This is a genomic window from Terrabacter sp. AAH1 (assembly GCF_054456855.1).
This window is the reverse complement of the sequence record NZ_JBTJJV010000014.1, coordinates 1-115,343: the sequence shown is the minus strand read 5'-3', so window position 1 is coordinate 115,343 and position 115,343 is coordinate 1. Positions and strand designations below refer to the sequence as shown.

The window sequence follows — 115,343 nt, the reverse complement described above, 5'->3', positions numbered from 1 at the left end:
CAAGCTGCGTGGTGGGCTCGACGAGAAGCGCCGGGCCGACATGCTCGAGCGCTTCGACCTCGACCCGACGAAGAAGGGCCGCTCCTACTCCAAGGGCAACCGCCAGAAGGTCGCCCTCGTCGCGGCGCTGTCGTCGGACGTCGAGCTGCTCATCCTCGACGAGCCCACCTCGGGCCTCGACCCGCTCATGGAGGCCGCGTTCAAGGAGGCCGCCCGCGAGCGCCGCCGGCAGGGCACGACCATCCTGCTGTCGAGCCACATCCTCAGCGAGGTCGAGTCCCTGTGCGACCGGGTGAGCATCATCCGCGAAGGGCGCAACGTCGAGTCGGGCACGCTCGAGCAGCTGCGGCACCTGTCGCGCACCACCGTCGAGGCGACGCTCGAGCGGCCCATCGCCGCCGACCAGCTGCACGCGGTGCCCGGGCTCGCCGACGTCGCGGTCACCGACCACCACGTCGTGTGCGCCGTCGAGACCCAGCACCTCGGTGGGCTGCTCGCCCTGCTGGGCCAGCACGGCATCAAGACCCTCACGAGCGCTCCCCCGACGCTCGAAGAGCTCTTCATGGACCAGTACCGCGCCAGACCCGTTGCAGCACAAGGCAGTTCGGCTGGACCCAGATCGACGGCCGAGGCGGCGACGACACGATGAGCACCTTCGCCGGCACCGGGTCGCTTTTGCGCCTCGCCTCGCGCCGCGACCGCCTGCTCATCCCCGTCAGCGTGCTCGCGATCGTGGCCTTCGCCGCGGGGTCGGCCCGGGCCACGATCGACCTCTACCCCAGCCTGTCGAGCGCGCTGGAGATCATCCGCCCGCTCGTGGCCAACCCGGCCAGCGTCGCGCTCTACGGCCCGATGACCAGCCTGACGCTCGACTCCTTCGCCGTCTTCAAGTCGGTGCTGCTCGGTGGCGTCTTCGTGTGCCTGCTCGCGTACATCGTCGTGCGGCGGCACACCCGCACCGAGGAGGAGGCCGGCCGGCTCGAGCTGCTCGGCGCCGGCGCCATCGAACGCCGGTCACCGCTGACCGCCGCGCTCCTCCTCGGCACCGCGACGGTGGTGGCGACGTCCGCGCTCACCGCCGCGGCCCTCGCCGCCGTCGGACTCGATGCCCGCGGCTCCTTCGCCTTCGGGGTCTGCTGGCTGGTCATGGGGTTGTCGTGGGTCGGGATCACCGCGGTCGCGGCCCAGCTCGCCGAGACCACCCGCGGCACGGCCGCCCTCTCCCTCGGCGCCCTCGGGGCCGCCTTCCTGCTGCGCGCCCTGGGCGACACCGCCGGCGACGACAACCCGGTGCGTTTCCTCACGTGGCTCTCGCCCCTCGGCTGGGGCCAGAAGGTCTCGCCCTACGGCGACAACCGGCTGTGGCCCTTCTGGCTCGGCCTCGCCGCCTTCGTGCTGCTCGTCGCGCTCGCCTACCGCCTGCAGGAGCGCCGAGACCTCGGCGCCGGCCTGCTGCCGAGCCGCCCGGGCCGACCCCGCGGCTCGATGCGCAGCGTCGGCGCGCTGACGACGCGGCTCGCGCGCGGCACCCTGATCGGCTGGGGCGTCAGCGCCGTCGTCATCGGGTCGGTCGTCGGCTCGATCGCCGCGAACCTCGAGTCGCTCAACGGATCCGACACCACCCTCGACCTGCTGCGCAAGCTGTCGGGGGCAGCGGGCGCACAGGTGGAGCTCATCGACGTCTTCTTCACGACCGAGCTGCACATCATCGCGCTCGCCGTCGCCGCCATGGGCATCTCGATCGTGACGCGGCTGCGGACCGAGGAGACCTCGTTGCGCGCGGAGATGCTGCTCACGACGACATCCCGCCTCGCCTGGGCCGTCTCGCACCTGCTCGTCGCCCTCACCTCGACGGCCGTCGTCATGGCCCTCGTCGGCCTGGTCGCAGGAGCCGCCGACTCCCAGCGGACCGGCGACGTCGCGGCGTCCGTCGGCCGGCTCGTGCCGGCAGCTCTCGTCACGGTGCCCGCCATCTGGGTCTGCGTGGCCGTGGCGCTGCTGCTCGTCGGCTGGGTGCCGCGCCTCACCGGGCTGTCCTGGGCTGCCCTCATCACCTTCCTGCTGCTCAGCGAGCTCGTCCCGGTGCTCGGTCTGCCCGACTGGATGATGAACCTCTCCCCCTTCGGCCACGTGCCGTCGATGCCGGCCCAGAAGGGGCGCGTGCTGCCGCTCGTCCTGCTCGTCGCGGTCGCGGCCGCCGTGGCGGCGGCAGGGCTGGCAGGCCTGCGCCGTCGCGACATCCACGCCTGACGGCATACGCCCGAGGACGTATGCCGTCCCCCGCCCACCCACGTCACCCGCCGGTCGCGCGCGTTCCACCGGAGCGCGCGCCACCCATCGGTACGGTGTGCGCATGACCGACATCCCCGGGCTCTGGGCCGTCATCCCCGCTGGGGGGTCCGGCACCCGGCTGTGGCCGATCTCGCGCCGCCACTCCCCCAAGTTCCTCCACGACCTCACCGGGTCGGGCCAGTCGCTCCTGCGCGAGACGTGGGACCGCCTCTCCCCGCTCGTCGGCGACCGCATCCTCGTCGTGACGGGCGCCGCCCACGAGGACGCAGTTCGCCGCCAGCTGCCGATGCTCGGCTACGACGCGGTCGTCGCCGAGCCCTCGCCGCGCGACTCGATGCCGGCGATCGGGCTCGCCGCCGCGATCCTCGAGCGACGCGACCCCGAGGCGGTGATCGGCTCGTTCGCCGCCGACCACGTCATCCGCGACACCGAGGCATTCCACCGCGCCGTCACCGAGGCCGCGGCGCTGGCGCGACGTGGCGAGCTCGTGACCATCGGCGTCGAGCCGACCGATCCCTCGACGGCCTTCGGCTACATCAAGGTCGGGGACTCGCTCGGGGTGGACGAGGCGCCCAGCGCCCGCCGCGTGGAGGAGTTCGTCGAGAAGCCCGACCGTGACACCGCGACCCGCTACCTCGCGACCGGCGAATACCGTTGGAACGCCGGCATGTTCGTCGTCGGCGCCACAACACTGCTCGAGCTGCTGGCGGTCAACCACGCCGACATGGTCGACAGCCTGCGCATCATCGCCGCCGACCCGCGGCGGATGCGCGACCTGTGGCCGTCGCTGCACAAGATCGCGATCGACCATGCCGTCGCGGAGCCCGCTGCGGCTGCCGGCCGGGTCGCGGTCGTGCCGGCATCGTTCGGCTGGGACGACGTCGGCGACTTCGCGTCGCTGACGCGACTCGTCAGCGAGTCGACGCTCCCGGGCATCACGGCGATCGGGCCCGTCGACGACATCATCGCCATCGACTCGACCGCGACCGTCGCCACGGGCGGACGTCTCGTGGCCCTCATCGGTGTCGACGACCTCGTCGTCGTCGACACCCAGGACGCACTGCTCATCACGCGCCCCGACCGGGCCCAGGACGTCAAGAAGGTCGTCGAGATGCTGACTGCGCAGAACCGCACCGAGCTGACATGACGTCCGCTCAGCGGGCCCCCGAGGAGACGCACGACCGCGAGGCGTCGCGCCCGCGAGCCGTGACGGTGACGTCGATCGCGCTCGCCGCGGTGCTCGCGACCGCGATGAGCGCGGTGCGCCTCGTTCCCAGCCCGCAGACTGATGACCACGGAACCTATGCCAGTGTGGCCGAGCGCCTCCTGAGCGGCGACCGCCTCTACGTCGACGTCTGGGACAACAAGGACCCGGTCTTCTACTACGTCCTCGCGCTCGGGCGGTTCGTCTCGCCGCTCGCCGACTACGCCGTCGAGATCCTCTGGGCGCTGCTCGCGTGCTCCGCCGCATGGTCGCTGGCACGCACGTCCGGCCTCGGCCGGAGCTGGGCCGCGCTGATGGCCGCTCTCGCCTCCGTGGTCCTGACCGGCCCGGCGTACGTCCCGGGCATGACCCACCTGCCCGGCGTCGCCCTCACTCTCTGGGCCGTCGCCGCTGCCACTCGCCGGCAGTGGGTCCTCGCCGGTGCCGTCGTCGGGCTCGTCGTCCTGACGAAGGTCACTCTCGTCCCGGTCGCGGCGGTCGGCGTGCTCACGTGCGTATGGCACCACCGGTCGTGGACCGGCGCCGTGCGCGCCGCCCTGGCCGGGCTGACCGCTCTCGCTGCCGGGATCGGACTTCTCGCCGTGCGTGACGAACTCGGTGGTTGGGTCGCGAACCTCAGAGCCAACCTGCTCTACGCCGACGGGGAGGTCTTCTCGTCCCGCCACGGCGGCCCGGTGGGACACCTGCTGCGGGCGTTTCCCGAGGGTTCCCCGAAAACCGCCCTCTTCACGGTGGTCGCCGTCGTCGCCGTGATCGTGTGGGCCGGGGTCCCGGCCTGGAAGGAACGCGCGCCCCGGCCGCTCGACGTGACCGGTGCCGACCTCCGAGTCCCGGCACTGCTCGCGTCGCTCACCCTCAACACGTTCGTCGCGAGCCTGCTCGTCCTCGGCGCGACTGCCACGTGGCCGCACCACGGCCAGACGATGAGTGTGCCCGCGGTCGTCGCACTCGTGCTCGCCACCACCCTGCTCGGATCGCGCGGCGGGCTGGGTGCGGCGAGCAGTCGCGGCCTCGGGCCTCCCACCCGGGTCGCCGCGGCGCTCGTCACGGCGTATGCCGTCGGCGGGGCCCTGCACCCCACCTTCTACGTCCAGGCGACCCGCGAAGCCCCTCTGGCGCTCGCTGCCCTCCAACAGGAGTCGCCCGCGAGCGCCCTCGTCGCGTCGCTGCCCGAGGTGCGCACCTACGCCCGGGTCGGCTCCAACGACACCGAGGCGCACGCGCTCGGCCTCCGAGGGCTCGTCCTCGAGTGCCCGCGGTTCCACCAGTACGCCTTCATCGAGTCCGCGGCGATCCTGGGCTCGACCGCCACCTGCCTGCACGGGGCCGACGCGCTGATCATCGACGACTCGGCCGTGCCGACGGAGGGTGCCTCCCCCTGGAACGACTACATCGAGCGCGTCCGGGTGCTCGTGTCGACCGGCTACGACTGCGTTCCCTCGACGGGCGCGCAGGTCTGCGTGAGGCGCCCGACCTGAGGCGTGCGCGTCGATCTCGTCGTTCGCTCCACGGACGACGGCGGCCGGGTCGACAGTGGACCCATGACCTCGATGCTGCCCGACGAGGGCGAGTACCTGACGAACGGCTGGGAGGACGACCTCCCGGCCGCCGACTCCCTGGTGCGGCAAGGGGTGCTGGCACACGTGTCGTGGGCGCGCGCCCTGACGAAGGCGGCGCGGGGCCACTTCGCCCAGGGACACGGATGGTGCGCCGGTCGGGGTGGCGGCGCGAGCGCCCTGCTCAACTGGGCCATCGTGACCTGCCCGCCCCGCAGCTGGACGGCGACCATGTCCGCCCTTTCGGCGGCATACCCCGACGGCGTCTCCGCGATCGTCATCAGCCCGTTCCCCGCGCCCGACCTCACGGCGCACGGTTTCGAGCTCGTGGGACACCCCCCGCTGATGTTCCGGCCGACCTCGGCGGGCACTCGGGCTCCGACCACCCAGGTGGAGGTGCGGCAGGCGACCACCCCCACCGAGCTCCGGGACGCGGAACGCGTTCTCGTCGAGGGCTACCCCATGCCGGACATGGACGACCTCCCTCCGGGCGACTTCTACCGACCGGACGTCGTGGGTGCCGCGACCCGGGTCTTCGTCGGCTATCTGGACGGACGTCCCGTCGCCACGTCGGCGGCGCACTCGGCGGCCGGGGTGACCGTCGTCGAGAACGTCGCGGTGCTCGGGAGCGCCCGCGGCCGGGGTGCCGGCGCGGCGCTCACGTGGGCCGCGACGACCACGTGGCCCGAGCAGGGAGCCGTACTCATCGCCAGCGACGACGGCCAGCCCGTCTACGAGCGGCTCGGTTTTCTCCGCATCGAGCGGTGGACCTGCTGGCTGAGGACGGAGTCGCCTGCGTGACGGGGCTCAGCCCCTGGGCTGACCCGGCGACGGGTCGAAGTAGGCCGCAAGCCCGGGGGTCAGACGGACGACGGGAAGCTGCAGCTCGTCGACGGCCCTCACGACACCGGGCCACCCGGGTTCGTAGTCGTCCCAGAGAATGACCCCGCCCGGTCGCAGCAGCCGGAGTGCCGCCTGCGAGTCAGCCCGGGCGTTCTCGTACTCGTGGCCCGCGTCGACGAGGACGAGGTCGACCGCGCCCTCCCACGGGGTGTAGTCGAAGGTCGTGCTGTCTCCGAGCAGCTGGGTGATGCGACTGGCCTCCGGGGTGTCGCGGAACCGGGAGCCGACCTCTCCCGCCCCGGCGTGCGTGGCCTCCTGAGCGACCGATGCGAGGACGGCAGACTCCGGTGGCAGGTCCAGCGTCAACACCTCAGCCTCCGGGGCGGAGCGAGCCAGCACGTGCGTGGTGGCGCCGTCGAACGTGCCGATCTCGAAGATCCGGTCGGGCCGGGTCATCTCGACCACGGCGCTGATGCAGTACTGCTCGAGAGGGTCCATGTTCGACCGTCGATAGGTGACCCGGCCGACGTCGATCGCGCGGTGCTCGAGCTCGGGGAAGCGTTCGAACAGCGACCTGAACGGCGCGCGAGGGCGCACCTCGAGACCTGCGCTCAGCCAGTCTCGCCGGAACTCACGGTCCTGCAGCCGGCCGGCGAGAGCCGCAAGGGCGCGCCGCCAGTACTCGAGATCCATGCGCCGGAGCATAGGTGAGGCCGCCGCGCGCCGAGCTCCTTTCGCCGGATCAGGACGTGGACAGCGCCTGGCGGGTCGCGTCGTGCACGAACGTCCTGAACTGCTCGACCTGTTCGTGCGTCTCGACCCCTACGGGCGCGTAGTGCGTGGGTCGTCGTCGGCGGTCGTGCCAGAACCCGCCGGTGCCGGTGGCGTCTGTTGTGGCCACGAGCCACACCGCCGTGTCGGCCCCCTGGTCGGCGTCGCGCAGCAGCGGTCCGGTGAGCGCCGCGAAGCGCGGCAGCGACTCCGTGACGCCGGGCGTGGCCGCCCAGCCAGGGTGCATCGAGTTGACCCGGATCCCTTCCGCAGCAAGGTCGCCTGCCCAGAGCTCGGTGAGCACCAGCTGCATCCGCTTGGTGCGGGCGTAGGCCGTCACTCCGGAGTAGTCACCGCTGGTGTACTCGGGGTCGGCGGCGTCGAGCCGCTGCCCGTAGGCGCCACCCGAGGTGACGACGACGACGCGGCCGTCGGCGAGCGCCGGTCGCAGGGTCTGGGTCAGCACGTGCGGCCCGAGCACGTGCGTCGCGAGGGTGAGCTCGTGCCCCTCCGGGGTGGTGCTGCGCTGCGGCGGCATGACCCCGGCGTTGTGGACGACGGCGTGGAGGCGCGGCACGTCGGCCATGAAGTCACGTGCGAACCGGGCCGTGGCGGCGAGGTCGCTGACGTCGGCGACGTGGACGACCACCTCCGCGAGCGGCTCCCGGTCGAGCAGCGACGCTCGAGCCGTGTCGAGCCGCCCGGCGTCACGGCCGGTGAGGTGGACCGTCGCGCCCAGTCGCGCGAGACCGCGCGCGGTGGCGAGTCCCAGCCCCCCGCTCGCGCCGGTGACGAGGACGTGGCGTCCGACGAGCGCACCGGGGGCGGGGTCAGCCGGCCACCAGGCTCGCCGCACTGCGGGACCGATCTTCGTGTAGCCGAGCACGAGGGACTTGTCCATCAGCCAGTCGACGGCCGCCGCTGCCTCACCGAGAACCATGCGCCCACCCTAGGCGTGCCCAGCGGAGAACGCGGCAGTGCACGAGGCTGTCACCGGCACGTCACCGGACACACCCCGTGCCGTCGCCCGGTCACCGCCCTGGATCGACAGCGTGGAGACGTGCGAGTCGCCATCGTGACCGAGTCGTTCCTGCCGAGCGTCAACGGCGTCACCACGAGCGTGTGCCGGGTCGTCGAGCAGCTGCGGGCACGAGGTGACGACGTCGTCGTCGTCGCGCCCCGGTCCCGGGCGGCGCGCCTGGGCGGCTACGGAGGGGCAGACGTGCACCGGGTCGCCTCCCTGCCCGTGCGCCAGTTCGACGTCGGCCTGCCGACACCCGAGATCGAGAGGGTGCTGGAGGACTTCCGTCCCGACGTCGTCCACGTCGCGAGCCCCTTCGTGCTGGGGGCGCGCGGCCTCGCGGCGGCGCGCGCTCTCGACCTGCCGACGGTGGCGGTGTTCCAGACGGACATGGCGGCCTACGTGCGCCAGCACACGCCCGGCGCGGCAGGCACCGCGGCCGCCGCGACGACGTGGCGCTGGATCCGTCGGATCCACTCGTGGGCCGACCTCACGCTCGCGCCGTCGTCGGCCGCGCTCGCCGACCTCCGGGCGCACGCGGTGCCGCGGACCGCGCTCTGGGGCCGGGGAGTCGACGCCGCCCTCTTCAACCCCGCCTGGCGGCAGGACGCGCTCTCCCGCGCGCTGCGCCGCGAGCTGGCCCCGGAGGGTGAGCGCCTCCTCGGCTACGTCGGCAGGCTCGCCCCCGAGAAGGAGGTCGAGCGTCTCGCCGCGCTCGCCGACCTCCCCGGGACCCGGCTCGTCGTCGTCGGCGACGGCCCGTCGCGCGACGCCGTCGGCGCCGCGCTGTCCGAGGCGGTCGCCGCCTCCCCCTGCCGCCCGAACCGCCCACCCGCCTTCCTCGGGTCGCGCCACGGCGACGACCTCGCGAGGGCGTACGCGTGCCTCGACGTCTTCGTGCACACCGGCACGGCCGAGACGTTCGGCCAGACGATCCAGGAGGCCGGCGCGAGCGGCCTACCCGTCGTCGCGCCCCGGGCCGGCGGCCCCGTCGACCTCGTCACAGACGGCCTCAACGGCTACCTCTTCGAGCCCGACGACCCGGACGACCTCAGGCGGCAGGTGAGCCGGGTGCTCGAGTCCCCCTCTCACGCAGGGGAGCTCGGCCGCCGCGGGCACGAGCGCGTACGCCACCGGTCGTGGTCACACGTCGTCGAGGGCCTCGTCGGGCACTACGAGGACGCGATCGCGTCTCGGGCCCATCGGCGGAGCAGGGTCCAGACGCCAGCGGCCTGACCGCCCGCCGCCGCCGCAGGACGGCCTTGGGGCGAGTCCACCCATCTGTGACGCACGTGACACTAGAGTGGCCGAACGCGCCCAACCAACGACGGTGGAGGTTCGCACGATGAGTGGTACGACGCTCGACCCCGGGTCCCGATCGGGTGGATCCATGGCCGGAGGCGTCGGATCACCGGGTCGGGCGCAGATCCCGTGGCGCACCCTGAGGGGCGACCGCTGGTGGTTCCCGCCGGTGGTGACGTTCACGCTCATCGTCCTGTGGCTGCTGTACGCGCTCGTGCGCACGTCGATGCAGCGTGACTACTTCGTCGCGACGTACCACTACCTCACGCCGTTCTACTCACCCTGCGTGACGGCCTCGTGCCACCCCGACGCGCGCCACGTCGGCACGTGGCTCGGTGAGATGCCACCGCTCGTGCCGTACGCGTTCTTCCTCCTGCCGATCCTGCTCGGCTTCCGCCTCACCTGCTACTACTACCGCAAGGCCTACTACCGAGCCTTCTGGCTGTCGCCGCCCGCCTGCGCCGTGGCCGAGCCGCACGCGAAGTACACCGGCGAGACGCGCTTCCCGCTGATCCTCCAGAACGCGCACCGCTACTTCTTCTACGCCGCGGTCGTCGTGTCGGGGATGAACACGCTCGACGCCTTCGACGGCTTCCACGGCAAGGACGGCGGGGTCGGGGTCGGCCTCGGCACGATCGTCATGCTCACCAACGCCGCGTTCCTCTGGCTCTACACGCTGTCGTGCCACTCGTGCCGACACCTCATCGGCGGGCGCCTCAAGCACTTCTCCAAGCACCCGCTGCGCTACCGGGCCTGGACCATCGTGTCCCGGCTCAACACCCGGCACATGCAGCTGGCCTGGACCACCCTCGGCACCCTGCTGGTCACCGATCTCTACATCGCCCTGGTCGCGTCCGGGGCCCTGACCGATCTGAGGTTCTACAACTGATGGCAGCGGAGCTCGAGACCCACGACTACGACGTGCTCATCGTCGGCGCCGGCGGGGCCGGCCTCCGGGCCGCCATCGCCGCCCGCGAGGCCGGACTGCGCACCGCCATCATCTGCAAGTCACTCTTCGGCAAGGCGCACACCGTCATGGCCGAGGGCGGCATCGCCGCGAGCATGGGCAACGTCAACAGCCACGACAGCTGGCAGGTGCACTTCCGCGACACGATGCGCGGCGGCAAGTTCCTCAACTCGTGGCGCATGGCCGAGCTGCACGCCAAGGAGGCGCCTGACCGCGTCTGGGAGCTCGAGACCTACGGCGCCCTCTTCGACCGCACGCCCGACGGCCGCATCAGCCAGCGCAACTTCGGTGGGCACGAGTACCCCCGCCTCGCCCACGTCGGCGACCGCACCGGCCTCGAGCTCATCCGCACGATGCAGCAGAAGATCGTCTCGCTGCAGCAGGACGACCAGCGCGTGTCGGGCGACCCGGAGGCGCGGCTCAAGGTCTTCGCCGAGGTGACGATCACCGACCTGCTGCAGGACGAGACCGGCACGATCGCCGGGGCCTTCGGCTACTTCCGCGAGTCGGGCCGCTTCGTCCGGTTCAACGCTCCCGCAGTGGTGCTCGCGACCGGCGGCATCGGCAAGTCGTTCAAGGTGACCTCCAACTCGTGGGAGTACACCGGCGACGGCCACGCCCTGGCCCTGCGGGCCGGATCCACCCTCGTCAACATGGAGTTCATCCAGTTCCACCCGACCGGCATGGTCTGGCCGCCGTCGGTCAAGGGCATCCTCGTCACCGAGTCGGTGCGCGGCGACGGGGGCGTGCTCAAGAACTCCGAGGGCAAGCGCTTCATGTTCGACTACGTGCCCGACGTCTTCCGGGGGCAGTACGCCCAGACCGAGGAGGAGGGTGACCGCTGGTACACCGACCCCGACAACAACAAGCGCCCGCCCGAACTGCTCCCCCGGGACGAGGTGGCGCGCGCCATCAACTCCGAGGTCAAGGCCGGTCGCGGGTCACCCCACGGCGGGGTCTTCCTCGACATCGCGTCGCGGCGCAGCCCCGAGGAGATCCTCAAGAAGCTGCCGTCGATGCACCACCAGTTCAAGGAGCTCGCCGACGTCGACATCACCCAGGAGGCGATGGAGGTCGGGCCCACGTGCCACTACGTCATGGGTGGCGTCGAGGTCGACCCCGACACCGCCGCAGCCGCAAGGGTGCCCGGCCTCTTCGCCGCAGGTGAGGTGTCGGGAGGCATGCACGGGTCCAACCGGCTCGGCGGCAACTCGCTGTCCGACCTTCTGGTCTTCGGCGCCCGCGCGGGAGCCGGCGCGGCGGCATACGTCCGGGGGCTCGGCGACGCCCGCCCGATCGTGCCGCAGTCGGCCCTCGACGAGGCGGCCACGACGGCGCTCGCGCCGTTCGAGGAGGAGGGTGGCGAGAACCCGTACACCCTCCACCAGGAGATGCAGCAGACGATGAACGACCTCGTCGGCATCATCCGCAAGGCGGAGGAGATCGAGGCCGCCCTCACCAAGCTCGAGGAGCTCAAGGAGCGGGCGAAGCACCTGACCGTCGAGGGCCACCGGCAGTTCAACCCCGGGTGGCACCTCGCGCTCGACCTGCGCAACATGCTCGCCGTCAGCGAGTGCGTGGCGCGAGCAGCCTTGCTGCGACAGGAGTCCCGCGGCGGGCACACACGCGACGACTACCCGAAGATGGATGCCAGCTGGCGCGGACGCAACCTCATCTGCTCGACCGAGGGCGACGGCATACGCGTGGAGGAGCAGCCCATGCCGCCGATGCGCGGGGACCTGCTCGACCTCTTCCAGCGCGACGAGCTGGCGAAGTACCTCACGCCCGAGGAGCTCGCCGCGGTCGGGGCCACCGGAGGCGCGACAGAGGCGACGGACGGGAGCGGGTCATGAGCTACGACGCGAAGTTCCGGGTGTGGCGCGGCGACGCGAGCGGCGGTGAGCTCGTCGACTACACGGTCGAGGTCAACGACGGCGAGGTCGTGCTCGACATCATCCACCGGCTCCAGGCCACCCAGTCCGGCGACCTCGCCGTGCGGTGGAACTGCAAGGCCGGCAAGTGCGGCTCGTGCAGCGCGGAGGTCAACGGCATCCCGCGGCTCATGTGCATGACCCGGATGTCGACGTTCACCGAGACCGAGACGGTGACCGTCACACCGATGCGCGCCTTCCCCGTCATCCGCGACCTCGTCACCGACGTGTCGTTCAACTACGAGAAGGCGCGGCAGATCCCGGCGTTCGCGCCGCCCGAAGGCGTGCTACCGGGCGAGTACCGGATGCAGCAGGTCGACGTCGAGCGCTCGCAGGAGTTCCGCAAGTGCATCGAGTGCTTCCTCTGCCAGAACACCTGCCACGTCGTGCGCGACCACGAGGAGAACAAGGAGGCGTTCGCCGGGCCTCGCTTCCTCATCCGTGCCGCCGAGCTCGACATGCACCCGCTCGACGCCCGCGACGACCGGGCCGACTTCGCCCGGGACGAGCAGGGCATCGGGATGTGCAACATCACCAAGTGCTGCACCGAGGTCTGCCCCGAGCACATCCGGATCACCGACAACGGCATCATCCCGATGAAGGAGCGCGTCGTCGGCAAGCGCTACGACCCGCTCGTGTGGCTCGGCAACAAGATCGGCCGCCGCAAGCCCTGAGGGCGGTGACGGAGCGTTCTCTCGATTGGGGGGTGAGCCGCAGGTCACAGTGGAAATGGTCACACTCACCCCGTACCGGAGGGTAGGCGGGCGATCCGGCTCGAGCGCGGGGATAAGGTTCCTGCGTGGCGACAAACACTCTCCCGGTCAAGGGATCGAACAGACCTGCTTCGGTTCGCCGGACCACCGTCTTCATGAAGCTCCTCATGGCGGTCTCGGGCGCGCTCTTCGTGTTCTACGTGCTGGCGCACATGTACGGGAACCTCAAGATCTTCGCCGGGGTCGAGGCGTTCGACGAGTACGCGCACCACCTGCGCACGATGTTCACGCCGATCCTGCCGTTCGGCGGCTTCCTGTGGCTCTTCCGCATCGTCCTCGTGGTCGCGCTCGTCGCCCACGCGTACTCCGCGTTCTACCTGTGGAGCCGAGCCCGCGGGGCCCGCACGACGCGCTACGTGGCCAAGGAGGCGGCCAGGGCGACGGTCAAGAGCACCGCGATGCGCTGGGGTGGCGTCGCGATCCTGCTCTTCCTCGTCTGGCACCTGCTGCAGTTCACCATCGTGAAGTTCAACGTCGGCGACGACGTCGTGGGCACCAGCCCCGGCAAGCTCGTCATCAGCTCGTTCCAGGTGTGGTGGGTCGTCCTCATCTACATCCTCGCCCTCGTCGCCCTGGGCATGCACCTGTGGCACGGCGTCTGGAGCGCCACGCAGACCCTCGGCTGGGCCGGCAGCGCCCGGGCCCGCAAGCGCGCCAAGCTGGCCGCCCTGGTCATCGCGTTCGTCACCTCCGTCGGCTTCGCCCTGCCGCCGCTCGCCATCCTGTTCGGAATCGTCAAGGGGAACTGACCGATGACTGACACCAACGCCACCACCTCCGGCGGCGCGGCCACGCAGGCTGCCCCCAACGCCGGCATCGTCCACGGCCTCTACACCGAGGGCGAGCCCCTCCACGACACCAAGGCCCCGGCCGGCCCGATCCAGGACAAGTGGAGCACCCGCAAGTTCGAGTCGGGCCTCGTCAACCCGGCCAACCGCCGCAAGCTCTCGGTCATCATCGTCGGCACCGGCCTGGCCGGGGGCGCCGCCGCGGCCACGCTCGGTGAGGCCGGCTACCAGGTGAAGTCCTTCTGCTACCAGGACTCCCCGCGTCGTGCGCACTCCATCGCAGCGCAGGGTGGCATCAACGCCGCCAAGAACTACAAGGAGGACGGCGACTCGACGTTCCGTCTCTTCTACGACACCGTCAAGGGCGGCGACTACCGCTCGCGCGAGACGAACGTCTACCGCCTCGCCGAGGTCAGCACGAACATCATCGACCAGTGCGTCGCCCAGGGTGTCCCGTTCGCCCGCGAGTACGGCGGCCTGCTCGACAACCGCAGCTTCGGCGGCGTCCAGGTCTCGCGCACCTTCTACGCCCGCGGCCAGACGGGCCAGCAGCTGCTCATCGGCGCCTACCAGGCCCTCGAGCGCCAGGTCGCCGCCGGCACGGTCGAGATGTTCAGCCGTCACGAGATGCTCGAGGTGATCGTCGCCGACGGCAAGGCGCGCGGAATCATCGCCCGCGACCTCGTCACAGGTGAGGTCGAGACGCACCTCGCCGACGCCGTCGTGCTCGCGAGCGGTGGCTACGGCAACGTCTTCTACCTCTCCACCAACGCGATGGGTTCCAACGTCACGGCGACCTGGCGCGCCCACCGCAAGGGCGCGTACTTCGCGAACCCCTGCTACACGCAGATCCACCCGACCTGCATCCCGGTCTCCGGTGACCACCAGAGCAAGCTGACCCTGATGTCGGAGTCGCTGCGCAACGACGGTCGCATCTGGGTGCCGAAGAAGGCCGAGGACTGCGAGAAGGACCCGCGCGAGATCCCCGAGGAGGACCGCGACTACTACCTGGAGCGGATCTACCCGAGCTTCGGCAACCTCGTCCCCCGCGACATCGCCAGCCGCCAGGCCAAGAACGTCTGCGACGAGGGTCGCGGCGTCGGCCCGAAGGTCGGCGACTTCCGCAGGGGCGTCTACCTCGACTTCACCGACGCCCTCAAGCGCATGAGCGCCGAGGCCGTCGCCGAGAAGTACGGCAACCTCCTCGACATGTACCAGCGGATCACGGGCGAGAACCCGTACGAGGTGCCGATGCGCATCTACCCCGCGGTGCACTACACGATGGGTGGCCTGTGGGTCGACTACGACCTGCAGAGCACGATCCCCGGCCTCTTCGTGGCGGGCGAGGCGAACTTCAGTGACCACGGCGCCAACCGCCTCGGGGCCTCGGCCCTCATGCAGGGGCTCGCCGACGGCTACTTCGTGCTGCCGCACACGATCCGCGACTACCTCGCGAAGGGCCCGTTCGAGAAGCTGCCCGACTCGCACCCCGACGTCGTCGAGGCGAAGGCCTCCGTCGATGCCCGCGTGCAGAAGCTGCTGTCGATCAACGGTGACCGTTCGGTCGACTCCTTCCACAAGGAGCTCGGCAACATCATGTGGGAATACTGCGGCATGGAGCGCTCCGAGGAGGGGTTGCTCAAGGCGATCGACCTCATCCGCGGCCTGCGGGACGAGTTCTGGCGCAACGTCAAGGTGCTCGGCGCCGCCGACACCCTCAACCAGAGCCTCGAGAAGGCCGGCCGCGTCGCCGACTTCCTCGAGCTGGGCGAGCTCATGTGCATCGACGCGCTGCACCGCCGCGAGTCCTGTGGTGGTCACTTCCGCGCCGAGAGCCAGACCGAGGACGGCGAGGCGCTGCGCCACGACGACGAGTTCGCCTACGTCGCCGCGTGGGAGTTCGGCGGCGACGGCAGCCCCGCCGTGCTGCACAAGGAAGACCTGGTCTACGAAGCCATCGAGATGAAGCAGCGGAGCTACAAGTGAGCGACACCAGCATGAACCTCACCCTCAAGATCTGGCGCCAGGCCAGCGCGAATGCCCGCGGCGAGATGGTGACGTACAAGGTCAGCGACATCTCCCCGGACATGTCGTTCCTCGAGATGCTCGACGTGCTCAACGAGCAGCTCAACGCCCGCGGCGAGGAGCCGATCGCGTTCGACTCCGACTGCCGCGAGGGCATCTGCGGCATGTGCGGCCTGATGATCTCGGGCAAGGCGCACGGCCCCGAGGTGACGACGACCTGCCAGCTGCACATGCGCAGCTTCTCCGACGGCGACGAGATCACCGTCGAGCCGTGGCGCGCCGACGCGTTCCCGGTGATCAAGGACCTCGTCGTCGACCGCGGCGCGTTCGACCGCATCATCGCCGCCGGTGGCTTCATCAGCGCCAACACGGGCGCCGCCCCCGAGGCGCACTCGGTGCCGGTGCCGAAGCCGAAGGCCGACCGCGCGTTCATGGCGGCCGCCTGCATCGGCTGTGGTGCCTGCGTCGCGGCCTGCCCGAACGCGTCCGGCATGCTCTTCATGGGTGCGAAGATCACGCACCTCGGTGAGCTGCCGCAGGGCCAGCCCGAGCGTGACGCCCGCGTGGTGAGCATGGTCGAGCAGCACGACGCCGAGGGCTTCGGCGGCTGCACCAACATCGGTGAGTGCTCCGCGGCGTGCCCGAAGGAGATCCCGATGGACGTCATCAACCAGCTCAACCGCGACCTGCGCCACGCGCTGACGCGCCACGGCGACTGACGTCGATCTCGACGGCTCGTCGACGCACCCGTCGACACCCCGCATCGCCTGACCAGCCCGCCCCGGACCACCGGGGCGGGTTAGTCTTTCTCGGCGATGACGCCCCAAGACCGTGCCCGACGTCGCCCGTGGACGACCCCCGTCGCGGGCGCAGCGCTGGCTGCCGTCGGCCTGACGCTCGCCGTGACCACGCCGTATGCCGTCTCGTCCGCATCGGCGTCACCGCTCCCCCGCGCTGCTGCCGGGTCCCAGCCGATGGTGCTGCCGCAGGCCGCCCCCACGTGCGCGCCCTGGCAGACGACGACGACCGTGCCGCCGGGAGTCGTGCTCAAACCCCGTGTCTTCCCCGGTGACGAGCTCGGCACGCCGGCACCGGCACCCAAGCCCGCGGCGACCTCAGGCTCCGGCGCCAAGGCGGCCACGAAGACGGCCAAGCCCCCCCAGCCACGCGTGGTCTGCCGCAACGCTGCGCCCACGCCGTTCCCCCATGCGGCGTGGGAGCCGGACACGGTGGTCGGCGGCTCACGGCTCGGCGACACCGGCGTAGTCGTCGACCGACCCGCCTCCGTCGTCGCGCCCCCCGAGGTCTACGACGTCTCGTACGTGCTGGCCGACCTCGACTCGGGCGAGATCCTCGCCGCCAAGTCGCCGCACGCCTGGCTGCGGCCCGCGAGCACCCTCAAGACGCTCACAGCCCTCACCCTCCTGCCGGTGCTGAACCCGCGCGGCGTCGTCGTCGCGAGCGAGGACGCCCAGTCGGCTGCCGGCACCCGCGTGGGCATCCTCGCCGGAAACCGCTACCCCGTCACGAGCCTCGTCGACGCGATGCTCATGTTCTCGGCCAACGACGCCGTCTATGCGCTCGCCGACGCCGCCGGCGGCTATGAGCGCACGGTCGAGCTGATGAACGCCAAGGCGGCCGAGATCGGCGCCCACGACACGCTCACCGTCGACCCGAGCGGGCTCGACGACGGTGGGCAGCGCTCGAGCGCCTACGACCTCGCGCTCATCGGACGTGACGCGATGCGCCTGCCTGCCTTCCGGACCGCCATCACCAAGCGCGACACCGTCTTCCCCGGCGGCAAGGACAAGCACGGCAAGGTGTGGCCGGCCTTCCACGTCTACAACATCAACGACCTGCTGACGCACTACCCGGGCGCCATCGGCATCAAACCGGGTCGCACCGACCGCGCCCAGCACACGTTCATCGGCGCCTCGACCCGTGGTGGCCGCACCCTGGTCGTCTCGCAGATGGGCAGCGTCACCGGCTCGTGGAAGCCGACCGCGGCACTGCTCGACTGGGGCTTCGCGAACGCCGACCGCGTGACACCGGTCGGGCGGTTGGTCGAGCCCGGCGAGGCATCAGCACCGACGCCCGCCGCGACGGTGCCGCCCCTGCCCACCGACGGGGCCGACGGCTCTGCCGGCGCCACGGACGGGGCCTCCACGACGGGAGGCGCCGCGACCTCGGGCACCCCGGCGCCGGTCGCGGCCGCGCCGACGCAGGAGACGGCATACGACCGCACGCTGTCGCTCGTCGTCGTCAGCGCCGCGGGGCTTGCCGTCACCGCGGCGGCGGTGCTGCTCGGCGTCGTGCTGCGCCGACGGCGACGCGCCTGACAGCAGCGGTCGCGCTGGTGCGGTCAGACGGGGCGAGCCACGGTGCGCAGATAGCCGCCGAGCCCGGAAGAACCCAGCAGGTGACGGCCGGCGTGCGCGGCCGCCTCGCGAACCCTGCCCTTCCTGGCCGCATCGAGGGCGAGCTCTGCCGAGTGCGGGTAGGGCGTCGAACTCCGGGCGACGTCCCAACCAGTGTGGCGCAGTGCCTTGGCCAGACTGCGCCTGCTGAAGAAGTTGATGTGCTCCGGCGGCCGGAACTGGGCCCAGTCCGAGCCGCGCACGATCCTGCCCGCGCTGTTCCACTGCGGGATCTCGATGACCAGCACTCCCCCGGTGTCGATGGCCCGTCTTGCGTCGGCGAGCGCCTGGAGAGGGTCGATGAGGTGCTCGAGCACGTGGTACATGCTGATCACCCCGAAGGGACCAGCAGCCTCGGAGATGGTCGTCACCGTCCTCAGGCCCTTCTCAGCGGCTGACTCGCGTGCCGTGTCACCGACCTCGCACGCCACCGCCTCCCAGCCGTCCCGCTCGGCGCGGAGTGCGAACTCTCCCGTGGCGGCCCCCACGTCGAGGATGCGCCGAACCGGCACGTCAGCCACCTCCGGCGCCCAGACCTGCAGCTCGTCCCAGGCCCGCACGGCCTGGGCCCCAGCCCAGCTCTCGCCGTCGTAGTCGCCGTATCCGAAGCCGGTGTCGGCCGAGAAGTAGGAGGCGCCGTAGAAGTCGGCGAGGTCCTGCTCGCTGGGACGGGGCAGGACGGTCGCCGTGCCGCACCGCGTGCAGCGCACGACCCGGTACGGTCGGTCGGAGGTCTTGGCGAGCCGCGTCCTACGCGCCTCGCCCTGGCACAAGGGGCAGGCATCCACGAGCGCATCGTATGTACTGCCACGCCCGATGTGGCCGGAATCCGACTCAGCGTCTGAGCGCGGCCCGGACCCCCTTGACGCCGAGAGCGGACGCGACTCCCACGACGACACCCGCCACCACGCTCACTCGATCGGTCGCCCGGGTCGGCCGGCCGGTCGTCCGACCGGCAGCGTCGGCGCGGGCCACCGGGGCAGCCGCAACCGTGGCGCTCGCATCTGGCGGGGCAGCCTCCGGCTGGACGGTCTCGTCGCCGAGCCGAGACAGGTCGACGTCGTCGGCCGACCACGAGGCCGACAGCAGCACGACCTTCGACATGAGGTTGAGCCAGAAGAGCAGTCCGACGGCCACCGCGACGGCGCCCAGCAGGGGGTTGGCGCTCGCGCGACCGATGAGGAACCCGCCGAAGAGCTTGAGCACGGTGAGGATCACCGCTCCGAGCAGCGCGCCCTGGCGGACGTTGTGCATCGGCAGCGGCACGCCCGAGAGCATCCGCAGCAGGACCACGAGGATGACGAAGTCGAAGGCGACCCCCAGCAGCAGGCCCACCGCGCCGATGAGCAGGCCGTTGCCGTCGAGGCCGACCCAACCTGCGACGCGCTCAGCGAGGCCGCCGATGACGCTCGTGAGGATCGCGGAGACGGCGATCGCCAGCCCGAGGGTCACGAGCACGAAGAGGTCGTGCGCCTTCGTGCGCACCGCGTTGCCGGTGGAGGCCTCGAGGCCGAAGACGCCGCGTATGCCGGTGCGCAGCGCCCCGACCCAGCCGAGCCCCGCGAGCAGCAACGTCACGAACGAGACGAGGCCGGTGACCGTCAGCGTGAGGCTCGCCGGCGCTGCGACGCTGATGACGCCGTCGGGGTGGCTGGGCGTCTTCACCATGCCGGGCAGCAGACCGTTGAGCGACTCGGCGATCGTGTCGACGAGGTCGGGACGTCCCTGCAGCACGAAGCCGAAGATCGCGAATGCGAGAGCCAGGGCGGGGAAGACCGAGAAGAAGGCGAAGTAGCCGACACCCGCCGCGAGCAGGTCACCGTTGGCGTCGCCGTAGCGCTGCCAGGCGGAGTACGCGCGGGTGGACTTGAGCCGGTCGATGATGCGCGTCAGCCTGGCCGGCACGGGTCAGCCTCCTGTGAGCTCGAAGGTGTGGACGGGACGCCACACCTCGTCCGTACCCTGCTCGTAGAGATGAAAGGCGTCGACCGTGAAAGCGATCGCGTAGTCGGCCAGCTCTTCGAAGGCGCGGTCCATGGCCTGAGGCGTCACGTTGTGGGCCACCGTGACGTGGGGGTGGTAGTAGAAGTCGAGGTCGCGGCTCACGGGTCCGGACCGGAGCGACACCTCGAGCGACTCGCAGTTGGACACGCCGCGCGCGACCTGGATGAACACGACGTCCGACAGCGGGCGGAACGTCCCAGTGCCACGCAGCACGACGTCGAAGGGCTCGTGCGAGGCGGCCACCTCGTCGCAATGACGGCGGAAGGCGGCATACGCCTCCTCGTCGACCTCGGTCGGCGGCAGCAGGGTGATGTGGGCCGGGATCTTGCGCGCCTGCGGGTCGCCGAAGTCGGCCCGGCGTTCCTGCAGGTAGTCACCGTGCGGAGCCGGGATCGGGATGGAGACACCGATCGTCGTGGGGCGCGCAACACTCACGACCCCGACCGTACCGAACTCTCCCGTGGTCGAGTGGCGTGGGTCCTGTGGCTTCACCTTGGAGCGGTGGTTGCGTAGGCCCACGGGCAATTCCGTCGTCCGACGGAAGACCGCACGAGCCGCGGATACTCTGGCGCCGATGCCCTCGCTCCCTCACCTCGCCCACATCCCGATGCCGCTGGCCGGCGACGGGAGCTCGGTCGCGCACGTCGTGCGCGCCCTGACGCGTGAGCACGCGCTGGCCGGTGGGCGCTCGACCGTGATCACCTCACACAACCGGGAGGCCACCTACCCCGACGCGGAAATGGTGCCCGTCGACTACACCCGCAACTGCCCGAGGACCCACTTCACCGAGGCGGAGTACCGCCGGGACTGGGTCATGGGCGCCCTGCTGCGCGAACGGCCGCACGCCGCGAGGCTGTTCGAGCCGGCCGGTGAGGCCGTCGCACAGGTCAAGCCGGACTGGGTGCTGCTCCACGAAGGCCACTACGCCGTCACGGCGCTGCCCCTCCTCCGGCGCATGCTGCCCGCCTCGACACGGATCGCGCTGCACGTTCACAACGCGATCTCCTCGTCGGTGCTACGACCCGAGCTGAGCCGGCTGCTCCACCACGCGGACCTGGTGGTCGGCGTCAGCAAGTTCATGGCCGACGGTGTCCGACGCCGTGCCTGGGTCGATGCCCGCAAGATGGCCTGGGTGCACAACGGGGCCGACACCACTCGCTTCCACCCTGATGTCGAGTCGCTCACGGACGACCCGGGTCGACAGCGCCCGGGGGTGCCCCTGCGGCTGCTGTACGTCGGCCAGGTCGCACCACACAAGGGCGTGGACCTGCTGCTTCAGGCACTCGGCGCGATGGGCCGACACGCCTCGCGCTTCGAGACGCGCATCGTCGGCAGCTCGGAGCTGCGCGAGACCCAGGAGAGGTCCGCCTTCGAGGAGCACCTGCGGGGGCTCGCTGGGCGAGTGGCCGGCCCGGTCACGTTCGAGCCCTACCAGCCGCAGGAGGCAGTTGCGGGCCTCTACCGGTGGGCCGACGTCGTCGCGGTGCCGTCCGTGGCGGAGCCCTTCGGCATGGTGCCCCTCGAGGCGATGGCCTCCGGCGCGTACGTGCTCGCCAACGACGCAGGCGCCCTTCCCGAGGTGCTCGGCGCTGCGGGCCGACTCGTGCCACCCACCGTCGCTGGCTGGGTCGGCGCACTGACGACGCTCGAGCGCGGCGACGTCGTCGCCGGTCGCCAGCCTGCCGTTGACCGTGCTCGCCGGTTCACCTGGAGCAACAGCCACCGCTCACTGCTGGCATCCCTCGGTCAGCACACCGTCGGTGCCGCGTGACGGCAGTACCGCCGGGCCGCCTCCGGGTGCTGCTGATGAGCGCCGTGCCCACCCGGGACCCGCACTCGGGGGACGTCACGTACACCGAACAGCTGCTGGCCAACCCGCCTCCCGGCGTCGAGTACACCACCTACGACAGCGCGGCACGCGACGGCACCCTGCGCGAGATCGGTTCCCGTTCCGAGCTTGCCGCAGCGGCAGGACGACACCGGGCGGGCCCCCTGCTCCGCGGACTCGGCGCCGCGGCCCTGCGAAAGGTCGAGTCGGGAGTCCGGTCGACGGGTAGGGCCTTCCGCGAGCCGATCCGCCTCATGGAGGCCGATCCCGACGCGTTCGACCTCGTGCACGTCCACGTCTTCAACACGAGGTTCGTCGGCGCCTCGCCGCCGGTCGTGATGAGCGCTGCCGGACCGCTCGAGTGGGTCTATGCCGACGCCTGGGGATGGTCACCCGACCGAGTGAGGCACGCGAACCAGCTCGACACCGGACTGGCCACGATCCTCGATGCGACCCTGCACGCCCGTCGCCTCGGCCGCGCCCGCAGGTTCATCGCCTTCTCCGAGCACCTGCGTTCCTGGATGCGCGACCGTGGCGTCGACAGCACCCGCATCGACGTCGTGCCCAACTACGTCGAGCCGCCGACCACCGCTCCCGCTCGATCGGCCGGTCAGGTGCCGCGACGGCTCGGGTTCATCGCCAAGGACTTCAACGCCAAGGGCGGACCCGACGTGCTCGCCGCGTTCGAGATCCTGCGTCTGGAGCGTCCGGACCTCGAGCTCGTCATCGTCGGCAGCGAGACTCCGCCCCGCCTCACCCTCCCGGACGGGGTCGACTGGCGTCCCTTCGTACCCCGCTCCGAGCTCCTGACGTCCCTGCTGCCCACCATCGACGTCCTGCTCCACCCGTCGCACTTCGACGGGCTGCCGTATGCGCCGATGGAGGCGCTGGCCCTTGGGATCCCGCTCGTGGTGTCTGAGTACCGAGCGCTTCCGGAGCTTGCTCGGGACGGCGGGGGCCGCGTCTGCCGTCTCGGCGACGTAGCCGGCATCGCTGCCGCCACGCGCGATCTGCTCGAACCCGAGGTCCACGCCCGTGCCCGAGCCTCGGCAACGCGGCGCTTCACGGCGGCATACTCGTCCGAGACTCAGGCGCCCGCCCTCAGACGCTCCTACGACCGAGCCCTGGGAACGCCCTCGGGTGGGCGTCCAGTGCGCGTTCGCTGACGATCAGCGCGCCGACGACGGCAGCAGCCCCACCTTGTCGTACACACGACGCACCGTCGCCTCGGCGACCTCGCGGGCCTTCTCGGCGCCGTCGGCGAGGATGCGGTCGAGCTCAGCCCGGTCCGACATCAGCGCGAGCGTGCGCTCGCGGAACGGCGTCACCGCCTCCACGACGACCTCAGCGACGTCCTTCTTGAGGTCGCCGTAGCCCTTGCCGTCGTACTGCTCTTCGAGGATCGCCACCGGGGTGCCCGAGAGCGCGGAGTGGATGGAGAGCAGGTTGGAGATGCCGGGCTTGTTCTCCTCGTCGAAGCGGATCTCGCGCTCGGCGTCGGTGACGGCGGAGCGGATCTTCTTCGCGATGCGCGACGGCTCGTCGAGCAGGCTGACGAGGCCTGCGTCGGACGCCGCGGACTTGCTCATCTTCGCCGTCGGCTCCTGCAGGTCCTGGATCTTGGCCGTGGCCTTCATGATGTGCGGCTCGGGCACGACGAGCGTCTCGCCGAAACGCTGGTTGAAGCGGCCTGCCAGGTCGCGCGACAGCTCGAGGTGCTGGCGCTGGTCCTCGCCGACGGGCACGACGTTGGCGTCGTAGATGAGGATGTCGGCGGCCTGCAGCACGGGGTAGGCGAAGAGCCCGACGTTGGTGTTGGTGCCCTTGGCGGACTTGTCCTTGAACTGCGTCATGCGGCTCGCCTCGCCGAAGCCGGTGAGCGTGCCGAGCACCCAGTAGAGCTCGGTGTGCTGGGCGATGTGGCTCTGGACGAAGAGCGTCGAGCGGGCCGGGTCGACACCGCCGGCGATGAACTGCGCGGCCGTGATGCGGGTGCGCTCGCGCAGCACCTGGGGGTCGGGCGCGACGGTCAGGGCGTGCAGGTCGGCGACGAAGTAGAACGCGTCGTGGGTCTCCTGCAGCTTGACCCACTCGACCAGCGCGCCGATGTAGTTGCCGAGGTGAAGCGAGTCGCTCGTCGGCTGCATGCCCGAGAGGCTGCGAGGCGTGGCGGTCGGGAGGGAGGGCGTCGAGGACATGGCTGCATTCTGGCCCATCCGGCGACCGGGCCCCCAACCGACCTCGTCCCCGTCGGGCGATCAGGCGGTCGCGTGGCTCTCGAGCGCGGTGAGGTCGTAGTCGGCGACGACCGGCGCATGGTCGCTCCACCGCTCGGCATACGTGGGGGCGCGGTCGACGTACGCGTGCCGCGCCGTCGCGGCGAGCCGCCGGCTCGCGATCTGGTAGTCGATGCGCCAGCCGGCGTCGTTGTCGAACGCCTTGCCCCGCCACGACCACCACGAGTACGGGCCGGCGACGTCGCCCGCGTGGCGCCGCTGCACGTCGACCCACGCGTCGGCCTCGAACCAGCGGTCGAGGTAGGCACGCTCGTCGGGCAGGAAGCCGCTCTTCCTGAGGTTGCCCTTCCAGTTCTTGAGGTCGGCCTCGCGGTGCGCGATGTTGAGGTCGCCGGTGACGACCATGGCCGCACCGTCCGCGGCGGCCCGGTGGAGGCGGCGCGTCATGGCGTCGAGGAAGGCGTACTTCACGACCTGACGGTCGGTGTCGGCCTCGCCGGTGTGGACGTACGCCGACACGACCGTGAGCGGCCCGGCATCGGTCGCGAGGTCGGCCTCCACCCACCGGCCGTCGTCCGCGAACTCGCCGTCGATGCCGACCCGGACGGCTGCGTGCGGGTCGCGGGAGACCACGGCGACCCCGGCCCAGCCCTTGGCGGCGCCCTCGGTGTGCGCCACCGACCAGTGGGCGAGCCCTGCGTCAGCCAGCACCTTGCCGAGCTCGACGTCGTCGGCTCGCACCTCCTGCAGCGTCAGCACGTCGGGCCGGGCCTGCGCGAGCCACTGCGCCATGCCCCGCCTGGCGGCGGCCCGGATGCCGTTGACGTTGACCGTGACGAGACGCATGCGCCGATTCTGCACGACCCTGAAGACACGACGAGACGCGCCCGGCCACCGGGGCCGGGCCCGTCTCGGTGCAGCTGGCCTCAGGGGCCAGACGTCGCGTGTGGCGGGTCATCCTTGGGCTGGTCGGAGACGATGCCGTTGCCCGTGCCACAGGGGTTGAGGTTCGCGTCGACGATGGTGCCGCCGGAGATCGACCCGGTCTGGGTCGTGCCGCCGAACGGATAGGAGAACGTGAGAACGGCTCCTCCGTTGGCACTGGTGCTGAAGAGTCCCGCGTCAACGTAGAGGCAGAGGTTCTGTCCCGCCGTGACCGTGAAGCTGTTGGTCTGCGAGCCGTTCACGGAGACGGTGGCCGGCTTGGAGGTCGAGCCAACGGTCAGCGTCCCCAGCGTGACGACGATCGCGGACTGCGTCGTGTTGTGGAAGCAGAAGACGGCGTGATAGTACTTCGGCTCGCCCGGGTGCTTGCAGAACGTCCCCGGCGTGAACGACGGCACGATGGGTGCGGAGGCAGCGGCGGTGGGTGCGGCCGCAGCCACCATCACCGCCGGTGTCGCCCATGCAGCACCCTTGACGACCGCGCGGCGGCGGACTCCGGGCGCAGCACTGCTATCGGTTTGAGTCATGTGGTTCCCCCCACGAAAGTGTGTCTCAGTACCCCCCGAGACTCTTGAACTGTATCGCTTACCAAGGGCCGCGAAAGGGGGAATCCCCCTGCGAATAAACAGGTCTGGACAAAAGAGACGTCGTCTTGCGGTGGTATGTCCCGGAGTGCCCCGAAAAGTTCGCGGACACGCGAGGTGCCGTCGCTCCGTCGATTCCAGGTGCTGGACGTGGCCGCTCGTTAGACTCGCGACGTGCCGGATGCCCTCGTCGTCGTCGTCCCCACACTGCTGGCTGGCGTCCTGGTCCTCAGCGGCGTCGGCAAGCTCGGTGACCGCGACCGACTGACCGGATGGCGCGAGCTCGGTGTTCCGGAGGCGCTGCAGAGACCGGCCCTCGCCGTCGCACACCCCTGGGTCGAGATCGTCCTCGCTGCCGCCGTGGTGCTGACCGGTGGTGTCGCCCGGGTCGTGGCATCCGCCCTCGTGCTCGCGCTGATGCTTGCGTATGCCGCCCTCGTGGCCGTCGCGCTGCGTCGGCCCGGGCCGGTGGAGTGCAGTTGCTTCGGGGCGCGCCGCTCGGCGCCGGTGACGCTCATGACCCTGTGGCGGAACGTGTGGCTCAGCCTGCTTGCGGTGACGGGCCTGGCCACGGCGGTGCTCGACGGCCGCCCGGCGTGGAGCGTCGTCGCAGCCTCCGGCGCGTGGTGGTGGATGTTCGGTGTTGCCTCAGCGGCGGTGACGGCGGTGCTCGTCCTACCCGGCAGCCCGGCGACCGCCACCGCCACCGCCACCCAACCCTCGACGCCGAGCGCGGCGACCGACGCAGCCCCCGAGCTCGACTACGTCCGGAGCCGCACCCCCGACGTGCCCGTGACCTTGGCCGATGGTTCGACGGCGACCCTCCGCGAGCTCAGCGCCGAACGGGCCGTGCTGCTGCTCGAGGTGTCCGAGGCGTGCGGCGGCTGCGTCGAGGTCATCCGTTCGATCCCCACCTGGCGTGAGGACCTTCCGGAGGTCGACGTCCGGGTGCTCGTCACCGCTCCGCCCGCCGAGAGCGGGCTCACCTCCACCACCGAGCCGCAGTCGCTGCACGACGCTCCGTTCCACGTCTCGCGCTCGCTGGGCTACGGGATGACCCCGACGGCTGTGCTTCTGGGCGCGGACGGTCTCCTGGCCGGAGGGCCGGTGATCGGTGACGCGGCGATCCGCGAGTTCATCGCGGAGATCGACACAGAGCTGCACGGGTCGACGGGCGAGCCGTCACCCGTCCACGCGTACGAGCCCGGCTGACTCCAGCTCGCGCACCAGCGTCGCCACCGCGTCGGCCGGGTTGTCGCCAGCAGCACCGAACCGCTCAACGAGCTCGTCGGTCAGGCGGCTCAGCGGCACTCCCGAGAGGGCGAGCTCGCGGACGGCCTGCCCCATGGCGGAGAGCCGCAGCACCCGGTGCTGGCCACCCGCGTCGACGAGGACCACGGCGCCGTCGTCGGCGACGAGCTCGTCGACGACCGCGGTGGCCGTCACCGTCACGTCCTTCATCGCGACCTCCTGAGGACCTCGCCGACGAACGGTTCGAGCTGGGCCGCGTCCGCGAAGTGCACGACGCTGAGGCCTCCAGCCATCTCGACGACGTCGGCCAGCCGGCGCAGGGGGCGCTCGAGGCGCGCGAGGGACGACGTCTCAGGTGCGAGCATGACGAGCGCGTCGAGCAGGGGAACGTCGACGACGTCGACCGGCGCACCCGGCGCGAGGTCCCTTCGCAGCGCGACGAGCCCGGCGATCCACGGCGTGGCGCGCGCGGGCGTGAGCCGCATGGCCCCGGGCGCCGTCTCGTCCTTGATGGCGCCCTCGGAGCGGCGTACGGACAGGGGCTTCGGATAGCAGACGATCGTGCCATCGGTTCCGACGGCGATGGTCTCGTCGGAGAGATACCCGCGTCCGTGACCCAGCGTCGTGGTGACCGTCGTCTTGCCGGTGCCACCCGGCGCGACGTAGACCATCGACGCCCCGGTGGTCGGGTCGCTGAGACCGCCCGCGTGGAACATGACGTCGCGCCCGGCGCGGGCGCCGATCGCCGCCAGCGTGACCGACTGGGTCAGCAGCTGCAGGCTCCGTGCGACGGAGTCGGGCGATCCGTCGTGGTCAGGCACGGCGACCTCGACGTCCGCCGGTCCACTCTCGACCGTGCAGAGGTGCCACGCGTCCTCGATCGACGGCACCAGCCGGGCATCGTCGACTGCGATGCTCACGAGCACGTCCAGCGCGCGAACGGTGACCGTCGCAACGCTCATCGGGTCACCCCGCTGGCGAGCCTGCCCAGCACGTCCGCGACCTGCTCGACGCGTCGTGCCCAGTCGACGCCCGCCAGACGCTCGACCGGCGACGACGACGCGGTCCCACAGGGACGGCCCTTCGGCGCGTCGAGCGCGTCCACCAAGGCCGCCGGGAAGCGCTCTTGCGCGACGACCTCGACCAGCTCGTCGTCGACGTCGCGGAACCCGGCCACCGCGGTGGAGAGGACGGGGCGACGCGCCGCCTGGTACTCGTAGAGCTTGATCGGGTCGAGGCTGTCGGTGAACGGCGTCACGACGTGCGGGACGACCAGGACGTCAGCGTGCTGCAGGTAGGCGGGCACCTCCTCGCTCGCACGTGGACCGAGGAGCACCACCCCGGCGTCGGCGAGCCGTGAGTGCTGGCTCCCCGACAGGGCATCCGGGCCCACGAGGACGAGACGACCGAGCCCCGCGAGCGCCCGGGCAGCATGCACGCACAGATCGAGGTCGAGCCGGTCGTCGTGGAGCGTCCCGACGTAGACGGCCACGCGACCCTCGGGAAGGTCCGCAGGGCGTTCTCGGACCGTCGCGTACGCCAACGTGTCGACGCCGTTGGGCACCAGCGTCACCGGGCGTTCGGCCCCCTTGCTCCGTGCCAGCGCGGGCGAGCACACGACCACCTCGTCGCAGCGTCGAAGCAGCACCGCCTCCTGCGCCTTGACCCGCTGGGTCTCGGCCGGGGGGCGCTCGGCGAGCGTCCAGTCGTCGGTGACGTCGTAGAGCGCGGGCCATGAGGTCGCCTCCAGGAGGAGCGCCCCCGTCGGGTCGTTGACCCAGAGCAACGGCTCGGTCATCCCTTGCGTTCGTGCCGCCTTGAGCACCTGACGCGCCCAGCGCTCGTCGACGCGCCGGTCGACGCGGCGGGGCAGCCACTTCGTCGGTTCGAAGAGCCAGAGCGCGTCCGGCGCGACTCCCTCGACCGCGGGCGCCTGGCGCAGGCCACGTCCGAGTCGCGCCTCGCCCTCGCCCAGCGCGGCGTGCAGAGGATCCGATGCGGGTTCGACGAACAGCACGCGCAGGGAGGGGTCGCGGCGCAGCAGACCCGTCACCAGGTGCTGGTTGCGGCGCCAGACGCCGTCCCACGCCTCCAGCGAGGCCACGACGATCTCCACGTCAGACCACCGACTCGTAGACGGCGGCGGTCTCGCGGGCTTGGTGCGCGGGCGTGAACGCGGCCCGCTGGGCTCGCTGCAGGCTGGCGGCGTACGCATCGCGGCGGCACGGGTTCGACACGAGGTCGGCGAGCAGCCGGGCGGCACGGTCGACGTCACCCGGCGGGTGCAGCGCTGCGTCGGGAACGCTGCCGACGGTCTCGAGGTGGCCGCCGGCACCCACCGCGACCACCGGCAGAGCCGAGGCCATCGACTCGAGCACGGTGAGGCCGAGGCCCTCGATCCGGCAGGGAGCGAGGAGGACGGCCGCGCCCTCCATGAGCGAAGCGACGTCACTGCGATGACCCAGGAAGCGCGTCGACGCGCCGATGCCCAGCTCGCCGGCCAGAGCGGCGAGCCGGGTGCGTTCGGCTCCGTCGCCCGCGACGTCCAGACGCCAGCCGTCACGGGCGAGGCCCGAGCGCGCGAAGGCACGTAGCGCGACGCCGCCCTCCTTCTCGGGTTCGAGCCGCTGGGCCAACAGCACCACGCGCTCGCGCTCACCCGCGGTGCGCGTCGTGCTCGTCGAGTCCACCCCGGGGTGGATGACGACGCTCGTGCCTGCGATGGCGCGCGAGACGTAGTGGCTGATGGCTATCTGCGCGTCGACCCGCTGTGCCGCACCGTCGGCTGCCCACGTCGACAGCGGGTTGCTGCCGCGGTCACGAGCGAAGTGCCTCGTGACCACTAGCGGCGTGGAGATCCCGAGAAGTGCTGTGGCACAAGCGATCTCAGCAGCCGTCATGTGCGCGTGCACGACGTCAGCCGTCGGCGCCCACGTTCGGACAGCGGTGAGCACCTGCGTCACAGTGCTCGCGGACGTGACCCGCACCCGCGGGCCCACTGCAGTCCTCATGCGCGCCGGGTCGCCGCCGACGACGTGCACGTCGTCACCGGCCTCGGCCTGGGCACGAGCCAAGCGCGCGACATGGCTCTCCACTCCGGCGAAGGCGTCGGAGCGAACCGCGTGCAGGATCCTCATCGGACGGCTCCACCCCCGCTGGGGACCGTCCGCACCGCGCGCGCCTCTGACAGCACCTCGAGGTAGCGGCGGGCGACCTCGGACCATGCGTGGGACTCCGCGCTGGCACGAGCTGCAGGTCGCGACACCTCGGGGTCGAGGTCGAGCACCCGACGGAGACCGGCGGCAAGGTCGGCCGGTCCACCGCCGACGACAGCACCGCTGACGCCGTCCGTGACGACGTCGGGGACACAGCCGGTCCGGGTCGCGACGACCGGCACGCCGCAGGCGAGCGCCTCGAGCACGACGAGGCCGTAGGACTCGTACGCGCTCGGCATCGCGAGCACGTCGGCTGAGTGCAACCACGGTCGCGGGTCGGCGTGGGCCCCGACGAAGCGCAGCCGGCCACCGAGGCGCTGGGCCGGCGGTCGGGATGCTTCCGCAGCCACGAGCTCGGGGGTGCCGCCGACGACGACCAGCTGGACCTCTGGCCCGAGCAGCTCGAGGGCCTCCACGAGGGCTGGGAGGCCCTTGCGGCCGAACTCGTTGCCGATGAAGAGAACCATCCGGCCCTCCGCGGACAGTCCAAGCGCCGTACGGGCCTTCTCGCGCTCGGCAGCCGTGGGGGGACTGAACCGCTCCACGTCGACGCCGTTGCCGATGACCACGGTGGGCAAGGCCAGCCCCGGGTAGGTCGTGCGCAGCAGGCGTTCCTCCTCGTTCACGAGGTTGATAACGAGCCGGTGCCGACCTGCGCCCGAGTACCGCCGACGGTCGCGCGCCGTCGTGAAGAGGTGCAGCGGGTTGCGCGCCATACGCAGCCAGTAGTGGCCGCGCGCGCGCATCGCCGCCTGGACGAGGCCGTGGTTGACGTAGACGTCGCCGGCGAGGGCATCGTTGTGGCAGACGGACAGCTGGTCCGGGTGGTCGCGAAGATACCTGCGGGCTCGGTGGGTGCCCACCGTCGAGAACCACACCACACGGGCGAGCAGCGCCAGCCGACCGGCGACTCCCCCGCCGGCCGTCGGCAGCCACGCCCCTCCGGCCTCGCGGAGCGTGAACCGACGGACGTCGATGCCGGCCCTGCGCCACTCCTGCTCGAGGTGGAAGGCCACAGCGCCGACCCCTGTTCCGGGGCCGATCTCGGGAGTGATCTGGACGATGGTGGTCACGAGGTCGTCACCGGCCGGCGCCGAGCGGTGTCGACAGCGTCACCGGGCCTGGTCGCGTCTGCCGACCGGTCGGCGTGCGCCTTGGCGCCGAGGCAGATACCGAGCACGACGAACGGCAGGGAGCCCATGACGGCGGCCCAGAAGAGGTCGAACTGCCCCTGGACGAGACGCGAGACCAACACGGCCAGAGCGAGCGAACCGAAGGTCGGGTCGAGGCGCCTCGCCACTCCGACGGACATGATCATCAGCGCGACGAAGGCCGCCACCCCGAGGACCCCCGCCGAGGTGAGCACCTCGATCTCGGCGTTAGGGGGCTGGAACCGGAAGTCGAACCGGTCGGTGTACCACCAGCGCAGGCCCACTCCGAACCACGGGTCGGTCTGCCACACGGTCATGGAGTCCTGGAACCAGGTGAGCCGCTGCAGCACCGAGTTGAACCTGTTGTCGGACTGGAGCTGGTCCTGCACGAGGTTGGTGACGAAGAGGACGAAGGGGCCGAACAGCAGGAGCAACAGCTTGGGTCGCTTGCGCTCGCCGTCGGAGCGCAGCACGAGCAGGAAGACGCCGGCCACCGCCCCCAGCACGGCCTGGCGGGACTGCGTGAAGAGCACGGCGAGGAACGTGAGGCCCATCAGGGAGTACGCGGCTCGCCTGGTCAGTCCCACCCACGAGGGACGGGCGCAGGCGATGACGGTGCCGAGCGCGCAGACGGTGCCCGCGAAGTTCTTGTGCATGCCGTAGGGGAAGGAGGGGTAGACGGGCTGGAAGTCACCCTGGGCGAAGTGGACGACACCTTCGACGACCGTGATCAGGGCCAGCACGGCGATGGTGCCGAGAAGCAGCCGCACCCCGGTGCGCGCGCGGCCGTTCGCGCCGACCGCCCAGCCCACGAGAAGCGACCCGGAGACGAGCAGCCAGGTGTGGGCCCACTCGATCGCGTTGGCGGCATACGGGTTGTTGACGACTGTCGCGAGAGTCGCGAACTGGTAGACGGCCGACGCCCACAGCACCGCCCGGAGCCCGGGTGAGAACGGCCGGCGGGCGAGGAAGAGAGCCGGCAAGGTTGCCGCGGCCAGCGCGAAGTCCGAGAGCGACAGGTCCACGCCACCGCCTCCGACCCTCAGCACGACCAGAAGGATGGGCAGCACCGCGAGAGGGATGAGACCGGGGTGCACGGCGGTGACGCCGACCGCGAGCACCGCGGCCGTGATGACGACGGCCGCACTCGGCTGGGCGGCCGCCAGGCGACCGACGACGAGCAGGAGCCCCGCACCGGCGACGACGAGCCCGACCCGGACGAGCGCCTCCCGACTGGTCAGGTCACGGAGCCGGTGCAGCACGACGCCCGTCACGGGACGCTCGCACGTTCAGACGACAGCTCGCGCGGCTTGCGGGTCCAGTCGGCAGGTCGGACCTCGGAGGCCGCCGGCCCTCGGCTGTAGAGACGCAGGCGGTCCCGGGCCGCCCGACGGCGCTCGCGACCGCCCGCGACGGCCCGCACCGCCGAGCCGGCGAGCTGTCCGGCTCGGCTCACCTGCCACCCGAGGGCGCCGTGGTGCTTGCGCAGGTAGATCTCCTGCGCCGCGTGGAAGTACCCCTCGCGACGTGTCGGGTCGGTGCTCGTCGCCGCACCCACGTGCATGGCGTGCGCGTCCGGCACGAGGGCGTGCCTCCACCCGAGCAAGGTGGCGCGGTAGGCCCAGTCCGTCTCCTCGGCATAGAGGAAGAACCGGTCGTCGTCGAAAGCACCGACGTGCTCGATCGCCTCGCGTCGCAGGAGCAGCACCGAACCGATCACGTAGCGGTTCCTGCGCAGACGACCGAGGCCCAGCGCATCGACCCATGTGGCCAGCGGTGCCGGGAACGGCCACTCGACCCGCGACGACTCTCCGGTCGTGTCAACCTGCGACGGGCCGACGCTGGCCAGGTCCGGGGCGGACAGCAACGCCGTGCGCAGTCGGTCGACGTGCTCGGGAAGCACGACCGCGTCGGGATTCACGAGGAGCACGTCCGCGCGCGGGTCCACGTGGCGCAGTCCCTCGTTCACGCCGGCCGCGAAGCCGCCGTTGCGCTGGGGGTCCACGTACCGCGCCCCTGACGCCTCGACCACAGCCCGGACCTCGGCCGAGGACGAGTTGTCGACGACGGTGACCGGCATGTCGCTCAGCGGCTCGAGGGCGCTTGCCAGCAGCTCGGGCTGGCCGTACGCGACGACGACGACCTCGAGGGGCCGCTGGTGGGTGCCGGGCACGACCGCAGGCGCGTCCCACGTCTTCGTCGCGGCGCGGTAGACGTCTTCGTGCCTGGCGGCCACGACGTCCCACGAGGTCGCAGCCGCCCGAGCGAGTCCTGCCTCACGCACGTGGCGTGCAACGTCAGGGTCACGGACGATCTCGGCGAGGGCCTTGGCGAGCGCCGCCTCGTCCCCCTCCGCGACCACGACCGCCGCGTCGCCGACGACGTCCGGGAGAGCCCCGCTGTCACTGACCACGACGGGGACACCGCAGGCCATCGCCTCGATCGCGACCCTGCCGAACTGCTCGACCCAGGAAGGCGTGGTGAGGGACGGGACCGCGAGCACGTCCAGGGAGCGGTAGAAGTCGGGGAGCCGGCCCGGTTCCAGGGCCCCGACGAACTCGACGCGGTCGGCCACCCCGAGCGTCACCGCGAGCTCTTCCAGCCGCCGACGGTCGGGCCCGTCACCCGCCAGGCGGCCACGCAGGTCGCCCTGGAGCGCGAGCGCGCGAAGCAGCACGTCGGCACCCTTGGCGTGGTCGAGACGACCGGCGAAGCCGACGACGGGCGCGTCGTCCGTCGAGCCGGCGCGCACGGTCGCCGCCGGGCTGAACAGGCTGAGGTCGGTGCCGAGGTCGATGGTGCGGGCCCGCCCCGGGAAGCCCTTGCGCTCGACGATGCGGCCGGCTGCGTCGTTGCACACGTTGACGCCGCCGGCGTGGCGCAGGGCTGCGCGCTCGAGCCAGCGGAAGGGCAGCGGGTGCCGCTTGTCGAGGTTCTGGGCGGAGTAGAGGACGTAGGGAGCGCGCTGGCGGCGCAGCCACCGCAGGGCCAGCACCTCCGCGGTCGCCAGGGCGTACGGCTCCTCGTGGATGTCGATGACGTCGACGGGTCGACCGAGAGCCCGCCACAGGGGCCTGGGATCGTAGACGAAGAGAGCCGGGTGCGATCCGAAAGTCTTTGCGGCGGAGACGTTTTCATCGTCTCTGGGCTCGAGACGAACCTGACGGCCGCCTTCCGCCCACGACGCGGCCGACACCAGCTCGACCCGGTGCCCAGCGCGGCGCAGTGCACGCTCGCGCTCACGCCACGCGTCGACGACCGCACTGTGGCTCACTCGCAGAGCCCACATGACCCCCCACCCCGCTCTCACTGCCCCGGCCGATGTCTCGGACTCGGCACAACCATTTGGATGATATGGGAGGATGCGCCTACGTACCGTGGAGTTGGCCGGGGGGGTCAATGACGTTTCGAGAGTTCCTCAGCGTGCTGGGGGCTCGGTGGCGGATCATCGCGCTGAGCCTGCTCGTCGTGGTTGCCGCGACGGCTGTCCAGACGATGCTGACCCCTGCCGTCTACACGGCCAGCGCCAAGATCTACCTGCGCGCGACGCAGCCGCCCACAGCGGGGAGCGGCAACGAGGTCACCACGTATGCCGTGTCGGCCGCTGACCTCGCGACGTACCTCGACGTCCTGACGTCACCCTCGGTGATGGATCCCCTGCGCGCCCGCCTCGGTCTTGCGCCGGGCACCCCGCTGTCGGTCTCGGGCGAGGTCTCCCAGACGTCCAACATGATGACCATCACCGCGACGGGTGGCGACCCCCAGCTGGTGGCGCGCGTCGCCACCGAGGCGGGTCCCGTGCTCGCCGACGTCGCCAAGAAGTTCTCGCCGCTGCTGGCCTCCAACGGACAGTCGGTCGAGGCCGACACCATCGTCCCGGCCTCGGTCCCCGGTGATCCGACCTCGCCCAACGCGAAGCGGAACCTCGCTCTCGGCGGGCTGCTGGGTCTGGCACTCGGCATCGGGCTCGCGCTGCTGCGCCACACCCTCGACACCAAGGTCCGCACGGCCGACGACATCAAGGCCATCTCGAACCGGCCGATCCTCGGCGACCTCCCCATCGTGAAGTCGGTGAAGGACGGCCTGCTGTCCGTCGAGACCGACCCCCATGGCCGGCATGCCGAGTCCATCCGGCGGCTGCGCACCAACATCCTCTTCGTCGACGTCACGACCGGGGGACACTCGTTCGTCGTGACGTCCTCGGTGCCGGGCGAGGGCAAGACGACGACCACGATCAACCTGGCTCTCGCCATGGCGGACGCGTCGTCCAAGGTGCTGCTCATCGACGGTGACCTGCGCAACCCTTCCGTGGCGCGCACCATGGGCCTCGACGGCTCGTTCGGTCTCACGACGCTGCTGCTCGGCCAGGCCGACCCCGACGACGTCATCCAGCGTTGGCGCGAGACCTCGCTCCACGTGCTCCCGGCCGGGCCGGTGCCCCCCAACCCGAGCGAGCTGCTGGGCTCCGAGCCGATGGAGGCGCTGTTCGGCAAGCTGTCGCACGACTTCGACTTCATCCTCGTCGACAGCCCGCCAGTGGTCCCGGTCGTCGACGCGGTGCTCATCAACAACCTCACCCACGGGCTCATCATGGTGGTCGGTGCGGAGCGAACGAGGAAGCGCGACCTCGCGAGCGCCGTGCAGTCGCTCGAGACGGTTGACGCACCCGTTGCAGGCTTCGCCCTCAACATGGTGTCGGCCGGGTCGTCGATCGCCCACCGTTACGGCTACTACGGGCTGACTCCCGAGGCCGAGCACAAGCCCAACAGGCGAGAGCGCCGGCAGCGTCGCCGCGAGGGCAAGCACGCCTGAAAGTCAGCTCGGTCGCAGCAGCCCGCGGGCGCACAGGTCGGCGACGAAGGTCTCGGTGTCTGCTGCGATCTCCTCCTCGGCGCGACCGACGGCGTCGGCGACACGACCGACCCAACCGACGGCGGGTCCACCGGTGGCCTCGCTCCAGATCACCGCCGCAGGGCCCTCGAGGACGACGAGCGGTCCCCCCGGGAGACTCGCCACGTAGACAGTGAGATCGTCGGCGCCGAGAGTGACCCCGACGTCCTTCGCGACGCGAAAGGCTGCGGTCATCGGCCCGCTCCGGGCCGACGGCCCACGACCTCTCGCAGCCCGCGAGCCGGTCGACCGAAGAACTCCGCGACCACCTCGCGCCGCGTCACGGGTCGCCCGCGGACGAGCGTGAGGTGCTCGACGTTGACCAGCACCGAACGTGCGGCCACGACCGCCGAGGCACGGAGCCCACGAGCCGCCCGTACACGCGCGCGCCACTCCTCCCAGCGCGTCCCTCCTCGGGACGCCACCCGCCACAGGTCGTATGCCGGGTCGTCACGGTGCTCGTCGAGGGTGCCGGTGATGACGGAGAAGGCGAGGCCGGCGTCGAGGCGCTGCACCCAGTCGACGATGCGGACGCGCTGGTCCTCAGGTGCCGCGGTCCACACGGACTCGATGTCGTGAGCGCTCTTGGGGTCGCCACCACCGCGGGCGGCGTGGAGCAGGAGGAGGGCGGCCTGGGCGTCTCTGGGGGGCACGGCACAGTCGACACCGCCGAGCACCGTCGTCTGGTGCTCCTCCCAGAGGCAGGCGAAGGCAGCGCCCGGCGTGGGCCCGGCACCTGGGTAGGTCCGGTGCAGGTCGAGGAGGCCGAAATCCCTGTGGCGCAAGGTCGCCGAGTGCTCGAACGACGACCCGTAGGCGAAGGTGTTGATGAGGTCCCAGCCGTGGTGGCGCAGCTCGGTGAGCAACGCATCGACGTCCTGCGGGCGGGCCAGCACGTCCGCGTCGGAGTAGCCGCGGCCCGGCACGAGCGTCGGATCGAGGGCGGCGCCCTTGACGTGGAGCACGTCGACGCCGAGGCGATCTGCCACGCACTGGGCGGAGGCGTGCGCGAACCCGATGCGGACCTCCAGAGGCACCGTCGCAGGGACGTCGGAGTCCTGCGTCGTCTCCTGGGCTGCCATCGCGCGAACCCCTTTAGACTGCATAGGGACTGGTCGATGGCACCCTAACAGCCGGGTGGAGGCGCAGATGCTGCGACGGGAGCGCCTTCGGTGGGCGTCGACCGCTGTCGTCGCCGCGTGTGCCCTCGCCGCGACGGGCTTCGTCACCTTCCGCACCGGCTGGGGTGTGAGGTCGGACGAAGCCGTCGACGCGTGGGTCCTCAGCGCGCTGCCCGAAGGCCTGCGGCTGCTGCTGAGCGACGTCGCGCGGCCTCTGGTCATCGTGGTCCTCGCTCCGGTCGTGACCGCGCTCGCCCTGCTGGCCCTGGCTCGGCGGGCCTGGCGCCGGGCGATCGCCGGCGCGGTGATCCCCGCCGCGGCGACGGTCACCGCGCTCGGTCTTCCCTTGCAGGACGTTCTCGGCACCGGCACGGATGCCTTTCCCTCCCACCACGCGACGGTCGGCATCGGGCTGCTCGTGGGGCTCAGCGTGGTCTGGCCCCGACCCGTGGGCAGACGCTGGCTCGTCGCCCTCGGATTCGCCTGTCTGCTCGTCGCCCTGGGAAACGTGTCATGGCACGCCCACCAGCCGCGCGACGTCGTCGGCAGCGCCCTCCTCGTGGCCGTCGTCGCCGCGACCACCTTCGCCCTGGTGGGTGGCGACGGCGCGAACCTGGCTCGACCTGCTGGCGAGGCGAGGTCAGTGGAGACCGACCCAGCACGCTAGCGCTGCCGTCAGGCCGACACCGACCGCCAGACTCGTGCGTGCCCCTCGGCGCTCGCCTCCCAGGTGAACTGCCGCGCCCGCTCGAGCCCTCGGCGCGCCATCGCCTCGACGTCCGCTCCCCCGGCCAGCACGTCGAGCACCCCGGCCGCGAGGGCAGGCCCGGTGGGTTCCACGAGCAACCCACCGTCGGCCACGACCTCGGGCAGCGACGAGCGGTCGGCTGCGACGACGGGCACACCCGTGGCCATCCCCTCCAGCGCCGGCAGACCGAACCCCTCGACGAGCGAGGGGACCACGACCACAGAGGCGGCGGCGTACAGCCCGGGGAGGACGCCGTCGGCGACCCTGCCGACGAGGCGGACCCCGGGCAGGGACCGGAAGAGCTCGTTGCGTCGCGGGTGGGGCGGCCCGGCCAGCACCAGCGTCAGATCGGGCCGCGCGGCGTGCACCTTGGGCCACGCCTCCGCCAGGGCCTCCAGGTTCTTCCGCTCGGAGGCGCCGCCCGCGGTCAGGACGTAGGGGCCGGTGACGCCGAGTCCGGCCAGTGCGTCAGGCGTCAGCGGATCGGCGCCGAGGTAGCGCTGCTCGACCCCGTTCGGCACGACGACAGGGTCGGTCAGGCCGAGCAGGTCCACGGCCTCCGCGGCCGTGTAGGCCGACACGCAGACCACGGCCGCGGCGCGCCGCAGCTCCTCTGCGGCCGCCCGCACCGGGGGCGACTCGTCCGCGTAGCGCCAGGCGACGACGTCGTGGAGCGTGACCACCTCTCGGGGTGCGGGGGGCAGCTCGAGGGACATGCGGTGCACGAGCCCGCCGCCCGCGTACGCCAGTCGTCCAGCGGCAGCGCGAGCCCGCGGTGAGGCTCCCGAGAGCCAGCCCATCGGCAGGCGACGCGTGCCGGCGAGTGACGACCGCAGCGACCGTGTCACGACGTGCCGCACGTCCCACGACTCGTCTGGCCCGGAGAGAGCGGCGAGCGCCGCCGGGGCACGGGAGATGACGTGTCGCTCGTAGGCCTGGGCGCCCATGGGCACCGCGGTGGCCGTCGTCACGATCGAGAGCCGGGGCACGCGTCATCCTGCCTGTCGGAGTCCGGGACGGGGCTGCCCTCGCATCGTAGATTGAGAGCGCACGCGTGCCGTCGGGCCACGCGCGAACGACGGGGAGGAGTCGCGGTGGGTCGTCGCGTCGCCCTCGTCACCTCGTCGTACCACCCCTACCTCGGCGGGGTGGAGTCCCACGTGCGCAACGTCGCCGGAGCGCTTCGGGGCCAAGGCGCCGAGGTCGAGGTGTGGACCGTCGACCGGGGCGAGCGCCTCGGTGTCACCGAGCTCGACGGGACCGTGGTGCGCCACCTGCCGACGCCGATGCCCGCCCGCTCCGTGAAGGCGCTGACCGACTTCGCGCTCTCCGCCCCACGCGCGTGGCACGCCTGGCGGGCCGCTCACCGCGCCTTCGGGCCGGAGGTTCTCCACGTCCAGTGCTTCGGGCCGAACGGGCCGTATGCCGCCGCGCTGGCCGGGCGCACCCGCACGCCTCTCGTGCTCTCTGCGCACGGCGAGACGTTCATGGACGACCACGACGTCTTCAGCACCTCGGCGCTCATGCGGCAGGGTCTGCGCCGCGCCATCGCGTCGGCTGCCGTGACGACGGGCTGCTCGGAACAGGTGCTCGCCGACCTGCGTGACCGCTTCGGCCTCGAGGGTGGCGTGGTCGTGCCGAACGGCGTCGGGCCGGTGCCCGTCGACCCGACGACCACGACCGCACCCGAGGATCTCGACCTGCCGGACGGGCCGGTCGTCTTCGCCGTCGGGCGGCTCGAGTCGACGAAGGGGTTCGACCTGCTCATCGAGGCGATGGCTTCAGAGGGCGACGGCCCCGCCCCGACGGTCGTCATCGGCGGCGTCGGTTCCCAGCACGACGCCCTGCTCGCCCTCGGCGCGCGGCTGGGACTGGACGGCCGGCTGCGGCTCCTCGGGCCGCTCGACGAGGCAGGGGTCCACGCCTGGATGCGGCGAGCCGACGTCGTCGTCATGCCGAGCCGCAAGGAAGCCTTCGGCATCGTCGCATTGGAGGCATGGCGCGCCGGAACCCCCTTGGTGGCAACGACTCTCGGCGGACCAGCGTCGTTCGTGACGGACGGCGTGGATGGCGTTCTGGTCGATCCGGTGAACACTGCCGTCCTCGGTGCTGCCATCGGCGGTCTGCTGCAGGACCCGGTGCGCGCAGCCGCCCTCGGGACGGCCGGGCACGAGGCGGCGAGACGCTTCACGTGGGAGGGCGTGGCTGCAGCCTATGCGTCGCTGTACGACCGTGCGCTCGCTACAGGGGCGACCGGTCCTCCCGTCGGGCCGTGAGCCAGCCGAGCAGGAGCGGACCCACGCGACGGGCCGGGCCCGGGATGCCTCGGGTGACGGCTTCGGAGTCTGCAGCAGTGAGCCCCGAGTGCATCACGCGCAGCAGCACCCCGTAGAGCAGCGCACCCATCCCGGCGGCAGCCACCGCCAGCACCCACGCATTGCCCGCCACGACGTCGGTGGCCAGCATCAGCAACCCCGCGAGCGCCGCGCCGATGAAGCACGGAAGGGCGTCGCGCAGCGCCTGCCGCGCGCTGATGCCGAGGCCGCGAAGCTCGGAGCGCGCGAGCAGCAGCAAGCTGGTCAGCGAGCCGGCGATGTTGGCCGCGACGGCACCCCAGATGCCCATCGGTGGGATGAGCGCCACGGCCAGACCCACGTCGACGACGAGCGCCACTGACGTCGCCTTGAGCATCTCGCCGGCCGAGAGCCGCGCCGAGACGAAGGCCACCACAGGGCCGCCGACGGTTGCGAAGCCCGCGGCCACGCCGAGCGCTACGACGACGGGACCGGCCGCGGCGAACTCCTGGCCGTACAGCACGGGCACGAGCACCGCCAGCGGCACGACCGCGACCGCCTCGACCAGGCCGACGACCGTCGCACCCGCCCGCATCACGCGTCTGAAGGCAGGTCGTACGGCGGGCGCGTCGACCTCGAGCAGCCCGGAGATGGCCGGGACGAGAGGTCCGACGAAGGCCTGCGCCGGGGCGAACACGTGCCCCGCCAACCCGTACGCCAGTGCAAAGACCCCGACGGCGGCGGGCGCCGCCAACCAGTTCATGAGGAAGATCTCGCTGCGCGACATCACGAGTCCGCCGATGACGCCGGCCGCCCCCACCGGGAGCGCATAGCGCCAGAAGCCCGTGGGCATCCCGGTCGGCAGCGCGGGCCTCAGCACGGCGCGGCGGTACGCGGTCGAGATGGGCACGAGGCAGAGGGCAACGGCGACTCCGGTGACGATGAGTCGCGTGGTCCAGACCGCGTCAGGAGTGCGCGCCGGGAGCACGACCGCGACCACCGCAGCCTGTGTCGCCAACGAGGTGACGAGAGCGATCTTGGCACCGTCGGCGGTCTTGTTCTCGATCGCGAGGCACGCGACCGCCCCGTCCAGGGCGGCTGGGAAGACGATGCCGAACACGATGGCGACGGCGACCGCACCCGCAGGGACGTCGGCGAACAGCAGGACCACCAGCGAGAGCACCGGGGTCACCACGAGCAGCCGGAACCCCTGCGACTGCGAAAGGAGCCGTGCCACGGCGTCGGTGCGCCCCGCGGCATGCGCCTTGGCGCCGAACTGCACGACGGCGGAGCCGAACCCGGCCGTCAGGATGCGCGCGACGACCTCCATCAGAGCGGTGAGGAAGGCGAGGCGGCCGTAGTCCGCGGCACCGAGCACCCGGGCCATGAGGAGGTTGACGAGGAAGGCGACGGGGATCGCGACGAAGGTGTGCACGATGGTCCAGACCGCCCCGCGCACCGCGCTGGCCTGCAGCCCGCCGCGGCTCAGCGCCCCGGTCGGCTGCTCACTCCCTGTCACGCCGCACCCCGTTCCCCCGATCGAGCGCATCCATCAAGGTCGCGCTGCGCTCCGGGTGGACCTTACGGCAGAACGGTGAGCCGGATGCCCGGATCTCGTCGAGATCGTCCAGCGTGAAGGTCCTCGTCGAATCCTCCGCGGGCACCCACACGGAGTACGACACCGGCAGAGCGGGCCTCGGCGCGGTCGCGCCCGCCAGCACGGTCTGCAGCGCCGCCTCGTCGGGGATGACGGAGCGCTCGAAGATCGCGCGGAGCGCCGTGCCGCGCGCCAGCTCACGCAGCACCAGCTCGTTGTGCTCCCGGTCCATCGCGAGCCACTGGGACCCGAGGTGGAAGCGGACGCCCTGCCCGCGCATACGACGACGGACCCCCAGGTGGGCGCCGCGGCCCCGGTCGACGAGACGCAGCGCGACCAGCGGTTCGACGCGGTTCACGATCGCCTGCGCGACGCGCGCGGGCACGCCTCCGGTGCGCAGGTGCCGACTGAGCCAGCCAACCCGGAACCAGCGATAGGTGTAGCGGGTGAGCTCGTCGTCCCCGGTGCCCCGCCGCCTTCCCCAGGTCGGCGTGTAGTGCAGCGGCCGAGCCGTGCCCTGCCAGCCCGCACCTCCGGCCAGCACCTCGCGCTCCCACTCCTCGAGCGGCTGCACTGGGTAGCACTGGCCCGATACGAGCACGAGGAGGTCGGGGTCGGTCATGTCCCGCGCCTCGCGCAGGACGTCGAGCGTCACCTCGACCAGTTCCCACGAGCCCCAGTCGGTGGCGCGCCCGTGGGTGCGCACTCGGACCCGGCCGTCGTCGACGACCGGCGGCGGGTGCCGCCTGCCGTCGTGCGTGACGAGCACTGAGGACCCGGGGCTGGAGGCCAGGATCGCGCGGACGAGGCGGAGGACCTGATCGGGTTCGGTGTGGCTGAGGACGACGTAGGCGGCTGGCACGGGTCAGGCCCGTGACGGTCGCCGGTCGCCGAGCCGGTTGCGGATCGCTGCGGTGGTGCCGGCGGCCAGGCCACCGAAGGCGGCGGAGGCGTGCAGCGCCCTGCCGCCGACGGCGCGCGCCCGCTGCCGCGGCGTGCGGCCGCCGGCCACGACCGCCTTGGCGCCGTCGAGGACGATGTCACACACCTGGCGCAGAGCCACCCCGTAGTAACGGCGCAGGATAGGGGCGTCCATCCCGAACGCGTGCGACAGCAGCACGACGTGGTTGCGGTTGCCGTAGAAGGTGTAGCGCACGTCGAAGCGGCGTCCCTTCGTGTAGGGCGCCGCCACGTGCTCGACGAGGGCCGTGGGCGTGTAGACGACGCGATGACCGGCGCGGCCGAGCCGGAGCATGATGTCGCTCTCCTCGCGCAGGCAGGTGCCGGGGAAGAGGTCGACGATGCCGCCGATGTCCTCGAGCGCCGAGCGGCGCACCGACATGTTGGCCCCGAGCACGTGGTCGACGTCGAGGTCACGGCCGGTGTCGGCGGCGAAGTTGCCGGTGAGCGTCCCGTCGGGCAGCAGCCGCCCGACGGCGTCGTGCCCCTCGTGCTCCTCCCCCGGACGGCCGTTGCTCGCGCGGCCGCCGACGGCTCCCACGGACGGGTCCGAGTAGCGGGCGAGGATGTTCTCGAGCCAGTCGGGCTCGGCGTAGGCGTCGTCGTCGATGAACGCCACGACGTCCGACCTCGTCTCGGCGACGCCGATCGCCCGCGACGTCGCGAGCGTGCCGGGGCCGGCGTCGTTTCGGATGTATCGGATCCCTGGGAAGTCGGCGACGACGTCGGCGGTCAGGCGGTGCGGGGACGAGTCGACGACGACGATCTCGTCGGGGGTGCGTGTCTGACGGGTCAGGTGCTGCAGGCAGATTCGCACGTTGTCCGGGCGGTTGAAGGTCGCGACGACGACGTCGACCGACAGGGACGGGGCCTCAGGCATGGCCCGAGTATCGCAACCGGATCGATCTGGCGGGGCTGGACCGGAGAATCCCGTTCGTCCCCCTTCAGACCTTCCAGCCCGCCTCTGCGAGCGCCCGCTCGAGCAGGTCCGCCGAGCCGTCCCACGTGTATCGCTCGGCGTTGCGCCGTCCCGCCTCGACGAGCGCCGCGCGACGGCCGGCGTCCGAGGCGATCCCCAGCACCGCCTCGACGACCTGCTGCGGTTCGGCCGGGTCGCACAGCACGGCGCCCTCGCCGGCGACCTCGACCATCGGCCCGGCCCGCAGCGCGACGACCGGGCAGCCGAGACGCTGCGCCTCGACGACCGGGATGCCGAACCCCTCGTACAGGGAGGGGAACACGAGGGCTGTCGCGGCGCGGTAGAGCCACACCAGCTCGTCGTCCGAAAGTCGCCCGGCGAAGGTCGCCCGGGTCCAGCGTCCCTGCCCGGCGTCGGCGAAGACGCGGCTGTCGCCGCGCGCGCCGACGACGACCGAACGGATGCCGGCCTGCTCCAGGGCGTCGAGCGCCGGGGCGAGGTTCTTGTGCCGGGCGAACGTGCCGACGCAGAGCACCCACGGCGATCCCTCGTCGGGGAGCCCCTCGACGCCGGCCAGGTCGGGCCGCCTCGGCGTGAACCGGTCGACGTGGTCGCTCCCGTTCGGCACCACGCTGACGCGGTCCGGCTCGAGGCCGAGCACGGCCGCCAGCTCGCCGGCACTGAAGGAGGACACCGTGAGCACCCGCCCGGCCCGCCGGGCCAGCAGCCGGTACATCAGCCGGTACCACGTGCGGAACCCGCGGCTGTACGTCTCGCCGTGGCGGAAGGCCGAGACGTCGTGCAGGGTGGCGACCTGGTTGCGGGCGAGCACGGGAGCGGGCCCACCGAGGCTGAGCAGCAGGTGGCGACGCGCGAGCCAGGGCAGCACCAGCTGCTCGAAGACCTGCCCGGTCGCGCGTGACTCGCGCACCCGGACGACGCCCGCGATCGGATCGGGAACGACGGTTCCCCTGGGGACGTGCACGACGACGCGCTCGCCGTGCCGGGCCGCGAGCCGGGTCACGAGCTCGAGTGCGTAGCGCTGCGTGCCGGTCGTCATCTGCGACAGGAATCTGCCGTTCACCGCCAGGACGCCGCTGCGGTGGCTCAGACTGAGGCTCGGCACCTGCCCGAATGTAGCCGTACGTCCCCATTGGATCGGAGACCATGACCGATCGACCGCGCGTCGCGATCGCCCACGACTACCTCACCCAGCGCGGCGGCGCCGAGCGCGTCGTGCTGGCGCTGCACCGCGCGTTCCCGGACGCTGCGATCCACACCACTCTCTACGACCCTGCAGGCACCTATCCCGAGTTCCGCGACGCCCACGTCGTCGTCTCCCCGATCGACCGCCTGGCACCGTTGCGCCGCAAGCACCGTGTCGCGCTGCCCCTGCTTCCGTATGCCGTCTCGAGACTTCGCGTCGACGCGGAGGTCGTGGTCGCGTCGAGCTCCGGGTGGGCGCACGGCGTGCCGACGACGGGTCGCAAGCTCGTCTACTGCCACGCGCCTGCGCGGTGGCTCTACCAGGCCGAGGCCTACCTCGGCGGTCCCGCGCACCGGTCGCTCCCCGGTCATGGACTCACCCTGCTGAGCGGCTGGCTGCGCCGCTGGGACCGGCGCGCGGCCGCGTCGGCAGACCGCTACCTCGCGAACTCGACCGTCGTCGGCGAACGCATCACGGCGGCATACGGCATCAGGGCCGAGGTCGTGCCGCCGCCGTTCGGCGTCGATGCCGGTCAGCCGCAGCACCCCGTCGAAGCGCTCGCCGGCTGGGCCGACCACCGCTACCTGCTCGTCGTCTCGCGCCTGCTGCCCTACAAGAACGTCGACGTCGCGATCGAGGCGGTGAGGGGGCTCGGTGAGCGCCTCGTCGTGGTCGGCTCGGGTCCGCTCGCGGCACAGCTCAGGGCCGCAGCCCCCGACAACGTGCGCATCCTCAGCGACCTGACGGATGCCGAGCTGAGGTGGACCTACGCCCACGCGCACACGCTCCTCGCCCCCAGCCTCGAGGACTTCGGTCTCACGCCGCTCGAGGCGGCAGCCTTCGGCATGCCCACCCTCGCCCTGCGCGGCGGTGGCTACCTGGACACGATCGACGAGCAGGTCAACGGCACCTTCTTCGATGCGCCGACCGTCGGGGCCGTCCGTGCGGCAGTCGTCGCCAACCGCGCCAGGCGCTGGGACGCCGACGCGATCCGCGCCCACGCGGCGCAGTTCTCCGAGGCGCGTTTCCACGAACGCATGCACCAAGAGGTCGATCGCCTCCTACGATGACGCGAACTGGACACGAGGCTGGGCACGGGGGCGTGGTCCACCTCGCGAGGTGAAGGGGGAGCATGGAGGGCTCGAGCACACCGGCACCGACGGTGGCGGCCTCGTCGAAGGCTGCCGTCGCCACGCGGCGGCTCGCCTACGTCGACACGTTGCGTGGCTTCGCCGCTCTGTGGGTGTTCCTGCTGCACATCCACGGCTACTGGCTCGACAACGTGCGACCACCGAAGCTGTCCGCTGACGGCGTGCTCGTGCGTGCCATGGGCTTCGGCGGGGCGGGGGTCGACATCTTCATCGTGCTCTCGGGCTTCTGCCTCACACTGCCGCTCATCCGCGACGGCCGCGTGCGCCGCCTCGACCCGCGTCGCTTCTTCCGCCGCCGGGCCTACCGTCTGCTGCCCGCCTACTACGCGGCGGTCATCCTCGTCATGGGACTGGAGCTGGTCCCGCCGCTGCGCGAGCGGCTCGTCGCCAGAGACCTATCGCCCTTCGATGCGTGGACGCACCTGACCCTGACCTTCCCCCTCTTCGGCGAGACGCTGGGGGCGGTCAACGGCTCCCTGTGGTCGATCTCGCTAGAGGCCACGCTCTACCTCGGCTTCCCGTTGCTGCTGCTGGTCCACCGGCGCTGGGGCCTGCGCGGCGTCGTGCTCACCACCGGCGTCGTGGCGCTGGCGTGGGCGGCGTTCGGTCTGTGGTGGGCCGGGCAGGGGCACCCCGCCGGGCTGATGCCGTCGACCGACAAGCTGTTCCCGGCCCGCTGGTTCCAGTTCGCTCTGGGCATGTGGGCGGCCACGCTCGTCCGATCGCCGCGGCCTTCGCACCCTGCCCGCGCAGCGCTCGCGCTGCCCGTCGGGCTCGCCGTGGGCCTGGCCGGGTATGCCGCCGGGTGGGGTCCGGTGAGCGCGCTGGGTTTCGGGGTGGTGGCCGTCTGCCTGCTCGTGCTGCTGGCGCGCGTGCCGGCTCACGTGTTCGAGGCGGGACCGTTGCGCTGGCTGACGGCGCTGGGTGTCATCTCGTACAGCTTCTACCTGCTGCACCAGCCGGTGCTGCTGCTCACGGCGCAGCTCGGGCGGCAGGTGGAGTGGGGTATCGGGCTGACGACACTGCTGGCCCTCGCCGTCGCGGGCACCGCGACCGTGCTCGTGGCCGCACTCTTCTACCGTTTGATCGAGAAGCCGTTCCTCGTCAGGGGCAGCATGCGCAGCGTGGTGCGGGCGGGGGGCTGAGCCGTGCGCGAGATGTCAGCACGCTGCATGACATCTTCGACCGGAGGACCAAGCAGGAGCCGGTGCTCGCGACGGTCGGCCGGCTCGTCATCGCGACTCTCGAGATGCTGGCCGTAGCCCACGTGCTCCCGCTGGTCGCCCGCGCCACCGGTATCCCACCGACTCCGGCGCCGTCGGGTTCGTGGCAACGACGCGGCGTCAGCTCGACCGCCGCACCTTGACCGTCATCCTGACCCCGTGCGCAGCCGCGTCGCGGCGGAGCACGGCAGAGCATGTGCCCACGATGAACGACTCGGTCAGCCAGCTCGTCAACCTCACCGTCGGCGACGTCGTGGGCGTCATGTCGGGCGGCGTCGCCATCCCGGCCATCGTCGTTGGAGTGCTCGTCGTCGCCCCGCTGCCCGCGGTGGCCCTGGTGGCGTACTTCGGAGTTGCGGCACGGCTCTACAAGCGGCAGGTCAAGCCGCGTGCCCTGCGCGCGGGCACCGGATGAACGAGGAGACCTTCGCCGTTTGGCGCACGTCTCTCGCCGCGTTCGGTGGCCTGCAGAACTGCACATCCGTGGCACGCAGGAGCATTTCGTGACGACACACCGAGACGGGTCCTTCGAGGCTTCCGAGGCCAGCAGACCTCGATCCGTAGTGGGACGACGTCAACGAGGCCGGGCTGTGGACTGTCTTCCGCCCAGCCAGCTGGAGGCACTCGTCGCGGATCTCGCGCAGGGACTGGACACGCAGCTCGGCGAGCGAGGCACCCGGCTCTGCGGCGGACAAAGACAACGGGTCGGCATCGCCTGCGCGCCGTTCAGCGCACCGTCGCTGCTCGTCCTTGACGAGGCCACGTCCGTCCTGGACACGAGACCGGGCCCCGGATCGGCGAGACGATCCGGGGCCTGCCCTTCCGAGTTCGCGCGTCTCTTGGAGCTGGGCTCGCTCGATCGGTCGGTCAACGCCCGGAAGCTGAGCGGCCGACTCGTGTCGCCGCTGACAGGACCGACTCAGCGACGTCAGCAGCTCCGTGCGGTGGGAGCCACTAGCGGATCGAGTTGACGACCAGCACCCAAGCGACGACCGGCGTGCCGACGGCGAGGATGATCGCCAGCACCCGCAACGCCGCGGCATGCGAGTACACCTTCGCGATCACCGCGGCCACGACGCCTACGGCGAAGATGCCGAGAGAGTAGTTCGCGAACCGCGCGCTGAGCTCGACGATCTCTGGCGACCTGGTGATGTTCGCGATGGTGGCGGCCTTGCCGACGGGGCCCCACGGAGCAGGGAGCGGCGCCTGCGCGAACAGGAACGCCGCCACGCCGAGGAGGTCGGTGCGCAGGAACGACGAGCGGCGAGCGGAGATCTGGCGGCGGCTGCGCGCCGTGGGGACGACCACGGGCGTCGCGGGCGCAAGCGCGCGGGGCAGGGTCAGCAGCAGACCCGGGAGTCCGGCGAGCGCGGCGATCAGCCCGGCATAGAGCTTCGGGCGGCCATCCGAGGCAAAGGCGAAGACCGTGACGAGTGGCCCGGTGGCGCGCGTGAGGAGCCACACCCACGCGACGAAGACCATGGCCCCACCGATGGCCAGAGGGACGTCCGAGTTGATTCGTCGTCTTCGTCCTGAAACCACGGCCGCCATTCTAGGCGTCAGTGGCACCCGCTCCGGACACCTACACTTGGCGCCGTGGACAGCACCCCTGAGCGAGATGCAGATCTGTTCGACCGTCGGCAGGTCGGCGCCGCCAACGGCTCGGGAGGGTCGGACGACGGCTGGGACGGCGGTCCGGGCGACAGCTCCGACGGCCGACCGAACCCGCGCGAGAAGCGACGCAACCGCAAGGTGCTCGTGGCCGCGATCGTCCTGCTCCTGGTGCCCGTGCTGGCCCTCGGTGGCTACCTCGTGTGGCTCAACCAGATCGTCAGCAGCAACATCAAGACCGAGCAGCTGCTGCCCGATGATGCCAACCCCACAAACGACGCAGGTCAGGCGGTCGACGTACCCCAAGGGGCCGGCACCAACTACCTCATCATCGGCAACGACGCCGGTCCCGGGCGCGAGGGCGCCCGCTCCGACGTCATGGTTCTCGTGCACGTGCCGACGGACCACTCGGACGTCAGCCTGATCCACTTTCCCCGCGACCTGTACGTCTCGATCCCCGGCAAGGGCAAGAACAAGCTCAACGCCGCCTACGCCTTCGGGGGCGCCCCGCTGCTCGTGCGCACCATGCAGAATCTGCTGGGCATTCGCATCGACCACGTGGCCATGCTCGGCTTCGAGGGCTTCAAGTCGATGACCGACGCCGTTGGCGGCGTCGACGTCAACGTAGCCGAGGCCTCCGAGGGCGACGGCAAGGTCTTCCGCAAGGGCATCATGCACATGGACGGGGAGACGGCGCTCGTCTTCGTCCGCCAGCGCAAGCAGCTGAGCGAGGGTGACATCTCGCGAGGCCAGCGCCAGCTCGCCTTCATCAAGGCGCTCATGCTCAAGACGCTGAGCAGGGACGTCCTGGCGAACCCGATCCGCCTCAAGGACTTCACCGAGGCGGCCACGAGCAACCTCACCGTCGACCAGAGGCTGGACGTCGGCACGATGCGCTCCGAGGCTTTCGCGATGCGTGGCCTGCGCGGCAGCGACATCCGCTTCATCACGGCGCCGTTCACCGGCTTCGGCAGGAGCCCCCAGGGCGCGTCCATCGACATCGTCGACGAGGCGAAGATGGACGAGCTTGGCAAGGCCATCCGCGACGACGCGCTGAACTCCTACACGGACTAGGACGACGCACGGCCGGCACGCGCGTCACGCCCGCTTCCACGACGTGAGGTCGCGCGACGACACCCACGTCTGGTCGCCCGCGACGATCCACCCGGCTGCCGCGGTGACGGAGAGCCCGACCTGACCGGGAGCGACCGCCTCGGCGCCGACACACCCGATCGGCGCGGCGCCCTGGTCGGCGGAAACCCGGACCACCTGCAGTCCCCGGCATCTCGCGACGACGCGGACGGCATACGTGCTCGGGGCGCCGCCTGCGCTGAGTCGGGTACCGAGGGCGACCGCCCCGGGGGCGCTGCCGGCATCGGTCCAGGTGAGGCCGCCGTCTTTCGTGGCGACCACGGAGCCGCCCGCACACAGCGCCTCGGCCTGCGTGGCGGACGTGCGCGAGAGGTCTACGACCGTGGCCTGGCCGCAGGGCGTTGCCCGAGCAGCCCGCGGCGCGAGCACCCGGGTCGGTCCGTCGAGCCTGCGGGCCCACCCGCCGCGCACCACGGTCGACGGGCCCCAGGTCTCGCCGCCGTCCTTGGTCGCGTACTGCCTCGGCGTGCACTCGGCGCCGGCACCGATGACGAAGGCTTCGGTCCTGCTCATCGGCTGCACCCGGGCGACGGCCCGGGCGGGTGAGCGCAGCCGGGTCCACGTCGCCCCGCCGTCGGTGCTGACCTCGACGCGAGCTCCCCCGGCGGTGCATGACCCCACGGTGGCGCGCCACGCCGTCGTGGCGTCGAGCGCCGACACGAGCCGGGCGACGGGCACCACCCCGGCCGACGGCTCGCTCGCCGGCGTGGTGGGCGCCGTGGTCGCCGACGTGGTGGTCGAGGGGGCTGGGGGGATGCTGGGGACTGGCGTGGTCGCGCCGGCGGGAGCCGTCCCCGGGGCGGTCAGGGTCGCGGCCACCTGCGGCGAGGCGGCCGGCGCGTTACGACCAGCCCGCAGCGCCATGACGACGAGACCGATGTCGATGGCGAGAAACGCCACGAGCCCGGCCGCGGCCACCCGTCTGTGCATAGCCCGAACTCCCCCTCCACCGCACGAGGCGGCACGACGTTCCCTTCCCCCGAGGACATGCTAGAGGCGAGTCGCTTTGCAGCAAGGGCCTGTCCGGCGTCGAGTCAGATGGACGGCGGCCTCAACGCGTCGGCGACGACGCCGATCTGCGACTGGATTTCGTGCGACATCCGGTCATACGCCCCGGGCCCGCGCCCGTATGGGGCGTAGCTGTCCGCTTCGTCCGCGGCGGGCCAGGTTGAGGCCGCGACGGCCCCGGGCGACATCGGCGACGACCACGGCCCACGGTATGCCTTCTGGGGCCGACAGGGCCTCGGCGGCGATGTCGGCCTCGCGCACCAGACGGCGGAATCGGCGACCGTGAAGGCCTTGCGCGAGGCGCCGGGGGTGCAGCGCGACGGCCTCCCCGCGGTGCTGCTGTGTGGCGGTGACGACGAGGTCTGCCTCGTCGAACATGGCTGGCACGAGCTGCTGCGCTGAGCTGGCCGCAGCGCAGCATTGAATGAGGTCGACCGTGTCACCTCGCGCCGCGTGCAGCTGCAGCAATACGACGCACTGCACCTTGCAATCGCCGCCACCTCGTGGCGCCAACTGCCTTTCCCTCCCGTCTCATTCTGCGCCATGAGGACACCGCAACCAGCATCATCACGAGCCAGAGCAGGACTACGATTCCAAGAATTGGGCCAAGAATATTCAGCTTCTCATTCGCCTCGAATGCGCCCATCATCGACATCGGCCTCCACACGCCAACATAGGTGAGAGCACATAGGAAGATCAACTGGATAGGTATCTCAATTGGAAGACGGGCCGCTTGGCGTTGCGCAAGAAGAGGCGCAATCACCTTGAGTTCAGCAACGTGACCAGCACGCGCCGCTTCCCGCTCCTCCTCGGACGCCTCCTCGTCCAAAGCATCCAACCGTACACGCGCGGCACGCTCATCTAGTCCATGCCGCTTGATGCTTCCCCGGAGTTCGCGCCAATCTTGCGCAAAGGCCTGGAGTCGCATCGTGAAGAAGCCCCCAAGAAACGCGACGAGACTGATGCCCACCTGCGCCGCGGTCGCTAAGAATGCGTCGGCCTCAGGGGACTGTGCTGGAGGCATTTCTCGATCCTTCCGCTGGCGGCCGGGTCGCCCGGCCGACCCCCTGGTCATGCGTCTAGCTCTCACACCCACCTCGCCCTCCGCAGCTGAGCTGTCGCCGCGGTTCGCGTGAGTAAGGAGTCACTCCCACCCGACTGACACCCTAGTCGCCCTCGGGCAGTGGGCTCTCACCTGAACCGTGAGTTGCAGACTGCCCGCTCAGCAACGCCGTGCCGCCCCTCGAGCCATAGTCTGACCGGTGGGCCCGCACCGCGTCGACTCGATCGACACATGGTCCCGTGTCGCACGACGTTGATCTGTATCCTCGGATCAGCATGCCCCCAAACTCGAAGGGTGTTCCGTGAACGTCGACGAGGTGACTGTCGAATGGCTGCAGTCCGTGTCATTCGCTCCACCAACACTTAACTCCCCCTCGATTGATGGGGTTTCCTTCAAAAGGCTCGAGGTGAACTTAGACGGGCGCGGGGACGTCATCGAACTGTGGAGTGAGCCCTGGGGTTTCATCACGCCGGCACATATATACCAGAGTGCCACCGACTACGGCGTCGTGAAATGCTGGCACCTGCACCGGGTTCACACCGATCAATTCGCAGTGACGCGCGGCAAGATTCAGATCACACTGGCAGATCTACGGGAGAATTCAGGCACCTTCGGACGAGTCGACACCTTCATTATCGGAACCCAAATGCCTGGCTTGGTCATAATCCCACCGGGCATACTTCACGGCTGGAAGTGCCTGAGCATGCCGGAGGTCATCGTCTACAACTTTCAATCGCACGTCTACGATCCCAACGATGAGTATAAGTTCAAATGGGATTGCGCACTGGCAGACGTTTGGCAGCCCCGCAATGGATGATGCCCTGTCCCGCTTGGGCCAGCCCCCATGGAGGAGACTCCTAGGTGGCGTGTCTTCCATCGAGCTCACGTGGAGTGAACCGCCGATACCACAGCTCGGCGGGAGAGTCCATTCGCAGGCTGGCGAGCTTGCACGCATCATCAACGGAAGCAACATTCGGTTTATCGCCTATGTCGAGTTTCTGAAGGATGCGAAACAGCTCAGGGGTAACCACTACCATGAGCGGAAGCGCGAAATCCTTTACATCATGCGCGGCTCTCTACATGCCACTTACAAGAATCTTGATTCGGGTGAGCACGGAGCGTGTGACCATCACGCGGGGGAACTAGTTGCTGTTCCACCTCGGGTCGCGCACGTCTACCAGCCGATCACTGACACTCACGCACTCGAACTGTCGCTGCGGCCCTACGACGCAAACGACACAATTCCTTTCAACGTGATGGGAGATCCCTCGTGTTGAATGAGATTCTGTGGACCCAGAACTGGATCAGGACGCCCGTGCGGCTTCAGAGATCCTCTTTGCTTCGCTCTCCATGTAGCCAGCGCCCATGGTTGCAGCCATGCGCTGAGCTTCGACCGCCATACGGACCGCGCCTTCGGCCCGGCCTGCGCGAAGTTCGCGCTTAGCCATCACGATCTGCACCCAAACAGATCCGATCGGAAACGACGCCTCCGCGAACCTTTCTCGCGCGGCGTCGATGTGCGCTGTCAGCAGCGCTTCACCTTCAAACTCTGTCAACATTGCCTCAGCCAGCGCGAGACGCGCATTTCCCTCGTCCACCTTGGCGCCGAGAACGCTTAGACGAGAGATTGCCTGTTCCCACGCCTCGACGTCAGTCGGGTCGAGCCGCGCGTCGCGCTTGGTCGCAATGGCGAGCAGCATGTAATCCGAAACGGCTTCGTTATACGTGTCACCAAGGCGTTCCGCAAGAGACTTTGCTTTGCGCGCACAGCCCAAGGCCGCTTCATAGTCTTTCCGGAGGAAGAGCCCCCAGGCTAAACTCCTGTTGCCGGTGCATGAGAAATGCTCGTACCCCTCATTCTCACTTCGACTGACTGACTCTGCCAACTTCGCAATGCCCTCATCCAACTTGCCCGACATGATGAGGGTGGAACCATACGAGCCAAGATTCGAGGCCAGTGAATACTGCGCATTGCAGGATCTCGATCGCTCGATAGCTCTGATGTGGAGGGCCAGGGCGGACGGCAAGTCCCCCCTCATCCTCCTGATCTTGGCCAACTGCTCCTCGGCATAGCCGCGAAGCCCTTCTCCCTGGGCGTTGGATTGGCCCTTGACAAGCCAGTCTGCCGCCTGGTCAAGATCGCCCTGTGAATATTTTAGCCGACCCAGAGTGATACAAGCAGTCGCAAAAAGTGGGTGACCTTCAAATCCATCTTGTGTAGCTTGGCGAAGTTGAGTCTCCGCGTCAGCCCACCGCGACTGTCGGTAAGCGAGGTCACCCAGAAAGAAGTTCAGGCTCGCGGCATTCCATCCCGAAATTTCTGGGACGGAAACTTCACCTAACAGCGCAGCGCAAGCATCGAGCTCTGAGAGCTCAAGCAACCGAGAGAGAGCGCTGGCCAGCGCCTTCATGCCTTCGTTTTCGCTGATGTTGAAGGCGTGGTGCACATATTCCAGGGCCGCCGTGCGGCGCGTGTCGGCCCCCCGCGGGGCCAACATGTCACTCGTTTCGAAGCGCGCCAAGTGGAAATCGCGGCATGCAACGTTCACCCGCATGTAGTCGTCCTGATGGTCGTCCATGAATTGAGCAGCAATAAAATGGCGCACCAAAGGGTGTACGGAGGTCCTATTCCGACTCTTGAGCATCACGGGATTATCTCGGACAGCCACGAGGGCGGCGGGTTCAGCGAGACCTTGTTGCACCAGCCAGGAGAGAAGTGCGTCATCGAACCAACGTGGTACCGCGAGCCTCTGGAAGGTTGATCGCTGCCTGGTCGTGACTTGCCTCATCATCACGGTAGCAATCCGTCGCTCTACCTCGGGTCCAACCATGGGGAGGCTTCGATCCGGGCTCTGCGCTTTCAGTTCGACGATCAACTTCACGGCCAGAGGGAGCCCGGATGAGAAGTAGCTGACGTCCAAGATTTCCTGGTCACTCATCTCGATGCCCAGTTGCCGGGCGTGCAACTTGACAGCGGCAGCAAGCTCTGGGTGCTCCAGTCCGGCAAGGGTTTTCTGCGCGACCCGCGTGCCCTCAAGCATTATTGAGTGTTCACGTTCGGTGCTGACGACGACTAGAAAGCGCGCTGACAGTGATCGTAGAAGCGATCGCAAGAGACTGACATCACCCTGAACAGCGTGAACATCATCAAGGAGGATGACCAACTCGCTGGGCGACGACACTCGCTCGAGGTCGTCAGCGAGCGCTCCAATGAATTGACCTTCTGGGCTCAGAAGCAACCTTTGCTCATCAACGGCGAGGAAAGAGGCGAAGAAGCCAGAAATGTATTCGGAAGCAGCGGGATCAAATCCAACGTAATCGACTCCCCTCGCAGAGCGGAGCCAAGGGTCGAACGCGCCATCCGATTGGTTTCTAACCTTCGTCATGGCCCTGTCATACTTTGCCTGAAGCCTCGCCGTCGAATCCATTCGAATCCCGGATCGGACCATGGAGTCGGCCACGTTCACGACGAGTTCAATAGTGCCCCACGTTCCGCTAGGCGGCTCAATTAGTAGCGCGGACGCCGGGGGTTCGATTGATCGCGCCAAGCGATGCAGCATCCATGTCTTACCACTGCCCGGGGGCCCCGAAAGCACCAATAGGCCCGGGTCTCTGTCGGCCCTTAACCTGGCGAAGTCAGCGATCTCCTGCGTGCGATTGACAAATAGACCCTCGACGTACGATTCAACAGAGTGCCCCGTGAAAGCCGCAGATTCAGGGGCCCGACGGGCACCGCGCCACCATCCGACAAGACCCAAGGCAAATCCTCTCTGGCGAACAGAGTTACCGTCTGGAGGCGGCGAGCCACGACCTCACCAAGCATAGACAATGCCCCGGTTGTTTGGCTCGAGGAGCTGGTCAAGATTCGCAGGTGCACGAACTTTCCCGCGATGGCTGTCTTTGTACCGCCATCGCCGGAGACGCGGGCTCTTGTCGTATTGCTGACACTCGGACGTGTCCGATTCCCCACATCGACGGCAAGGAAGCCCTCAGGCCGGCGAGCCGTCTCGTGGCCGGCAACTACTTTGCGGCACTGCAAGATTCCCGACCCCAATCATGGAGTCATGCTCCGCCGGTCAGGCCGAGCCCTCAACGCTGCGGCGACGACACCAATCTCGGCCTCGATCTCGCGCGCCATACGCTCATACGCCTTTGGACCGCGGCGGAACGGATCGTGAATATCTGATTCGTCGGCCCGACGCGCCGCTTTGAGTCCCCGCCGCCCGCGAGCGACTTCTGCGACAACCGCGGCCCAGGGCACACTGGCTGGGGCCTGCCGGGCCTCAGCGGAGAAGTCGACATGCCGAACGAGATCTGCGAGCTCGCCCAGCGTGAACGTTTTGCGCAAGGTGCGAGGGTGGAGGGCGACAGCGTCTCCACGGTGCTGCTGGGTTGCGGTCACAACGATGTCGGCCCCGCCGAGCATGGCTGGGACGAGCTGGCGCGAGGCGAAGCCGGCCACCTCCGCACCCGCGGCCAAGAGCAGGACACTCGATCCGGTCTCGATGTCGCTGCCGACGAGGGCTCGAGTACCGGCGCTCTGGACAACAGCGTCGGTGCCTGCGAGAAGTTGGCGCAGACGCCGCTCGATGTACGGCGAGCGGCACACGTTACCGGTGCAGACCACCAGAATGTTACCGATCGCAGTCATCGCGGCCGCTCCGACGCAATCAGGGCGTGTTCTTGTCGACGCCAGCCATACGTCGTCACGATTGGGCCCCTCGCTCGGCGAGGAGGCCATGTAGGTAGTGACCGTAGCCGCTCTTGGCGAGGGCTTTGGCGTGCAGCGCCAGCGCTTCGTCGTCGAGCCACCCGTTGCGCCAGGCGACCTCTTCGACACACCCGATCTTCTGACCCTGCCGGGCCTCGACGACACTGACGAACTGGCTGGCCTCGATGAGGCCGCCGAAAGTGCCGGTGTCGAACCACGCCGTCCCGCGCGGCAGCACGCTGACCGTGAGGGTGCCTCGGCGCAGGTACTCGGCATTGATCGCCGTGATCTCGAGCTCGCCACGCCCGCTCGGCGTCAAGCCACGGGCGATTCCGACGACGTCGTTGTCGTAGAAGTAGAGGCCCGGGACGGCATAGCTCGACTTCGGGTGCGTGGGCTTCTCCTCGATCGAGATGACGTTGCCGTCCGGGTCGAACTCGACAACGCCGTATGCCGTGGGGTCGGCGACCCGGTAGGCGAAGACGTGCCCCCCGACCACCGAGGTGTTGTCGGCGAGCCGCGTGCCCAGCCCCGGGCCGAAGAAGATGTTGTCGCCGAGCACGAGCGCGACGCTGTCGGCACCGATGAAGTCGGCACCGATCAGGAACGCCTGGGCCAGGCCGTCGGGGCTGGGCTGGACGGCATACGTGATCGTCATGCCCCACTGCGAGCCGTCGCGTAGCAGCCGCCGGAACGGCTCGGCGTCGTCGGGGGTCGTGATGACGAGCACCTCGCGGATGCCGGCCATCATCAGGGTGGACAGCGGGTAGTAGACCATCGGCTTGTCGTAGACGGGCATGAGCTGCTTGCTGATGCCCAGCGTGATCGGGTGCAGGCGGCTGCCTGTGCCGCCTGCGAGGATGATCCCCTTCATGGTCCCGAAGCCTAGGGTCTGACGCCGCGCGTCGCCGCACGATCGCTGCAGTCGGGCAGGGTGCGCCTCACCAGGTGGAGGCGGTGCGACCCATCCCCCGGTAGTCCCAGCCGGCGTCGGCCCAGGCCCGGGCGTCGAGCACGTTGCGCCCGTCGATGATGCGGGGGCTGGCGACGAGCGACTTGGCGTGCGCCGGGTCGATGGCGACGTAGTCCTGCCACGCGGTGAGCAGCATGACGAGGTCGGCGCCGTCGAGCGCCTCGTCGGCGGTGTCGACGATCTGCAGGTCGGGCCGCAGGGCGCGCACGGAGTCGGCACCTGCCGGGTCGGTGGCGACCACGTTGGCGCCACGCCCCCAGAGGCGTCCGGCGATGTCGAGCGCCGGCGAGTCGCGCACGTCGTCGCTGTCGGGCTTGAAGGTCAACCCGAGCACGGCGACCTTGACGCCGACCAGACGGCCGCCGGCCATGGCGCTGGCGAGCTCGACCGCGTGGTCGCGGCGACGCATGTTGATCGAGTCGACCTCTCGGAGGAAGGTCAGCGACTGGTCGACGCCGAGCTCACCGGCGCGCGCCATGAAGGCACGGATGTCCTTGGGGAGGCAGCCTCCGCCGAAGCCGATGCCCGCCTGGAGGAACTTCGAACCGATGCGGTCGTCGTGGCCGATGGCCTCAGCCAGCCGGGTGACGTCGGCCCCGGCCGCGTCGCAGAGCTCTGCCATCGAGTTGATGAAGGAGATCTTGGTGGCGAGGAAGGAGTTCGCGGCAACCTTGACGAGCTCGGCCGTGGGGTAGTTCACGAGCAGGCGCGGCGTCCCTCCCTCGAGGAGCCGTGCATAGACCTCGTCGAGCACGTGCAGGCCGGCGTCGCCGGTGGCCTGGTCCTCCGGGAGGCCGTAGACGACGCGGTCGGGGCTCAGGGTGTCCTGCACCGCGTGACCCTCACGGAGGAACTCGGGGTTCCAGACCACCACGGCGTCAAGATCGGACTCCGCGACCCGGTCGGCGATCGCTTGGGCGGTTCCGACGGGCACCGTCGACTTGCCGACGATGACCAGAGGGCCGTCGGCGTGCGGGCGGGCGTGCTCGAGCACGTCGTCGACTGCGCTCCACACGTAGCTGAGGTCGGCAGCGTAGCTGCCGCCCCGCTGCGGGGTGCCGACGGCGATGAAGTGGATCCGGGCCTCGGCGATGGCGGCCTTGTCGGTCGTGAACGCCAGGTTCCCGCTCTCGACACCCTTGCGCAGCAGCGGCTCGAGGCCGGGCTCGAAGAACGAAGGCATGCCCGCCGCGAGCTTGACGACCTTGCTCGCGTCGACATCGACGCCGACCACCTCGTGACCGAGGTCTGCCATGCAGGCGGCATGCACCGCACCGAGGTATCCGCAACCGATGACCGAGATTCGCACGGTGGCAGCATACGCAGGCCGGTTCACCGCTCGGCCCGGATCTGGCGACCAGGAGGTGAGCGGCAGGTGGGGGCTCGGCGGCTCGAACCCGCTCGGGGACCGCGCCGCACTCTGAGACGATTCACAGGCGCCACTCAATCTGCGCTAAACTTGTCCGGTTAGCCCGATTGAAGGGGAATCGAGCACGCAAGGCGAGAGCACATGCTGGTTCATGAGGCGGTGCCGAGATGAGGATCCTTCTCCTCACCCACTACTACGAACCAGAGCTCGGTGCTCCCCAGCAGCGCTGGGGGGCTCTCGTCAGACGCTTCATGCGGGCCGGGCACGAGGTGGTCGTCGTTGCTCCTTCCCCGCACTACCCCTTCGGTGGCCTCATCGGCGACTCACGGCTGACCCAGCGCGGGTGCGTCCACCGGGGCGTGCACGGCGAGACCGTCCACCGGGTGGCGTTCAGGCCGTATGCCGGTCGGCTCGGCTCGCGCCTGCTCGACCAGGTCGTGAGTGCCGCCGACTCGGCCCGCACCGTCCTCGCCAGGCTTCGGCACATCCGACCCGACGTCATCGTCGCCACCGCCCCAGCCCTGCCGACCCTCTTCTCCGGAGCGCTGCTGTCGCGTGCCATCGGCGTGCCACTCGTCACCGAGATGCGCGACGCGTGGCCCGACTTGCTGGCTGTGGCCGACGACTGGAACGCCGCTGTCCCCGCGCCGACACGCAAAGCTGCGGTGCTGCGGCCGCCGCTGCTGCGGGCGGCTTCCGCGGTGATGACCGCCCTCCAGCGGCGCTCGTCGACGGTCGTGACCACCACCGAGAGCTTCGCGGCCGAGCTGCGCTCGCGGGGAGTCCCGAGCGTGCACGTCATCCGCAACGGTGCGCACGACGTGCCCGGCTATCCCGAGCACCTCCCCCGCGAGTTCGACGGCGAGCTGCGCGTCCTCTACCTCGGCACCGTCGGCCGCGCCCAGGGCCTCGGCACGGCGGTACTCGCGGCCCGCCAGGCGCACGCGGCCGGCGTGCCCATGCGCCTGCGCATCGTGGGGGCTGGCGCCGAACACGAGGCCGTGGCGCAGATGGCGTCGAAGGGTGACGTGCCCATCGAGATCTTCGGTCAGGTGCCGAAGCGCGAGGTCGCCGACCACTACTCCTGGGCCGATACGATGCTCGTGGCGCTGCGCCCCTGGGCCCCGCTCGAGCTCACCGTCCCGTCGAAGCTCTACGAGGCGATGTCCATCGGCATTCACGTGACCGGCATGGTTGACGGCGAGGCCGCGGCCATCCTCCGCGCCGCCAACATGGGCACCGTGGTGCCTCCGGGTGACTCCAACGCCCTCGCCGAGGCATGGGCCAAGCTCGCCAACGACCCGTCACAGCTCTTCGTGGGTGGCGCGGGGCGCGACTGGACCGACGAGCACGCCAACGACGACCGCCTCGCCGAGCGTTATCTCTCCATCCTCCAAGGAGTCGTGACACAGCATGCGTGACCCGGTGACCTCGCCACGCGCGAGGGTCACCAGACGGTCTCTCTCCACGCTGCGCAACCTGGCGATCCTGGGCCGCGTGGGGGCGCGGCACTTCGAGGACGACCCGGCGCTCCTCGCGGTCCAGAGCCTCCGGCGGCTGCCTCCGCGGGTGCGGCATGCCCTCGCCGCCGCCCTGTCGGCGAGCGCGCGCGCGTCGAGCCGGACGCTGTCACGGCCAGTCGTCGGGACGGCCCTCGCCGAGTTCCTCGCCGACCACCCCGCCGAGGCCCGGGCGGCGTTGAGCGAGGTCCACCCGGCCGGGTCCGCCGGCCGTCGCCTGCGTGCCGAGCTTGCCGTCGCCCTCGGCGGAGAGCCCGGAGACGAGGCGCCCGCGGCCGTGGTTGCCCGCTCCGCGTGGCGGCGTGGTCGCATCAGCGAGGCGATCGAAACCCTACCCGTGACCGGCGGCGGTCCCGTGGCGCGGCAACGGGCGCGGCTCGAGGCCGAACTGCGGGTCCTGCAGCCCGGCTTCCGGCTGGGCGCCCCGACCGGCGCCGGCGATCTGGCAGACCGGCAGGTCCGCGGCACACCGCCCGACGGGCTGCGCGCGCTGCACCTGCTGACCAACTCCCTGCCCTGGACCCAGTCCGGCTACTCGCTGCGGTCGCACGCGGTGCTGCGGGCGCAGCAGGCCGAGGGCATCGCCGTCGAGGCGGTGACGCGCGTCGGCTACCCCGTGACCGTCGGTCTGCCGCACGCCCGCGACCTCGACGTCGTCGACGGCGTGCCCTACCGACGCCTGGTCCAGTGGTCGATGGCAGACACCCTGGACGAGCGCCTCGAGCAGACGGCCGACCTCGTGGCCCGCGAGGTCGCACGCTTCGGTGCGACCGTGCTCCACACGACCACCCACTACCCCAACGCGGTGGTGGCCTCGCGCGTCGCAGCCACCACGGGGCTTCCCTGGGTCTACGAGGTACGCGGTCAGCTGGAGAAGACGTGGGTCGCCTCCCTGCCCCCGCACGAGCAGGCCGGCGCGGCAGCGAGCGAGCGTTACCACCTGTGGCACGCCAGGGAGGCCGAGCTGGCCCGCGCGGCCCACCACGTCGTCACCCTGTCCAGGTCCCTGCGCGACGACCTCGTGCGTCGCGGGGTCCCGGCGTCGCGCATCACGATCGTGCCCAACGCCGTCGACGAGGCCCTCGTCGCCGAGGGCACGCAGGTGGTCGAGCCCGCCGTCGCACGGCAGCGGCTCGGCCTGCCCACCGACGGCTGGTGGGTCGGCACGGTGACGTCCGTCGTCGACTACGAGGGCCTCGACCTGCTCATCGAGGCCGTGGCCCGTCTGCGACGCGAGGGCCACGACGTGCGCTGCGCCGTCGTCGGCGACGGGGTCGCGCGCGCCGACCTGCTGGCCCTCACGGAGCGTCTCGGCCTCGCCGACGCGGTCGTGCTGCCCGGCCGGGTCCCCCGCGAGCAGGCGCGTCTGTGGCACCGCGCGCTCGACGCCTTCGTCGTGCCGCGACGCGACCTCGAGGTGTGCCGCACGGTCACTCCCCTCAAGCCGATCGAGGCGATGGCGCTCGGGCGACCGGTGGTCGTGTCCGATCTGCCGGCTTTGCGCGAAATCGCCGTGGAGCCCGGTTCGGGGCTCGCGTTCCGGGTTGGGGACGTGGCCGCCCTCGCGTCTACACTGCACACGTTGCAGGCCGACCCCGACCTCTCCCGCGAGCTCTCCGAGAGGGGCCGGGCCTTCGCTGCCACACGGACGTGGCGCGCGCAGGCGTCGGCCTACCGCGACATCTACGCGCACATCCACGGACGGGTCGGGGGCACCGCATGAGCAGGCAGGCTGCCCCCGCCGGCTCCCCCCTCGACGAGATCGACGACATCAACCTCGAGTCCGTCGACGTCAGTCGGCTGAAACCGGTCGGTCAACGGCCGCCGGTCGGCACCTACATCCGCTCGCTCTGGAGCCGGCGGCACTTCATCGTCGCCGACTCGCGTGCACGCGCCTTCTCCGGCAACCGCGACACGTTGCTCGGCAACGCGTGGCTCGTGGGCCGCCCCATCCTCGACGGGCTCGCCTACTTCCTCATCTTCGGCGTCATCCTCGGCACCTCGCGGGGAGTCGACAACTTCATCGGCTTCCTGCTCGTCGGTGTCTTCCTCTTCTCGTTCACCTCGCGGTGCCTCACCGGCGGAGCCGGTGTCATGGCCTCCGGCAAGAACCTCATTCGCGCGTTCGCGTTCCCGCGAGCGGCGATCCCCATCGCGATGGTGCTGCGCGAGGCGATCTCGATGATCCCGGTGATCGTCACGATGCTCGTGATGATCGTCGCGATCCCGCCCCACGCGACGATCACGTGGCGCTGGGCGCTCTTCCCCCTCGTGCTGCTGCTCCAGCTGATGTTCAACGCCGGCCTCGTCTTCTACGCGGCCCGCCTCACCAGCGCGGTGCCCGACCTCAAGATGCTGCTCGGCTTCATCTCGCGGTTCTGGCTCTACGGCTCCGGGGTGATGTTCTCGCTCGAGCGCTTCATCACCCATCCGACCGCCCTCGAGATCCTCCAGTACAACCCCGCCTACTGCGTGCTCGAGCTCTCCCGAGACCTGCTCGTCTACGGCCGCACGCCCGCGCTGACCCTGTGGCTGACCCTCGGGGCCTGGGCGGTGGTCACGCCGGTGCTCGGCTTCCTCTACTTCTGGGCGGCAGAGGAGGACTACGGCCGTGAGTGACGACGCCAACAGCCAGCTCGACGCGGCCGAGAACGCCCCCAAGAAGGGCATCGAGGTGCCTGTCGGCGACCCCACGGTGCTCGTCAACCACCTCTCGGTGCACTACCGCGTGCCGAGCAGCGAACGCGCCCGTGGCGAGCAGCAGCGGCCGAGCCGACGCCTTCTCGGTCGCCTCGGCTGGTCACGCACCGTGACGGTGAGGGCTGTCGACGACGTCACCTTCGTCGCGCGCGCCGGCGAGTCGATCGGCGTCGTGGGGCACAACGGCTCGGGGAAGAGCACCCTGCTGCGCGTCATCGCCGGGCTCGAGACGCCGACGGCCGGCACCGTGCTCGCCTCGGCAACGCCCTCCTTCCTCGGCGTCAACGCCGCGCTGCTGCCCGAGCTCTCCGGCATGGCCAACGTGCGCCTCGGCCTGCTCGCCATGGGCATGTCGCCCAGCCAGGTGACCGAAACAGTGCCCGAGGTCCTCGACCTCGCGGGCCTCGGGTCCTCGATCCACCTACCGATGAAGACGTACTCCTCCGGCATGGGCGCCCGGCTGCGCTTCGCCATCTCGGCGGCAGCCCGGCCGGAGGTGCTGCTCATCGACGAGGCGCTGGCCACCGGTGACGCCGCCACCAAGGAGCGCAGCGAGGCCAAGATGGCCGAGATCCGCAAGCAGGCGGGCACCGTCTTCCTCGTCTCGCACGCTGCGCAGACCATCGAGGAGATGTGCACCAGGGCGATCTGGCTGCACCAGGGCGAGATGGTGCTCGACGGCCCCGCCTACGAGACCGCGCGCGCCTACCGCTGGTGGGCCTGGCAGGTCGCCAAGGGCAACCACACGAAGGCGGAGGGACTGCTCGACGACGCGCGGGCCCAGCTCAGGGCCACGCACGTGGCCGCACACGACAGCGAGACGCGGCGCTACATCGCCCGCCACCGCCACATCTAGGACAAGCAACGCACATGACGAAGAAGATCATGACCGTCTACGGCACCCGGCCCGAGGCGATCAAGGTGGCACCCGTGGTCAAGGCCCTCGAGGCCCACCCCGACTTCGAGTCCACGACGGTGGTGACCGGCCAGCACCGCGAGATGCTCGACCAGGTCAACGACATCTTCGGGATCACGCCACACCACGACCTCGACATCTTCGCGCACGGGCAGACCCTCAACTCGATCATGGCGAAGGTCTTCGACCGGATCGACCCAGTGCTCGACCGCGAGCGGCCCGACGCCGTCATCGTCCAGGGCGACACCTCGACCGTGGCTGCTGCCTCGATCGCCGCGTTCTACCGGCAGATCCCCGTGGTGCACGTCGAGGCCGGTCTGCGCAGCGGCGACATCAGCTCGCCGTTCCCCGAGGAGGCCAACCGCAAGCTGACGAGCCAGGTCGCGGCCCTGCACCTGGCCCCCACCAGCACGTCGCGAGACAACCTCATGCGGGAGGACGTCGCCCCCTCCTCCATCGCGGTGACCGGCAACACGGTCATCGACGCCCTGTTCCACACCGTCGAGCAGGGCATCGCCTTCACGGACCCGCAGCTCGCCGCGGCCGAGGCCTCCGGACGCCCGATCATGCTCGTCACCACGCACCGGCGTGAGAACTGGGGCGGCGCCATGGAGGGGGTCGGCCGAGCCCTGAAGACGCTGGCGACCCGCTACCCCGACCAGCTCGTCGTGCTGCCGGCCCACCGCAACCCGATCGTCCGCGAGGCCGTGCTCCCCCACCTCGAGGGCCTCACCAACGTCGTCGTCACCGAACCGCTGGCGTACGGCGAGTTCACCCGCCTCATGGCCGCCTCCACCGTCGTGCTCACCGACTCCGGTGGCGTCCAGGAGGAGGCCCCGTCACTCGGCAAGCCGGTGCTCGTCATGCGCGACAACACGGAGCGCCCCGAGGCGGTCGAGGCCGGCACGGTGCGGCTGATCGGCACCGATGAGCAGCGCATCGTCGACGAGGTCAGCCGGCTCCTCGACGACCGCGCCCACTACGCCAGCATGGCGAACGCCGTGAACCCCTACGGGGACGGGCAGGCCGCGCGCCGCTCGGTCGCGGCGATCCAGCACCTGTTCGGCCTCGGCGAGCGCGTCGCCGACTTCGCGTGAGCGAGGCGGCACCCGGCCGCCGCACGGCCGGGCCGGCGAGGGTGCTCATCCACGGCAGCTGCGTCTCACGCGACACCTTCGAGTTCCTCGACCCCAAGACCTTCACGCTCACCGACTATGTTGCGCGTCAGAGCATCATCAGCGCGATGGGTCCATCCGCTGCGGAGCCGCGGTCGCTGGCCCTGCTCACGAGCGCCTTCCAGCGCCGGATGCTCGCGGGAGACGCAGCATCCTCGTTCCGGCAGACCCTGCGTGAGCACGCCGGTGAGGTCGACCTGCTCGTCCTCGACCTCTTCGACGAGCGTCTCGGCGTCTTCGAGCACCTGGACGGCTCCTTCAGCACCGACTCGGTCGAGCTTCGCTCGCTGGGCGAGCAGGGGCTGCCTGCCGGCGCGCTGCACCACCGCATGGGCAGTGGGCGCCACCGAGACCTCTTCGAGGCCGCGCTCCACGAGCTGCGCACCGATCTCGACGCGCTGGGCCTGCGGTCACGCACCGTCCTGCTGGCGCCTCGCTGGGCCGACCACGACTGGGAGGGGGGCGAGCCGGCATCGAGCTTCGGCGCGAACGCGTGGGCGATGAACCCGGTCTTCGACCGCTACGTCGACCTCGCCGGCCGCCTGCTCGACGTGCCGGTGCTGGGAAACAAGATCGACGCGCGCTCGGAACCCGAGCACCGTTGGGGCTCAGCGCCTTTCCACTACGACGACGAAACGTACGCGGAGCTCGCCGCCTTACTGTCGGCCCACTCCCCTCGGCGATCCGGTTCCGTCACGGCCGGAGGGGGCGTTCGCGTCACGACCCTCCGCCGCCGAGGCGCGCGGCCGATCGTCACCCTGCGCCAAGCGGGACCGGAGCAGATCATCGTGACGACCCGTTCGGCCGACGCGACGGCCTACGCGTTCCAGCTGTACGCCGGCACGGAGCAGGTGCGGAAGGTGCACTACCGACGCTCCCCCTCGCACGTCTTCGACGTGTCAGGGCTGGGACCGGGCCCCTTCCACGTGCGGGCCTTCGTCAAGGACGCTGCCGGTGGCCGCACGCCCGTCGTGAGCGAGCGCCTGCGCCTCACGCGCTGAAGGGGGCGTCAGCGCACGTAGAGGGAGTCGGTCGTCCGCGCCGCCGCAGGGTGGCCGTGTCCGGTTCTCGCGTAGCCGCGCACCCGGTAGCGGCCGGGCGTGAGCCCGGTCCACGTCGCCTCGTCGGACCTGGAGTATCCGACCTCCTCGACGAGGGTGGAGCCGCGGTAGAGCTTGAAGGCGTACTGCGCCGCCCCGGCGGCCCACACCCGGACACGCAGAGCGGCGCCGGTCGAGTCCTCGGTGAGCTCGGTCTCGATGGTCACCTCGTCCTCGGTCGGCGCCGGAGTGGACTCGACGACAGCCGCCGGGTCGGCGGCCGACTCAGCCGCGCCGACGTGTAGGGGCTCGTCGAGCACGTGGATCGTCGTCGACAGCTCCACATCCTGGCCACGCAGTCGCTGCCGCACCACCGGTGAGGGCACCGCCTCACCGAACCGCGGGAAGCGCCAGCCGGCCACGCGTGGGGGCGCTTCGCCGACGTGCAGCGCCTGCTGCACCGGCGTCGCCGACGTGAAGGTGAGCGCGAGTCGGCGCCGGCCGGCGCAGACCAGGTCGAAGCCGTCAGGGCGCAGCGCGACCTCGAGCCCCGGACCGACGTGCCAGTAGACGTCGTAGTCGTGCAGCTCGGACGCGTGCACCCGGTCGACGAGGTCGATGACGGTCGCGTCCCCGCCGCCGACGTCGAGGGTGCGCTCGTGCACGGCACCCGCGAGGCGCCCGTTGCGGCCGGTGACGCGGAAGCCGTCCGGCCGCACGTCGTCGACGCGCAGCCCCACCTCGCTGGCCCGGTCGTCGGTGCGGGCTGTGCTGCGGCCGTCCACGACGAGCGTGTTGTGGGCGTGCTGCGAGTAGGCGTAGCGGGTCAGAGGGTCGGCGTAGGTGTAGCCGTGCGGCCCGGCCTCGACGAGCAGGTCCAGGCCGCCGCTCGTCAGCCACAGCGAGTTCTCGTCGGAGTGCTTGTGGTAGCCGGAGTTGTACGCGGCGGAGAAGTAGACGTACGTGGCGTCGGGGTCGCCCCACGCCGAGCGGTAGACGGCGTAACCGGAATCGGGCAGCACCAGTACGCGGCCGTCCGGGCGGCTCCCCTGGGCGCCTCCCGTAGTGGCGTAGAGCATCTGCTCGTCGTGGAAGACGTCGCGAGCGACGACGGCGAGGTTCGTCGGCTGCGTGTCGCTGACGAGCGGGTAGCGGCCGTTCGGCATGACGGCGTGGGTGGCGTAGGTCGTCGCGTTGGCCAGGACCGTGGTCAGCTCGTCGACGTGGCTGAGGCCGACGTCGCCGGCAAGGTCGCGGTGGTCCTTGAGGTAGCGGGAGACGAGCACGTGGTAGTTCGGCGCGTTCTCGATGTGTACGCCCTCGGGCGTGAAGCTGTCGAGGAAGTAGTCGACCAGGCGCTGGTGGGCGACGCTGACGAGCGCACGCCGTGAGTCGTCCTCGCGCCAGTCGGCCATGGCGGCGTACGACAGCAGCGCGAGGTCCTGGAACATGCCGTGGTTGTTGTGCCCGGCGTGGAACTCGTCGGTGGACAGCAGGGCAGCGTGCAGGTCGAGGAAGTCGTGCAGCCAGTCGGCTTCGTCCGGGCCCAGCGCGGTGAGGCCCGGCAGGAGGGGCAGCACGTGCAGCACCCGCTGGGCGGTCGTCTCGTCGTGGAAGGCCATGGGGTGTGACGATCCCGAGAGCGGGTGCGCGGCATCCCATGCCTTCAGCATGTCGAGGACGAAGCGCCGGTCGTCGTGTCGGGCGGGTGACTCGTTGAGCTGTGCGGGCAGGTCGCCGAGGAAGAGGAAGCCGTGCAGGTGTCGGGCCCGCGAGCGGTGGGCCGTGTCGCTCCACGGCTCGGCCGTCATGTCGAGTCCGATCGGCACCAGCCCGAAGTGGAGCGTGTCGAGCACATGGTCTCGCAGCAGCCGGCGAGCGCGAGCGATGCTCTGGGTGGCGCGTCCCGTGGGAAGCCGCCTCGCGACGTGAGCGGCGAGGCGATCGAGGTCGAGGTGGCCGGGCTCAGCGGCTGGTCCGGTCACGGCGCGGCCTCGCCGGCGATGACGCTGAGCAGGCGGCCCAGCACCACGGGTGCGTCGAAGCGCCGTCGCGCCTCGTCCTGCCACAGGCTCGGCTCGCGTGAGGCTTCAGCGATGCGGTCGACGATGGCCTCGACGCTCGAGCAGACCCAGTCGCGCGGGTAGACGAGGTCGGCGCCCGGCCATGCGAGGGTCGCCGGCAGGGCGCCGGACGCCGCGCCGTCGGCGATCGTGAGGTGGAAGGACTCGAAGTCGCTGACGGACAGGGCGATCCCGATGCTTCGGAACCACTCCGGCATGTCGTCGCCGTGCCCCTCGAGCTCGACGCTGCCGGGGTGGGCTGCGTTGAGCGCGTCGACGCGCGCGAGCTGCCGGTCGTACCACTCGAGCTCGTCAGGGCGGTGCTGCATCCAGGGGAAGTCCGCTGGCACCTTGCCGCGCACCCGCAGAGTATGGTCGAGACCGCGTGCGCGGAGACCTTCGACGACGTCGAGCGCGAGGTCGAGCCGCTTGGTGCGCGGCACGATGCCGACCATGCCGATGGTCGTCGCGGCCCTGTCGTGCTTGGGGCGCGCGAGGTCGTCGACGTCGACGGGGTTGGGCACCACGTGGCACTTCGCGCGGGGCAGCCCGTGACTGCGGACGGCCGCCTCCCTGACGAGGTCGCCGACGAAGACGTACGCGTCGACGTTCTCGTGGTGGATGCGGGAGAGATAGGGGCGGCGCAGCTCCTGCGAGTGGACGCGCACGACGAGCCGCTGGCCGGGCATCATCCGCTGCGAGTACCAGACGGCGTTGCCGAGGCCCCACTCGCAGAACACCACGTCGGCCTCGCCGAGCAGGGCCAGCGACCGGGCCTCGTCGTGGTCGCTGTGCGACTGCCACTCGTCGAGGGTGACGACGGCGCCCTGCCGGTCCAGCTCGGCGAGCAGCGAGGTCGCGAACTTGAGGTCGTGGCCGGCCACCAGGACACGGCTGCCGCCCAGGTGCGGGGCCGCCGCGACGGGTGCGGTCGCCTCGGTGTCGGGATGGTGCACGGGTCGGACACGCGGCACGAGCAGGCGCACGCCGTGGAGGCCGGCCGCTCGAAGTGCCTCGTCGAGGCCGTCGTGCTGGCGCAGCACTGCCGCGGCCACGAGACCGCCGCTCACGTCGGCTCGGCCGACGGGAGCCGCCAGGGGCTGCCCGTGCCCGGATGCGTCGTTGACGACGGGGACGATGCGCTCCCAGGGGCCGAACCACTGGGCGAGGAGGAGATCCTCGAAGTGAGTGCGCGGGACGGCCGAATCGAGCTTCGCAACGAAGTCGCACGACGTGAGGCGCATGCCGTCGGCCACGTCACGAACTTGGACCCCGTTGTCCGCCAAGGTCTCTCGCGCAGCGGACGTCACACCGGTGCACCAGACCTCGGCGGGCGGCACGGACTGTGAGAGGACGGCACGCAAAAGGTCTTCCCGGGCCGGGTCGAGCGCGACGGCATACGTCGGCAGGCTCGGCGCGGCGACGGGGATGCCGGCCGTCCGCGCGACGATCGTCATGGCGTGGTCGACGGTGTGGGCGCGCAGGACAGCGCGCATCTGGAGCCACGCCTCGCGCAGGCGCGCCTCGGGGTCCTCGCTCCACGAACGCAGAAGCGCTCGCCAGACGTGGGGGTCGTCACTCGTCGGGATCGCGCTGCCCAGGGTCTCGTCGATCCCCCGACCGGGCCCGGACAGGACGACGCCGCCGCAGGCGGCGACCTCGATGACGCGACGGGAGAACATCGTCGGGGAGTCGGACACGGAGTTGACGTTGAGGCTCACCAGATGGGCCTTGTAGCTGTCGACGACGTCGGCGTAGGGCAGCGATCCGCGCACCGACCGCGCGAACGACGGCGGGAAGTGGTACGGCGAGTCGGGGAGGTCGGCCTGCCGGTCGTAGATGGCCAGCCCGAAGGGGCGTGCCGTCTCGAGAAGACTCGAGAGCTCGGCGGAGCGCTTGGGGTAGCGGTCCCCGTAGTACGTGCCGGCGTACGAGGCGGTCGGCTCGAACGGTCGCTGTCCGGGGAGTGGGTTGTGGATGCGCGGCTGGGCGTAGAACGGCAGGGCGGAGACGGTGCGTACGGTGCCGGCTCCGGCCGACGCGTAGTCGACGACCTTGTCGGCGTCGGTCGTGAAGACGTGGTCGCAGAGCGAGGCCGTGCGCACGAACCGGTCGAAGTGGACCGGGTCCTCCTTGTTCCAGAAGACCGAAGGGATCCCGAGCTCGCGAGCCCGGCCGAGCAGCGCCGCGAGGTCAGCATGCTCCTCCGGCGAGTAGTAGCCGACGCCGTGGTGCCACTGCCCGCTGTTGCCCTTCCACGCCGACTCGACGAAGACGAGGTCGAGGCCGTCGAGCTGCTCGGCCCAACGGTCGCGTCGGAGCGGGACGGTCTGGAACGACGCAGCGAGAGTCTCGGTGGTGAACTCGTCGGCGACGAGGCCGACGCGAAGGGACGACAGCGCCACGGGCCCGGCCTGCTGGGCGGATGCCCGTGCGACCTCGCCGGCAGCCGTGTGGGCCTCGCGCATCAAGTCCCCGAGGCCGTGCCACGTGCGCTCGTCGATGCACCAGAGCCGGCCTGCCCGGCCGAGGTCGGCGCGGCGGTCCGGATCAGCGACGAGGGCCTCGAGCACGTCCGCCAGGGCCGCGGCGTCACCAGCGGGGAACAGCAGCGCCCGCGCCTCGTCCGGGCCGGCGATGTCGCGGTGCGGTGCGACGTCGGAGAGCACCACGGCCTTGCCGCTGCTCAGGGCCTCCAGCGGCTTGAGCGGCGAGACCATCTCCGTCACCGGGAGGGATTGGCGGGGGCACGGCATGATGTCGAAGAGGCTGACGAGTCGGGGCACCTGGGCAGACGGCACCCGCCCGACGAAGCGGACGACGTCGTCGAGCCCCAGCTCGGCCACCTGCTCCTTGAGCGCCGGTTCCGCGCTGCCCGAGCCGGCCAGCGCCACCTGGACGTCGACGCCGCGGTCGCGCAGCAACGCCGCGGCATCGACGAGCAGGTCGAGGCCCTCGTAGGGCACCATGCTCCCCGCGAACCCGATGACGGGGACGTCGGTGCGCACTCGCTGCGCGGCGGCATACGCCTCGTCCTTCGGGAGCGGCACGAACTCGGTGGGATCGACGGCGTTGGGGGCCACCGTGATCCGCTCGGCCGGCACCCCTCTTCGGACCAGCTCGTCGCGGGTCTGCTCGGTGATCGCCAGGACGGCGTCGGCCTCGCGGGCGACGAGGGTTTCCAGCTCGGACTGGATCGCGAACCGCTCGCTCTGGTCCCAGCCCGGCTTGTCGGAGGCCTCGGTGATCTCCCAGAGCCCGCGCACCTCGTAGACGAAGGGGACGCCGAGGCGGCGGGCCGCGATCAGGGCAGAGAGGCCGACTCGGTAGTTCGACGCGGCCTGGATCACGCTCGGGCGCCGCAGGCGGGCCTCGCGGACGAACGCGTCGGCGCACTGCTGGATGTAGTGGTCCGTGGGCGTCGGGGCGAGCGCGCGCCCGGTGAGGTGGACGTACTCGATGCCGTCGACCTCGGAGACATGGCGACGCTGCGCCGGCTTCGGCACGTCCGCGCTGATGTCCCAGGGGTAGCCGGCCCGGCCGACGACGACGACGTCGGCACCCGCCGCCTTCAGGCCTGCTGCCACTCCACGCGTCCGCAGGGAGTAGCCGTTGGTGTTGAAGGCCGGCGTCGAGTGGACGCAGTAGAGGACCCGTCCACGCTCGGGAACGTAGGCGGCCCCGCTGCCCCGGGCCGGCAGCGACACCCCGTCGCGCCGGAGCCTGTCGGCGGCTAGGATCCGCTCGGCCAGCTCGGCGTCGCGCGGTTCGAGCGCGCCGACGACTTCGGCGTGCCCGGCGATCAGCTCGGCGGGCTGACCGATGAGTCCTTGCTGGAACCAGGCCCTGCTCAGCACGTGGCCGAGGCGTTCGGGGGTGGGCGCCGACTCGAAACGCTCGAGCAGCTCGGCATAGGTGTAGTCACTGAGCCGTCGCTCGGACGGCTTTCGGGAACCTCCGACCGGCGCCACCGAGGCTGCGTCGACTCGACTTGGGGCTTCGAGGGTCGAGGTGGCCTTGGCTGCGGACGTCGAACGCGTCGACCGGAGCAGCCCCGCGGGGGCCGTGATCGTGCGGCCCACCCGGTAGGCGCGAGAGCCTCGAACGCGCTTGAGGTCACCCTTGAGGCGGGCCGTCTCCGCGCGGTAGGCGTCGAGCGCCGCGTTGGCGCTGCCGAGCCGGCGGGTCAGCTCGGCCTTCTCGCGACGCAGGCGCTCCAGCTCCTTGCGGTCGCGGTCGGCGTTCTTCAGCTTCTGGCGGCTGCGACGGTCGCGGTCGCTCAGGTCTTGGAAGCGGACCAGAAGGTCCTCTGGGTCACTGGTGATCTCGGCCAGCAGTCGCCGCTCCAGCTCGCGCGGGTCCCGCTGCTCGTCCGAGTGCACCACGTCTTCTCCCACCCCTTGTCGTCAGATGCCTTGGCCGGGCAAGTCTAGGAGAGCCTCCGGCGATCATGGCGGTCCGTCGCCCTGCCTCGTGGTCGCGATGGCCCCACCGACCCCGACGGGTCCGGTGATTCAGCAGGTATCTCACTCGTCACAGGCTCGCCCCAATCCCCTCGGACGGTCCCAGCCACCGGGACGCGGAGTGCGGCAAGGCTGCCTACACAAACTGCACCCTCTATGCTGGGCCGGGCATATATCTCAAATCGCCGATTTGTGGGACAGAAACCCCGTACTTCGTGGCCAACCGCCGCGACCACGCGACCTGTGACCACACGCCCGGGAACGTGATGTCAGTGCATCCGTGACCGACGCCCAGCCGCATGACCCATGGACGGAAAACACATGAATCGCAACCTTGTCGTCATCGGTCAGGGATACGTCGGCCTGCCCTTGGCGGAGGCCGCATCATCCGCCGGATACCGGGTGACGGGCCTCGAGCTCAACGAACGCACCGTCCGCACCCTGAACGCCGGCTCCTCCCACGTCGGCGACATCAGCGACGAGTCACTGGGGCAGATGCTCGCGAACGGTTACCGCGCCACAGCCGACCCGCAGTGTCTGAGCGACGCGGGGACGATCGTCATCTGCGTGCCGACTCCTCTGGGAGACGACGGCTCGCCCGACCTGAGCGCAGTCGTGAGCGCCTCCCAGTCGGTCGTCGCTCACATGGGATCCCGCCCACTGGTGGTCCTCGAGTCCACGACTTACCCCGGCACCACCGACGCCGTGGTGCGCCCCATCCTCGAGTCCGGTGGCGGCAAGCATGGCACCGAATTCCTCCTTGCCTTCTCACCCGAGCGCGTGAACCCCGGTGACCTGAAGTTCGGCATCCGGAACACCCCCAAGCTCGTTGGCGGTGTCGACGAGGAAGCGACCGCCCAGACGGTCGCGTTCTACTCCGACTTCATCGAGACGGTCGTGCCCCTCAAGGGCGCCCGTGAGGCTGAGACGGCGAAGCTGCTGGAGAACACGTACCGCCACGTCAACATCGCCCTCGTCAACGAGATGGCTCGCTTCTGCCATGACCTCGACATCGACATCTGGGAGGTGATCAGGGGCGCCGCCACGAAGCCGTTCGGCTTCCAGCCGTTCTACCCCGGCCCGGGCGTCGGAGGCCACTGCATCCCCATCGACCCGAATTACCTCAGCTATCAGGTCAAGAAGACGCTCGGCTACCAGTTCCGGTTCGTCGAGCTCGCCCAAGAGATCAATAACTCCATGCCGAACTACGTGGTCAGCCGCGTTCAGGATCTGCTGAACGACCTGAGTCTCCCCCTTCGCGGAACGAAGGTGTTGCTGGTCGGGGTGACCTACAAGCCAGACGTCGCGGATCAGCGCGAAAGCCCAGCCCGCCCAATTGCCAAGCTCCTGCATGAGCGGGGCGCGGTGGTCAGCTACCACGACCCCTTTGTCCCCGAATGGCAGCTCGAGGGCGGGACCCTCACCTCAGCCGACGACCCCTACGCCGCCGCCGGCGAAGCGGACGTGACTGTCGTGCTCCAGAATCATGCGGACGTCAGTCTGGACAAGCTCACCGAGAACGCGCGCACGCTCTTCGACACCACCGGCGCCTCCACCGATGGCCTGGCCCACCGTCTCTGAACCGGCACAAGGACGAAGCTCGTGACGATGACCGATGACCATGCTCGGGCCACCGAGGACCGAGACCCTGGGACCGACCTGGCTACGTTACGCGCAGACCTCATCGCCCATCTGGAGTGGAGGGTTGCGGAGGCGCAACAGACCACGGTCAAGGAGATGGCGTCGCTCGATTATCTGAACCGGACCCTGCAACCGAGCGCGTTCATCCCTGCTGCCGGGGGGTGGGCTGCCTCCTACGAGATCATCGCGACTCTGGTTGCTCGCGTTCTGGCTTCGAAGGGTCCGACTCGCTATCTCGAGGTCGGCTCGGGCGTATCGACCATCTGGCTGGGCTTGGCCATGAAGTGCCGAGGAGACGGGTCCGTGACATCGTTCGAACACGACCCGGACTTCCATCGGCGGGTCGTGGACCTCGTGGGCCAGCATGGACTCGACGACGTCGTGGAGGTCGTTCTCGCTCCGCTCACGAGCCAGTCGGAGCCGGGCACGCCGGACTGGTATGACATCGACGACTGGGCGCCTGCTGAGCTGTTTGACGTTCTATTCGTCGACGGCCCCCCGGGAACGACGGGATCTAGTGCCCGGTACTCCGCCTACCCGCGGCTCGCGCCCTTCCTGTCCGATGGAGCCCTCGTCGTGCTCGATGACGTGCACCGCCCGGACGAAGCCGCGATCGCGACCAGATGGCAGAGCCTCGAGGTTCCGGGGCACACCTTGGTGCATGACCAGAGGGTCGGGCGCAGCGCCCTCATGGAGTTCCGCAGCAAGCAGCACACGGAGGACCCCTCAACATGATCACGCCTACAGAAGCAAGCCCAGACCAGGCGCTACGCGCTCCGACCTTCAACCTCGTCCTGTCCGAGCCAGCCCAGACGGTCTCTGTCCACCTGGTCAGTGCCGGCCCGGTCCCGCCGAAGGCTCTAGCGGTATGCATCGTGGATCCGGCCGGACCAGGTGGCCCGCTGGTCGAAAGACGTAACGGCTGGACATTCAGCCAGAAGCTCGAGTCGAGCTTTGTCTACGCTCCGGCCACGGAGAGGCCAACCGTCATCTCCCTGCCGGTGGCGCACCTGCTGCACCCCGCTGGCTCCCTCACCGTCACGGTCCATCCGTGGGCACCGGGCTCGGACGAGGCCGCGGCCGCGATCGAGGAGGTCTGGTTCGGCGTCACTAGCTCCAACAGTTCGCTTGACGTCTCCAAGGTGGTCCGCTCATGACTGATTCGCGGGCCCCTCAAGAGATCGACGTCTCCGTCGTCATCGGTTTCAAGGACTGGGGCCGTGATCGGCTGCTTGTCTCGATCCGCACGATCCTCGATGCGCTCGAAGGCAGCGTGGGGGAAGTCATCGTGTCCGACTACGGTTCCGCGAACACCGCGACCCTCCGCGAAGATGTCGAGAACGCGGGTGCGCGATACATCCACACGGTCACCGACGGCACGTGGTCACGTGCACGAGCGCTCAATGCAGGGTTCGCAGTCGCACGGGGCAAGGTGCTCATCTCCACGGATGCCGACATGGCGTTCACGCCCGGTTCCCTTACGACCGTGCGCAAGCTCGTCCAGCAGGACCCGCGAACCGCGGTCGTGCTCCAGTGCAGGGATCTCCCCGCCGCCTACGCCGTCGACTCCTTCACCGATGCGCCGATCGACTGGCCCGAGCTGGAGCGGGCATCGCGGCTCCGGCCGCGCTGGGGAATGGGCGGCATGATGGCCGTGTCCGTCGCTGCGTACGAGCACGTTCAGGGCTTCGACGAGCGCATGGTGATCTACGGCGGCGAGGACCTGGACTTCGCGGAGCGACTTCGACGTGCCGGTAACCGAATCCACTGGATCGAAGACCCTTCGGTCAGGATGTACCACATCTGGCACGAGCCTTCCCGCACGGCGGCCGATGCCACCCCGGAGGGTCGCCAGGCAATAGAGACGAACCGACGGATCTACCTTGACGACAAGAGCGTCGTCCGCAACACAACGCGATGGCTGCACCCCCGAGCGGACGCTCCGCCCGCTGTCACAGTCGTCATCGCGACGCACAACCGTGCCGACTTCATCGCGGACAGCATCAACTCGGTGCTCGCCCAGACGATGCAGGACTTCGAGGTCCTCGTCATCGACGACGGGTCGACGGATGACACGGCTGAGGTCGTGGCATCGTTCTCCGACCCCCGAGTCCGATATGTGCGACAGGCCCCCGCAGGCGTGGCGGCGGCACGCGCACACGCTGCCGAGCTGACAACGAGCCGCTACACCGTGATCCACGACGACGACGACCTCATGCTGCCCTGGCGCCTCGAGGCACACTTCGCTGCGTTGACGCCTGGGGTGAATGGCACGTATGGCGGGTGGGTCGACTTCGAAGACAGCACCGGCGCGCTGGCACCCGTCAATGGGCGCGTGCTCTCCCTCGGCGCCATCCTGTTCTCCGGCAAGGTCTACGCACACGGGACCCTGATGATCGAGACGGACCTCCTGCGCCGAGTCGGTTACGACCCAACGCTACGCAGTGGCTCCGACTACAACCTGGGTGTGCGACTGATGCGCGCGGGCGCGCGAATGGTGCACACCGGCGAGTACCACATCATGCGCCGCCTGCACGATCGTCAGATGACGACGGTGGACCCGGTGGTCCAGAAGACTTCCGCAGTCCTCTCGTCCTTCATGGCACGCAACGGCATGCTGAACGCCGACACCAAGGCGCTCCGCGACACCCTGGGCAGCGCAAAGGCGCCGGTTGTTCGCGGGTCTGGCGACGTCACGGCGCACGTTGGGCGCTACCTCCCGGATCACCTGGTCGGGCGACTTGCCGTCGTGCGGGTGCCCGCCGGAGCCGAGCCGTCAGGAGCAGCCCGAGATGTCCTGTCCCGAGCTGGGTCGCGGGTGCACGTGCTCGACGACGAACACAACGGGTTCGTCGACCACGTTCTCACCAAGGTGCAGTGGGCCGAACTGGCGGCGCTCGCGACTGCTCGACTGGATGTCACCGTCCACGACGACACCAGCGATACCGCGCAGGAGATCCTGTCTGGGGCCCTTGTCTCCGGCGCGCTTCGTCGGCTGCGTCTCGTCGCTTCCAGAGCCGAGGAACCGGTGGTCGTTGTCGTGAGGCACCAGCCAGGGGATGACCGCACGTCCGGCGAAGTGGACGACCTTGCATCGGTCACGTCCCCACTTGGGGCGCGCTCTCAAGGGTCCCGGGTGGTGCATACCGAGACGGGTGCAATCCACCTGGATGCGCTGGCCGTCGACCCGTCCGCGGATCTCCTTGACGCGATGTCATCGCTGGGCTCAGCCTTGGGCGCCTCTTCGGTCACTGCTGCCGCGCAATGGACCCACGAAGAGCTCGCCGCACGGCTTGCCGCGAGGGCCACCCCCTCCGCTGACCAAGCGGCTCAACAAGCAAAGCACCTGAATGGAAGAACGCCCGCATGAAGATCTCTTGGCTGCCGCGCGACGAGACGGGAAGGCAGGGCTTCCGCGCAGAGGTAGGTCCGTATGACGCCGTTCCACCCATCGACACGCTCTTTCTCGACGGGGCGCCGCTGCTCATGAGCGCCGACCGGATGGGGGTGGCTGCTTCCCTCGTGTTCGGTCGCTTCGCGAGCGGACCACTGGAGCTTCCGCGCTCGTGCTCGCCGGCCGCGGCGTCCGCCATCACAGCTTTCCTGGCTCCCGTTTCGGTGTCGGTGTCCCCCGTGGACCACGAGCCCCGCGCCCTGCCGATCGGAGCCGGTCTCTGCGTTGCCGCGGAGGAGCGCGACGAGTTCTCCGAGCCCCAGAACGCCTGGGGCGAGCGGCGCCGGTTCACCGTTAGAAGCATGAGATCCGATCGGTACTCGGGGTCCTTGGCGTCGATGACCAGCTTGTCCTTGGCCACCAACGGTTGGCTGCTTTCGGATGCTGCCGCGAGCCCGCTTGCGAAGAGACTGCCATCGCTCGCCGTCACCGTGCTCTATGCCGAGACCCTTCAGGTGGACGAGATCATGGTGCCGGACCTCGAGTCGGACCCCGCGCTGGCCGCCCGGTTGGGCGAGCTCCTCGCGTCGGTACGCCTCGGGCTGTCGCCGTTGAGCGTCGGGGCCGCCGCATGAGTCGCGTGATGATGATCGGCACCAGCCGGCTACACGAGCCTGCCGAAAGGGCAATGGACGACCATGTCTTCGAGCCTGCTCTCCTTGGGGCCGGCTACTTCCACAGTGCGGGTCAGGCGGTGGACGTCCTGCGCGTGGTGACGTCGGGGCTGCCTCTGACCGAGGACCAGTCTCGGTTGTTCTTCCGGCGGGACCAGACCCCCCGCAACCCCTTCGATGCCGGCGTCTTCACAGCAGCTGGCCTGGCTCGCCTCCGTGACGAGTGGGCGAAGGCCTGGGCCGAGACGTCTCACGTCGTGGTCGAGGTGTCTTCGTTGAAGAACTACGTCCTTGATGGCCTGCACCTGCAGGGGAATCCGAACTACTACCTCAACGCGCCGTACAAGGACGTATGGAAACAGGGCTACTACGCCCACTATCTTCCCGACCTCGGCGTGTCGGTCGAAGACGACGACGTCCCTTCCCTGCATGAGGCCTTCAGCGCGCTGTTGGAGGCCTGCGGTACGCGTCGGCTCACGGTGGTTCCGCACCTGGTGAAGACCGGTGAGGTCGGAACCGTGCGGGCGCAGCTGTTCGAGGCAATCGAAGAGGCTGCCACAGGGCTGGACATCAACGTCTTCGATACCCGGCCGCTGGTTGACGAGTTTGGCTTCCGGGTGCTGGACGATGGGACTACAGACATCCACCATCTGCCCATGGAAGGCTGCCGGAAGTTCGCACACGACTTGGCTGAAGTCAGGGTCTGACCTCTCTGGTGCACCAACACCAAGGCAGCGAAGGTGCAGCCTCAGCGGATCGACGAACTCGAGCGCTCGAGCAGTCTCTCGATGGACGTCCACATCGCGTCACCCGCAAGCGGCTCGAAGTCCGCCGCATAGTGGGTGGCGTCCTGTAGAGCAATCGACTCCCCGTGCTGCTCGATGAGCGGCCGAGTCGAGTGCAACGCAATGCTGTCGCCGTCTGACACGTCACCCAGCAAGGCTGTGATTTGTGATCGTCCCGGGATCGGATCCCCGTTCGTTGTCGTGGCGAACAAGTGGTCCACGGTGAGCAGCGGCACGCCGACGAGTTCGCGAATCTGGCGGATCTGGTCGGCGACCACCTCAGCCGACTCTCGCCGAACATCAAGATCGGCAATCAGTCGACGATCGTGAGGCCAGTTGACCTTTTGCCCTGCGAGCACCGCGGCAGCGTTCACCGAGGAGGCATGGGCGTAACCCCAAACCCGCTGCATATTGAGCCGCAGACGGTTGCTGTGGAATGCCTTCAGGGTCGAGATCTCAAGGACCGCCACGTCCGGCGAGCCGAACCTGGCGTCGTCGCTCAGATCGTCGGGTAGATCCGCAGTCGTCTCGCAGATGAGCGGCCGCAGAGGGGTGGGGATCTCGACTTCTCCGCGAAGGGCCTCGAGGTACTGGATCGCCTCACCCGCGGAGTGCGTGAACCACCAGTGAGGCGACCTGGCGTAGTAGAGAAGATCCAGCTTTCCGGCCGAATGCAGGCGGTGCAGCGGCCTGAAGACACGGCAGGAACCCAACGCCAGAACTCGGGGCAATACGGACATAAGTGGATATTACGCCCATGGTCGGCGTGCCCCCGCGCGTCACCTCCAGATGCCGCGAGTGTCGATGACGCTCTTCTCCCGGAGCAGCTCTCGCCTGAAGTGCTTGAACTCCTTGTGGTCGACGAGAAGCACGACGATGTCGGCCGCGGCTATTCCGGCGGCCGTCGGCTCAAGTCGCACGTTGTCGAACCCGGACAGCGCCGCTGGCAGTGCGTTGATGTTCGGCTCAACTGCGAGGATCGTGGCGTCCGGGTGGCGCTTGGCCAGCTGCTTCGTGATCTCGAGCGCCGGAGACTCTCGCAGGTCGTCGATGTCGGGCTTGAACGCGAGGCCCAAGGCCGCGATGACCGGCGCCTTGAACCGGTCGGCGCGCTCCTTGACGCGGGTCAGCACGACCTCAGGCTTGTGGTCGTTGACCTCGCGCGCCGTGCGGATCAGTCGCGCCTCGTCGGGGACGGCGCTGACGATGAACCACGGGTCGACGGCGATGCAGTGGCCGCCGACGCCGGGACCGGGCTGAAGGATGTTAACGCGCGGGTGCTTGTTGGCGAGCTCGATGAGTTCGAAGACGTCGATGCCGAGCCGCTCCGCGATGATCGAGAGCTCGTTGGCGAAGGCGATGTTGACGTCGCGGAACGAGTTCTCGGTCAGCTTGGCCATCTCGGCCGTCGTAGCGTCGGTGAGGTGCAGCTCGGCGTCGCAGAAGATGCCGTAGAGGTCACGCGCGCGCTCGGCGGCTGAGCGCGTGAGACCGCCGATGATGCGGTCGTTGGTGACCAGCTCGATCATGACCCGGCCCGGGAGCACGCGCTCAGGGCAGTGGGCGAACTCGACGACCGGACGACCGTCGGCCCCGTCGAGGGAGAGATCGGGCCGGGCATCGAGCACGCGCTTCGCCATGTGCTCGGTCGCGCCGGGCGGCGACGTGGACTCGAGGATGATCAGCTCACCACCGGAGAGCTGCGGGATGATCGCGTCCGTCGCGGCCTCGATGTAGCTGAGATCAGCGTGGTAGCCGTCCTTGAAAGGCGTGGGCACGGCCACGATGTAGGTGGAGGCCTTCGGCGTCTCCTTCTGAGCCCGCAGCAGCCCCTGGCTCACTGCGCCTGCGACGTGCGTCGCGAGGTCGGGCTCGACGAAGGGCACCTCACCGCGGTTGACCGCGTCGACGTGGCGGTCGCTCACGTCCACGCCGATCACCTTGACGCCGTTCGTCGCCAGAATCGCGGCGGTCGGGAGGCCGATGTAGCCCAGACCGATGACGGCAACAGTTTGGGTGCTCGAGGCCGACGTGGTCGCGGACGGGGCGCTGAGGGTCTGCGCGCTCACAGGTACTGCCCTTCAGAAGAGAACGTGGTCCACCGCGCGGCCGTACGCGACGACCTGAGAGTTGGCCAGCAGCTCCGCTGACGACGCCTCCCAGGTGTGCTGCCCGGTGGCGGACCGTGTCTGGACGAACCCGAACCTATCGCAAGAGAACACGCTCAAACCGGCACCGACAACACCTCCTAGGAAGGCGGTGTCCTCGCCTCGCTGGAGATCCTCGAAGGGATGCGCCAACGCCACCTCGCGCGACGTCATGATCGTCGGCCCCATCACGAAGTCGGTGAACTGGTGCTCACGCTCGGGGAAGCGCACGACGGTGACGTCCTGCGCCTCGAGGTACATGTGGTGCGCCTGCTTGCCCACGACATCGGCGCCGGACCAACCGAGCGCGTCCAGCTGGTCGCGCAGGTAGTTCGTGCCGTAGAGGTCGTCGTCGTCCATCTTGGTCACGACGTCGCCCTCGGCGGCTGTGACGAGACGGTTGAGGCAGGCGCCCAGCGAGTCGTCGGCCGGCGCGGTCAGGGTGCGGAACGAGTCGAGCCCGAGATCACGGGCCAGCCCAGCCAAAGCCGGTGGTGCCTCGAAGCCGTGGGTCAGCAGCACCAGCTCGACGTCGACGTCCTGCTGCGCGGCAACCGTGCGGACCACGTGCTCGAGCTGGGCCGGGCGGTTGGACGACACGAGCGCCGAGACCGACCTCCGCGGCACGACATGGCCCTCGAGACCCACCGACCGCAGCACGTCGTCCACCCGGTGGCCGTAGGTGTGGGCGCGCCAGATGCGCCGCTGGGCCGAGTGCACCATGCGGTCGCGCAGCTCGGGGCTGTTCACGAGCGCACGCAGCGTCCACTCCGCCTCCTGGGCCTCGCCGACCTGGGGGACCTCGTCGCGCGGGAAGAAGCTCTCGATGGCGGGGCTCGGCGTCGACACGACCGGCGTGCCGCACGCGGTGATCTCGAAGATCCGCCGAGCGCACATGCTCGGGCTGCCGACGACGCTGTTGACGTTGAGGAACACCTTGTACGCCCGGTAGGCCGTCAGCATCTGTGCGTACGTGAGCGAGCCCACGACGCGCGCCCCCAGCTCGCCCGGGAACTGGTAGCGCTCATCGCCACCGAGGTAGCGCGAGAAGATCTCCAGGCCGTACGGCATACGGCCGGAGACCCGGGCGGCGGCGCCGAGGAGCAGGTCCATCTGCTCTCGACGCTCCGGGTGGCGGTGGGCGAAGTACATCCCGGCGAACGCGATGTCGCGGCTCTGGTGGCCGGTCACCGGCCGCACCGGGTTGTGGAGCGCAGGCTGGGCCGCGAACGGCAGCACCCCCAGCCGGTCGTGGCCGAGGTCGCGGCGGTACTCGGGCAGGCGGTCGCTGTCCGTGGTCCAGACGTGCTCGAAGAGGCGGGCGGTGCCCAGGAAGTCGGCGTAGTGGGTGGGGTCCTCCTTGTTCCAGAAGACCGTGGGCACGCCGGCGTCCCGGCACCACGACACGAGGTCGACGAGGTCGGCCCGCGGCGCCGACGGCCCCGTCAGGGCGTACTGCCACGCGTCGGAGTTGCCGTGCCACGCCGACTCGACGAAGAGCAGGTCGATGCCCTTCACCTGCTCGCGCCACGTCGAGGGCCGGAGCACGACCTGGTCCCACTCGGGGGCGAACGCCGACCGGCTGAAGTCGTCGAGGATGACTCCGACGCGCAGACCGGGGCGCGCCGGAGCCCGGTCGGGCGTCGGCCACGGCTCGAAGGCGGAGGGGTCGGCCACGTCACCGCGACCCTGGCTCCTGCTGATCGACCGCCGCGCGAGGTAGGTCCGCAGCTGCGCGAGCCCGCCCCGGCGCAGGTGCCACAGCGCCTTGCGCAGGTGGGTCCTGGTCGTCGCAGTCGCCATCGGTCGTCAGGTCCCGTCTGTGTCTCGTCGCCCTGCCCGGGCCGACCGGGGTCCCTCACGACCGCCGACCGCGCCCCAATTTAGTCGACGCCGTTTCCGACGCTGCGCACGCCGCGACTGCGGACGTTTCGGAGATGGGACGTCCCGTTTGGCACAATCGGGGCCATGCGTCGTTCCCGGATGAAGAGTGCCCTACTGGGTCTCGTGATCCTCCTGGTGAACGTCTCGATCGTCGTGGCCGTCGTCTCGCTGACCGGGGGGCGCCGCGGCGGTGACCTCGAGCTGCCCCCGTCGGCCGGCGGCAAGGGCAAGTCGGTCACCGGCACCCCGTCGGCGCCCGCGACCCCCGCAGCCACCTCCGGGCTGCCCGCCGAGCAGGCCACCGCCAAGGCCGCCGCGGTGGTCGGCCTGGCCAAGCCGGTCAACGTCGCCGTGCTCGGCGACGGCACGGGCGACGAGAAGGGCGAGTGGGTGCAGGTGCTCGCCACCCTCCTCGGCAAGACCCGCACGGTGGGACTGCGCAATCTCAGCACCGCCGATCCGACGACCTACGACGCTGCCATCCGTTACGGCACGTCCGGGCCCAAGGCGACCGTGTGGAACGGCAGCCGGCAGGGCGCGGGCGCCGCGTACGCCGCCCGCCGGCTCGACTTCCTCGTCCCGGCGACGCCTGACGTGGTCCTGCTCAGCTACGGCCGCAGCAACACGGCGTCCAACATCCCGGCGGCACTGACCAGCACCTACACGGCACTGCGTGCCAAGTGGCCGAGCGTCCCCGTGCTCGTCGTGCTCCAGGCCCCTGACCGCGACGACGTCATCGGTCCGGTGCGGGTCGCCTCCGAGGACTGGGCGGCCCAGCACAACGTGCCCACCGTCGACGTGGCGGGCGCGTTCACTGCTGCCGGCGACCCCAACCGCTACGTCTCGGTGGTCGACCCTCCGAGCACCAACTCGAAGGGTGGGCGCCTCTGGGCGCGCACGGCGTACGCCGCGCTCGGCGGCGACGTGTCCGACCTCCCCGCCGACGGGTTCCTTCCCGGAGGCGGGGCGTCGACGCAGCCGACGACGTCGGAGACCACGACCGAGGGCTGAGCCCCGTCGACGAACGCCGCCCCTCGACCGGGGCGGGCGGTTACCCTCGGCCCCATGCGTGTGCTCGTCACCGGCGGCTCCGGGTTCATCGGTTCGAACTTCGTGCTGCGCGCGCGTCAGACCCGGCCGGGGTGGACGCTGACCGTACTCGACGCCATGACGTATGCCGCCAACCGGCACTCCCTCGCCCCGGTCCTCGCCGACCTCGGCGGTGACGGCTCGGTCGAGCTCGTCGAGGGGTCGGTGGCCGACGCCGCGCTCGTCGAGCGCCTCGTCGCCGACCACGACGTCGTCGTCCACTTCGCCGCCGAGTCGCACAACGACAACTCGCTCGACTCCCCCTGGCCGTTCGTCGAGAGCAACCTCGTCGGCACCTTCACCCTCCTCGAGGCGATCCGCCGCCACGAGAAGCGCCTGCACCACATCTCGACCGACGAGGTCTACGGCGACCTGAAGCTCGACGACCACGAGCGCTTCACCGAGGCGACGCCGGTCAACCCGTCGAGCCCGTACTCCGCCACCAAGGCCGGCGCCGACCTGCTGGTCCGCGCCTGGATCCGGTCCTTCGGCATCCGCGCCACGGTCAGCAACTGCTCGAACAACTACGGCCCACGCCAGCACGTCGAGAAGTTCATCCCGCGCCAGATCACGAACATCCTCCGTGGCGTCCGGCCCAAGGTCTACGGCTCGGGACTAAACGTGCGGGACTGGATCCACGTCGACGACCACAACGACGCGGTCGTGGCGATCATCGAACAGGGACGGCTCGGCGAGACCTACCTCATCGGCGCCGATGGTGAGCGCAACAACCTCGAGATCGTCGCGACGCTGCTCGACCTGCTCGGCCGGCCGGCCGACTGGTTCGACCACGTCGACGACCGCCCGGGCCACGACCTCCGCTACGCGATCGACGCCTCGAAGCTGCGGCGCGAGACCGACTGGCGGCCGCGCTACGGCGACATGACATCCGGGCTGGCGGCCACGGTGGAGTGGTACCGCGAGAACGAGGCGTGGTGGTCGGAGGCCAAGGTCGACGCCGAGCTCACCTACGCGAGGCTCGGCCGGTGAGCGAGGCCGGCCTGCGGGTCCTCGTCACGGGCGCGGCAGGCATGCTGGGCCAGGACCTGGTCCCGGCGCTGCGTGCCGCGGGCCACGTCGTGACCGCGCTCGGACGCCCCGACCTCGACGTCACCGATCCGGCGGAGTGCGTCGCCGGCGTCGCCGGCCACGACCTCGTCGTCAACGCCGCAGCCTGGACCGCCGTCGACGAGGCCGAGAGCCACGAGGGCGAGGCCTTCGCCGTCAACGCCGTCGGGGCCGCCAACCTCGCGCGCGCCGCGGCGCACACCGGCGCACGGCTCCTGCAGGTGTCGACCGACTACGTCTTCGACGGGCAGGCAGCCGAGCCGTATGCCGCCCAGCACCCTCCCGCGCCACGCTCGGCCTACGGCCGCACGAAGGCTGCCGGCGAGTGGGCCGTGCGCGCCCTCCAGCCCGACTCGTGGGTGCTGCGTACGGCGTGGCTCTACGGCGCCGGCGGCCCGAACTTCGTCGCCACGATGCTCGCGCTCGCGGCACGGAGGGACACCCTGTCGGTCGTCGACGACCAGGTGGGCCAGCCGACGTGGAGCGCCGACGTCGCCGACCTCGTCGTCCGGCTGGTCGCTGCCGACGCGCCCGCCGGCACCTACCACGCAACGTCGAGCGGCTCGACGACGTGGCACGGGCTGGCGCGAGCCACCTTCGAGGAGGCCGGGCTCGACCCCGCGCGGGTCGAGCCGACGACCACGGCGGCGTTCCCGCGCCCGGCGCCCCGACCGGCATACGGCGTCCTGTCGCACGACTCGCTCGACGTCGTCGGCGTTGCCCCGATCGGCGACTGGCGCCAGCGCCTCCACGCCCACCTCGCGGGCTCCGCCGACCCGACCAACGGCTGACGTGCGCTCGCGCGCCGGCGTCGCCGCGGCAGTCCTGGCCCTGCTCGGCCTCGCGGCCTGGCGCGTCCCGCTGGGCGCGAGCACCGACGACGACGCCCACGTCGTGACCCTCGCGCTGCGGCTCGCTCGCGGTGACGCACCGTTCGGCGACGAGATGAACCTGCAGGTGACCGGTGCCTTTCTCGCGGTGCCGTTCGTGTGGGCCTGGGACCACCTCGTCGGCCCGACCGGCATCGCGCTCGCCGCCAGGGCCTGGTTCCTCGTCGTGGCCCTCGCCGTCGGATGGGTCACGGTGCGAGGCCTCCGGACTCGGTATGCCGGCGGACCGGCCGCCGCGGCCACCGTGGCGGCGCTGCTCGGACTGCCCTACCAGCTGCCCCTCCTCAGCTACGCCTCGGTGCCGGTGCTCGCGCTCGTGCTCGCGACCTCTGCCGGCATCGCCCTGCGGGAGACCCGTTCCACGGGCTGGGCGGTGACCCTCGGTGCCACCTGCGCCGCAGGCGCCGTCGCGAGCCCGCAGCTCACGCCCGCGTTCGCGCTGGCCCTGCTGGCCGCCCTGGTCCGGGTGCGTGACGGCCGGGCCCGGCTGGTGGCCACCGCGGCTGCGCTCGGCCTCGGCCTGCTCGTCGCTGCCGTCGTGCTCCTCACCGTCGGTGCGGGGGCGGTCATCGAGTCGCTGCGATTCCTGCTCGACAGCCGCGGCAGCGGTGACCTCTCCCCCGCCCAACGGGCAGCTCGCGCTCTCGGCAGCTACGAGGGACTCCGCTTCCCCCTCTACTGGCCCCTTCTCGCCGGCCTCGCCATCTCAGCCGTCGCGTCGCTGCGAGCGCGCTGGCGGCCGGTGCGGCTGCTCGGGAGCGCCCTGGCCCTCGTCTGGGCCTCGGCGGTCACGGTCACGGCCGCGGTCGGGGCGCTGCCCCAGCTGTGGTTCGGCAACACGGCAGCGGCGCTCGAGTCGGTGATGGTCCTCGTGCTCGCCGTCCCCGTCCTGGCGGAGCTGCGCTGGGCGCCCGCACCGGGAGGCGGGGGTGAGCTCGTCGCGAGCGCCGTGCCCGCCGTGGCGGCCGCGGGCATCGTCGCCGCGACGACGAACTCGGGTCCGCAGTACTCCGTCCACGGCGCCGCGCTGGCCGGCCTGTTCCTCGTGCTCGTGGCGCAGTGGTCCACGGCAGCCGGCTCCGCGAGCCTGCTGCCCCGGGTGGTCGGGGCACTGCCCCCGGCCGGCATGGCCCTCGCGCTTCTCGTGCTCCCCTTCGGAGGGGCGAGCTCCTTCGGGGTCGACACCCGCCTGACCTCCGGTCCCTGGGCCGGGCTCGTGACCACCCGGGTCAAGGCCACGGAGCTCGTCTCGGTCGGGGCAGCGGTCGACGAGGCCACCCGGGGAGGACGGTCCATCCTCGTCCTCGGGGCATCGGGGGCCTACCTCGCGGCGCGGGGCCCGATGGCCACCCCGTCCGTCTGGCTCGACCACCGACCCGGAAACCAGCGCGCGCTGGACTGGTTCGTCAGGACCGGGACGGCTCCCGACGTCGTGCTCGTCATGGCTCGCACCGAGGCGAAGGCAGGGGGCGGGGCGGTGTGGGCGGCTCGCGACCCGCTGCGCAACTGGGTCGCCGCCGCGTACGTCCCCCGGCACGTGGTCGAGGGAGTCGGCACCGAGTACGTCAGGCGCTGACGCGCGTGGCGCGATTCACCGCCCGCGTGCCGTGGCGCACTACGCTGCGAGCACCGGGATATCCCGGGAGGTACGGCGTCGACGTCCTGGTGAGGAGCCCGATGTACACCCCCAAGCTGAGCTCACGACTGGCGGTCGAGGCCCTCGGGACCTTCTGGCTGGTGTTCATCGGCTGCGGCTCGGCGATCTTCAACGCGAAGTTCGCCGTGCAGGCCCTCGACGGGCAGCCGGTCCAGCTCGGCATCGGACACCTCGGCGTCGCGATCGCCTTCGGGCTCGCCGTGACGACCATGGCGTATGCCGTCGGCCACGTCTCGGGGGCCCACTTCAACCCCGCGGTGACCGTCGGCATCGCCGTCGCCAAGCGTTTCGAGTGGCGCGAGGTGCCGGCCTACGTCGGAGCACAGCTCGTCGGTGGCCTGCTCGCGGGCGGGGCCCTCGCCGGGCTCGTCTCCTCGAAGGGACTGCCCACGACCGGCAACCTCGCCGCCAACGGCTACGGCACGCACTCCCCCGGCGGGTTCGCCCTCGGAGGCGTGCTCGTCACCGAGGCGCTGGTGACGGCCTTCTTCGTCTACATCATCCTCGGCGCCACCAAGGACGATGCCCCCAAGGGCTTCGCACCTCTCGCGATCGGCTTCGGGCTGCTGCTCGCCCACCTCGTCGCGATCCCGATCAGCAACGCGTCGATCAACCCGGCGCGTTCCACGGCCGTCGCCTTCTTCAACGGCAACGGCGCCGTGGGGCAGCTGTGGGCGTTCTGGGTCGCGCCGGTGGTCGGCGGGCTGATCGCCGGCACGACGTACGCCTGGATCACCGGTGAGCAGCGTGAGCACCTCGACATCAGCGGCTCGACCGACACGATGTCGAACGCCGCCGTCGACGACCAGGGTCGCCCGATCCTCGACGACTGAGCCGGTCTCAGGCGCGGGCCGCGAAGAGGCCCAGCCGGTCGGTGCCCAGCCCCGGGAAGACGGTCGTGGACGAGAGCTTCGCGCGCTGCTCGAGCGCCTCCGCGAGCACGGTGCGGTAGTCGGTGGTGCCGGCCAGGTCACCGGAGTCGAGGCTGGGCTCCGCGAGGCCCGGCCAGCGACCATAGACCTTGCCGCCACGCACCCCGCCGCCCATCACGAGCGAGACGTTCCCGTGGCCGTGGTCGAGGCCACCCGAGCCGTTCTCGGCGACGCGTCGCCCGAACTCGCTCAGCGTCACGAGGGTGACGTCGGCCATCTTCGACCCCAGGTCGCGGTTGAACGCAGCGAGCGCCAGGCCGAGCTCCGTCAGCTGGCGGAACATCCAACCGGAGTCGCTCGCACCGAGACCCGAGTGCATGTCCCAGTTGCCGACGTCCACCGTGGCCGCCCGCAGCCCGACCCCGGCCTTGATCAGGCGAGCGAGGTCGCGCAGCGAGTCGCCGAGCGCGCCCTTGGGATAGACGGCCCCGTTGGCCGGGGAGTAGCCCGCGGCCTTGAGCCCGGACATCGTCGAGACGGCACCGACCGCGACCGTGGCGGATGCGGCCAGCGTGGCGGGCGCGCCGGCATACAGGGCGTTCAGGGCGGTCGCCCAGCGGGTCTGCTCCGCGGCCGTGTCGGCCCCCGCCAGCGTGAAGCCGTCGACGCTCTGGACAGCGAGCTCGGGGCTCGGGCCGATCATCGACGGAGGGGTCGTGGCGGATCCGACGGCGGCGGAGGCGAACGTCGACACCGGTCCGCTGAGACCGATCATGCGGTCCAGCCAGCCCGTGCGGATCGTCGACCCGGGCGCGGCGTTCTCCATCGTGGCCATGGCCTCGAAGTGCGACCGCGTCGGGTTGACCTGGCCCACGGCGTGGACGGCCGCGAGGCCACCCGCGTCCCAGATCGGCTTCAGCGGCGCGAGGGCCGGGTGCAGCCCGAACATCGCGTCGAGCTTGATCGCCCGCGAGGCGGGAACGGCGATCGACGGCCTGGCCGCGAAGTACGCGGGGTCACCGACCGGCGCCACGGCTGAGAGCCCGTCGAAGCCGCCCCGCAGGCTCAGCACGACGATGGTGTCGCCGGCGTACGCCGCACCCGCGAACGCGAGCTGCGTCGCCGCCTCGCTCGGCCCGGCGACACCGACCACCGCACCGAGCGCGCCGAGGGCCCCGGCGCCGGCGAGGAGGGTCCTGCGCGACACCTGCGACGTCGCTGCCCGCCCCTGGGCGCAGGTGCACTCGGGCGGCAGGGGCGCGGCTCCGTCTGGTGTGAAGGTGGTGGTCATGGTGGTCCTCAACGGGTCGCGAAGTTCGGGGAGTCGAGCAGCAGGGCGATGATCGAGGGCAACCGCCACGTCACCGCCGCCGATCCCGCCCGGAGCGCGTCGGTGGGCGCGTGGTCGGCGAAACGGCAGATGGCGTCGCGCTGCGCCGTGGTCAGCGTGAGCAGGAGCTTCGCGGCGAGCGCCTCGACGAGGGCGGCATACGTGGTCGGGAGGGGTGAGGGCACCAAGGCCGTGACGTCGGGACGCGTCATCGCCCGCAACGTCCAGTTGCCGGCCAGCCCGAGGTGGAAGTTCCACCGGTTGACGGTGCCGGACGCCCCACCCCACGCGGCCGCGACGTCCGGGTAGCCGTTCGGCGCCGGCCAGCCCATCGGCGCCTGGCCGAACGTGCCGGTGTACCAGAGGAGGTCGCGCAGCTCGCTCTCGCCCGGAGCGGGGACCGGCTCCGGCCTCAGGCCGAGGATGCGGATGCTGGCCAGGGCGTCCTCGTAGGGGGTCCGCATCTTCTGGCCTGCCGAGGCGGCGAACTCGGGCGAGAGGAAGAGGACACGCAGCACGGGCGCGATCGCGGTGCCGTTGGCGAGGTACGCCTGAGCCAGCTTCGTGACGAGCGTGGCCGGTGGTGTGTCGGACACGTAGCGGACGGCGAGCTTCGTCGCGATCCGGTTCGCCGTGGCCGGGTGGGTGGCGAGGTAGTTGAGGTAGGAGGTGACCACGGCGTCGCCGCCCTCGGCCGACGTGTTGGCGTGGCTCCAGCCCATCACCTTCACGGTGCCGACGAACCGCCGCTGCGGCTTGTAGGAGTAGAGGCCCGACTCCGAGTCCGCGCTCAGCCCGGTCAGGGCGAGTGCCGACTGCTTGACGTCTGTTTCCGTGTAGTTGCCGACGCCGACGGTGTGCAGCTCGAGCAGCTCCCGGCCGTAGTTCTCGTTCGGCGCCTTCTTGTGGCTGTCGGCGTTGTCGAGCACCTTGAGCATCGACGGGTGCCTCGCGGCCGCGTTGAGCATGTCGGAGTACCTGCCGAGCGCGTGCTTGCGCACGACGTCACGCTGGAAGAGGTGGGCGTTGTCCCAGACCTCGCTGCTCGGCACCGGCACGACCAGGTGGTTGGTCCAGAAGTCGACCGCGGTCTCGAACAGCTGGCGGCGGGAGAAGAGCGCCCGGGCCAGGTGCGCCTCGAGCACGTCGAACATCACGTCCCACGAGCCGAACTGAGCGAGGCGCTCGCGCACCTCCCACGTCTTCCAGCCGAGCCGCGGCCAGCGGGTCAGCATGGCGTCCATCGCCGTGTCGGGCACCTTGGTGAGCGGGGCGAGCTGGGCGTCGAGCCAGGCCGTCGTGCCGGCGGCGCGCACCTCGGCGAGCAGGGCGGGCGTCGGTCCGAACGTCGCACGGCGCACCAGGTGAAGAACTGGGTCGGTGGTGGCCGTGGCGGCGGCAAGTGCCGTGGCTGCCGACGCGACGCCGGCGGGGGCCAGGGCCAGGGCGGTGCCGCCACCGAGGCCGGTGAGCACGCGGCGACGTGCAGGCGAGGCGGCGGAGTGGGCGTTCATGGTGCAAGACGGTACGGAGCGGTCCGCGCTCTGACTCCGTTTTCGGACATTTGGGTCATTCACCACCGTAGGGTGACTGCGCATCCGTCGTAGGGCTTCATCATGCACGTCTGAAGTCAATGGCTCCATATGAACACTTTGAAGATATGATCTTCATATGGCTGGAAAGAAGCAAGCGCCCTCACCGGTGGCGCTGATCGGCGACATCGTCGAGTCGCGGACCCACCGCGACCGACAGGGCCTGCACGACGCCGTCGAGGCGGCCCTCGCGCGGGCCAACGCCGACGTGCCCGTCGACGACCCCGCCGTGATCACGCTCGGCGACGAGTTCCAGGGTGTCTACCCCACACTCGGCGACGCGCTGCGGGCGAGCTTCCTCGTCCGCGCCGAGCTGCACGGCACCGCCGACGTGCGCTTCGGCCTAGGCCGCGGCGCCGTCTCCACGCTCGACCCCGTCCGCGGCATCCACGACGGCCCTGCCTACTGGGCGGCGCGAGACGCCATCGTGCTGGCGGAGGAGAAGGCCGGCCGCGCACGGACCCGCACGTCGCGCACGGCATACCTCGCCCCCGACGAACCGCCCGAGCAGGTAGCAGCGGTGCAGGCTGCGCTCGACTGTCTGGACTTCATGGTTGGCTCGCTCTCGACCACCTCACGACAGATCCTCGGAGGACTCATGCAGGGCCGCGCTCAGCACGACCTCGCCGCCGCCGTCGGCATCAGCCCGTCGGCGGTGTCGCAGCGCGTGCGCCGCGACGGCATCGGGGTCGCGCTCGAGGCCATGACGACGCTCGGTGGTCTGCCGTGACGTGGCTGTCGATCGCTCTCGTCGGCATCGGGGTCGGGGACGTCGTCCGGTCTACGTCGTGGCGACCGGGTCGGGTCGTCGCGCACGTGACCGCACCGGTCGTCATCGTGGCCCTCGGGCTGCTCGCCGGCATGCGCACGTGGGCCGACTGGCTCGCACTGGCCCTCGCCGCAGTCGCGGCCGCCGGCTGGGCCGAGCTGTCGCGCCACACCCAGATGACCGGTCGGCGGGCGCTCGCCGGCCTCGCCTCCTTCGCCGCGATCGTCGTCGGGTTGCTCGCCTTCTCGGGTGCCGCGAGCCGGGCGGCCGGGCCACTCGCGACCTGGCTGCACTGGGCCGACCTGCCGGGCAACGGCTCCCTCGCCCCCGGGCGTGTGCTGCTGCTCGCCGGCCTCGCCTTCTTCAACGTCGCCACGGCCAACACCATCGTCCGGCTCGTGTTGCTCGCCATCGGCGCGCTGCGCCCCTCCGACGTCACCGACGCCAACGCCGCTGCCGCGGCCGCCGCCTCGCGGGCCGGGCAGGCCGCTCCCCCGACCACCGGCCAGCCCGCCGACCGCCTCAAGGGCGGGCGCCTGCTCGGCCCGATGGAGCGCCTCGTCATCCTCGGCCTCGGCCTCGCGGGCGAGTTCGGAGCCGCCGGGCTCGTCATCGCGGCCAAGGGACTGCTGCGCTTCCCCGAGATCCAGGCCGCCGCCCGCAGTTCCTCCGGCAACGCCAACGACCCGGGCAGCGCCTACCCGGGCGGCCCCGCCGGCATCGACGACGTCACCGAGTACTTCCTCGTCGGCAGCTTCGTCAGCTGGCTCGTCGCGCTCGGCTCCCTTGCGCTGACTGCCTGAGCAGGTCTCTCTGGGGAGGCCGCCCGAATCCCCTGACGGGGAGATGACGGGTTCATGACGAGCCCCTAACGCTGATCCGTGCTCGGCCACAGACATTTCCTGAGAATTCGCTGTTCCACGCCGCGCCGCACCCCTGCTGGCTACCTTCGATGCAGGGGATCAACGTCACGCCTGGGGGGAATCCAGTGACCATGTCGCTGCGCGCGCTGCCGTCCGACCGCTCACCGGTCCGGCACCGCCTACTGCTTCTGCTGACCGTCGTCGCGCTGTTCGTCGGGCAGGGGGTCGCGGGCTCCGCTCCGGCGCGGGCAGCCGCCACCGCCGCCGCACCCACGATCGCGAGCGCCCAGCTCGCCACCGCCTCGGGCCTGGTCAGCGCTGCCGACGGCTCCGGACCCATCGCCGGTGTAGTCGTCAAGGCGCTCACCCACGGCTCCGCCGACTTCACGCCGGTCGCCACCGCCACCACCGGCTCCACCGGCGCATGGACCATGACCGACCTTCCCCCCGGCGACTACGACCTGCAGTTCGACGCGTCCGACACGGCCTACCTGTCGCAGTGGTGGTCCGCGGCCACGACCCGTGACCGCGCCGGAGTCCTAAGCGCCACCGCTGGCGTCACCCTCAGCGGGCTCGACGCCTCACTGACCCGGGCCGCCACCGTCTCGGGTCGCGTCGTCGACGAGTCCGGGACACCGCTCGCCGACGTGCTCGTCACGCCCCGCGAGCAGTCCGCCGGTGCGGTCACGAGGGGCGCCGTCATCACCGCTGCGGACGGAACCTTCACGGTACGCGGGCTCACCGCCGGGACCTACACCCTCGACTTCAGCGGGGCTGGCCGCGTGTCGTGGTCCTACGGCATGGCCAGCGCCACCGCCGCCCCGGCCTTCTTCGCTGTGGCTGAGGGCACCTCCGTCAGCGGCCGCGTCATGGTGCTCCCGGCCGGGAGCACCATGGTGACCCGCGGCCTCCTCGCCGCCGCCGACACGACCGCCACCATGAGCGGCCACGTGTATGCCGGCTCGACCGCGAGCCCCCTGACCGGCGCGCTCGTCGTGGCCGTGGCGGCCGACTCCGACGGCCTCTCGAGCGGCGTGCTCAACGCGACCACCGACGCCACCGGGGCGTGGACCCTCACCGGGCTGTCCCCCGACGTCTACACCGTCCACGTCCTGCCACCCGCGGGCAGCGACTACCTGGAGCAGTGGTGGGACGCTGCCCCGCAGAGGTCACACGCGGCATACGCCGTTCTGGGCGCTTCCGGCGCGCGCACCGACATGGACGCGACGCTCGTCCAGGGCGGCTCCATCTCCGGCAAGGTCACCGCCGGCGGAACGTTCGGCGTCGCCGACGTCGTCGTGCAGGCGGCACCCGTCGGCACCGAGACCTGGTCCTCCGTGGTGACGGACGGCGACGGCAACTTCACGCTCGTCGCGCTCAGGCCCGACCAGTACGTCGTGCAGTTCGACGGTCGGTCCCTCGGCTTCGAGCCAGCCTGGTGGTCGGGCACCTCGCAGACGGGTGTGGCGACCCGCAGCGCAGCCAGCCCGGTCGCGGTCACGGCTGGAGCGGCGGCGGCCGGTCACGACATCGTCATGGCGCAGGCCGGCTCGATCTTCGGCACCGTCACGGGGCCCAACGCGACACCGGTCGCCGACGTCCCTCTCGAGATCACCGACGTCGACAGCGGCATCACCTCGAGCAGCATCACCGACGTCGGCGGCAACTTCGTGGCCGGTGGCCTCACGGCCGGGCGCTACCTCGTGCGCGTCACGCCTCTCGATGGCTCTCAGCTCGCCAGCCAGTGGTTCGACGGCGTGTTCTCCCGACCTGACGCCACCCCCGTCATCGTCGAGAACGGCCTCGACAACCGGATCGACTTCTCCCTGGTGCCCAGCGGCACGATCTCCGGACGGGTGCTGCGGCCCGGCGGCGCGCCGGCCGCGACCGGCAGCATCATGGTGGCGCCCGCTTCCGACCCCACCTTCACGGACGTCGTGGCGGTCAACCCCCTGGACGGCACGTTCAGCCTCAGCGGGCTCGGCCCCGGCGACTACCTCCTGTCCGCGGTGGACGACGGCACCCTCGTCACCTACTACGCGACCTCCGGCTCGACGGCGAACGCGTCCTCCGCCTCCGCCGTCACACTCGCAGCCGGCGCCGCGGTCAGCGGCCGCTCCATCACGCTCGCACCCGGCGCCTCCATCTCCGGCCGCGTCACGGAGGGCTCGACCGGAGCGCCGTTCGGCCAGATCGCCGCCATCGACGTCAGGACCGGCGCCCAGCTCGGCGCCTCCAGCATCGGCGGCAGCGGCAGCTACACCATGACCGGTCTTCCAGCCGGCACGTATGCCGTCATGGCCACGGGCACCACCGATGTGTCCCGATGGTTCGGCAACACCACGACGTGGGCCGACTCGACCTTCGTCTCGCTCGCCGGCGGCACGGCGCGCACAGGCGTCGACATCTCGCTCCCTGCCGCCGGGATCGGCCCGGTGGGGACGAGCACCTTCTCCGGACACATCACCCTTCCCGCGGGGGCGGCGACCACCGACTTCAGCAACCTCAGCGTGGGCCTCGTGGATGCGGCCGGCCTGTCCTACTCCACATTCAGCATCAACGCCGACGGCACCTTCGACATCTTCGACGTCCCGGACGGGTCACTGACCATGCACCTGGTGGACCTCACCCAGGAGCTTTTCCTGGCGCCCCAGCCCGTCACGACACCGACAAGCACCCTGGAGGTGCAGCCCGTCGTGGGCGCCTCCATCGCCGGTGCGCTCGTCAACGAGGCGGGCAAACCGCTCGCCAACGTCGACGTCGGCGCCACCTCCGACGCCGGGGTCACCGCCTCAACCCTGTCCGGCCCCGACGGCAACTTCCGCATCAGTGGCCTACCCGCAGGGACCGTACGTCTGCACCTCGGACCAGCCAGCCCATACGCCAGCACATGGGTCGGCGGTGGCCAGACCCCTGGCAGCGGCACCCTCTACGACCTCACGCTCGGCTCGACGACGGACGCCGCGCAGCTGACCGTGCCGCTCGGCGGCACCATCACCGGCACCGTGACGCTGCCCGCCGACGCCCAGGGCACCGAGGTGATCGTCGAGGCTCTCGACGCGCACCACGACGTCGTCGGCGCGACGACCGTCGTCGGCACCCACGCCTACGAGCTCGCGGGCCTGCTGCCCGGTGTCTTCACCGTGCGCTTCTCCGGCCCCGGGATGGCCACCCAGCAGTGGTCCGCTCCAGGCTCCAGTGGGCCATCGGACGTGATCGTTGCCGCCGGACGAACCGCCGGCAACGTCGATGCGACCCTCGCACCTCCCACCGGGACCGCATCCGTGGCGGGAACGATCACGGCACAAGGCAACCCGGCGCTCCGGGCAAGGGTCACTCTCGTGCAGCCTTCCGACGGGCACGCCACAGCCTCCGCCATCAGCGACGCAGCGGGTCATTACGTCGTCTCGGGCGTCCCCGCCGGCGACTACAAGGTGCAGGTGCAGAGTTGCCTCACCAGTGGCCCCGCCACCGCAGGCCCGCTATGCGTCACCCGGTGGTGGAAGGTCGCGACGGACTTCGCGTCGGCACCACCCATCTCAGTCGCCTCCGGCGAGGCTCGGCCCGGGGTCGACGTCGAGCTCTCGTCGATGGGCCTCTTCACCTCCTCGCCGGCTCCCACCATCACCGGCACACCGCGAGTCGGGGTCGCCCTCGGCGTCACCGACGGCTCCTGGTCGCCTCCTCCCGGGACGCTTTCGCACCGTTGGCTCGTCGGCGGAGTGGCCGTCGGCACGTCGACCTCGTACACGCCGCAGCCGCAGGACGTCGGCAAGACGGTGGTGGTCGAGACGACGGCGACGCGCGCCGGATTCGCCTCACGGACCACGAGGTCAGCGGCCACCGCTGCCGTCCTGCCCGGAAACCTCACGGGCGCACCGGTTCCCACGATCTCGGGCACCGTCCGGGTGGGCCTGCGCCTCACCGCGACCGCCGGCACGTGGGGACCGGCACCGGTCACCCTGGCCTACCAGTGGCGCCGTAACGGGGTCGCGATCCCCGGCGCCACCGCGTCCACCCATCTGCTCGGTGCCGCCGACCGCGCGACCACCATCAGCGTCACGGTCACCGCTGCCAAGACCGGCTACACCACGGTCGCCAAGACCTCGGCCGCCACGGCCACCGTCGCCGCCGGCGTGCTCACCGCCCCGGTCCCCAAAATCACCGGCACCGTCAAGGTCGGCTACCGCCTCACCGCGACGGCCGGCACGTGGGGCCCGCTCCCGGTGACGGTGAAGTACCAGTGGCGCCGCAACGGGGTCGCCATCACCGGAGCCTCGGCATCCACCTACCTGCTCACCGCCGCCGACCGCACCGCGAGGATGACGGTCACCGTGACCGGCATGAAGACCGGCTACACGACGGCCGCGAAGACCTCGGCCGCGACACTCGCCGTCGCGACCGGAACCCTCACGGCCACTCCGATGCCCAAGATCACCGGCACGACCCGGGTGGGCTCCCGTCTCACCGCGACCGCCGGCACGTGGTCGCCGGCACCGGTCACCCTGAAGTACCAGTGGCGCCGCAACGGGGTCGCCATCACCGGAGCCACGGCCTCCACCTACGTGATCGCCAGCTCGATGCGAGGCGCGCGGATCACGGTGACGGTGACCGGCGCCAAGACCGGCTACACGAGTGTGGCCCGCACGTCGACGGCGACCGCCGTCATCAGCTGAGGCGGGCAACGACTGCGGAGCGGCGGTGCTGGGGGCGGCACCGTCGCTCCGTGCCGTGCCGCGCCGTGCCGTGCCGTGCCTACGTCCAGGCCGCCCGGGTGACCAAGCCCGCACCCGGGCGGGCACGGGACGGCATACGCGCGCTGGTAGCGTCGGAGCGTCCAGCGCCACACCGATGTGAAGGGTCCATCCCGTGAGCACTACCCCCGTCAAGGTCGCCGTCACCGGCGCAGCCGGCCAGATCGGCTACTCCCTGCTGTTCCGCATCGCGAGCGGTGCCCTGCTCGGGCCCGACACCCCCGTGGAGCTGCGACTCCTCGAGATCACCCCGGCGCTCAAGGCGCTCGAGGGCGTCGTCATGGAGCTCGACGACTGCGCCTTCCCGACCCTCGCCAAGGTCGAGATCGGCGACGACGCCAACAAGGTCTTCGAGGGCGTCAACCACGCCCTGCTCGTCGGCGCCCGCCCGCGCGGCCCCGGCATGGAGCGCGGCGACCTGCTCGAGGCCAACGGCGGCATCTTCGCCCCGCAGGGCAAGGCCCTCAACTCCGTCGCCGCCGACGACGTGCGCATCACCGTCACCGGCAACCCGGCCAACACCAACGCGCTCATCGCCATGAGCAACGCCCCCGACATCCCGACCGAGCGCTTCTCGGCCCTCACGCGCCTCGACCACAACCGCGCCATCAGCCAGCTTGCCGCCAAGCTCGGCGTGCCGGTCACCGAGATCAAGAAGATGACGATCTGGGGCAACCACTCCGCGACGCAGTACCCCGACCTCTTCCACGCCGAGGTCTCCGGCAAGAACGCCGCCGAGACCGTGGGCGACCAGGACTGGCTCGCCGGCACCTTCATCCCGACCGTCGCCAAGCGCGGCGCGGCCATCATCGAGGCCCGTGGCGCGTCCTCGGCCGCCTCCGCCGCGTCGGCCACGATCGACCACGCCCGCACGTGGGTCGAGGGCACCGCCGACGGCGACTGGGTCTCGATGGCCGTGCGCTCCGACGGCTCCTACGGCGTCGAGGAGGGGCTCATCTCCTCCTTCCCCGTCACCGTCAAGGACGGCCGGTGGAGCATCGTCCAGGGCCTCGACATCGACGAGTTCTCCCGCGGCAAGATCGACGCCTCGGTCGCAGAGCTCGCCGAGGAGCGCGACGCCGTCAAGGGTCTCGGTCTGATCTGAGTCCATCCCGCACACGTCGAAGGGCGTCGGACACCACACGGTGACCGGCGCCCTTCGCGCGTGACCTCCTGCCTCGAGCCACCCGGCATACGCCCTCATGAAGAAGGCGATCCGTCCCGTCTCGGCGCCGGACGGATCGCCTTCTCCATGGCGCAAAGGGTCAGGGTAACGCCGCGATGGCGGCCGTGACTCGTTCGGAGTTGGACTGGTCGGTGTGCCGGAAGAAGTCCGCGGCCCGCTCGTCGTACACAGGCTCACGCACGCACCCACCGTCCAGGTAGTCGGCCAGTCGGTCCAGCGCGTCCTCGACGGTGCGGGCGATGGGACCGAAGCCGTCTCGCTCCAGGTCGAAGTACCCGCGGCGGTAGTGGTGGCTGTAGAAGTCCTCCTCGTCGTGGGGGACGAGGATCATCGGTGTTCCCAGGTACGCGACGTCGAAGAACGTCGAGGACCAGTCGGTGATGAACACGTCGCACTCCCGCAACGCGGTCTGGATATCCCGGTCCCGCTGGTCCGACACGATGACGTGGTCCGCCAGACGGTCGCGGTGGTCGAGGAAGTACTTGGACACCTCGTAGTGGGGGAGCAGTTCGAGATCGGCGTCGTGCTCACGCAGCAACGCCTCGAGCCGAGGGTGCTCCAGCAGCTGACGGATGAAGCGCAGGTACTGCGACTGCTCGAAGTCCTGGGCAGCGACCCGACCCGGCGCGTACGACGGCGCGACGAGGTAGGACCGCCAGGTCGGCATGAAGAGCACACGCTTGCGCGGCAGGCGGTGCGAACGCGCGAGCTGGTCGAACCGGGGCATGCCGGTGACCTGCAGCTCCCCGCCGTAGCCCATGTGGGTCCGGATGAAGTCCGCTTCGCGCTCGCTCGAGGCGACGAAAAGGTCGAGGCCGGTCACACCCTTGTGCAGCGCCCGCGACACGTCGTTGTAGATCACGCCGTGCTGGAGGAAGACCCGCCGGCTGCCGACGCGCGCGGCCAGGTGACGGTGGTACTGCCCCTTGGCCCACTGACGGGGCAGGAGATAGCCGTCGATGTCGTAGGCACTGACCAGCACCCGGGCGTGCAGCATGAGCAGGCGGTGCAAGAAGGAGCTGTGGGCGACCACGCGACCGAGCTGGGACATCCGGCCGTACGCCTCGCTCTCGCCGTCGACGACGTAATAGCAGCGGATCTCAGGGTGAGCGGAGGAGATGTACCGAAACAGGGCGGCCGAGTTGTCCTGCGCTGTGTCCTTGCGTTCGCCGAGCAGCCACACCGGTCTGCGTCGGAAGAAGGGCCGGCTGAGCAGACGCAGCACCTTTTCGCCGGCGAAAGGCTCGCGCCGGAAGAGGCCGGCGATATCCTTCCGCGCCAGCAGCGTCCGCCAGCGGAGCCGGTCCTTGCGTGACCTAAGGCGTCGCACGAGCAACGTGCACTTGTCCTTGTCGTTGACTCCGGGGACGACCTTGCCCCCAGGGAAGCTCTGCACGCGGGCAGCCCGAAGGTAGCCCGGGGTGGGGGTGGTCGCGGTGGAGGCCTGCCCGGAAGACGTGTCGACCACCAGACGCAGGTCGTGCAGCCCCGTACGCAACCGTCCGAGCGAGATCCTCGCCTCGAACCCGCTGAAGGCGCGCGTGGGCGCCTCGGGAACCAGGTCTCGGCGCTCGACGACCACGGCCGGGGCCGTGATGGCACTGCCTCGCACCCGGAGGGCAACCTGGAAGCTCGGTTCGACGCTCAGGTCTACGCCCGGAAGATGGAACCGCCCACTCACGACGAGCTCTCGCCCCTGCCGCGTGACGCTCTCGACCCACGCGTGGACCCTGTCGAGCGTCAGCAGTGGCGTGAGCGATTCGTCGGCATGGCCGTCGAGGATGAGCTTGCCATCCTCGGCCCGGAGGTCGCGAGTCCGGTCGGAACGGTCCGCGAACAGCTCGAAGTCGCCGGAGAGGAAGGCCGCGTACGCGATGCGGTGCCGCAGGTCGAGCGTTGCCCCCTGGATGACCGCGGCGGGGAAGCCCCTGTAGACCTTGCTCGCCCTGTCGAAGAACTCGCCCAGCTCGTCCGCCTCGAAGACCTCCGGGGCGCGCAGCGCGAACCCCTGGAAGCTGCGGGACATGAAGCTCTGCAGGACCGACCGGTTCTCCTCGTCGACCAGGCCGAGCCAGCCCGCGAGGAACTCCTCCAGCAGCAAGTGGTCCCAGAAGTTCTGCGGTCGCGTGAAGAGCGAGTCCATGATCGACCCGCCGGTGTCGCGCTTGCGATAGTTGTACACCAAGGCGTTGGTCAGGGCGATGGACTGCGCCGCAAGGAGAGCCGGGATCGTGACGTAGGCGTCCTCGAAATGCACGCCCTCGCCGAACCTGAGCTCCGACTCCTCGAGGAAGCTCCGCCGGAAGATCTTGTTGCACGCGCTCGCGCTGTGGATCAGCTGCGGAACTCGGGCGACGCTCGGCACCACCCTGAAACCCGGGCGCAGGACCGCCAGCCACGGCCAAGCCGTCTCTCTGGGGAAGGTGCGCATCCGCCCGACGACGATGTCGACGCCGTGGCGCACACACGCCCTCAAGTGCTTGATCGCGTTCGGGGGCAGCACGTCGTCGGAGTCGAGGAACCCCACGAAGGTGCCCGATGCGGCGGCCAGACCCACGTTGCGCGCAGCGCCCAGCCCTGCGTTGGTCTGCGTGATGAGCAGAACGTTCTCGTGTTGCTCGGCAAACCGCCGCGCGATCTCGCTGGACCCGTCCGTGCTTCCGTCGTCGACGAGAACCACCTCCAGTTCGGCGAAGTCGTCTTGCGCCGTGACCGAGGCGAGGCATTCATCCAGGTAGAGCTCGACGTTGTAGATCGGGATGATCAGCGACACGTCCGACGCCGGGGCGGCGGAAAGCGCCACCAGTGCCTGCTGCGGCACCGGACGGGTCATGCTGCCCCTCGTCCCTGCTCCGCGCCCGCACGTTCGAAGGTCGAAGGCAGGGGGAAGTAGCTCTCGAGGAACGAGGTGAGGATGCGCATCTGCTCGTCGGCGCTCACGCTCGAGGAGTCGTGGTCGTTCAGACAGAACACGTCCACGTCCCGGCGCCGCAGGAGGGCATTGAGGCGAGCAGGCGTGTCCGGTCGCGCGATGTCAGCGTAGAAGTACCGGATCGCACCCTGCACGGCGCGCCTGGTGAAGTACGCGTAGTAGTGGGCCAGCGACGACGGGATGGCGATGTCCGTGACCGCGCGGAACTGGGCGCTCGCGGTGAGGGCGTGCTCCTCGGGGAAGGTGTCCTCGATCTCCTGCAGGACAGCCCGCTGCATCGAGTGCGGCACGTGCTTCATCTTGTTCGTAGGCTGCTGACCGAACCGTCGAGCGATGAGGTCGCGGTTGTGCTTGCCGGCCGCCATCACGGGCCAGTCGAGCAGGCCCGGCTCTCCCAGCGCGATCTTCGCCTGCGAGACGAAGAACTTGCTCATGCCGTTGCTGAGGAAGAAGCCCGTGGGATCGACCGGACGCCCGAAGAGGACGTCGTCATTGAGGTAGAGGAAGTGCTCGGACAGACCATCTATGTGGTGGAGCTGCGACTCGATCGCGTGCGAGTTGAACGTCGGCAGCTTGCCCCGGTCGCCGAAGATTTCACGGTGGCTCACGACGGTCAGCTTCGGGTGGTCGACGTCCAACCAGTCCGGCACCTGGTCGTCGGTGACGAGGTAGATGTGGTTGATCCAGCCCGCGAACATCTCCAGCGACCTCAGCGAGTAGCGCAGCTCGTCCCTGGTCGCGAACCGCGAGTCGTTGATGGAGAAGGGGCTGAGGCGGGTCCCGGTCGACTCGGCGAGCGCCGCCGCCTTGCGCATCTGCCAGTCCAGGTCGGAGCCGTCGACCCAGGTGTAGACCGCGTCGATCGGGAAGGTGACCGACTCGAAGTGCGGGAGCGAGGTCGCCGCGAGAACCTCGCGCGGCTGGCCGTCGACCGGGCGCAGCTCGGTGTTCAGCTCACCGGTGCCGATGATGTCGGCCCAGCGGTTGCGGCTCTTGGCCACCCACGTACCCTTCACCATCTGCTCACCGGCCGGTCCGGGCGGGGCGTCGACCTCCAGCTCGTTCCAGAACTGGACGTCGCAGCCGAGGTCGGAGCCGCTCAGGAAGGTGCCGGCGGATGTGGACCGCACCTGGAACAGACGCAGCTCGTGAGGGTGCGCGGGAAGCGGTTCGAGCCCGAGCAGGCGCGGCCGGCGCGCGTGCCCCTTGACGACAGGAGCGGCGTACACGGCCTCGGTGGACAGCCTCTCGGTGAGCGCCTCGAGGACCCGACCGCGGTCCTGGTTCGACACGCCGAGGACACGGCGACGGTTCGTGTCGGCCTCTGTGACGATGTGCCGGATCCCGGCTGCGTCGAGGGCGTCCGCGACGAGGCGGCAGTTGTCGGCGAGCACCTGCACCGACTCGAACCTGTCGGTCGGACGCGCAACCCACAACTTGCCCGCGTGCACGAGAGGCATCGACCCCCGGCGCAGGTCTCGGGGCATGGTCGCGTAGCGCAGCCGGCTGCTGGTGTGCCGCAGCTCCCTCTGGAACGAGGTCGTCCCGTGGAACATCGGCCGGACACGGGTCCAGAGAGGCGCCGGCACGGCCTTGAGCACTGTGCGCTTCACTCCGTGCGGCAACTTGTCGAGCAACCCTGACATGCGACTTTCATCCCCTTGAGTACCCCAGATCCCCCGCCGTTCCCGGCCTGGCGCAGCACCTTGCGGGCCGAGCCGCGGTCATCCTAGCGGCCCTGAGAGTAGGTCAGGAATTCACGCAGAGTTTGTTGTGAATCAGCGTGACGTGCGGCTGATGGAAGTCCGCGCTGGGTCTGCGTCGAGGTTGACCGTCGCGGAGGCGATGAGGACGCCGATCCCGAGCGCAGTCATGATGAGGACGTCGAGCGAGCGTGAGCGCACCGTGAGTCCGCCGGCCTTTCGGGATGGGCGAGCCACCAGCCGGATCACGGCGCCGATGAAGAACGCTGCGGCGACGATGCGGCCGCCCCAGCGGATGTCGAGGAACGAGATGACGAGCACCCCCGCCGCCGCGAGACCCGCGACGAGATACCACCAGCTGAGGACGAAGAAGCCGCTACCTCGCCATTGCACAGGCGCTCAGGCCCTCAGACGCCGGCGGCGCGCGAGGCCTCGGCGGCCTCGACGATGTTGGTGAGCAGCAGGGCTCGCGTCATCGGGCCGACCCCGCCCGGGTTGGGGCTGACCCAGCCGGCGACCTCAGCGACGTCGAGGGCGACGTCGCCGGCGATCTTGCCGTCGACCCGGCTCACGCCCACGTCGAGCACCGCGGCACCCGGCTTCACCATCTCCTTGGTGACGATGCTCGGAACGCCGGCAGCGGCGATGACGATGTCGGCTTGGCGCACCTCGGCGGCGAGGTCCTTGGTGCCGGTGTGGCACAGCGTGACCGTGGCGTTCTCGCTCTTGCGGGTGAGGATGAGGCCGAGCGGGCGGCCCACGGTGAGGCCACGGCCGATGACGACGACCTTCGCGCCGGCGATGGGCACGTCGTGGCGGCGCAGCAGCTCGATGCAGCCCATCGGCGTGCAGGGCAGCGGCGCCGGCTTGCCGAGAGCGAGCCAGCCGAGGTTCATGGGGTGCAGGCCGTCGACGTCCTTGCTCGGGTCGACGCGCGAGAGCAGCGCCATCTCGTCGAGCCCGGTCGGCTGCTGCACGAGGAAGCCGGTGCACTCGGGGTCGGCGTTGAGCTCGTCGATGACGGCCTCGACCTCGGCCTGGGTGGCCGTGGCGGGGAGGTCCCGGCGGATGCTCGTGACGCCGATCTCGGCGCAGTCCTTGTGCTTGGCGTTGACGTACCAGTGGCTGCCGGGGTCGTCGCCGACGAGCACGGTGCCGAGCCCCGGGACGATGCCCTGCTCGCGCAGCCGAGCGACCCGCTGGGTCAGCTCGACCTTGATCGCCTTGAGGGTGGCCTTGCCGTCGAGGATCTGTGCCGTCACGGTCCACATCCTGCCACCCGCACTCGCTCGGGGCCGCCCGACCTCGGGAGGCCTGCTCCTCCGACCCGGCGGATCGTGTCGCGCATCAGGCCCCGGCCTGCCTCGACCGACGGCCCGGCCACCTTCTGGTCAGACGGGTGGATGGCCGGGTAAGACGCAGATCTCCGCGGCGACCATGTCCACGGAGCGCCGCCCGGTGCATCGTCGGCCGGAACCTATACGTTGACCGCCATGTCGTCGATGCGCGCGGTTACGGCTCTGATCCTCATCTCTTTGGCTCTCGGCGGCTGCGGCGCCGAGAAAGGTGGGGGAAGCGCTTCGTCCCCCTCGGGCACGTCCACAGCCGCCGTGTCGACGCCAAGGTCCAGCTCCACCAGCGTTCCCCCCTCGACCACCAGCACGACCACGACCACGCAGGCTCCTGCCGACGCCTCTGACGTCGCAGCGCAGCTCAGGGCATCGCTCAAGTCGGTCACCAAGATCGTGACAATCACCGAGGACAACGACCCCAACAACAAGATCGGGCGCCCGGGTGGTTATGTCTCTGCTGCAACCCTCTACGACTCGGGGGCCTCCTGCAGCAGCCTGGGCGCCGAATGCGGTGCAACCGTGGAGGTCTGGCCCGACGAAGCAGCTGCCAAGCAGCGTTCCGAGTTCATCCTCGCCGCTCTGAAGGGTGCCAACGGAGTGCTGGGAGACGAGTACCACTATCAGAAGGGTGCAGTCCTGCTGCGGGTGAGCGGAGACCTCAAGCCCTCCGCCGCCAAGCTGTACGAGGCAGCCCTCGCAGGCTGACGCACGAAGACCACTGCGCCATCAGACCGAGCGAACCGAGGCCAACAACGTTGGACTAGTCGCCGACGAGCCGCATGAGCTCCTGCACGTTGCGCTCCCACGTCATCGCCTCGGCGCGGCGACGTAGGGCTCGGCCACGTCGCGCCCGCTCCCCAGGGTCGGTGACGAGGTCGTGCAGCGCCTCGGCGAGCCGGTCGGCGCGACGCGGGTCGACGTAGACGCCCTCAGGCCCGAGATACTCCGGGATGCCACCGCTGCGGGCCGACACCACCGGCAGCCCCGACGCCATCGCCTCGGTGACGACCTGCCCCGCCGGCTCCTGCCAGTCGACGGGCATGCAGAAGACGTCGGCGTCGGCATAGACGGTGGGCAGTGCGTGCCGGTCGACGAAGGGGGTGAACTCGACGAGGTCGCCGAGCGGGGCCGCGGCCTGCCTCAGCTCGCGTTCGTACGCCGAGAGCCCCTCCGTGGGGCGCAGCCCGGACGAGCCGACGATCCGCACCCGGAAGTTGCGCGTGGTGCGAGCCAGTACGCGTGCCGCCGCGACGAGGTTGTGAGCTCCCTTGTGCGGCACGACGTTCCCGACGAAGAGGATCGTCGGCGGCATACCTTGTCGGTCGGCCGGCCGGGCTGACGGGGAGAAGCAGCCCGTGTCGACGCCGTTGCGCAGGACATGGAGGTTGTCGGGTCTCGAGCCGAGCCGCTCGACGACGGTCTCAGCGAGGTAGTCGCTCACGGCCACGGTCACGTGGGTGCGCGCGATGACGCGACGGACCTCCGCGGGACGCCACGACCGGAAGACGTCGTTGCCGAGGTGCAGCACGACCTTGCCGTCGAAGTCGCGAGCGAGCCGGTGGGTGATCGCGCCGGCGTAGTTGTAGACGACGACCGCCTTCGCGTCGGCGGGCACCGCGCCCAGGGCGTCGCGGTGAAAGCGGGCCACGAAGGGACGACGCCCCAGCGTGAGACCGCACGCGGCGTCGAGCCGGCGTTCGACGTCGGTGAACCACTCGCGCGCCGGCGAGCGGGTCGACGCGTAGCGCACGAGCGTGCCCTCCGGATAGTCGTGCCGGCGCCGATCGCTCACGACGACGTAGGTGCGCCCACCCATCGCCTCGTGCGCCCTGGCCTGCGCGCGGATCTTCGTCGACATCGCGTTGCCCGTCTTGGCGGAGTACTCCGAGAAGACGTAGGCGAGCTGCGCGATGGGAGTGACGACGGGCACCGTGGCAGCCGCGGCGGTCTTCCCCTGCCTGGCGTGCTCCATCGGCCTCCGTCCTGCCCCTCCCCGCCCCGAGCCACGTGGCACCTCGGCCACGCTCCGAGGGCACGCTCCGAGGGTAGGAGACGACGGCCCGCGATGGGTGCAGAACGGACGACCGGGCCACCTCCGCACCTCGGCGGACGTGGCCCGGACGGCCGGAGCCGAAAGCGCTCAGGTCACTTCAGGTCACTGAGCGGGACGTCGGGATCGGTGAGGCGGGCGCGGTCGACGATCGTGCGGTCGCGCACGAGCCGCTGCACGTCGTCGATGGTGTCCCAGACGTTGACGTGCATGCCCGCGAGCACGCGCACGCCATCACCCTCCGGCAGCACCCAGAACGCCATGAACTCGTTGCCCTTCGGGTCGCCACGGAGCACGACCTCGGCGCCGCTGCCGCGCGGCACGTAGCCGGCGTACTCGAGGCCGATGTCGTACTGGTCGGAGTAGAAGAACGGGATGGGGTCGTAGGTGACGTCCTGGCCCGCCATCGACCGTCCGGCCGCGAGACCGCCGTCGTGGGCGTTGGCCCAGTGCTCGACGCGCACGTTGGTGTCGAGCGTCGTGCTGCGCCAGTTCGCGACGTCGCCGGCCGCCCACACCCCGTCGGCCGACGTGCGCAACCCCGGGTCGGTGACGATGCCGTTGTCGGTCGTGATGCCGGCGCCGTCGGCGAGCCCGGTGTTGGGCGTGATGCCGACACCCACGACCACGGCGTCGGCCGGCACGGTGTCACCGGACTTCGTCACGACGCCGGTCGCAGAGCCGTCGCCCTCGATGCGCTCGACGCCCTCGCCGAAGCGGAACTCGACGCCGTGCCCGCGGTGCAGGTCGGCGAACCACCCGCCGATCTGCTCGCCCATCACGCCGAGCAGCGGGGCGGCCTGCGGCTCGATGACCGTGACGTTCGCGCCGGCCTCAGCCGCAGCGGCGGCCACCTCGAGCCCGATCCAGCCGGCGCCGACGATGACGATGCGAGCGTCCTTGGTGAGGTGCTTCTTCAGCTCCTGCGACTCCTGCAGCTCGCGCAGGTAGAGCACACCGTCCAGATCGGCGCCCGGCACGTCGAGCGCGCGCGCCGACGAGCCCGTCGCGAGCAGCAGCTTCTCGTAGCCGAGGGTCTGGCCGTCGGCGAGGCTCAGCGTGTGGTTGGCGGCGTCGAGCGACGTCGCCGCGGTGCCGAGGTGCAGCTCGACACCGTTCTCGTCGTACCAGTCCTTGTCGTGGGTGAAGGCGCTGTCGGGCTCGTCGTCGCCCTTGAGCACCCCCTTCGACAGCGGCGGCCGCTCGTAGGGCAGCCGGTCCTCCTCGGCGACGAGGGCGATGCTGCCCTTCGAGTCGCTCTCGCGGATTCCCTCGATGGCCTTCGCCGCGGCCAGCCCACCGCCGACGAGGACGTATGCCGTGCGCTCCTGCTCTCCGGACGTGTCAGTCTTCATGTCCACACCTTCACACGCCGACCGTCCCGCGGGAAGCGAACGCCCCCACCAACTCGAGTGCTCAGTTCCCGACACCTTGCCAACTCGAGTGCTCAGTTCCCGACCCCTGCCAACTCGAGTGCTCAGTTCCCGACGTCGCTCCGCGTCGGAAGACCGAGCACTCGACGTGCGTTGTGCATCGAATGCTCAGTTTCCGGCGTCGCCCCGCGTCGGAAAGTGAGCACTCGACCAGGACCTACCGTCGAGTGCTCACTTTCCGACGGCGGCCGGCACGAAGGAAACTGAGCACTCGACTCGGGTGACGTCCGGGTCAGGAGGTCCAGGCACGCCAGAGGGCGGCGTACTCCCCGTCGCGTGCGACGAGCTCGTCGTGGCTGCCGAGCTCGGCGACCCGACCGTCGATGACGACCGCGATGCGGTCGGCGTCGTGGGCGGTGTGCAACCGGTGCGCGATCGCGACGACGGTGCGGCCGGTCAGCAGCGCGTTCATCGAGCCCTCGAGGTGGCGGGCCGTGCGCGGGTCGATGAGCGAGGTCGCCTCGTCGAGCACGATCGTGTGCGGGTCGGCGAGGATGAGCCGCGCCAGCGCGATCTGCTGGGCGCGCCCGGGCGTCAGCGAGTGGTGCCCCGAACCGAGCTTGGTGTCGAGCCCCTCGGGGAGTCGCTCGACCCAGTCGAGCGCGTCGACGGCACGCAGCGCGTCGCGCACCTGGTCGTCGGTGGACCCCTCGCGGGCGAGCACGACGTTGTCGCGCACCGAACCGATGAAGACGTGGTGCTCCTGCGTGACGAGGGCGACCTCGGTGCGCAGCTGGTCGAGCGGCAGCGACGTCAGCTCGACGCCGCCCACGGTGACCGAGCCCGTGCGCGGACCGTGGATGCCGGACAGCAGCCGCCCCAACGTCGACTTGCCCGAGCCGCTCGGGCCGACGATGGCGAGACGCTCACCCGTCGAGAGCGACAGGTCGATGCCGTGCAGCACGTCGTGGTCGGCGCGGTAGGCGTAACGAAGGTCGGAGCCGACGAGCTCTGGGCCGGAAGGCTGCTCGTCGCCGGACTCGCGGTCGGGCGGCACCGTGGCGATGCCGAGCAGGCGCGTGGTCGACGCGATGCCGACCTGCACCCGGTCGACGGTGTGCACGAGCATGTCGAACGGACCCCACAACGCCTCGGTGTAGAGGATCGCCGTCGTGATCTGCCCGAGCGTGGCCCAGCCCTGCGCGTAGCCGACGGCGCCGAAGAGCAGGACGAGCACGCGCGGCAGGCTGAACGCGACGTCCATGACGGCGAAGAGCAGGTTGCGGAGCGTCATCGTGTAGCGCTCGGCCTGCCCCGACACCTCGATGTCGTCGTCGCCGCGGCGCAGCCGGTGACCGGCGAGGCCCAGCGCCTCGACGGTGCGGGCGCCTTCGACGGTCTCGGTGAGCGTCGTGTTGATGCGCGAGTACGTGCCGCTCTCGGTGAGGTAGCCCTTCGGGGCCCGCCCGAGGTAGCGGCGCACCTGGATGAGCGCCAACGCCATGAGGACGATCGACGGCAGCGACAGCGCCACCGAGTTGCTCACCATCGCGACGAGGGTGAGCACGACGGTGATGGTGGCGACGATCGACTCGGGCAGCGCCCAGCGCACGCTCTCGCTCATCGTGCCGACGTCGCGGGTCACGCGCGTCACGAGGTCGCCCGAGCTCGCGCTCTCCACCCTCGACAGCGGTAGGCGCAGGATCGCGCGTACGACGTACTCGCGGGCCGCGGCGAGCACGCTCTGGCCCAGCACGGCCGACGACGTCTTGGCTGCGAGCGTGAACAGGCCCTGCACGAGGACGAGCCCGGCGACCACGAGCGCCGCGGTGTTGGCGCCGGCGAGCGCCGCGTCGACCCGGCCGGCCTGCACGTCGGTGACGGTCGAGTCGACGAGCTCGCCGAGCAGGCGCGGCACGAGCAGGCCGGCGGTGGCGGCGAGCGCGTTGGCGACGACGACCGCGACGACGAGCAGCCGCTCCTGGCCGAGCAGCCGGCCGATGAAACGCACCACGCTGCGGTTGTCGGCGATGGGCAGGCCCTTGCGGGCGTTCATCGTGTCGGCGACGAACTCCTGCGCCCGGCGCTCGCGCAGCAGGTGCCGACGCCGCAGCGCCGTCAGGCGTTCGCCGACGCTCGCCGCCTCGGGCGGGCGCAGCTCGTCGGGCACCGCGGGCACGTGCACCGCACCGTCCCAGGTGCGCGCCGACTCGGCGGCGAGCTCGGGCGGCAGGAGCGAGACGTGCGCGGGCGACGGGTCGGGCGGGACGGCATACGTGCTCGTGGCCGTGCCGTCGGGGCGGCTCATCGGGACTCCTCGGAGTGGTGGGCGAGGACCGACACGTCGCCCTCGCCGCGCACGACGACCGAGCGGTATGCCGGTGAGTCGGCGAGCAGGTCGGCGTGCCGACCGCGCGCGGTGGCGACGCCGCCCTCGAGCAGGACGATCTCGTCGGCGTGGTGTAGCAGCAGCGGCGAGGCGGTCATGACGACGGTGGTGCGGCCCTCGCGGTGGGCGCCGAGTCGCTCGGCGATGCGGGCCTCGGTGTGGGCGTCGACGGCCGACGTGGGCTCGACGAGAACGAGCACCTCGGGGTCGGCCGCGAGCGCGCGCATGAGGACGAGCCGCTGACGCTGACCGCCGGACAGTCCGCGTCCGCGCTCCTCGAGCTCGCCCTGCCAGCCGCCGGGCAGCGCGTCGAAGACGTCGTCGGCAGCAGCGGTGTGCAGGGCGCGCTCGGCCTGCTCGAGCGTGAGCCGGCCGAGGGGGTCGACCGCCGAGCGCAGCGTGCCCGCGAAGACCTGGGGCGAGGTGTCGCTCACGAGGATGTGGCGGCGTACGTCGTCGAGGGGCACCTGGGACAGGTCGACCCCGTCGACGGTGACGCCCCACGGCTGGCGGGCGCGCTCGTCGTCGCGGCGCGCCTGCTCCTCACGGGCACGGGCACGCGCCGATCGCTCGCGGCGGGCCGCGCGCCCCTTGAGCTCCTCGGGGATCTCGTCACTGACGAGCGCACCCTCGTCGCTCGGGAGGTAGCGACCGAGCCGGTCGGCGAACGCCGCGGAGTCGTCGGGCACGGCCGACACGACCATCGTCATGATGCCGGGCCGGATCGCCGCGCCGGACGCCTCGTCGACGATGTCGCCGCCGGTGCGCAGCGCTGCCGGCTCGTCGGGGTGCACCCACGGGGGGCGCTGGCCCAGCACGGCGATCGCCTTGCGCGCCGAGACCACCGAGCGCGTCCACTTCTGGGCGAACTCGACGAAGGTGCGCATCGGCTGGATGAGGAAGAGGCCGTAGCCGAGGAAGCTGACGAGCTCGCCGACGGTGAGCCGGCCCTGGGCGACCTCCCGGGTGCCGAGCCACATGAGCGCGACCACGAACCCACCCGAGAGCAGCACGCCGACGGACTCGACCGCGGCCAGCCAGCGGCCGGCGGAGACCCCCGACTGACGCACGCGCTGGGACTGGCCGGCGTAGTTGCCGCCGAAGGTGTCCTCGCCGCCGATGCCGCGCAGGATGCGCAGGCCGCCGACGATGTCGGTCGACATCGAGGTCAGCTCGGAGTTGCGCGAGCGCTCGACACCCTGCCAGCGCTGCATGGGTCGCAGCAGCGGCATGCCGAGGAGGACGAGCAGGGGCGCGGAGACGAGCACGAGGACGCCCATGCGTACGGAGGTGGTGAGCACGATGCCCGCGACGACGAGGTAGGCGACGAGCTGCGAGATGGCACGGGTCGTGATCTCCATGAGCGCGCCGAACTGGTCGCCGTCGCTGCCGCTCACCGACAGCACCTCACCCGTCGGGGTGCGTCGCGTCAGCACGTGGCCGAGCTGGAGCGCCTTGCGGGTGACGAGCTTCGTCGTGCCGTAGAGCGCGATGAGCCACTCGCGCACGATGACGGTGTGGAACGCGATGCCGCTGCACGCGCCGAAGAGCGTGACGGCCGCGAGCGCGAGCACCCAGCGTGTCGTCACCGCGGTGTCGCCCGCGACGATGCCGGTGTCGATGGCGCGACCCACCATCCACGGGCCGACCGTCTGCGGCACCATCCAGATGAGCGCGACGACGAGACCGGCGACGAAGAGCCCGCCGTTCTGCCGGACCATCCACCAGAGGAAGGCCCGCGGCGTGCGGGTGTCGGGCGCCTCGGCGCCGCGGTCTGTGTAGGCCCGGGTCTGGGGCGGGAAGTCTCGCATGGCCCGTCCACCCTAGGCCGGGCCACCGACACCGACCCACCGGTTTTTCGGGCGGCGGGTCGGCGTCGGTCGTGAGTGCTCAGGCGTCGGTCACGTATGCCGTGGCGTATGCCGTGATGGATGCCGTGACGTGCCCTGTCACGGGGTGGGGTCGGCCAGGGCCGCCGAGCGGATGTCGCTGTTGCCGAAGCGGGCCGACGTGCCGGTGCACTGCGTCGCGACGGCGGGCCGGGTGGCGGCCGGGTTCGTGTAGAGCGCTGCCCGGTACGCGTCGACCGCTGGGCAGTGGTCGGCGTCCCGGACGTCGTTCCAGACGGCCACGACACCGGTGCGGGAGGCGGCGGCATACACGTAGTCGCCGAGGAACTCGTCGGTCAGGGAGTTCGCCGACGAGCCCCGCGGGTCACCCACGGCGCCGCGGTGGAGCACCCCGAACGGACCGATCGCGCCGCCCGCCACGTCGGCGTGGAGCACCACACCCACGAGGCCGCGCGGTGACGTCGTGTCCTCCCGGTACGGCGTCGTGAAGGCGTTGTAGACGATGTAGGCGTCGGTCCCGGTCGGCGAGATCGCCGGCGCGGTGTAGACGGGCCGGTCGCCCGCCGCGACCGGCACGCTCGTCGGACCGGTCCAGGTGGCGCCGCCGTTGGTCGACGTGTCGAGCATGAGCTCCTCGTTGTTCAGCCCGTTCCGGGCGTCGGCCCACGTCATGACGATCCGGTTCGTCGCGCCGGCTCCGGTCGGGGCGCCGTTCGCGATGTCGACGCTGGGTGCGGCCGCGAGGTCGACCCGAGCGCCGCCGAGACCGTCCATGACGGGGCGACCCTGGACCGCGTCGAACACGCCGGGCCTGGTGACCGACGTGATGAGCGTCGGGCCGGTGAAGTGCGTGCCGGCGTCGGTCGAGCGGTACATCGCCTCGTAGCTGGTCCCGTTCCTCGTGGCGATGCCGAACACGTACACGTTGCCGTGGCTGTCGGTGCGGACGGTGCAGCCGTCGGGCTGGGAGTTGATGCCGTTGTTCGTCGCCGGGCTCACCTGCCGGCTCGTCCACGTGGCGCCGCCGTCGCGCGAGACCGACACGATGAGGGGCGTGGGGAGGGCGTTGCCGCGGCTGTTGCTGCGGAAAGACGCCCAGCACACGTAGGTCGTGCCGAAGAAGGGGCTGCTCGACGCGTTGTCCGACCAGATCTGCTCCTTGTCGGAGAAGGTCGTCGACGACTGCTTGGAGATGACCACGGGTGCCGACCACGTCGGGTTGTGCGTCGCCGACGCGCTGGAGGCGTCGTCGGTGTGCGACACGGCGATGGCCTCGAAGCCCTTGAAGGCTCCGGACCGGGGGAAGTTCGCCGCGAGGTTCGCGTAGTAGAGGCGCGAGCCGTTGTCCCAGGAGAAGTGTCCGGAGGCGTCGGGTCGCGGGCCGAAGGCCAGGGCCGGGTCGCCGTCGGAGGCGAGGCCTGCCTCGAAGTAGCCGGGGAGCGTGCCGATGGGGCCGACCACCGGCTGGCAGGCCGCAGGGCCGAGGCAGCCGCGCGCGCTCCAGCCGGTGTACGTGGGCTGGACCCACGAAGCTCCACTGGTCGTGGAGAAGTAGATGCCGGAGACGCCGACGCCGTCGGTGAAGGGACAGGTCGTCGGACCACCGGCGGCGCATCCCTCCTCGTCGATCTCGTCGTTCGACCCGGCGGCCACGACCGTCGGCGCGTGCGCGTCGATCGCGACGGCGGGTTCGTTCTGCTTGTTCTGGGAGAAGGGCGTCACCGGGCTTCCGTTGCTGACAAGGGCGTCGGATGGCGCGGCGACTGCGACTGCGGCACCTGTGAGGGCGGTGGCCAGGGATGCCAGCGCAGCGGTGATGATTCGAGGTCGACGCATGGTGTGGTCCGATCATCGGGGGTGGTTGATGTCGGTCGTCGGCGTCGGCGCCCGCGGCGGCCACCTCCCAGAGTGCTCCCGCACGGACGTCGACGACAAGACGTCCCCGCCCCTCCCGTCGAGTGCTCACTTCCCGACACACCCCCTCTTGGCTTCAGATCGTCTGCGCAACACGAATTGCGTGGAGGCAGGCATGGGCGGAATCCCGGGGACGTACTCGTTGGCTCAGCGGGAGCAGGCGTTGGCGCTGCTGGGGGCGGGGC

At 70.5% G+C, this 115,343-nt stretch carries 93 protein-coding genes (1 of these 93 running past the window's edge); 48 read left to right on the top strand and 45 right to left on the bottom strand.

All coding sequences use genetic code 11. The features are described 5' to 3' along the window. The 5 genes from ACXR8F_RS18115 to ACXR8F_RS18095 form a co-directional block, all read left to right on the top strand. On the top strand, positions 1 to 649 hold the 3' portion of the coding sequence (locus ACXR8F_RS18115; protein ID WP_458802607.1) for an ABC transporter ATP-binding protein. Its footprint begins 305 nt before the window's first position; only the last 649 of its 954 coding nucleotides appear in the window; its start codon lies off the left edge, out of view; its stop codon occupies positions 647 to 649. Further along, positions 646 to 2,250 carry an ABC transporter permease gene (locus tag ACXR8F_RS18110; protein WP_458802606.1) on the top strand — a complete coding sequence of 535 codons (1,605 nt, stop codon included), beginning with the start codon at positions 646 to 648 and terminating at the stop codon, positions 2,248 to 2,250. The genes ACXR8F_RS18115 and ACXR8F_RS18110 overlap by 4 nt, the downstream gene beginning before the upstream one ends. 103 nt (positions 2,251 to 2,353) lie before the next feature. Then, positions 2,354 to 3,439, top strand: a complete 1,086-nt coding sequence (locus ACXR8F_RS18105; protein ID WP_458802604.1) for a mannose-1-phosphate guanylyltransferase — start codon at positions 2,354 to 2,356, stop codon at positions 3,437 to 3,439. Further along, positions 3,436 to 4,995, top strand: coding sequence for a glycosyltransferase family protein (locus tag ACXR8F_RS18100; RefSeq protein ID WP_458802602.1), 1,560 nt, complete (start codon positions 3,436 to 3,438; stop codon positions 4,993 to 4,995). The genes ACXR8F_RS18105 and ACXR8F_RS18100 overlap by 4 nt, the downstream gene beginning before the upstream one ends. Before the next feature lie 63 nt (positions 4,996 to 5,058). Further along, positions 5,059 to 5,874, top strand: coding sequence for a GNAT family N-acetyltransferase (locus ACXR8F_RS18095; RefSeq protein ID WP_458802600.1), 816 nt, complete (start codon positions 5,059 to 5,061; stop codon positions 5,872 to 5,874). Positions 5,875 to 5,880: 6 nt separating this feature from the next. Here ACXR8F_RS18095 and ACXR8F_RS18090 read toward each other — a convergent pair whose 3' ends face one another. Beyond that, positions 5,881 to 6,609: an O-methyltransferase gene (locus ACXR8F_RS18090; RefSeq protein ID WP_458802598.1), complete on the bottom strand. Its 729-nt coding sequence runs from the start codon at positions 6,607 to 6,609 to the stop codon at positions 5,881 to 5,883. 49 nt (positions 6,610 to 6,658) lie between these two features. Then, complete coding sequence (locus ACXR8F_RS18085) at positions 6,659 to 7,627, bottom strand: SDR family NAD(P)-dependent oxidoreductase (protein ID WP_458802596.1); 969 nt, start codon at positions 7,625 to 7,627, stop codon at positions 6,659 to 6,661. Positions 7,628 to 7,747: 120 nt separating this feature from the next. On the opposite strand from ACXR8F_RS18085, the gene ACXR8F_RS18080 reads away from it, so the two are divergent. The 8 genes from ACXR8F_RS18080 (at position 7,748) to ACXR8F_RS18045 (ending at position 17,833) form a co-directional block, all read left to right on the top strand. After that, complete coding sequence (locus ACXR8F_RS18080) at positions 7,748 to 8,944, top strand: glycosyltransferase family 4 protein (protein WP_458802594.1); 1,197 nt, start codon at positions 7,748 to 7,750, stop codon at positions 8,942 to 8,944. Positions 8,945 to 9,053: 109 nt separating this feature from the next. After that, positions 9,054 to 9,899, top strand: a complete 846-nt coding sequence (locus tag ACXR8F_RS18075) for a hypothetical protein (protein WP_458802592.1) — start codon at positions 9,054 to 9,056, stop codon at positions 9,897 to 9,899. Continuing rightward, positions 9,899 to 11,830 carry a fumarate reductase/succinate dehydrogenase flavoprotein subunit gene (locus ACXR8F_RS18070; RefSeq protein WP_458802590.1) on the top strand — a complete coding sequence of 644 codons (1,932 nt, stop codon included), beginning with the start codon at positions 9,899 to 9,901 and terminating at the stop codon, positions 11,828 to 11,830. Before ACXR8F_RS18075 ends, ACXR8F_RS18070 begins: the two co-directional genes overlap by 1 nt. Next, entirely contained in the window at positions 11,827 to 12,582 is a 756-nt protein-coding gene (locus ACXR8F_RS18065; RefSeq protein ID WP_458802588.1) for a succinate dehydrogenase/fumarate reductase iron-sulfur subunit, read from the top strand. Before ACXR8F_RS18070 ends, ACXR8F_RS18065 begins: the two co-directional genes overlap by 4 nt. A gap of 194 nt (positions 12,583 to 12,776) precedes the next feature. Next, entirely contained in the window at positions 12,777 to 13,430 is a 654-nt protein-coding gene (locus tag ACXR8F_RS18060) for a succinate dehydrogenase cytochrome b subunit (protein WP_082080651.1), read from the top strand. A 3-nt stretch (positions 13,431 to 13,433) separates the two neighbouring features. Continuing rightward, positions 13,434 to 15,455, top strand: coding sequence for a fumarate reductase/succinate dehydrogenase flavoprotein subunit (locus ACXR8F_RS18055; RefSeq protein ID WP_045187411.1), 2,022 nt, complete (start codon positions 13,434 to 13,436; stop codon positions 15,453 to 15,455). An 11-nt stretch (positions 15,456 to 15,466) separates the two neighbouring features. Beyond that, positions 15,467 to 16,213: a succinate dehydrogenase/fumarate reductase iron-sulfur subunit gene (locus tag ACXR8F_RS18050; RefSeq protein WP_045187721.1), complete on the top strand. Its 747-nt coding sequence runs from the start codon at positions 15,467 to 15,469 to the stop codon at positions 16,211 to 16,213. Positions 16,214 to 16,309: 96 nt separating this feature from the next. After that, on the top strand, positions 16,310 to 17,833 hold the full coding sequence (locus ACXR8F_RS18045) for a D-alanyl-D-alanine carboxypeptidase family protein (protein WP_458802585.1): 1,524 nt from the start codon (positions 16,310 to 16,312) through the stop codon (positions 17,831 to 17,833). 23 nt (positions 17,834 to 17,856) lie between these two features. Here ACXR8F_RS18045 and ACXR8F_RS18040 read toward each other — a convergent pair whose 3' ends face one another. The 3 genes from ACXR8F_RS18040 to ACXR8F_RS18030 form a co-directional block, all read right to left on the bottom strand. Further along, entirely contained in the window at positions 17,857 to 18,621 is a 765-nt protein-coding gene (locus ACXR8F_RS18040; protein WP_458802583.1) for a class I SAM-dependent methyltransferase, read from the bottom strand. Positions 18,622 to 18,745: 124 nt separating this feature from the next. Beyond that, complete coding sequence (locus ACXR8F_RS18035; RefSeq protein WP_458802581.1) at positions 18,746 to 19,816, bottom strand: YihY/virulence factor BrkB family protein; 1,071 nt, start codon at positions 19,814 to 19,816, stop codon at positions 18,746 to 18,748. A gap of 3 nt (positions 19,817 to 19,819) precedes the next feature. After that, the gene (locus ACXR8F_RS18030; protein ID WP_458802579.1) at positions 19,820 to 20,350 is read right to left on the bottom strand and encodes a 2'-5' RNA ligase family protein; all 531 of its coding nucleotides are present in this window, start codon (positions 20,348 to 20,350) and stop codon (positions 19,820 to 19,822) included. A gap of 139 nt (positions 20,351 to 20,489) precedes the next feature. Between ACXR8F_RS18030 and ACXR8F_RS18025 the strand changes: the two genes are divergently transcribed. Both ACXR8F_RS18025 and ACXR8F_RS18020 read left to right on the top strand, forming a co-directional pair. Further along, positions 20,490 to 21,686 carry a glycosyltransferase family 4 protein gene (locus ACXR8F_RS18025; RefSeq protein ID WP_458802577.1) on the top strand — a complete coding sequence of 399 codons (1,197 nt, stop codon included), beginning with the start codon at positions 20,490 to 20,492 and terminating at the stop codon, positions 21,684 to 21,686. After that, on the top strand, positions 21,683 to 22,909 hold the full coding sequence (locus tag ACXR8F_RS18020; RefSeq protein ID WP_458802575.1) for a glycosyltransferase family 4 protein: 1,227 nt from the start codon (positions 21,683 to 21,685) through the stop codon (positions 22,907 to 22,909). Before ACXR8F_RS18025 ends, ACXR8F_RS18020 begins: the two co-directional genes overlap by 4 nt. A gap of 3 nt (positions 22,910 to 22,912) precedes the next feature. Here the strand turns inward: ACXR8F_RS18020 and trpS are convergent, their stop codons facing one another. From trpS to ACXR8F_RS18005, 3 genes are all read right to left on the bottom strand, one after another. After that, positions 22,913 to 23,959: a tryptophan--tRNA ligase gene (gene trpS, locus ACXR8F_RS18015; RefSeq protein WP_045187416.1), complete on the bottom strand. Its 1,047-nt coding sequence runs from the start codon at positions 23,957 to 23,959 to the stop codon at positions 22,913 to 22,915. Between the two features lie 42 nt (positions 23,960 to 24,001). Further along, entirely contained in the window at positions 24,002 to 24,826 is an 825-nt protein-coding gene (locus ACXR8F_RS18010; RefSeq protein WP_458802573.1) for an exodeoxyribonuclease III, read from the bottom strand. A gap of 80 nt (positions 24,827 to 24,906) precedes the next feature. Further along, positions 24,907 to 25,452, bottom strand: a complete 546-nt coding sequence (locus ACXR8F_RS18005; protein ID WP_458802571.1) for a hypothetical protein — start codon at positions 25,450 to 25,452, stop codon at positions 24,907 to 24,909. Between the two features lie 231 nt (positions 25,453 to 25,683). Here ACXR8F_RS18005 and ACXR8F_RS18000 point away from each other — a divergent pair, with 231 nt between their 5' ends. Next, complete coding sequence (locus tag ACXR8F_RS18000) at positions 25,684 to 26,721, top strand: MauE/DoxX family redox-associated membrane protein (RefSeq protein ID WP_458802569.1); 1,038 nt, start codon at positions 25,684 to 25,686, stop codon at positions 26,719 to 26,721. On the opposite strand, the gene ACXR8F_RS17995 is transcribed toward ACXR8F_RS18000, so the two are convergent. From ACXR8F_RS17995 to ACXR8F_RS17965, 7 genes are read right to left on the bottom strand one after another with little or no spacing between them, the layout of a single operon-like run. Continuing rightward, the gene (locus ACXR8F_RS17995) at positions 26,692 to 26,970 is read right to left on the bottom strand and encodes a hypothetical protein (protein WP_458802567.1); all 279 of its coding nucleotides are present in this window, start codon (positions 26,968 to 26,970) and stop codon (positions 26,692 to 26,694) included. The genes ACXR8F_RS18000 and ACXR8F_RS17995 overlap by 30 nt on opposite strands. After that, a complete protein-coding gene (locus ACXR8F_RS17990) occupies positions 26,967 to 27,722 on the bottom strand; it encodes a hypothetical protein (protein ID WP_458802565.1) in 756 nt (251 codons plus the stop codon). Before ACXR8F_RS17990 ends, ACXR8F_RS17995 begins: the two co-directional genes overlap by 4 nt. Further along, a complete protein-coding gene (locus ACXR8F_RS17985; protein ID WP_458802564.1) occupies positions 27,719 to 28,876 on the bottom strand; it encodes a glycosyltransferase in 1,158 nt (385 codons plus the stop codon). The genes ACXR8F_RS17990 and ACXR8F_RS17985 overlap by 4 nt, the downstream gene beginning before the upstream one ends. A gap of 1 nt (position 28,877) precedes the next feature. Then, the gene (locus ACXR8F_RS17980; RefSeq protein WP_458802562.1) at positions 28,878 to 29,897 is read right to left on the bottom strand and encodes a glycosyltransferase family 4 protein; all 1,020 of its coding nucleotides are present in this window, start codon (positions 29,895 to 29,897) and stop codon (positions 28,878 to 28,880) included. Next, entirely contained in the window at positions 29,894 to 31,048 is a 1,155-nt protein-coding gene (locus ACXR8F_RS17975) for a glycosyltransferase family 4 protein (RefSeq protein WP_458802560.1), read from the bottom strand. Before ACXR8F_RS17975 ends, ACXR8F_RS17980 begins: the two co-directional genes overlap by 4 nt. Continuing rightward, positions 31,045 to 32,400: an O-antigen ligase family protein gene (locus ACXR8F_RS17970; RefSeq protein ID WP_458802558.1), complete on the bottom strand. Its 1,356-nt coding sequence runs from the start codon at positions 32,398 to 32,400 to the stop codon at positions 31,045 to 31,047. Before ACXR8F_RS17970 ends, ACXR8F_RS17975 begins: the two co-directional genes overlap by 4 nt. Next, entirely contained in the window at positions 32,397 to 34,400 is a 2,004-nt protein-coding gene (locus ACXR8F_RS17965) for a glycosyltransferase (RefSeq protein ID WP_458802556.1), read from the bottom strand. Before ACXR8F_RS17965 ends, ACXR8F_RS17970 begins: the two co-directional genes overlap by 4 nt. Positions 34,401 to 34,525: 125 nt before the next feature. On the opposite strand from ACXR8F_RS17965, the gene ACXR8F_RS17960 reads away from it, so the two are divergent. Beyond that, positions 34,526 to 35,938 (top strand): tyrosine-protein kinase domain-containing protein, encoded by a 1,413-nt coding sequence (locus ACXR8F_RS17960; RefSeq protein ID WP_458802555.1) that lies wholly within the window; start codon positions 34,526 to 34,528, stop codon positions 35,936 to 35,938. Between the two features lie 3 nt (positions 35,939 to 35,941). Here the strand turns inward: ACXR8F_RS17960 and ACXR8F_RS17955 are convergent, their stop codons facing one another. Both ACXR8F_RS17955 and ACXR8F_RS17950 read right to left on the bottom strand, forming a co-directional pair. Further along, complete coding sequence (locus ACXR8F_RS17955; RefSeq protein WP_458802553.1) at positions 35,942 to 36,211, bottom strand: hypothetical protein; 270 nt, start codon at positions 36,209 to 36,211, stop codon at positions 35,942 to 35,944. Beyond that, positions 36,208 to 37,098, bottom strand: coding sequence for a nucleotidyltransferase family protein (locus tag ACXR8F_RS17950; protein WP_458802551.1), 891 nt, complete (start codon positions 37,096 to 37,098; stop codon positions 36,208 to 36,210). The genes ACXR8F_RS17955 and ACXR8F_RS17950 overlap by 4 nt, the downstream gene beginning before the upstream one ends. 67 nt (positions 37,099 to 37,165) lie before the next feature. On the opposite strand from ACXR8F_RS17950, the gene ACXR8F_RS17945 reads away from it, so the two are divergent. After that, positions 37,166 to 37,804: a phosphatase PAP2 family protein gene (locus ACXR8F_RS17945; RefSeq protein ID WP_458802550.1), complete on the top strand. Its 639-nt coding sequence runs from the start codon at positions 37,166 to 37,168 to the stop codon at positions 37,802 to 37,804. A gap of 8 nt (positions 37,805 to 37,812) precedes the next feature. Here the strand turns inward: ACXR8F_RS17945 and ACXR8F_RS17940 are convergent, their stop codons facing one another. After that, entirely contained in the window at positions 37,813 to 38,874 is a 1,062-nt protein-coding gene (locus tag ACXR8F_RS17940; protein WP_458802549.1) for a glycosyltransferase family 4 protein, read from the bottom strand. A 105-nt stretch (positions 38,875 to 38,979) separates the two neighbouring features. Here ACXR8F_RS17940 and ACXR8F_RS17935 point away from each other — a divergent pair, with 105 nt between their 5' ends. Beyond that, the gene (locus ACXR8F_RS17935; RefSeq protein WP_458802547.1) at positions 38,980 to 40,161 is read left to right on the top strand and encodes a glycosyltransferase family 4 protein; all 1,182 of its coding nucleotides are present in this window, start codon (positions 38,980 to 38,982) and stop codon (positions 40,159 to 40,161) included. Here the strand turns inward: ACXR8F_RS17935 and ACXR8F_RS17930 are convergent. The 4 genes from ACXR8F_RS17930 to ACXR8F_RS17915 form a co-directional block, all read right to left on the bottom strand. Next, positions 40,127 to 41,698: a lipopolysaccharide biosynthesis protein gene (locus tag ACXR8F_RS17930; protein ID WP_458802545.1), complete on the bottom strand. Its 1,572-nt coding sequence runs from the start codon at positions 41,696 to 41,698 to the stop codon at positions 40,127 to 40,129. The genes ACXR8F_RS17935 and ACXR8F_RS17930 overlap by 35 nt on opposite strands. Further along, positions 41,685 to 42,431: a hypothetical protein gene (locus tag ACXR8F_RS17925; protein ID WP_458802544.1), complete on the bottom strand. Its 747-nt coding sequence runs from the start codon at positions 42,429 to 42,431 to the stop codon at positions 41,685 to 41,687. The genes ACXR8F_RS17930 and ACXR8F_RS17925 overlap by 14 nt, the downstream gene beginning before the upstream one ends. Positions 42,432 to 42,641: 210 nt before the next feature. Continuing rightward, the gene (locus ACXR8F_RS17920) at positions 42,642 to 43,616 is read right to left on the bottom strand and encodes a glycosyltransferase family 2 protein (RefSeq protein WP_458802542.1); all 975 of its coding nucleotides are present in this window, start codon (positions 43,614 to 43,616) and stop codon (positions 42,642 to 42,644) included. Positions 43,617 to 43,680: 64 nt separating this feature from the next. Then, on the bottom strand, positions 43,681 to 44,781 hold the full coding sequence (locus tag ACXR8F_RS17915) for a glycosyltransferase family 4 protein (RefSeq protein ID WP_458802540.1): 1,101 nt from the start codon (positions 44,779 to 44,781) through the stop codon (positions 43,681 to 43,683). 41 nt (positions 44,782 to 44,822) lie between these two features. On the opposite strand from ACXR8F_RS17915, the gene ACXR8F_RS17910 reads away from it, so the two are divergent. The 4 genes from ACXR8F_RS17910 (at position 44,823) to ACXR8F_RS17895 (ending at position 48,207) form a co-directional block, all read left to right on the top strand. Continuing rightward, complete coding sequence (locus tag ACXR8F_RS17910) at positions 44,823 to 45,932, top strand: glycosyltransferase (protein ID WP_458802539.1); 1,110 nt, start codon at positions 44,823 to 44,825, stop codon at positions 45,930 to 45,932. 62 nt (positions 45,933 to 45,994) lie between these two features. Further along, positions 45,995 to 47,158 (top strand): acyltransferase family protein, encoded by a 1,164-nt coding sequence (locus tag ACXR8F_RS17905; protein WP_458802537.1) that lies wholly within the window; start codon positions 45,995 to 45,997, stop codon positions 47,156 to 47,158. Between the two features lie 283 nt (positions 47,159 to 47,441). After that, positions 47,442 to 47,651, top strand: coding sequence for a hypothetical protein (locus tag ACXR8F_RS17900; protein WP_458802535.1), 210 nt, complete (start codon positions 47,442 to 47,444; stop codon positions 47,649 to 47,651). Then, a complete protein-coding gene (locus tag ACXR8F_RS17895) occupies positions 47,626 to 48,207 on the top strand; it encodes an ATP-binding cassette domain-containing protein (protein WP_458802533.1) in 582 nt (193 codons plus the stop codon). Before ACXR8F_RS17900 ends, ACXR8F_RS17895 begins: the two co-directional genes overlap by 26 nt. On the opposite strand, the gene ACXR8F_RS17890 is transcribed toward ACXR8F_RS17895, so the two are convergent. Beyond that, positions 48,191 to 48,778 carry a hypothetical protein gene (locus tag ACXR8F_RS17890; protein ID WP_458802531.1) on the bottom strand — a complete coding sequence of 196 codons (588 nt, stop codon included), beginning with the start codon at positions 48,776 to 48,778 and terminating at the stop codon, positions 48,191 to 48,193. The genes ACXR8F_RS17895 and ACXR8F_RS17890 overlap by 17 nt on opposite strands. 54 nt (positions 48,779 to 48,832) lie before the next feature. Between ACXR8F_RS17890 and ACXR8F_RS17885 the strand changes: the two genes are divergently transcribed. Beyond that, positions 48,833 to 49,921, top strand: a complete 1,089-nt coding sequence (locus tag ACXR8F_RS17885; protein WP_458802529.1) for an LCP family protein — start codon at positions 48,833 to 48,835, stop codon at positions 49,919 to 49,921. Positions 49,922 to 49,945: 24 nt separating this feature from the next. Here ACXR8F_RS17885 and ACXR8F_RS17880 read toward each other — a convergent pair whose 3' ends face one another. Together ACXR8F_RS17880 and ACXR8F_RS17875 are read right to left on the bottom strand one after the other, a co-directional pair. Then, the gene (locus ACXR8F_RS17880) at positions 49,946 to 50,929 is read right to left on the bottom strand and encodes a beta propeller repeat protein (protein ID WP_458802527.1); all 984 of its coding nucleotides are present in this window, start codon (positions 50,927 to 50,929) and stop codon (positions 49,946 to 49,948) included. 517 nt (positions 50,930 to 51,446) lie between these two features. Continuing rightward, on the bottom strand, positions 51,447 to 52,031 hold the full coding sequence (locus ACXR8F_RS17875) for a hypothetical protein (RefSeq protein ID WP_458802526.1): 585 nt from the start codon (positions 52,029 to 52,031) through the stop codon (positions 51,447 to 51,449). Positions 52,032 to 52,371: 340 nt separating this feature from the next. On the opposite strand from ACXR8F_RS17875, the gene ACXR8F_RS17870 reads away from it, so the two are divergent. Continuing rightward, positions 52,372 to 52,887 (top strand): dTDP-4-dehydrorhamnose 3,5-epimerase family protein, encoded by a 516-nt coding sequence (locus tag ACXR8F_RS17870; protein WP_458802525.1) that lies wholly within the window; start codon positions 52,372 to 52,374, stop codon positions 52,885 to 52,887. 49 nt (positions 52,888 to 52,936) lie between these two features. Continuing rightward, positions 52,937 to 53,347, top strand: coding sequence for a cupin domain-containing protein (locus tag ACXR8F_RS17865; protein ID WP_458802523.1), 411 nt, complete (start codon positions 52,937 to 52,939; stop codon positions 53,345 to 53,347). Positions 53,348 to 53,374: 27 nt separating this feature from the next. Here ACXR8F_RS17865 and ACXR8F_RS17860 read toward each other — a convergent pair whose 3' ends face one another. The 4 genes from ACXR8F_RS17860 to ACXR8F_RS17845 all read right to left on the bottom strand — a co-directional run bounded on the left by ACXR8F_RS17860 (position 53,375) and on the right by ACXR8F_RS17845 (position 59,063). Continuing rightward, complete coding sequence (locus ACXR8F_RS17860; protein ID WP_458802521.1) at positions 53,375 to 55,828, bottom strand: AAA family ATPase; 2,454 nt, start codon at positions 55,826 to 55,828, stop codon at positions 53,375 to 53,377. Positions 55,829 to 56,124: 296 nt separating this feature from the next. Then, positions 56,125 to 56,721 (bottom strand): arsenate reductase/protein-tyrosine-phosphatase family protein, encoded by a 597-nt coding sequence (locus ACXR8F_RS17855; RefSeq protein WP_458802520.1) that lies wholly within the window; start codon positions 56,719 to 56,721, stop codon positions 56,125 to 56,127. Positions 56,722 to 56,776: 55 nt separating this feature from the next. Further along, a complete protein-coding gene (gene rfbA / locus ACXR8F_RS17850) occupies positions 56,777 to 57,655 on the bottom strand; it encodes a glucose-1-phosphate thymidylyltransferase RfbA (RefSeq protein ID WP_458802518.1) in 879 nt (292 codons plus the stop codon). Between the two features lie 67 nt (positions 57,656 to 57,722). Beyond that, entirely contained in the window at positions 57,723 to 59,063 is a 1,341-nt protein-coding gene (locus ACXR8F_RS17845) for a UDP-glucose dehydrogenase family protein (protein ID WP_458802516.1), read from the bottom strand. A 227-nt stretch (positions 59,064 to 59,290) separates the two neighbouring features. Here ACXR8F_RS17845 and ACXR8F_RS17840 point away from each other — a divergent pair, with 227 nt between their 5' ends. Genes ACXR8F_RS17840 through ACXR8F_RS17815 form a run of 6 tightly spaced genes read left to right on the top strand, consistent with a single transcriptional unit; the run spans position 59,291 to position 66,435 of the window. Continuing rightward, positions 59,291 to 60,544, top strand: a complete 1,254-nt coding sequence (locus ACXR8F_RS17840; protein ID WP_458802514.1) for a glycosyltransferase family 4 protein — start codon at positions 59,291 to 59,293, stop codon at positions 60,542 to 60,544. Beyond that, positions 60,537 to 62,366 (top strand): glycosyltransferase family 4 protein, encoded by a 1,830-nt coding sequence (locus ACXR8F_RS17835; protein WP_458802512.1) that lies wholly within the window; start codon positions 60,537 to 60,539, stop codon positions 62,364 to 62,366. Before ACXR8F_RS17840 ends, ACXR8F_RS17835 begins: the two co-directional genes overlap by 8 nt. After that, a complete protein-coding gene (locus ACXR8F_RS17830; RefSeq protein WP_458802510.1) occupies positions 62,363 to 63,262 on the top strand; it encodes an ABC transporter permease in 900 nt (299 codons plus the stop codon). Before ACXR8F_RS17835 ends, ACXR8F_RS17830 begins: the two co-directional genes overlap by 4 nt. Next, on the top strand, positions 63,255 to 64,199 hold the full coding sequence (locus ACXR8F_RS17825; protein WP_458802508.1) for an ABC transporter ATP-binding protein: 945 nt from the start codon (positions 63,255 to 63,257) through the stop codon (positions 64,197 to 64,199). The genes ACXR8F_RS17830 and ACXR8F_RS17825 overlap by 8 nt, the downstream gene beginning before the upstream one ends. A 14-nt stretch (positions 64,200 to 64,213) precedes the next feature. Then, a complete protein-coding gene (gene wecB, locus ACXR8F_RS17820) occupies positions 64,214 to 65,356 on the top strand; it encodes a non-hydrolyzing UDP-N-acetylglucosamine 2-epimerase (protein WP_458802506.1) in 1,143 nt (380 codons plus the stop codon). Further along, a complete protein-coding gene (locus tag ACXR8F_RS17815; protein ID WP_458802504.1) occupies positions 65,353 to 66,435 on the top strand; it encodes a DUF6270 domain-containing protein in 1,083 nt (360 codons plus the stop codon). Before wecB ends, ACXR8F_RS17815 begins: the two co-directional genes overlap by 4 nt. Positions 66,436 to 66,443: 8 nt before the next feature. On the opposite strand, the gene ACXR8F_RS17810 is transcribed toward ACXR8F_RS17815, so the two are convergent. Then, positions 66,444 to 68,459: a heparinase II/III family protein gene (locus ACXR8F_RS17810; protein WP_458802502.1), complete on the bottom strand. Its 2,016-nt coding sequence runs from the start codon at positions 68,457 to 68,459 to the stop codon at positions 66,444 to 66,446. Beyond that, a complete protein-coding gene (locus ACXR8F_RS17805; RefSeq protein ID WP_458802500.1) occupies positions 68,456 to 72,922 on the bottom strand; it encodes a glycosyltransferase in 4,467 nt (1,488 codons plus the stop codon). Before ACXR8F_RS17805 ends, ACXR8F_RS17810 begins: the two co-directional genes overlap by 4 nt. Before the next feature lie 399 nt (positions 72,923 to 73,321). Between ACXR8F_RS17805 and ACXR8F_RS17800 the strand changes: the two genes are divergently transcribed. Genes ACXR8F_RS17800 through ACXR8F_RS17775 form a run of 6 tightly spaced genes read left to right on the top strand, consistent with a single transcriptional unit; the run spans position 73,322 to position 79,416 of the window. Further along, complete coding sequence (locus ACXR8F_RS17800; protein ID WP_458802498.1) at positions 73,322 to 74,581, top strand: nucleotide sugar dehydrogenase; 1,260 nt, start codon at positions 73,322 to 73,324, stop codon at positions 74,579 to 74,581. A gap of 27 nt (positions 74,582 to 74,608) precedes the next feature. Beyond that, positions 74,609 to 75,376, top strand: a complete 768-nt coding sequence (locus ACXR8F_RS17795) for an O-methyltransferase (RefSeq protein ID WP_458802626.1) — start codon at positions 74,609 to 74,611, stop codon at positions 75,374 to 75,376. Next, entirely contained in the window at positions 75,373 to 75,798 is a 426-nt protein-coding gene (locus tag ACXR8F_RS17790; RefSeq protein WP_458802496.1) for a hypothetical protein, read from the top strand. Before ACXR8F_RS17795 ends, ACXR8F_RS17790 begins: the two co-directional genes overlap by 4 nt. After that, complete coding sequence (locus ACXR8F_RS17785) at positions 75,795 to 78,011, top strand: glycosyltransferase (RefSeq protein WP_458802495.1); 2,217 nt, start codon at positions 75,795 to 75,797, stop codon at positions 78,009 to 78,011. The genes ACXR8F_RS17790 and ACXR8F_RS17785 overlap by 4 nt, the downstream gene beginning before the upstream one ends. Then, positions 78,008 to 78,670, top strand: coding sequence for a hypothetical protein (locus tag ACXR8F_RS17780; protein ID WP_458802494.1), 663 nt, complete (start codon positions 78,008 to 78,010; stop codon positions 78,668 to 78,670). The genes ACXR8F_RS17785 and ACXR8F_RS17780 overlap by 4 nt, the downstream gene beginning before the upstream one ends. Before the next feature lie 8 nt (positions 78,671 to 78,678). Next, positions 78,679 to 79,416 (top strand): hypothetical protein, encoded by a 738-nt coding sequence (locus tag ACXR8F_RS17775; RefSeq protein WP_458802492.1) that lies wholly within the window; start codon positions 78,679 to 78,681, stop codon positions 79,414 to 79,416. A gap of 41 nt (positions 79,417 to 79,457) precedes the next feature. On the opposite strand, the gene ACXR8F_RS17770 is transcribed toward ACXR8F_RS17775, so the two are convergent. Genes ACXR8F_RS17770 through ACXR8F_RS17760 form a run of 3 tightly spaced genes read right to left on the bottom strand, consistent with a single transcriptional unit; the run spans position 79,458 to position 83,444 of the window. Further along, positions 79,458 to 80,234 (bottom strand): hypothetical protein, encoded by a 777-nt coding sequence (locus tag ACXR8F_RS17770; protein ID WP_458802490.1) that lies wholly within the window; start codon positions 80,232 to 80,234, stop codon positions 79,458 to 79,460. A 39-nt stretch (positions 80,235 to 80,273) separates the two neighbouring features. After that, positions 80,274 to 81,563 (bottom strand): UDP-N-acetyl-D-mannosamine dehydrogenase, encoded by a 1,290-nt coding sequence (gene wecC / locus ACXR8F_RS17765; protein ID WP_458802489.1) that lies wholly within the window; start codon positions 81,561 to 81,563, stop codon positions 80,274 to 80,276. Positions 81,564 to 81,575: 12 nt separating this feature from the next. Beyond that, positions 81,576 to 83,444, bottom strand: a complete 1,869-nt coding sequence (locus ACXR8F_RS17760; RefSeq protein WP_458802487.1) for a glycosyltransferase family protein — start codon at positions 83,442 to 83,444, stop codon at positions 81,576 to 81,578. A 165-nt stretch (positions 83,445 to 83,609) separates the two neighbouring features. Here ACXR8F_RS17760 and ACXR8F_RS17755 point away from each other — a divergent pair, with 165 nt between their 5' ends. From ACXR8F_RS17755 to aqpZ, 5 genes are all read left to right on the top strand, one after another. Beyond that, the gene (locus ACXR8F_RS17755) at positions 83,610 to 84,536 is read left to right on the top strand and encodes an SGNH/GDSL hydrolase family protein (RefSeq protein ID WP_458802485.1); all 927 of its coding nucleotides are present in this window, start codon (positions 83,610 to 83,612) and stop codon (positions 84,534 to 84,536) included. A gap of 54 nt (positions 84,537 to 84,590) precedes the next feature. Further along, complete coding sequence (rfbB, locus tag ACXR8F_RS17750; RefSeq protein WP_458802483.1) at positions 84,591 to 85,604, top strand: dTDP-glucose 4,6-dehydratase; 1,014 nt, start codon at positions 84,591 to 84,593, stop codon at positions 85,602 to 85,604. Further along, positions 85,601 to 86,473, top strand: coding sequence for a dTDP-4-dehydrorhamnose reductase (gene rfbD, locus ACXR8F_RS17745; protein ID WP_458802481.1), 873 nt, complete (start codon positions 85,601 to 85,603; stop codon positions 86,471 to 86,473). Before rfbB ends, rfbD begins: the two co-directional genes overlap by 4 nt. Position 86,474: 1 nt before the next feature. Continuing rightward, the gene (locus tag ACXR8F_RS17740) at positions 86,475 to 88,148 is read left to right on the top strand and encodes a hypothetical protein (protein WP_458802479.1); all 1,674 of its coding nucleotides are present in this window, start codon (positions 86,475 to 86,477) and stop codon (positions 88,146 to 88,148) included. Between the two features lie 101 nt (positions 88,149 to 88,249). After that, positions 88,250 to 89,062 carry an aquaporin Z gene (gene aqpZ / locus ACXR8F_RS17735; protein WP_458802477.1) on the top strand — a complete coding sequence of 271 codons (813 nt, stop codon included), beginning with the start codon at positions 88,250 to 88,252 and terminating at the stop codon, positions 89,060 to 89,062. Positions 89,063 to 89,069: 7 nt separating this feature from the next. On the opposite strand, the gene ACXR8F_RS17730 is transcribed toward aqpZ, so the two are convergent. Together ACXR8F_RS17730 and ACXR8F_RS17725 are read right to left on the bottom strand one after the other, a co-directional pair. Then, positions 89,070 to 90,392 carry a DUF1501 domain-containing protein gene (locus ACXR8F_RS17730; RefSeq protein WP_458802475.1) on the bottom strand — a complete coding sequence of 441 codons (1,323 nt, stop codon included), beginning with the start codon at positions 90,390 to 90,392 and terminating at the stop codon, positions 89,070 to 89,072. 8 nt (positions 90,393 to 90,400) lie between these two features. Further along, complete coding sequence (locus ACXR8F_RS17725; RefSeq protein WP_458802473.1) at positions 90,401 to 91,945, bottom strand: DUF1800 domain-containing protein; 1,545 nt, start codon at positions 91,943 to 91,945, stop codon at positions 90,401 to 90,403. A 157-nt stretch (positions 91,946 to 92,102) separates the two neighbouring features. On the opposite strand from ACXR8F_RS17725, the gene ACXR8F_RS17720 reads away from it, so the two are divergent. From ACXR8F_RS17720 to ACXR8F_RS17705, 4 genes are all read left to right on the top strand, one after another. Continuing rightward, positions 92,103 to 92,753 carry a SatD family protein gene (locus tag ACXR8F_RS17720; RefSeq protein ID WP_458802471.1) on the top strand — a complete coding sequence of 217 codons (651 nt, stop codon included), beginning with the start codon at positions 92,103 to 92,105 and terminating at the stop codon, positions 92,751 to 92,753. After that, on the top strand, positions 92,750 to 93,595 hold the full coding sequence (locus tag ACXR8F_RS17715; protein ID WP_458802469.1) for a hypothetical protein: 846 nt from the start codon (positions 92,750 to 92,752) through the stop codon (positions 93,593 to 93,595). The genes ACXR8F_RS17720 and ACXR8F_RS17715 overlap by 4 nt, the downstream gene beginning before the upstream one ends. A gap of 191 nt (positions 93,596 to 93,786) precedes the next feature. Beyond that, the gene (locus ACXR8F_RS17710; RefSeq protein WP_458802467.1) at positions 93,787 to 98,331 is read left to right on the top strand and encodes a carboxypeptidase regulatory-like domain-containing protein; all 4,545 of its coding nucleotides are present in this window, start codon (positions 93,787 to 93,789) and stop codon (positions 98,329 to 98,331) included. A 193-nt stretch (positions 98,332 to 98,524) separates the two neighbouring features. Then, positions 98,525 to 99,514: a malate dehydrogenase gene (locus ACXR8F_RS17705; RefSeq protein ID WP_458802465.1), complete on the top strand. Its 990-nt coding sequence runs from the start codon at positions 98,525 to 98,527 to the stop codon at positions 99,512 to 99,514. 160 nt (positions 99,515 to 99,674) lie between these two features. Here ACXR8F_RS17705 and ACXR8F_RS17700 read toward each other — a convergent pair whose 3' ends face one another. The 4 genes from ACXR8F_RS17700 to ACXR8F_RS17685 form a co-directional block, all read right to left on the bottom strand. Then, entirely contained in the window at positions 99,675 to 102,428 is a 2,754-nt protein-coding gene (locus ACXR8F_RS17700; RefSeq protein ID WP_458802463.1) for a bifunctional glycosyltransferase/CDP-glycerol:glycerophosphate glycerophosphotransferase, read from the bottom strand. After that, complete coding sequence (locus tag ACXR8F_RS17695) at positions 102,425 to 104,140, bottom strand: stealth family protein (RefSeq protein ID WP_458802461.1); 1,716 nt, start codon at positions 104,138 to 104,140, stop codon at positions 102,425 to 102,427. The genes ACXR8F_RS17700 and ACXR8F_RS17695 overlap by 4 nt, the downstream gene beginning before the upstream one ends. Positions 104,141 to 104,305: 165 nt before the next feature. After that, a complete protein-coding gene (locus ACXR8F_RS17690) occupies positions 104,306 to 104,623 on the bottom strand; it encodes a DUF3017 domain-containing protein (protein ID WP_458802459.1) in 318 nt (105 codons plus the stop codon). Between the two features lie 14 nt (positions 104,624 to 104,637). Then, a complete protein-coding gene (locus ACXR8F_RS17685) occupies positions 104,638 to 105,492 on the bottom strand; it encodes a bifunctional methylenetetrahydrofolate dehydrogenase/methenyltetrahydrofolate cyclohydrolase (RefSeq protein ID WP_458802457.1) in 855 nt (284 codons plus the stop codon). A gap of 231 nt (positions 105,493 to 105,723) precedes the next feature. Between ACXR8F_RS17685 and ACXR8F_RS17680 the strand changes: the two genes are divergently transcribed. Beyond that, entirely contained in the window at positions 105,724 to 106,287 is a 564-nt protein-coding gene (locus ACXR8F_RS17680; protein ID WP_458802455.1) for a hypothetical protein, read from the top strand. Between the two features lie 55 nt (positions 106,288 to 106,342). Here ACXR8F_RS17680 and ACXR8F_RS17675 read toward each other — a convergent pair whose 3' ends face one another. The 5 genes from ACXR8F_RS17675 to ACXR8F_RS17655 all read right to left on the bottom strand — a co-directional run bounded on the left by ACXR8F_RS17675 (position 106,343) and on the right by ACXR8F_RS17655 (position 114,966). Next, on the bottom strand, positions 106,343 to 107,554 hold the full coding sequence (locus ACXR8F_RS17675; protein WP_458802453.1) for a glycosyltransferase family 4 protein: 1,212 nt from the start codon (positions 107,552 to 107,554) through the stop codon (positions 106,343 to 106,345). A 173-nt stretch (positions 107,555 to 107,727) separates the two neighbouring features. Beyond that, positions 107,728 to 108,987, bottom strand: coding sequence for an NAD(P)/FAD-dependent oxidoreductase (locus ACXR8F_RS17670; protein WP_458802451.1), 1,260 nt, complete (start codon positions 108,985 to 108,987; stop codon positions 107,728 to 107,730). Positions 108,988 to 109,297: 310 nt separating this feature from the next. After that, complete coding sequence (locus tag ACXR8F_RS17665) at positions 109,298 to 111,313, bottom strand: ABC transporter ATP-binding protein (RefSeq protein ID WP_458802450.1); 2,016 nt, start codon at positions 111,311 to 111,313, stop codon at positions 109,298 to 109,300. Next, positions 111,310 to 113,205, bottom strand: a complete 1,896-nt coding sequence (locus ACXR8F_RS17660) for an ABC transporter ATP-binding protein (protein WP_458802447.1) — start codon at positions 113,203 to 113,205, stop codon at positions 111,310 to 111,312. The genes ACXR8F_RS17665 and ACXR8F_RS17660 overlap by 4 nt, the downstream gene beginning before the upstream one ends. Positions 113,206 to 113,343: 138 nt before the next feature. Continuing rightward, on the bottom strand, positions 113,344 to 114,966 hold the full coding sequence (locus ACXR8F_RS17655) for a sialidase family protein (protein ID WP_458802444.1): 1,623 nt from the start codon (positions 114,964 to 114,966) through the stop codon (positions 113,344 to 113,346). Positions 114,967 to 115,343 lie beyond the last annotated feature (377 nt).

Bases quoted from the DNA above. Each gene is read 5' to 3' on its own strand.
- ACXR8F_RS17950 (WP_458802551.1), bottom strand. From the start codon at position 37,098: ATGGCAGCCCAGGAGACGACGCAGGACTCCGACGTCCCTGCGACGGTG.
- ACXR8F_RS18075 (WP_458802592.1), top strand. From the start codon at position 9,054: ATGAGTGGTACGACGCTCGACCCCGGGTCCCGATCGGGTGGATCCATG.
- ACXR8F_RS18050 (WP_045187721.1), top strand. From the start codon at position 15,467: ATGAACCTCACCCTCAAGATCTGGCGCCAGGCCAGCGCGAATGCCCGC.
- ACXR8F_RS17755 (WP_458802485.1), top strand. From the start codon at position 83,610: ATGCGTCGTTCCCGGATGAAGAGTGCCCTACTGGGTCTCGTGATCCTC.
- ACXR8F_RS17905 (WP_458802537.1), top strand. From the start codon at position 45,995: ATGGAGGGCTCGAGCACACCGGCACCGACGGTGGCGGCCTCGTCGAAG.
- ACXR8F_RS17840 (WP_458802514.1), top strand. From the start codon at position 59,291: ATGAGGATCCTTCTCCTCACCCACTACTACGAACCAGAGCTCGGTGCT.
- ACXR8F_RS17670 (WP_458802451.1), bottom strand. From the start codon at position 108,987: ATGAAGACTGACACGTCCGGAGAGCAGGAGCGCACGGCATACGTCCTC.
- ACXR8F_RS17800 (WP_458802498.1), top strand. From the start codon at position 73,322: ATGAATCGCAACCTTGTCGTCATCGGTCAGGGATACGTCGGCCTGCCC.
- ACXR8F_RS17990 (WP_458802565.1), bottom strand. From the start codon at position 27,722: ATGAGCGTTGCGACGGTCACCGTTCGCGCGCTGGACGTGCTCGTGAGC.
- ACXR8F_RS18090 (WP_458802598.1), bottom strand. From the start codon at position 6,609: ATGGATCTCGAGTACTGGCGGCGCGCCCTTGCGGCTCTCGCCGGCCGG.
- ACXR8F_RS17795 (WP_458802626.1), top strand. From the start codon at position 74,609: ATGACCGATGACCATGCTCGGGCCACCGAGGACCGAGACCCTGGGACC.
- ACXR8F_RS17760 (WP_458802487.1), bottom strand. From the start codon at position 83,444: ATGGCGACTGCGACGACCAGGACCCACCTGCGCAAGGCGCTGTGGCAC.
- trpS (WP_045187416.1), bottom strand. From the start codon at position 23,959: ATGGGCCAGAATGCAGCCATGTCCTCGACGCCCTCCCTCCCGACCGCC.
- ACXR8F_RS18085 (WP_458802596.1), bottom strand. From the start codon at position 7,627: ATGGTTCTCGGTGAGGCAGCGGCGGCCGTCGACTGGCTGATGGACAAG.
- ACXR8F_RS17775 (WP_458802492.1), top strand. From the start codon at position 78,679: ATGATGATCGGCACCAGCCGGCTACACGAGCCTGCCGAAAGGGCAATG.
- rfbB (WP_458802483.1), top strand. From the start codon at position 84,591: ATGCGTGTGCTCGTCACCGGCGGCTCCGGGTTCATCGGTTCGAACTTC.
- ACXR8F_RS17660 (WP_458802447.1), bottom strand. From the start codon at position 113,205: ATGCGAGACTTCCCGCCCCAGACCCGGGCCTACACAGACCGCGGCGCC.
- ACXR8F_RS17875 (WP_458802526.1), bottom strand. From the start codon at position 52,031: ATGCCTCCAGCACAGTCCCCTGAGGCCGACGCATTCTTAGCGACCGCG.
- rfbA (WP_458802518.1), bottom strand. From the start codon at position 57,655: ATGAAGGGGATCATCCTCGCAGGCGGCACAGGCAGCCGCCTGCACCCG.
- ACXR8F_RS17855 (WP_458802520.1), bottom strand. From the start codon at position 56,721: ATGACTGCGATCGGTAACATTCTGGTGGTCTGCACCGGTAACGTGTGC.
- ACXR8F_RS17910 (WP_458802539.1), top strand. From the start codon at position 44,823: ATGACCGATCGACCGCGCGTCGCGATCGCCCACGACTACCTCACCCAG.
- ACXR8F_RS18010 (WP_458802573.1), bottom strand. From the start codon at position 24,826: ATGCGTCTCGTCACGGTCAACGTCAACGGCATCCGGGCCGCCGCCAGG.
- ACXR8F_RS18055 (WP_045187411.1), top strand. From the start codon at position 13,434: ATGACTGACACCAACGCCACCACCTCCGGCGGCGCGGCCACGCAGGCT.
- wecB (WP_458802506.1), top strand. From the start codon at position 64,214: ATGACGAAGAAGATCATGACCGTCTACGGCACCCGGCCCGAGGCGATC.
- ACXR8F_RS17920 (WP_458802542.1), bottom strand. From the start codon at position 43,616: ATGCCTGAGGCCCCGTCCCTGTCGGTCGACGTCGTCGTCGCGACCTTC.
- ACXR8F_RS17995 (WP_458802567.1), bottom strand. From the start codon at position 26,970: ATGAAGGACGTGACGGTGACGGCCACCGCGGTCGTCGACGAGCTCGTC.
- ACXR8F_RS17770 (WP_458802490.1), bottom strand. From the start codon at position 80,234: ATGTCCGTATTGCCCCGAGTTCTGGCGTTGGGTTCCTGCCGTGTCTTC.
- ACXR8F_RS17945 (WP_458802550.1), top strand. From the start codon at position 37,166: ATGCTGCGACGGGAGCGCCTTCGGTGGGCGTCGACCGCTGTCGTCGCC.
- ACXR8F_RS18095 (WP_458802600.1), top strand. From the start codon at position 5,059: ATGACCTCGATGCTGCCCGACGAGGGCGAGTACCTGACGAACGGCTGG.
- ACXR8F_RS17980 (WP_458802562.1), bottom strand. From the start codon at position 29,897: ATGAGGATCCTGCACGCGGTTCGCTCCGACGCCTTCGCCGGAGTGGAG.
- ACXR8F_RS17700 (WP_458802463.1), bottom strand. From the start codon at position 102,428: ATGACCCGTCCGGTGCCGCAGCAGGCACTGGTGGCGCTTTCCGCCGCC.
- ACXR8F_RS18070 (WP_458802590.1), top strand. From the start codon at position 9,899: ATGGCAGCGGAGCTCGAGACCCACGACTACGACGTGCTCATCGTCGGC.
- ACXR8F_RS17780 (WP_458802494.1), top strand. From the start codon at position 78,008: ATGAAGATCTCTTGGCTGCCGCGCGACGAGACGGGAAGGCAGGGCTTC.
- ACXR8F_RS17710 (WP_458802467.1), top strand. From the start codon at position 93,787: ATGTCGCTGCGCGCGCTGCCGTCCGACCGCTCACCGGTCCGGCACCGC.
- aqpZ (WP_458802477.1), top strand. From the start codon at position 88,250: ATGTACACCCCCAAGCTGAGCTCACGACTGGCGGTCGAGGCCCTCGGG.
- ACXR8F_RS18100 (WP_458802602.1), top strand. From the start codon at position 3,436: ATGACGTCCGCTCAGCGGGCCCCCGAGGAGACGCACGACCGCGAGGCG.
- ACXR8F_RS17720 (WP_458802471.1), top strand. From the start codon at position 92,103: ATGGCTGGAAAGAAGCAAGCGCCCTCACCGGTGGCGCTGATCGGCGAC.
- ACXR8F_RS17790 (WP_458802496.1), top strand. From the start codon at position 75,373: ATGATCACGCCTACAGAAGCAAGCCCAGACCAGGCGCTACGCGCTCCG.
- ACXR8F_RS18105 (WP_458802604.1), top strand. From the start codon at position 2,354: ATGACCGACATCCCCGGGCTCTGGGCCGTCATCCCCGCTGGGGGGTCC.
- ACXR8F_RS18045 (WP_458802585.1), top strand. From the start codon at position 16,310: ATGACGCCCCAAGACCGTGCCCGACGTCGCCCGTGGACGACCCCCGTC.
- ACXR8F_RS17675 (WP_458802453.1), bottom strand. From the start codon at position 107,554: ATGGAGCACGCCAGGCAGGGGAAGACCGCCGCGGCTGCCACGGTGCCC.
- ACXR8F_RS17835 (WP_458802512.1), top strand. From the start codon at position 60,537: ATGCGTGACCCGGTGACCTCGCCACGCGCGAGGGTCACCAGACGGTCT.
- ACXR8F_RS18110 (WP_458802606.1), top strand. From the start codon at position 646: ATGAGCACCTTCGCCGGCACCGGGTCGCTTTTGCGCCTCGCCTCGCGC.
- ACXR8F_RS18005 (WP_458802571.1), bottom strand. From the start codon at position 25,452: ATGACTCAAACCGATAGCAGTGCTGCGCCCGGAGTCCGCCGCCGCGCG.
- ACXR8F_RS17665 (WP_458802450.1), bottom strand. From the start codon at position 111,313: ATGAGCCGCCCCGACGGCACGGCCACGAGCACGTATGCCGTCCCGCCC.
- ACXR8F_RS17880 (WP_458802527.1), bottom strand. From the start codon at position 50,929: ATGCACAGACGGGTGGCCGCGGCCGGGCTCGTGGCGTTTCTCGCCATC.
- ACXR8F_RS17830 (WP_458802510.1), top strand. From the start codon at position 62,363: ATGAGCAGGCAGGCTGCCCCCGCCGGCTCCCCCCTCGACGAGATCGAC.
- ACXR8F_RS18060 (WP_082080651.1), top strand. From the start codon at position 12,777: ATGAAGCTCCTCATGGCGGTCTCGGGCGCGCTCTTCGTGTTCTACGTG.
- ACXR8F_RS17955 (WP_458802553.1), bottom strand. From the start codon at position 36,211: ATGACCGCAGCCTTTCGCGTCGCGAAGGACGTCGGGGTCACTCTCGGC.
- ACXR8F_RS17725 (WP_458802473.1), bottom strand. From the start codon at position 91,945: ATGAACGCCCACTCCGCCGCCTCGCCTGCACGTCGCCGCGTGCTCACC.
- ACXR8F_RS17785 (WP_458802495.1), top strand. From the start codon at position 75,795: ATGACTGATTCGCGGGCCCCTCAAGAGATCGACGTCTCCGTCGTCATC.
- ACXR8F_RS17680 (WP_458802455.1), top strand. From the start codon at position 105,724: ATGTCGTCGATGCGCGCGGTTACGGCTCTGATCCTCATCTCTTTGGCT.
- ACXR8F_RS17960 (WP_458802555.1), top strand. From the start codon at position 34,526: ATGACGTTTCGAGAGTTCCTCAGCGTGCTGGGGGCTCGGTGGCGGATC.
- ACXR8F_RS18065 (WP_458802588.1), top strand. From the start codon at position 11,827: ATGAGCTACGACGCGAAGTTCCGGGTGTGGCGCGGCGACGCGAGCGGC.
- ACXR8F_RS17730 (WP_458802475.1), bottom strand. From the start codon at position 90,392: ATGACCACCACCTTCACACCAGACGGAGCCGCGCCCCTGCCGCCCGAG.
- ACXR8F_RS17900 (WP_458802535.1), top strand. From the start codon at position 47,442: ATGAACGACTCGGTCAGCCAGCTCGTCAACCTCACCGTCGGCGACGTC.
- ACXR8F_RS18025 (WP_458802577.1), top strand. From the start codon at position 20,490: ATGCCCTCGCTCCCTCACCTCGCCCACATCCCGATGCCGCTGGCCGGC.